This window comes from Pseudomonas sp. S30_BP2TU TE3576 (assembly GCF_050436025.1).
GTDB lineage: Bacteria > Pseudomonadota > Gammaproteobacteria > Pseudomonadales > Pseudomonadaceae > Aquipseudomonas.
The window spans coordinates 5,107,501-5,222,843 of the sequence record NZ_JBNDLK010000001.1; the positions used below are offsets into that span (position 1 = coordinate 5,107,501).

The following is a 115,343-nucleotide window of genomic DNA, read 5'->3' on the forward strand; positions in this document are numbered from 1 at the left end:
ATGAGCTCCCACACGAATTGCTTGATTCATTGAAGAAGACGATAGAAGCGGCTTTAAGCTCCAGGCTGATAGCTCACGCTAACAGTTACAAGCTCGAAATTGGGTCTGTAGCTCAGTTGGTTAGAGCGCACCCCTGATAAGGGTGAGGTCGGCAGTTCGAATCTGCCCAGACCCACCAATTTTGTATGGGGCCATAGCTCAGCTGGGAGAGCGCCTGCCTTGCACGCAGGAGGTCAACGGTTCGATCCCGTTTGGCTCCACCATAAACTGCTTCGAAAGTTTGAGAGTTTAGAAATGAATATTCCGCAGTGAATATTGATTTCTAGTCTTTTGATTAGATCGTTCTTTAAAAATTTGGGTATGTGATAGAAAGATAGACTGAACGTTACTTTCACTGGTAACGGATCAGGCTAAGGTAAAATTTGTGAGTGGCTCTTAGGAGCTCAATCGAATTTTCGGCGAATGTCGTCTTCACAGTATAACCAGATTGCTTGGGGTTATATGGTCAAGTGAAGAAGCGCATACGGTGGATGCCTTGGCAGTCAGAGGCGATGAAAGACGTGGTAGCCTGCGAAAAGCTTCGGGGAGTCGGCAAACAGACTTTGATCCGGAGATGTCTGAATGGGGGAACCCAGCCATCATAAGATGGTTATCTTGTACTGAATACATAGGTGCAAGAGGCGAACCAGGGGAACTGAAACATCTAAGTACCCTGAGGAAAAGAAATCAACCGAGATTCCCTTAGTAGTGGCGAGCGAACGGGGACTAGCCCTTAAGTGGCTTTGAGATTAGCGGAACGCTCTGGAAAGTGCGGCCATAGTGGGTGATAGCCCTGTACGCGAAAATCTCTTGGTCATGAAATCGAGTAGGACGGAGCACGAGAAACTTTGTCTGAATATGGGGGGACCATCCTCCAAGGCTAAATACTACTGACTGACCGATAGTGAACTAGTACCGTGAGGGAAAGGCGAAAAGAACCCCGGAGAGGGGAGTGAAATAGATCCTGAAACCGTATGCGTACAAGCAGTGGGAGCCCACTTTGTTGGGTGACTGCGTACCTTTTGTATAATGGGTCAGCGACTTATTTTCAGTGGCGAGCTTAACCGAATAGGGGAGGCGTAGCGAAAGCGAGTCTTAATAGGGCGTCTAGTCGCTGGGAATAGACCCGAAACCGGGCGATCTATCCATGGGCAGGTTGAAGGTTAGGTAACACTGACTGGAGGACCGAACCGACTACCGTTGAAAAGTTAGCGGATGACCTGTGGATCGGAGTGAAAGGCTAATCAAGCTCGGAGATAGCTGGTTCTCCTCGAAAGCTATTTAGGTAGCGCCTCATGTATCACTGTAGGGGGTAGAGCACTGTTTCGGCTAGGGGGTCATCCCGACTTACCAAACCGATGCAAACTCCGAATACCTACAAGTGCCGAGCATGGGAGACACACGGCGGGTGCTAACGTCCGTCGTGAAAAGGGAAACAACCCAGACCGTCAGCTAAGGTCCCAAAGTTATGGTTAAGTGGGAAACGATGTGGGAAGGCTTAGACAGCTAGGAGGTTGGCTTAGAAGCAGCCACCCTTTAAAGAAAGCGTAATAGCTCACTAGTCGAGTCGGCCTGCGCGGAAGATGTAACGGGGCTCAAACCATACACCGAAGCTACGGGTATCACTTAGGTGATGCGGTAGAGGAGCGTTCTGTAAGCCTGTGAAGGTGAGTTGAGAAGCTTGCTGGAGGTATCAGAAGTGCGAATGCTGACATGAGTAACGACAATGGGTGTGAAAAACACCCACGCCGAAAGACCAAGGTTTCCTGCGCAACGTTAATCGACGCAGGGTTAGTCGGTCCCTAAGGCGAGGCTGAAAAGCGTAGTCGATGGAAAACAGGTTAATATTCCTGTACTTCTGGTTATTGCGATGGAGGGACGGAGAAGGCTAGGCCAGCTTGGCGTTGGTTGTCCAAGTTTAAGGTGGTAGGCTGAGATCTTAGGTAAATCCGGGATCTTAAGGCCGAGAGCTGATGACGAGTTACCCTCTGGGTGACGAAGTGGTTGATGCCATGCTTCCAAGAAAAGCTTCTAAGCTTCAGGTAACCAGGAACCGTACCCCAAACCGACACAGGTGGTTGGGTAGAGAATACCAAGGCGCTTGAGAGAACTCGGGTGAAGGAACTAGGCAAAATGGCACCGTAACTTCGGGAGAAGGTGCGCCGGTGAGGGTGAAGCATTTACTGCGTAAGCCCACGCCGGTCGAAGATACCAGGCCGCTGCGACTGTTTATTAAAAACACAGCACTCTGCAAACACGAAAGTGGACGTATAGGGTGTGACGCCTGCCCGGTGCCGGAAGGTTAATTGATGGGGTTAGCTAACGCGAAGCTCTTGATCGAAGCCCCGGTAAACGGCGGCCGTAACTATAACGGTCCTAAGGTAGCGAAATTCCTTGTCGGGTAAGTTCCGACCTGCACGAATGGCGTAACGATGGCGGCGCTGTCTCCACCCGAGACTCAGTGAAATTGAAATCGCTGTGAAGATGCAGTGTATCCGCGGCTAGACGGAAAGACCCCGTGAACCTTTACTATAGCTTTGCACTGGACTTTGAATTTGCTTGTGTAGGATAGGTGGGAGGCTTTGAAGCGTGGACGCCAGTTCGCGTGGAGCCATCCTTGAAATACCACCCTGGCAACTTTGAGGTTCTAACTCAGGTCCGTTATCCGGATCGAGGACAGTGTATGGTGGGTAGTTTGACTGGGGCGGTCTCCTCCTAAAGAGTAACGGAGGAGTACGAAGGTGCGCTCAGACCGGTCGGAAATCGGTCGTAGAGTATAAAGGCAAAAGCGCGCTTGACTGCGAGACAGACACGTCGAGCAGGTACGAAAGTAGGTCTTAGTGATCCGGTGGTTCTGTATGGAAGGGCCATCGCTCAACGGATAAAAGGTACTCCGGGGATAACAGGCTGATACCGCCCAAGAGTTCATATCGACGGCGGTGTTTGGCACCTCGATGTCGGCTCATCACATCCTGGGGCTGAAGCCGGTCCCAAGGGTATGGCTGTTCGCCATTTAAAGTGGTACGCGAGCTGGGTTTAGAACGTCGTGAGACAGTTCGGTCCCTATCTGCCGTGGACGTTTGAGATTTGAGAGGGGCTGCTCCTAGTACGAGAGGACCGGAGTGGACGAACCTCTGGTGTTCCGGTTGTCACGCCAGTGGCATTGCCGGGTAGCTATGTTCGGGAAAGATAACCGCTGAAAGCATCTAAGCGGGAAACTTGCCTCAAGATGAGATCTCACTGGAGCCTTGAGCTCCCTGAAGGGCCGTCGAAGACTACGACGTTGATAGGTTGGGTGTGTAAGCGCTGTGAGGCGTTGAGCTAACCAATACTAATTGCCCGTGAGGCTTGACCATATAACACCCAAGCAATTTGATGCTCCTCGTTGAAAAGACGGAAGAGACCAGATTGCGGTGTGTGAAGACGCAATGAACCGAAAGTTCGAGATGCTCACAAAACACCAAACTATCACCTACCCAATTTGCTGAAGCGAGGCCCGCCGGTCACGACTCAGTACCCGAATTTCTTGACGACCATAGAGCATTGGAACCACCTGATCCCATCCCGAACTCAGCAGTGAAACGATGCATCGCCGATGGTAGTGTGGGGTTTCCCCATGTGAGAGTAGGTCATCGTCAAGATCAAATTCCGAAACCCCTATCTGCGTACGCAGGTAGGGGTTTTGTTTTTGCGCGTGAAAAAACAGGAGCGGCCCATTCAAAGTCAATTGTAAAAAAAATCACACAAACCGGACTCCACGGTTTTGGTAAGGTGCGGCTCATTTTTAATGGACTGAGTCTGCGCCCACGGATCGGCATTCTTTTTAAAGAGTTGCTGCACAAGTGCCTGAACCGATACCGATCAAGGACCACGAAAAAGAAACACGCCTGGTCAACAAGAGACTCATGGCCTGCGCCTTGTTCGTTACCGCCATTACCTGTGCTCTGGTGGTACGCCTGTATGTCCTGCAGGTGGTCGAGTTCGACTATCACTCGACCATCTCCGAAAATAATCGCGTACATGTCCTGCCGATTACACCTACCCGCGGATTGATCTACGACCGCAACGGCGTACTCCTTGCGGACAACCGTCCCAGCTTTAACCTGACCATCACCCGCGAGCGCGCCGCCGATGTGAAAAGCGAGCTGGACGAGGTAGTCAATCTCCTGCACTTGCCCGCTGAAGACCGCTCGCTGTTCGACAAAGCGATGAAGCAGGCACGTCACCCCTTCGAACCCGTGACGCTGTTCTATGAGCTGAGCGAAGAACAGATTGCCGTACTCGCCGTCAACGAATTCCGTTTGCCGGGCATCGATGTTGAGCCGCAGTTCGTGCGCCATTACCCGTTCGGCGAGCACTTTGCTCATTCGATCGGCTACGTCGGTCGTATCAACGAGAAAGAATCCAAAGCCCTGGATACGGTCGAGTACCGAGGCACCCAATCCATCGGCAAGACCGGGATCGAAAAATTTTACGAATCGGAACTGCATGGCCATGTCGGTTACGAGGAAGTCGAAACCAACGCTCAGGGCCGGGTATTGCGAGTGCTCAAGCACACCGATCCGGTGCCCGGGAAAAACATTGTACTGAGCCTCGACGTCAAGCTTCAGGAGGCTGCGGAACAAGCCTTGGGCGATCGCCGTGGCTCTGTGGTCGCGCTCGATCCGTCGACCGGTGAAGTGCTGGCCATGGTCAGCAAGCCGAGCTTCGACCCGAACCTGTTCGTCACCGGGATCAGCTTCAAGGAATACGCGGCGCTGCACGACTCCATCGACCGCCCGCTGTTCAATCGTGTGCTGCGCGGCCTGTACGCACCGGGTTCGACCATCAAGCCGGAAGTGGCAATCGCCGGCCTCGATGCGGGTGTCGTGACGCCGCAGACCCGCGTGTTCGACCCCGGTTACTACCAACTGCCGGATTTCGATCACAAGTACCGCAACTGGAACCACAGCGGCGATGGTTGGGTGGATATGGATGCGGCAATCATGCGTTCCAACGACACCTACTTCTATGATCTCGCACATAAGCTCGGTATCGATCGCCTGCACGACTACATGGCCATGTTCGGACTCGGTGAGAAAGTCTCTCTCGATATGTATGAAGAATCCCCCGGCCTGATGCCATCCCAAGCCTGGAAGCGCGCCACGCGTCGTCAGGCCTGGTTTCCGGGCGAGACGGTGATTCTCGGTATCGGCCAGGGCTACATGCAGGTCACGCCGCTGCAATTGGCCCAGGCCACGGCGCTGATTGCCAACAAAGGAGTGTGGAATCGACCGCACCTGGCCAAAACCGTGGACGGTGTCGCACCGGTGGATGAGCATCCAATGCCGAATATTCTGCTCAAGGATCCTCGCGGCTGGGAGCAGGTCAACCATGGCATGCAGATGGTAATGCACGATGCCCGCGGGATTGCCCGGGCCGCCGCCGCGGGGGCGCAGTACCGTATTGCGGGCAAGAGTGGTACCGCGCAAGTGGTGGCGATCAAGCAGGGTGAACGTTACAACCGGGAGAAAACCCGTGAGCGTAACCGCGACAATGCCTTGTTCGTCGGTTTCGCCCCGGCCGAGCACCCGAAGATCGTGATTTCGGTAATGATCGAAAATGGCGAGGCGGGTGGTCGCGTCGCCGGACCGGTCGTCCGGGAGATCATGGACGCCTGGCTACTCGATCAGGACGGGCACCTGAAGCCGCAATACGCAGCGCCGAGCAAGGCGCCGGGCGATCCTCATGTCTGAACCCGCATGGCTTCACAGCACAGGCTCGCGGATGCTGAGCATGTGCTGGAAGCTCTCGAGGAACACCGTTTCGGCCTGGCTCATCTTCTGTTCGCGATTCCACAACAGCTGGATATCGAAATCCACCACCCCGTCTTCCGGCGGCAGGCGCCAGAGCAGACCTTGCTCGACATCCCGGCGCACCAGATGAGTGGGCAAGGCGCCGATGCCGTAACCCGCGCAGATCAGGCGGTAAATTTCTTCGAAACTGGTGGATGAGGCGACGATCTTGCCGGTGAAACCTTGCTGGTCGCGGAACAGTGTCAGGGGTGAAAGATTGCCGCCCAGTTGATCGCTGGTGAAGCTGACGAAGTTTTCCGCAGAGAGCTGTTCCAGAGTCAGATTCTGTTGCCCGAACAACCGATGGCGCTGGCCACAAAAGTAAGCGTATGTCTCTCGAAACAGTTCCCGCTGTTCCAGCCGCGGCTGTGGCAGACGACACAGGCCGACGCCAACGGTCGCGGTCTTTTGCAGCAGCGAACTGATGATGTTCGAACTGCCCATTACCTCGACTTCCAGCTCGATTTTCGGGTGGGTTTCATGGAAGTCAGCGAGGAAATCATCGTAATGCCGTGCCTGCACACCGCTCACCCGCGAAACCCGCGGCATCCTCGGTCGGGCCACGTTCGACCAACTCGCCAACGGCGCAGCACTGGTCAACTGTGGCCGGGGCGCTCATCTGAACATCGACGATCTCGAACAGGCACTGGCCCGAGGGCAATTGCGCGGTGCGCTGCTGGATGTCTTCGAACAGGAACCGCTGCCGGTCGATCACCGGCTCTGGACCATGCCCGGTGTCACCATTACCCCGCACATGGCTTCGGCGGCTTCCCATGACTGTATTGCCGAACAAGTGGCGGAAAACTTCCGCCGATTGAATAGCGGCGAACCGTTATTGAACTGTGCGGACCGATTACTGGGTTATTGAACCAACCGCTATCCAATCAATAAAAATGCCCTGCGAACTCGCCCGCTCAGTTGGGCGAGCCATAACAACAATCTTCGCCTCACCGTTTTACTGCCAGTCAAAACAATTAAATAACGAGTTCTTGATGAATTCCTGGAGACAGTGATGAGCGATCTATCGTCCGCAGAAAAGTCTGGCGCACCACCGGAAGTTGCAGTCAGCATGAAAAAAGTCGCGGTGGCCAGTGTGATTGGCACCACTGTGGAGTGGTACGACTTGTTTGTGTTTGCCACGGCGTCGGCGCTGGTATTCAACAAAGTGTTCTTTCCGGATTTCGTGCCGCTGATCGGAACGCTGCTGGCTTTCGGTACGTTCGCTTCGGCGTATCTGGCACGGATAGTCGGTGCGGCATTGTTGCAGGCTTTCGAGAAAGATCGTCTCGGCCCGGCTCATGCGTTGTTCGCGGTTCCACAGCAAATGAATGTCCACATCGGCAATCCCTTCGTGCGGCGGCAGGCGCCAGAGCAATCCGGCGTCGACGTCAGCCGCCACCACGTGCTCGGGCAAACAACCGATACCGAAGCCGGCGATCACCAGTCGCCGGACTTCTTCCCGGCGCTTGAGTGCCTGGCTCACTACCGGTTGCGTCATGCGTAGGCGAGGGATTTTTCTTCCAGCAGTTCCTCATACAAGGTCGCCCATTTGCGACCCATTTCGTCCGCCGTAAACAGATTCTGATAACGGGCCTGCGCCTTCTCGCCCATTTGTGCCGCCAGCACCGGGGTTTCCCAAAGCGTGCGCATCGCCTGACGAAACGCCAGTGGATCACTTGGCGGCACCACCAGCCCGGTTTCGTTATGGATGTTGATGTAACTGGTGCCCGTGCCAATTTCACTGGAGATCATCGGTTTGCCATACATCGCGCCTTCAAGCAGCGAAATGCCAAAGGCTTCGGAGCGCAGGTGCGATGGGAACACGATGGCGTAGCTCAGTTGCAGCAGCGCCACCTTGTCCTCGTCCCCCAGACGCCCGAGGAAGTGAATATTGCGTAAACCCAAGGCGATCGCCTGGGCATGCAGCTCTGCTTCCAGCGGGCCGGCACCAACAATCACTGTCGGATAATCCAGGTCCTTCAGGGCGTCTAGCAGGATGTGCAAACCTTTGTAGTAGCGCATCACACCCACAAACAGAAAGAACTTGTCGCCAAGCTTTTTCCGCCAGTGAGCCGTTCGATTGTTGTCCGGCAGTGGGTAACCTGCCTTGTTCAATCCATAAGGGATCACTCGGGTCTTGTGCTGAAACTGTTGCAACACATCACTGGTGTGCAGGTAATTGGGTGATGCCGCGACGATCCGGTCGGCGCTGTGCAGAAAGCGATTCATCAGCGGCCGGTAAAGTTTGAGCAGGTGTTTCTGGCGGATAATGTCCGAGTGGTATGTCACCACGCTGGGTTTGTTCAGGCCGCTGGAGAAATGCACCAGGTCCATGAACGGCCATGGAAAGTGGTAATTGACCACGTCGGCTTCGGCTGCCAGCTCGCGAAACTGTTTGAAGACGCTCCAGGAAAACCCTGTGGAGGCGAACTGAATGTCGAGCCTGGCTCGATGGACTTCATGTTGAGCGATCTGCATCACCGGCGGTGTCGGATCGGTACTGAGTGTCAGCACCTTGCCTTCAACGCCGTGCAGGGCACCGCTTTCGCACAACTGGAAAATCACTTGTTCGATCCCGCCGACCGAGTCAGGCAGGTACGTCTTGAAAAAATGAAGAACTCGCATTCAACCTCCCATAACCTGGCGGTAAGCGCTGGCCGTGACTTGCGCGCAGCGTTCCCAGGTAAAAAGCCTTGCCTGTAGCAATCCGGCTTCCCGGCATGCCTGCCAATGCGCTAGATCCTCGATCAGACGACTCATTGCATCGCACAAGCCGTCGGTTTCATCCGGTTCAACATAGTTACCCGCAGAGCCTGCCACTTCGGGCATGGCCGAACGTCTGGTCAGAATGACCGGCGTGCCGCAGGCCATGGCCTCCAGCACCGGCAGGCCAAAACCTTCGTAAATCGACGGAAAAATCAATGCCCGGGCGCCGGCCAACAGCTGCGCAACGTGCTCGTCAGGCAGATAGCCCAGCAAGCAGACATGACCGCAGGCCAGGGCCTGGTGCAATTCTTCGCTGAACTGCTCGCGCTGCCAGCCAGCCATGCCGACGATCAGCAATGGAAAACGCTGACGGACTGATTCCGGCAATCGGGCGTGGGCGCGCAGGGCGAGCGACAGATTCTTGCGCGGTTCCAGGGTGCCGACGCAGAGGAAGTATTCCCGCGCTTCGACGCCATGGGTCTTGAGTACGGCGTCGATAGCCTCGGGGGACCGCGGGTGAAAACGTGCGGCTACACCCAGCGGCGCGACAACAAACCGCTCCGCCGGTAGCCTGAAATGTGCCTGGGCTTCGTCTGCAATGTATTGCGAGTCGGTAAGAATCAGGCTTGCCTGTCGCACGCCGTCGGCCACGCGCCGTTCGATTTCTCGCAAGCGCGCCGGTGGCTGCGTTTCGGGATAGTGCAGGTGAGTCAGGTCATGCAGGGTAATGACGGTCGGACCGTCGAACGACAGCGGCCACAAACTCGGTTCGTGGTAGAGGTCGATGGCTTGCGTGCGGCCTTGATCGAAGCGTTTCTGCTCCAGCCAGCGTCGGGCCTGATAGGCCCCCGGAATCTGCCGCAGCAAGGGTGTCAGTCGGGAATAACCGGGCATGGCCGCTTCAGGCAGCACAGTACTCCAGCCCCAGCCATGAAACAGCGCCAGTTCAATATCCGGTTCGCCCGCCAGGGCGTTCGCCAGTTCGGCGACGTAGTGGCCGATGCCGGTGCGCGGCGCCTGGAGGATGCGGGCGTTAAGGGCAATGCGCATGTTGCCTCTCTTGTTCGAGCGGTACGTCCGAGAGATTGCGCAGGGTGCGTGAAGCCAGTTGCGCACTGGCTTCACGCCAGCCGATCCAGCGCCAGTCCGCGACGTCGCGAGTGGCCGGGAATTGACCGCTGCTCTCGAAACGAATGACCAGATCAGCCAGACTTTGTGGTTCGGCCAGGTCGAAATACGCCATGAACTCACCACCGATTTCGCGAAAGACCGGAATGTCGCTGCCCATGGCCGGCAATCCACGCTGCATGGCCTCCACCAGCGGCAGGCCGAAGCCTTCCACAACAGACGGAAACACCAGTGAGCTGGCGTGGGTGTAGGCATGTTCGAGGCTGGTGTCGCTCAGGTCGTTGAACATGAACAGGCGTTGATTCAGCTGCGGGTGATTGCGTACCCGGGCGAGCAGGGCGTCGCATTTCCAGCCGACCCGACCCGCGATACACAGCCGGGCCTTGGAGCCCGCCGCCCAGGCCCGTTCAAAGGCATCCAGCAGGTAGTCGTGGTTCTTGCGCGGCTCGATGGTGCTGACCATCAGAAACACCGGTTCCGGCGTATTGAAAATGCGCGTCAGGCGCGGCTCGACGGCGGCCGTGGTTTCGCTCAGGTCCAGTTCGGAGCCCAAGTGGAAGTAATCGAACCACAATGCATTGGCCTTGGCCGAGCCCAGGCGGCGCTGAACCTCCTCTCGAACCTGATCGCGCACCGTGGCGGAAATGGCCACGTAGCCATCGGCGGTTTTGGTGATCCAGTCGAACCACTCGTTGAAAACCTGCACCAGCCGCGTGTCGTAAAACTGCGGATGCGTCACGGGAATCAGGTCGTAAATCACCGAAACAATGCCCACGCCTTCACGTTTGAGCTGTTCGGCAAACGGGAAAAAGTCGGTGTGCCAGGACGAATCCAGCAACACCAGTTGATCTCCCGGTTGATGCTGCAGCGGCGTGCAACGTTTGGGCAGTTGATACTGATTGAGCTGGTCGATCAGACGTAGCGGCACACTGAAGCAGGTCAGCGCTGTCAGTCGATAAGCCACGTACACCACGCGTCGGGCGAATCGCGATGTCAGGCGCTTATCAAGCCGTTGGTGCCATTGCCAGAAACGATGTGCCAGCCGGCCAAGTCGCCCACCGAACATCATCATCTGATCGAAAAACGGCATGTTCAGCGCGCCGAGCATCAGCACTCGGTAGAGTTTGCCCTTGAGTAACACAACCGGGATGCATTCAACGCCGTCGACCGATTCCGGTAGCTGGTTGACGACGTTGCGCACCACCCGCTGAATGCCCGAATTGACCTTGGGGTGTTGGAACACGTGCGTGCATTCCACCAAAAGACGCGTCATGGCGTGCTCCCCGAGGTGACCGGCGCGCTCGAGCGTGTGACGGTGGTCTTCGCGGCCAGCCACGAGCAGCCGACAAAATCTTCCTGCCGGTTGTTGATCACATGGAACACCAACCCGTAATCTCGCCACTCGAAGTTGCGGTCCAGGTGCGAATCCAGGCGTGACAGGCTCAACGCCACGGAATAATTACCCTTGCCCAATCCCATGACGAAAGTGAAGCGGTAGGTCACGCGCTCGCCAGCCTGCAAGTCGTTCAGCGCCTGGTCCTGGCGATGGGTGTTGATGCCGTACATGGCCTGGCCCAGGCGATCCTTGATCATGAAACCCAGCACCAGCCGCTCGATGTCCTGGCGAACTTCGACATTCACTTCCAGCACGACCGGCTGGCCGACTTCGGCGGCGTCGATGGACCGCTCATGTTGGTCGAGCAGACGCACGTTCAGAATCCTGGCTTCACCCGTTCCGGAAATGGTGCTGACTTGACCGCCAGAGAGCATTTCCTGGCGTACGGTCTGACCTTCACGCGCGGCGAGCAGGGCGTTGTAGTAATCCATGACGGTTTCGGGTGTGTCGTGCATGGCCATGTGGCCGTTTTCCAGGAGAATCGCCGAGTCGCAGATCGACTGAATCGCCGAGCGGTCATGGGAGACGATCAGCAGCGTGGTACCGGCTTTGCGAAAGCTGCGGATGCGGTCGAAACTTTTGTGTTGGAAGTAGGCGTCGCCCACTGACAGAGCTTCGTCGACGATCAAAATGTCCGGGCGTCGCGCAGTGGCCACACTGAACGCCAGGCGCATTTGCATGCCGCTGGAATAGGTGCGCACCGGGTGGTCGATGGCGTCGCCAATTTCCGCGAAACGTTCGATTTCAGGCATCAACGCTTCTATTTCTTCGACTTGCATGCCCAATAACTGCCCGGCCATGACTGCATTCTGCCGCCCGGTGAAGTCCGCATGAAAACCCATGCCCAATTCCAGCAGGGCAGCGACGCGGCCTTCGAGCTCAATGGTGCCGCAGGTGGGTTGGGTGGTGCCGGTGATCATCTTCAACAAGGTGCTTTTGCCGGCGCCGTTGACCCCGACGATGCCCACCGATTCGCCGGGGGCAATCTGGAAGGTCACGTCTTGCAGTACCCAATGCTGGCGATGACGGATCGGTGAAAACGGGAGCAGCCACTCGGCCAGTCGACTCCAGCGGGTAGGGTATTGTTTATAGGCCTTGCCCAGGCCGGTGACGCGTATGTGCCCCATCAGAGTTCATCCACCATTTCGCCGACCCTGTGCCGAAACAGCCGCAGCCCGATGACGAAGAACAATACGCTGCCAACCATGATCGGCAGCAGCGAACCCCAGACGGGCCATTGGCCGTAGAGAAAGATGTTCTGGTAGCTGGTGATCAGATTGGTCAGCGGGTTGAATTGCAGCAAGCGCTGCACCCAATCGGGCAGGATGCTCATCGGGTACACAATCGGCGTCAGCCAGAACCAGAATTGCAGGCAGATGGCGAAAAATTGTCCGACATCGCGAAAGAACACATTCAATACGCCAAGAATCATCCCCAGCCCGGCACAAAACATCACCTGTAACGCCAGCAGCGGAATGAGCGCCAAGAGCGCCATGCCCGGCAGTCGATCGGTGATCAACAGAAAACCGAGGAACAAGCCGATGATGATTGCGAAGTTGATTCCGGCATTCAACAGCACGATCACCGGCAGGCAGATCCGTGGGAAGCTGATTTTTTTCAGAAGGTTGGCGTTATCCAGAAACATGTTCTGACTGCGCACCGTGATTTCTGCGAACAGGCCCCAGGTCAACAACCCGGCGCAGAGGTAAATGCTGTAGGCCATGCCGTCATCTACCCCAGGCAAACGGGCGCGCATGATCTGGGAAAAAATCACCGTGTAGACGATGATCATCGACAGCGGGTTGAGCACGGTCCACAGGGCACCGAACAACGAATTGCGATAACGCGCCTGAAATTCCCGCTGGACACTACCGAGGATAAACCCTCGATAGCTGCTCAGCGTGCGGTATAGGGAAAGCAGCATTCAAACCGTCCTGCCGTATTGGTCTTCGAAGCGGACGATGTCGTCCTCTCCCAGGTATTCGCCGCTTTGCACTTCGATGATCACCAGGTCGATCACGCCGGGATTCTCCAGGCGATGCTTGTGCCCCGCAGCAATGAAGGTCGACTCGTTCTTGGCCACCAGGTGCGTGCCGGTGCCATTGTTGGTGACCTTGGCCATGCCTTCGACCACCACCCAGTGTTCATTGCGATGGTGGTGCATCTGCAGCGAAAGCTTGGCGCCGGGCTTGACCACGATGCGCTTGATCTTGAAGCGCGGGCCTTCCTCGAGCACGGTGTAGGTGCCCCATGGACGGCTGACCGTACGGTGCAGGCGATAGGCTTCGTGCTCTTTGTCCTTGAGTTGCCTGGCCACCCGGCGCACATCCTGGGCGCGGTCGGCGTGGGCCACCAGCACCGCGTCGGCAGTGTCGACGATGATCAGGTTATCCACACCCACGGTCGCTACCAGACGGTTGTCGCTCTGGACAAAGTTGTTGTGGCTGTCGATGAAAATCGCCTCGCCGACGGCGCGGTTGTTCTGTGCGTCCGCCGGTACCAGCGCGGCCACCGCCCCCCAGGAGCCTATGTCGCTCCAGTCGAAACGGGCGGGCACGACGACCACTTTGTCGGAGCGTTCCATCAACGCGTAGTCGATGGAAATGTCCATGATTTCGCCAAACAGGGCCGGTGACAGTTCCTGTTGCACGCTCCCGGCGTTTTCCACGGGAGCGCTGGCGGCCACGCAGGTTTGCGTTTGCTCCAGCAAGGCGGGAGCATGGGTTTGCAGTTCGGCAAGCAGGGTGGCGACCGAGAAGCAGAACATCCCGGAGTTCCACAGGAAGTTGCCGCTTTCCACGTAATGCGTCGCGGTTTGCAGGTCGGGCTTTTCGACGAAGCGCCGCACGCTGGCAGCGCCTTTATCGTCCAGCGGTGTGCCGGCTTCAATGTAGCCAAAACCGGTTTGCGCAGCGGTCGGCACGACACCGAAGGTTACCAGGTAACCGCGCCTGGCCAGTGTCACGGCATGCTCGACCGCGTCCTTCAGCGCGTCGACATTGACGATCAGGTGGTCGGCGGGCATGACCAGCATGATCGCGTCGTCGCCATGCAGGGCCTGGAGCGAGAGGGCGGCGGCGGCAATGGCCGGCGCCGTATTGCGCCCCGTCGGCTCGAGCAGGAAATGCCCGCGATGACGGCCCAGGTGCGCGTCCCGAAAGTGATCCTTGCTCTGGAAGTAGTACTCGCGGTTGGTCACCGTGACGATATCGCCCCAGCCGTCGAGCAGGTCCGCGGCACGCCGGTAGGTCTTGCCCAGCAGCGACTGGCCGTCAGGCAATGCCATGAAGGGTTTGGGATGGCCTTCACGTGACACCGGCCACAACCTTGTCCCGGCACCGCCGGAGAGAATCACGGGAATCAGCATGGCCTACTCCTTGGCGACGCGTTTCATGTCTGCATCCATCATCATGCGGATCAAGGCATCCAGATCGGTTTTTGGTTTCCAGCCCAGCACACGCTGGGCCTTGGCCGGGTTGCCGAGCAGCACTTCGACTTCGGCCGGGCGGAAGAACGCCGGGTCGATCTTCACGTAATCGCGGTAGTTCAGGCCCACATGATCGAAGGCGATCCGACACATCTCGCGCACGGTGGTGGTCACGCCGGTGGCCACCACGAAGTCGTCGGGTTTGTCCTGCTGCAGCATCAGCCACATCGCCTCGACGTAGTCCCCGGCAAAGCCCCAGTCGCGCTTGGCGTCGATATTGCCCAGGCGCAGTTCCTGCTGCTTGCCCTGCTTGATCCGGGCGGCGGCGTCGGTGACTTTGCGCGTCACGAACTCGATGCCGCGCAGCGGTGATTCATGGTTGAACAGAATCCCGCTGCTGGCGTGCAGGTTGAAGCTTTCGCGGTAGTTCACGGTGATCCAGTGGCCATACAACTTGGCCACGCCATAGGGGCTGCGCGGATAGAACGGCGTGTTCTCGTCCTGCTGTTCGGCCTGGATCAGGCCGAACATTTCGCTGGTGGATGCCTGGTAGAAACGTGTGTGCGGACTGAACTGACGGATCGCTTCGAGCAGGTGGGTCACGCCCAGGCCGTCGACGATGCCGGTGGTCACCGGTTGATCCCAGGAGGCCGCGACAAAGCTTTGCGCGGCCAGGTTGTAGACCTCGTCCGGCGCCGACTTGATCACCGCGCGCTGCACTGAACAGGCATCGGCCATGTCGCCGTCCAGGTAGACGATGTCCGCCTCGACCCCCATCTCGCGCAGGCGCCAGCGCGAGTCGCTGCTGCGACGCGCTACCAGGCCGTGGACTTTGTAGCCCTTATCGAGCAGCAGTTTGGCCAGATACGCGCCATCCTGGCCGGTGATCCCTGTGATCAATGCACTTTTAGTCATTCTTGTCGTACTCGCTTCTCCCAGTCGGACAGGATCGTCCGCAGGGATTGTTGTGTTGTGATTTCAGACTTCCATCCGGTGGTTTCGACCAGCCTGGCAGGGCTGCCACACACCCGACGCTGATCTGCGCGGCGAAGTCGCGCAGGGTCCTGGACCAGTTGCAGGTCGACCTGGGCAAGATCTGCCAGCTGTTCGATCAAGCTGCGAATGCTCTGCTCGCGCCCCGAGCAAATGTTGTAGACCTGCCCCGGCGTACCTTTTTCCAGCAAGGCCAGGTAGGCCGAGACCACGTCTGCGACATCGAGGAAATCGCGCGTGACGTCGATGTCCCCGACCTCCAGTTGTTGTGCTTGCAGGCCTTGCTTGATCCGGCAGATCTGACGTGCGGCGCTGGCGATGACGAAGCTGTCCTTCTGCCCGCTGCCGATGTGGTTGAACGGACGGGCAACCAGTACCGGCCAGCTTTCGCTCAGGCCCCATTGCAAGCTCAGGAACTCTGCCGACAGTTTGCTCACGGCGTATGGATTGCGCGGGCAGGGTGGTTGCAATTCAGTGATGGGCAGATGGGCTTCCGTGACCTGGCCATAGACATCACCGGAGCTGACGTACAGGAACGTGCCCGTGAATCCGCGTGCCTTGAGGGCTTGCAGCAGATTCAGGGTGCCCAGCAGATTGATGTTCAGGGTGCGCGCCGGATCACGAAAGGCGTCCGGGACGAACGTCTGGCCGGCCAGGTGAATCACTGCGTCGGGCATTTCCGGCCACAAGCCTTCGAGGCTGTCCGGCGCGGCGAGATCGTAGCGGCAAGGAACAGGCAGAAGTTCCCATTCCGAGGCATCGGCCTGCAAACGCGATTGGATGTGTTGTCCGACGAATCCAGTCAGCCCCGTGACAAACAGACGCTTTTTCAAACAGCGACCCCTCGGTCATACATTTCGTCAACTCCTACAGGCTTTACGGAAAGGTCTCATAAAGCTATAGGATCGCCCGTAAAGACAGACAAAATGTTTTGTTGTAGTTGTTTGGTAGCCAATCTGTGCCATTTGCTCGGCAATTTCAACAAGTCCAATCGTGACTGATCAGTTCTCATCAGCGTAGCCTGATTTATTCTCGCCGGGCGGTTCACGAATCCTCAATGGATGTGTTTAGAATGCCCCTCGTCACGATTAACCGGGGTTCGGCAGTGTCGCTTCGAAACTGCGAGAAACTGACCACTAAAACAAGAACGAAGACGGGCAGCAAGACGATGGGCGAGCGCCAGTAAACACTGGCTCGAACCGTGTTTTCCCCGTCATAGCGTGAGGCTGCCGGGATGGCGGCGCCACCGTGGGATGCCATGAATTTCATTCTTTACTCCGACGTCAACGACAGCTCCATCAGCCAGAGTCTCGGCCGTCCCGAGTACAGTTACTACTTCGTGCTCAAGGCATATCGCCCTGTACTCGAAAGCCTTGGGCGAGTGCATGTGGTGTCCTCCACCGCCGAGGTCGATCCGCTCTACAAACAATTATTGGCCGCTGGCGAAGACAGTCTGTTCCTGTCGTTTACGCCGCCGCAGAAAACCCCGAACGACCTCAAGTGCCCGACGATCTGCGTAGTGGCCTGGGAGTTTGATTCGATTCCCGATGAGCAATGGGATAACGACCCGCGCCAGGACTGGACGCAAATGCTGGCACGCCAGGGTCGGGTGATCACACTCTCCAGCCATACCGCCCGGGCGATTCGTCGGACCATGGGTGAAGACTTTCCGGTGCTGGTGTTGCCGACGCCGTTGTGGGAAAACTTCGCCGACATTCGTAGTCGCCACACCAGCGTCCCGATCAGTGCCGGCTCGACGCTGGACATCAAGGGTTGCATCTTCGATACACGCACACTCGGGCTGAGCGCCGATGCATTGATTCCCGCTGTGCCGACCCCCGAGGAACTGGCGGCGCTGGAGGCATTGAAGCCACCGCCGCTGACGCTCAAGCGCCGCTTGGTGATTGCTCGCCATTACCTGCACATGTGGCGCCTGGACAAGGGTAGATCGCTGCCGGTTCCGGTGCATCGCACTCATTTTCTAAGCCAGTGGTATTGGGAAGGGATTCGCGACTTGTTGTCGGAAGCCGCCCATCAGCGTCTCGCCGAGTGGTTGCCGGCCATCGCCGGCCCGCAGACGATGGCAGTACCCGAGCCAGAACCGCGACAGTGGCCGGACACCACCGCCCAGGTCGAAACACAGGTTGACGGTGTGGTGTACGTCACCGTGTTCAACCCGCGTGACGGTCGCAAGAACTGGCATCAACTGATCAGCGCATTCTGCTGGGCGTTCCGCGAAACGTCTGACGCGACGCTGGTGCTGAAGATTACCCAAAGCGATCTGTCGTCCTACCACGACGAACTGATGACGTTGCTCGCGCAGCTTTCCCCGTTCGCCTGTCGGGTGGTGGTCATGCACGGCTACCTGGACGACCCGCAATACGCCCGGCTGTACGAAGCCGCCAGTTACTACGTCAATGCCTCGCGCTGCGAAGGGCTGTGCCTGCCGCTGATGGAGTTCATGGCCAGCGGTAAACCGGTGATTGCCCCGGATCACACGGCCATGGAGGACTACATCGATGAGCGTGTGGCGTTTGTGGTCAAGTCCAGCGAAGAGCTGACCATCTGGCCGCAGGACACACGTATCATCTACCGCACCCTGCGTTTCCGGCCGGACTGGGGTTCGCTGAAAACCGCTTACGAAAACAGCTACCGTCTGGCCAAGGAACAACCGCTGGAGTATCAGCGCATGTCCTTCGCCGCCGTCGAACGCATGCACGATTACTGCGCTTTCGCCCCGGTGCAGAAACGCATGGCGGATTTTTTCGGGCTGGCGCCACTGGCTTTGCCGACAGCAACCGTGACGGATAACGCCCCATGCTGATCATTATTCATTCGGAAACCAACCAGCACACCATTGCCCAGAACCTTGGCCGCTCGGAGTACAGCTATTACTTCGTGCTCAAGGAGTACCGCCCCGTGCTGGCGCGGCTGGGGCGAGTGGTAGAAGTCAGCGACCCGCAGACCGAAGTCGACGCCTTGTACATGGACTGTTTGTCCCGTGGTGAAGCGTGCGTGTTTCTGTCGTTCTCACCGCCTCATCGCACGCCGGTCAATTTTGCCTGCCCGACGCTGCCAGTGTTCGCGTGGGAATTCAGCACCATCCCCAACGAACCCTTTGCCGGTGACCCGCTCAATGACTGGCGCACGGTGTTGCGGGCAGCGGGTGCGGCGATTACGCATTCCAGCTACACCGTGAATGCGGTGCGCGAGGCGATGGGCGCCGACTATCCGATCATCGCGGTACCTGCCCCGGTATGGGACCGGTTTTCCGAGCGCGGCGCCCACTTGCAACGTCAGCCCTTGGCCAGTCAGGTGCGGTTGACGCTCAAGGGGTTGCTGGCGGACAGCCGCGAGCTCGACTTGCGAGCCTTCGGCCCCGTGGCCACTCGCGAAGGCGTGGGTATTGATTTCCAGGCCCCGCCGAGTGAACACGAGTTGGTCCTCGATGGTGTGATTTACACCTCGGTGTTCAACCCCGGTGATGGGCGCAAGAATTGGGAAGACATGCTCAGTGCCTTTTGCGTGACGTTTCGCGAGGTGGATGACGCAACGCTGGTGCTCAAATTGACGCACCACGATGCTGAAGAAGCACTGACTGACATCCTTCACCACTTGTACAAAAACCAGTCTTACCGCTGCCGGGTCGTGCTGATTTACGGCTATCTGGCTGACGCGGACTATGAGCAACTGGTGCAAGCCACGAGTTATGTGGTCAACACGTCCTACGGCGAAGGCCAATGTCTCCCGCTGATGGAATTCATGTCCTGTGGCAAACCGGCGGTAGCGCCAAGGACCACGGCGATGATCGATTATCTGGATGCCGATAATGCATTCCTGATTGACTCCACCGATGAGCTGACAGCCTGGCCACATGACCCGCGCAGGGCGTTTCGTACCTTGCGCTACGTTACCAATTGGGCGTCGTTGTGCAGGGCTTACCGATCAAGCTATGACGTGGCCAAGGGGGATCCCGAGCGTTATGCACAGATGTCCGTGCACGCAGTGGCCAGCCTCAAAAAATTCTGCAGCCAGGCCACTGCCGAGCAGCGGCTTGACGTATTTTTTGAGCGCCTGTTCGAGAGCCTTGCCGTGGAAACCCCTGAGGCATGATTCGCGCATTGGTCAGACGTTTCTTTCCAGAGACGAAACCCGAGCCCCAGCCCGCGCCGTTGCCGGTCGAGCAATCCCGTGTGTCGCCAAGAGAGGTGGGCTTGCACGATGCAATGCATGACGGCTGGTTTTCGGGCGACAGCGGCGAATTGCTCAAGGGCTTTGCCATCACCGCCGACGACACCTTGCTGGATGTCGGCTGTGGCGAAGGCGTGGCGACCTTGTTTGCGGTGCGTCAAGGCGCTTCGGTGATCTTCACCGACAGTGAACACGACAAGGTCCGCGATCTTGCCCGGCAAGTGGCCGCACAATCGGACAAACCGAACCTGGGGCTGGTCAGCAACAGTTTGCCGCTGCCATTGGCCGACGGGTGCGCGAGCAAAGTCGTGTGCATGGAAGTGCTCGAACACATCGATCAGCCGGAACCCTTCATGGCCGAACTGGTGCGCATGGGCCGCCCCGGCGCGCAGTACCTGCTGAGCGTGCCGTCCCCGGTGGGCGAGCATTTGCAGAAAGGCATCGCCCCGGCCAGCTATTTTCAATCGCCCAATCACGTGCAGATTTTCAGTCCCGAGCGGTTCGCCGCGCTGGTGGAAGACGCGGGCCTGGTCATCGAGCATCGTCAGGCCAGCGGGTTTTTCTGGGTCATGGGCATGATTTTTTTCTGGGCCAGTGAACGGGCCGCCGGGCGTGAATTGGGCGGTGCGGTTCGCGACCGGATTCAGGCACCGTACCCGCCGCTGATGGAGAGCTGGGCGAAAACCTGGCAGGACTTGCTGGCACAGCCCGACGGGTTGGCGATCAAGCAGATGCTGGACCGGTTCATGCCCAAGAGCCAGGTGATCATTGCTCGAAAACCTCATGTCCAGGAGGGCGCATGAGCAACGAAAAACGGATCATGGACATCGAGTTGCTGCGCGGCATTGCGGTGCTTGGCGTGCTGTTTCATCACCTGCAGGACAGCCTGTTCGCGGCGGCTGTGCCGTTGCTGCAGACGATCACGCTGTACAGCCAGCCGTGGTGGGGGGTGGATCTGTTTTTCGCGATCTCGGGCTTCGTCATTGCCCGCAGCCTGATCCCGGCCTTGCGCCGCTGCACAACGCGTCAGGAATATTGGCAACAGACGCGCAATTTCTGGTTGCGCCGGGCCTTTCGTTTGCTGCCTTCGGCCTGGCTGTGGCTGGCGCTGATGTTGCTGGCGTGCCTTTTTCTCAACCGCTCCGGCGCGTTCGGCACGCTGCACGCGAACATTCAGGCGACCCTGGCCGGCGTCGCGCAATACGCCAATTTCCGCTTTGCCGACAGTTTTTATCGCTATGAGTACGGCACCAGTTTCGTGTACTGGAGCCTGTCGCTGGAGGAGCAGTTCTATCTGCTATTTCCGCTGATGATCGTGCTGTTTCGCAAGCACCTGGTGTGGGCGTTACTGGCGTTGGTTGCGGTGCAACTGTTCACCTTGCGCACGCCGATCCTGATGGTGGTACGCACCGACGCGCTGGCCCTCGGCGTGCTGCTGGCGATGTGGAGTACGCAACCGTCGTACCTGCGCTGGGAGCCAAAATTCTTGCGTCGTCCATGGGCGGGTGTTGCCGCACTGATCACGGTGTCGCTGCTGCTCAGCTTCATGGCAACGGATCGTTTCACCTTCGCTTCTTACCGGATCGGCGTGATTGCAGTGCTGTGCGCACTGCTGGTCTGGATCGCTTCTTACAACCGCGATTACCTGTTGCCGCGCGGCGTGTTCAAAAACCTGATGACGTGGGTCGGCAGTCGTTCCTACGGGATTTACTTGATCCATATCCCGGCCTACTTGCTGGTTCGTGAATTCATTTTCCGTTTACAGGCTGCCGGGCTGCCCAGTCCGGCTGGCCATCCGATTCTGATGTTGCTGATGGCTGGCGGCCTGATCGTGCTGCTGAGCGAACTCAACTACCGCTTCATCGAAATGCCCATGCGCAACCGCGGCGCTTCGCTGGTCAAACGCCTGGGCACCTCCCGAACAGCCGTCTCATCCTCTGGAGCCACCTCATGCTGAGCCTTTTGAAGAAACTCACGGCGGGCACGCCCGCGACTGTGCAGCCAGAGACACCGCCCGCGACGCCAGCGGCGGACAAGGTCGACCCCTATATGCTCGGCCTGCACGACGCGATGCTCAGCGGCTGGTTCAATCAGCAAACCGGCGAATTGTTCAGCGGGTTCCCGGTGACTCCCGAGGACACGCTGCTGGATGTGGGCTGTGGCGACGGCGGCAACGTGCATTTCTGCGGGATGCGCGGGGCGAAGATCATCATTGCCGATATCGACGCGGCCAAGGTCGAAGCGACGCGCCAGCGCCTGGGCGATACGCCGGCCCGCGACGTCGAATGCCATGTCACCGACTGCAACCCGTTGCCGATTGCCGATGAGACCGCCACGCGGGTGGTGTCGACCGAGGTCATCGAGCACGTGGACGATCCGGCGCAGTTCCTCGCCGAACTGGTGCGCGTCGGTAAACCGGGCGCGTTGTATCTGCTGAGCGTCCCGCACCCAAGCTCCGAAGACCTGCAGAAAGATATCGCGGCGGCCGAGTATTTCCAGAAGCCCAACCACATTCGCATCATCAGCGAAGAGCAGTTCAAGGCCATGGTCAGCGATGCCGGCCTGGAAGTGATCAGCCACAGCCAGTACGGATTCTACTGGTCGATGTGGATGCTGCTGTTCTGGGAAGCCAAGGTCGATTTCAGCAACCCGGACCATCCGTTGCTCAACCACTGGGCGGATACCTGGCAGGCGATTCTGGCTTCGCCACGGGGTGCACAGATCAAGCAGGCGCTGGATGCCGTGGTGGCGAAAAGTCAGGTGATCATTGCGCGTAAACCCTGATTAGCCAGAGGTGGGAGCGACGGCCTGCAACAGGTCGTCCGGCACCGCCATGGGGTGCCGATCCGGTTGGCGGCCCATTATTGGCTGGAGCGAACGGCCCCGCCATCAATCAACAGGTTCTGCCCGGTCAGGTAGCCCGCATGGCAGCTGCAAACGAAGGCACAAAGTGCACCGAACTCCTCGGGCGAGCCGAAACGTTTGGCCGGAATTTCGCTACGGCATTCGTCAAGGAATGCCTCACTGTCTTGCCCCGACTCTTCGGCGGCAGCGACCAGGTTGTCACGCAGTCGATCGGTGTCGAATGAACCCGGTTGCAGGTTGTTGATCGTCACATTGCGACTGGCAATGTTTTCTTGCCGGGCAAGCCCTGCGATAAACCCCGTCAGGCCACTGCGCGCACCATTGGACAGACCCAGGCTTTCGATAGGGGACTTCACGGCACTCGACGTGATGTTGATGATCCGGCCAAATTCGCGTGCCGCCATACCGTCTACCGTTGCCTTGATCAACTCGATGGGAGTCAGCATGTTGGCATCCAGCGCCTTGAGCCAGGCGTCGCGATTCCATTCACGGAAATCCCCGGGAGGAGGGCCTCCGGCATTGTTGATCAAAATATCGAAATGCTCATGGGCCATGAGCGCTGCCGCCCGACCCTCGGGCGTCGAAATGTCTCCGGCTACGGCGATGACCGTCACTTCAGGATTTAGCGCCCTGAGTTGACGGGCTGTTTCATTCAGCGTGTGTTCGCCTCGCGCGGTGATCACCACGTTCACGCCCTCGCTGACGAGTGCCTGTGCGCAGGCTTTACCCAAGCCTTTGCTGGCCGCGCACACCAGTGCCCAGCGTCCTGCTATTCCAAGATTCATGCGTGTGTTCCTGACAGAAAGAAGCTCATGTAAAACGCTTGCCTGTTCATGCGTGATCCACCGCTGCAGACAGGTTTGGCGATCGGGTACTGATACCCATAAAGCGCCGCACTCTTTCCCCTTTGGCATCGCATCGTATGGTTTCAGGTGCCGCATCCAGTTGGATATTACCGTTCTCCATGAATACGACCCTGTCGGATATCGACATGGCGAAGTCCATTTCGTGGGTCACGATCAGCATGGTCATGCCTTCCTTGGCCAAATCGCGGATCACGTTCAGCACGTCGTTGACCAGTTCCGGGTCGAGGGCCGAGGTCGGCTCGTCGAACAGCATGATCTGTGGCTCCATCGCCAGGGCTCGAGCGATCGCCACACGTTGTTGCTGCCCGCCGGAGAGCTGGTGCGGGTACTTGTGGGCATGGGCCAGCAGGCCGACCTTGTCCAGCAGCGCATAGGCACGATGTTCACTCAGCTCGCCCGGCTGGCCATGGTAACGCGGCGCCAGAGTGACGTTATCGAGAATGGTGCGGTGCGGGAACAGGTTGAAGTTCTGGAACACCATGCCGATGTGCCGCACGCCTTTGCGCAGGCGGGAGCTGTTGGGTTTGTCCGAAGCTTCGATGAATTTTTCGCCGAACAACAGAATGTCGCCGGTATCGATGCTTTCCAGGCCATTGACTGTGCGGATCAGCGAAGTTTTGCCGGAGCCGGATGGCCCGATGATCGAGACTACCTGGCCGTATTCGACATTCAGGTCGATACCCAGCAGCACTTTGTGCGTGCCGTAGCTCTTCTGGATGTTCTTCAGTTGCAGGATGGGCGTTTTGTTGTTGCCTGCGGCTTTGCGCGCAATGTCCGGCAACGCTTCGGCACTGGCCTTGAACTTGGCGATGGTGGCTGCGTCGAGTGTGTGCGGCTTGCGGAAGTTCAGGTCCAGGTAGCGCTCCAGACGCTGCAGGAAATAGCCGAACACGGTGACGATCAACACGTAGTAGACGCCTACCGCAGCCAGGGTTTCCATGACCAGGAAGTTAGTGGCATAGAGGCGTTGGCCGACCGTGAGGATTTCAGTCAGGGAGATGACCGAGACCAGCGATGTCAGCTTGACCACCGTGATGTATTCATTGATCAGAGTGGGCAGCGAAATACGGAAAGCCTGGGGGATCACGATCAAGCGTTGCATGCCGAACAGGCCGACACCCAGCGCGCGCCCGGCTTCCTTCTGGCCCTTGGCCACAGAGATCAAACCACCCCGATGGATTTCCGCCATGTACGCCGCTTCGGTGACCACCAGGGCCAGCAACCCTGCGTAAAAGGGGTTGGACAGAATCGGTCCGCTTCCGGGAAACAATTGCGGCAGGTTGTAGACGAAAACCACCAGCACCAGCAACGGGATGCTGCGGAAGAACCAGATGTAGACCGCTGCGGGAATGCGCAGCAAGGGCGATTGGGACAGCTTGGCCGTGGCCAGGACAAAACCCAGCAGCATGCCGATGAACCAGGCCAGGGCACTGAGCTGGATCACCGTGACGCAGGCATTCCAGAAGTCCGGCAGGGAAAACAGGGAAAAGAAATACGACCAATCGAATTGCATGGGACACCTCGATCTGCCGCCCCGGTGCAGGGGAGGCAGATGACCAGACTACAAGGGCAGGTTCTTAGTTGGCAGTCGGTTCTTCCAAGCCATATTTCTTGAGGATTGCGGCATATTCTCCGCTCTTTTTCGTCTCCTCGAAGGCCTTTTGCACGGCCTGGTAGGTTTCGTCGTTACCTTTCTTGACGAAAATGCCCAGGGTTTGCTGATAAATCGGATGCTCGGTGGTGATCACTACCCGGCCATTGGTCTTTTCCGCGATCATTTTTGCCGCGCCAGCGATTTCAACCTGGGCCTGAATGTTCTTGGACAACAGGGCCTGAGTCACTTCGGGGGCCGAGGGGTATTCGCTGACGGTGATGGCGCCTTTGTTGTTCGGCACGCAGTATTCGTCGGACAGCTTGCGGAATTCCTTGACCCAGGTCGTGCCCTGTTCCAGACCCAGTTTCAAGCCGCACAGGTCTTCAGGCTTTTTCGCATTGATCTCGCTGCCCTGGGGCACCATGACCGCGGCGCCGGTGTTGGCATAGGCGATGGTCTGGGCTTGGGTCTGGCGCTCCGGCGTGATGTACATGCCGGAAATGACCGCGTCGTACTTGCCGGAGTTCAGGCCCAGGATCAGGCTCGGGAACTTGGTGTCGACGAACTCCACCTTGGCGCTCATGTGTTTGGCCAGTGCCGTTGCCAGTTCGGGGTCCGAACCCACCACGTTTTTGTCCTTGTCATAGGACTCGAAAGGCGGGTAGGTGATTTCCATGCCGACCTTGAACGTGTCTACCGCGGCCATGCTCACCGAGGCGCCGAACATGCCGGCTGCCAATACAGCCAGGCTCAAGAGGGTTTTTTTATTGTTTTTCATCATTTACTGACTCCGGCGTAGGTAGGGGGTTAGCTGAAAACGTCAATCAGGACGGTTGGGCCTGATTTTTCAAATGTCCGAAACTGGCGGGCTTGCGTGCCTTGCCTGGCAGTTGAACTTCCCCGTTGGCCACCCTCTGGCGCAGATACTGATAGGTCTGCAGCGCTTGGCCATACATGTGTTCGCCGATCGTGATCTCTTCGTAGTCGTTGCCGGCCTGGGCGAACCCGGGCAGTGGTTTGATCTGGGTGTGGTAGTCACAGGCATAAAACAGCGGGAAGGAATAACGCTCCTCCTTCACGCTGCGCACCCGGTGCGCAGTGGCAACGAATGCGCCTGCCGTCATCACTTCCAGCATGTCGCCGATGTTGACCACAAAGGCGTCGGCCATCGGTGGTGCATCGATCCATTGGCCAAGATTGTTCATCACCTCAAGGCCTGGTTTGTCGGCCAGGAGGATGGTGAAGCACTCGTAATCAGTATGGGCGCCAAGACCCGGAGCGTCATGGGCGGCACCGTCGTAGGGATAGTGGATCAGGCGCAGCTTGGACGGCGGGCGGGTGACCAGGCTGTCGAAATAGTTTTCTTCCAGGCCCAGGGTCAGGGCGAAGCCGCCGAACAGGCGCCGACCCAAGGCGAAGATCGCTTCGTAGTAGGCCTGCACCGATGCCTTGAAGCCTGCCAGCTGCGGCCAGTCGTTGGGCCCCAGCAATGGGGTGTTGGCCAGCACCAGCGGGTCATCGGCCGGGACTTCGAAGCCGACGTCGAAGGCTTCCTTGTGGTCCGGCTTGCCTTTGGAATAGACCTCTTCGCCTTCGGGCACAAAGCCCTTGTGGGTTTGCGAGGTGCCGATGTAGTGACGCATCTTGGTGTCGAGGGGCTGGTCGAAAAAGTCCTTGGCCGCCTTGCGCAGGTTGGCGATCAGTTGCGGGTCGATACCGTGATCGGTGATGTAGAGAAACCCGACTTCGCTGGCGGCGCGCCCCAATTGTTCGGCTACGGCCAGGCGGTGTTCCAGTTCAACGCTGAACAGACCGGCGATGTTGACCACCGGGATGCTGTTGAAGTTGGCTTTGTGTGTGTCAGTGCTGGCGCTGTTGTTTTTATTGTCAGGCATGACGCGTCGGCTCCCTAAGGATGGCTTGAGTGGTGGAAACGCTCGAAGTGTTCGCGCTCGGTCTGGCCCATCCACACGTTCAATGACCACAGGTCGGCGACCGGGACATTGGTGAAGGGCAAATGATGCAAGTAGCCGTCGGCGCCGAATTCCGGGGTCAGGGTGCTGACCTGGTAACCGCGGGCTTGCTGCGAGCGCCAGATGCTTTCCCAGTGCTGCTGATGGAAAGCCAGTTCCTTTGCATATTCGGGAGCCGCCGGGTGCGGAACCTGCGGTCCCTGGTCATAACCAACCCGGGCCTGGATATGGTGAACCCGCTCGATGAAAGCGCTCAGGTCATCGGCCGGGTCATCCAACAGACGCTCGCAGGTCACGACCCAATGGCTGATGTCACTGGTGAACAACAGATCGGGCAGTTGCCGGATCAATTCCAGGGTCACCCAGGGGTTGAACAGCGAGCGCGAGCGGTGAGTTTCGAAACTGCAGACCTGGCCGTGCTTGCGTGCCAGTTCCAGTGCCTGACCGAAGAACTCCACTTGTTGTGGCAAGGACCAGCGGTCATTGCCTGCCAGCACGTTGACGAAGCGCGGGCCGAGTTCAGCGGCCCAGGCGAGTTTCTGGTCGAGGTCATTGAGGTGGACGGCAGGGGGCGCCGACTGGTCCGGCAGCACGTCGTACGCGGTGAAGACTGTGCTGATATAGCCCAGGCGATTGGCCTGGAGAAAGGCGCCGAACTCGGCCCGTTCACGGGCGTCCAGTGGCAGGCGCGCTTCCATGCCATCAAAGCCCGCGTGCAGCAGCTCTTCGAGCGCCTGAGCCTTGCTGGCGGTGTAACCCCACAGCGTGCGGAAAATTTCCAGCTTCATCGGTAATCCTCAAAAATCCCAGGGCCTACTGCAAAAGCACTTCGACGGCGCCAGGCTACTAAGAGGCTGGTTCGCTGTGGAGTCGATGTTAGGCACAGGCCGCGCACTGAAAGAATCTGAAAGTTCAAATGAATACTTCATACTTTCATTAACAAATAGCTAGCTACTTATCGCGCTTGCCAGAGGGGACTTTACCGGCGGGTACGTGTCTGCGTTGGCTACTAACGAGAGATGCCATTAGTACGGCATCATTTTGAAGACTCCCAAGCGACACCGGGCCGCCGATGGTTTACTTTTGGCTGTGACTGCCTGTCGAGTAGGGCAGCATTCGGTGCAGACACCGTTTTACTTTCTGCTGAACGCCTAAGGGGCGCATAGGTGTTCTACGCACCCTGGGCCAAGAGTGGCCGGTGGTCGTTGCATTTCGCTTGTCGCCAGCGTTTGGCTAAGCTTAATAAATCAGGGCGAGCTGAAAGCTGAGTGATAGCGATCATCAGCGGATCTGGATTGGTATCAAGACGGTACTCCCAAAGGAGACGACTATGTATGCGGTTATAAGAGTCTACTTGGGTGCTGGTGCAAAGCAGCTTTTCGAGCTTTTAGAGAAGCGCCAGGCCGATGTTGAAGCTGCCATGCGGACAGTGCCTGGTCTTGTAAGCTACACACTGCTGAACACTGGTGATGGTGGTACGGCGGTGACTGTTTGCACGGACAAGGCCGGCAGTGATGCGAGCTTGAAAGTCGCGCGCGACTGGATTCAGAAAAATGCTTCGAACATTCATGCGAACCCGCCGATCGTAACGGAAGGTCCGGTCATTGTGCAGATCAAATAGCGCACCTTCCGATCGATCTCATGACACTACCGGAGCCGCGAGTTGCCGACCGATCCGCATTCTGGCGAGTGCTATACTTCGCTCAGATTGCATCAAGTGTGCAACGTTCTCCAGGGTACAGATATCGACTGCGAATCTCGGTTAACCGCTGCCGGACAGAGGAGGTCTACAGCAAACACGGTATGGGAGGTGTGGCATGAATCGACACTATTACATCAGTGACAATCTCAACGATCTTGAAACCGTTGAAAATGAACTGGAAGCCAGCGGCATCAATTCCGAACAGATACATGTGCTCAGTGAAAAAGTTGCTGATGTTGAACAACATCACCTCCACGAAGTTAACTCGTTAATGGAACAAGATGCTGTTCACTCTGGTGAGATTGGTGCGGTGGTCGGTGTGCCACTTGCGGTGTTGGTTCTGGGTGGCGCCTATTGGATGGGCTGGACCGAATCTGCCGCAGGCTGGATGCCTTTTATCTTCCTTGCCATTGTTATTTTGGGTTTCTGTATCTGGGAAGGCGGTTTTTTTGGGTTCCAGGTGCCGAACACTCACTTCCGCAATTTCAGTCAGGTGGTAAAAGAAGGCAAACATATCTTCTTCGTGGATGTTGAACCGAATCAGGAACCGGTCCTGGACCAGGTAATCAAACATCATCCAATGCTGAAAATCGCCGGCACGGGAGCGGCAGCCCCTCACTGGACAGTAGCCTGGCAGCACAAATGGCATCAGTTCAAGCGAGTGATATCGGGTTAGTCCCTGGAGACTCAAGGCCATCCAAAGCAGGTTATTGACCAAAGAAAATGACCCGGCTGAGGAAAACATAATCTGCTTCGGTGGCCATCAGTCCGACGAGCACCAGCAAACACAGCGGTGGCACCAATATGGCGTAGACCATCGCCAACCGTTCCCAGGCCATGTGCATGAAGATGGAGACAATCAGACCTGCCTTCAACAACATGAACGTGATAATCAGGGCCCACCGAAGGTAGCCATGGAAGTGGAAGTAGTCGACCAGGTACGACAGCGTGCTGAGGACAAATAACAGCCCCCAGATTTTAAGGTACAAACTGATTGGATGTTGCTGGCCCTGAGCATGTGCCATCACCTGTGCTCCTCTACCATAAATAGAAGAAAGCAAAAATAAACACCCACACCAAATCCACGAAGTGCCAGTAAAGCCCGGCTATCTCGACGTTCTGGTAGTTTCCGGAGCGCTCATAATCTCCCCGCATTACTTTCATCGCCACAATGCTGAGGTAGATCGCGCCAATTGACACGTGCAGCCCGTGAAAACCGGTAATCATGAAAAAGGTGGCACCAAATTGCGCCGCCCCCATGGGGTTCCCCCAGGGACGTACTCCTTCGGCTATGAGCTTGGTCCATTCAAATGCCTGCATGCTGACGAAGGTCACACCCAAGGCAGCGGTCGCCAGCATCAGGGCTGTGGTTTTCGCGCGATCACGGCGATAGGCGAAGTTGACGGCCATGGCCATGGTGCCGCTGCTGCTGATCAGCACAAAGGTCATGATGGCGATCAGAATAAGCGGGATTTCCCTGCCGCCGATCGTCAGGGCGAACACTTCGCTGGGGTTCGGCCACGCGGTGGTGATGGTCATGCGTACCGACATATAGCCGGTTAAAAAACAAGTGAATATAAACGTATCGCTGAGCAGGAATATCCACATCATCGCCTTGCCCCAGGGGACCTGCTTGAAAGCCTCCTTATCCGAGGCCCAGTCGCTTGCGATGCCCTGCCATCCCGGGGCAGGTGGCAAGACTGGTGGATTGGATGAACTGGACTCACTGGGGGCTTGTGGGTGCGATGCCATGGCTTTTCACCTCAGGCCGCAGAGTCTGGCGATGGATTCATAGGTTTGCGGCGTGCTGGTCAGCAGCGCGAACAGCACGAACCAAAGACCCAACAGGTAATGCCAATAGATGGCACAGAGTTCTACGCTGGCGCTGAGTTGCGGCAACGGCACGTGACGCAGGAGTTTGGCGACGGTTCTGCCCCAGGCAATCAACCCGCCCAGCAGGTGGAACCCGTGCACACCGGTTAACAGGTAGAAGAAACTGTTGGCCGGATTGCTGGCGACAAAGTAACCCCAGGCGACAAACCGCTGCCAGACCCAGAGTTGCCCCGCCAGAAAGGCAATTGCGAATACGCCCCCCAATGCAAAACCAATGACCGTTGCGTCCAGTCGATCCTTTCGGGCAGCCATGCGCGACCACTGCAGTGCGATGCAACTGCACACCAGAAAAGCCGAATTCAGCCACAAGGGCCATGGATTGGCCAGCGGCGCCAAGGGTTCTGTCAGGGGTAGCCAGTCGGCCATTTGCGAGCGGGCGATAAAGGCGAGCAGGAAGAGAAAGAACAACGAGCTCACTACAGCCAGAAACAGGCGCAGGCCTATTCTTGCTGTCTGGTTTCTATCAGCGGTGGCCTGAATACCCTCAGGATCGCGACTCCAACTGCCACCGGGGTCAGAGCCGTCGGCGTTTTTCAATAGCAGTCTGTTCATGTTTTAACGTCCGCTATCCGGGTTCCGGCACCAAGTTGCCGCATGTGCTCCAGTTCCTCGGCGGAGACCGTTTGCGGAACGAAATCCTGCTCTATCCCTGGCACGCTGTAGTCATAGGCCCAGCGATGCACCACCGGCAGCTTCGCTCCCCAGTTACCGTGTATCGGTGGGGTGTTCGGCGTTTGCCATTCCAGGCTGGCCGCGCCCCAGGGATTACTGCCTGCGGGTTTGCCTTTAAACGCACTCCAGGCCAGGTTGAACACAAACAGCAACTGGGAAGCGCCGACGGTCAATGCGACCACCGTAATAAAGGCATTCAACTCTTGCGCCGATTGCGGGATGAACGCGTAGTTTTCATAGGCGTAGTAGCGCCGTGGCATGCCCTGGAAACCCAGGTAGTGCATGGGGAAGAAGATGGCGTAAGTGCCCAGAAAGGTAATCCAGAAATGCAGCTTGCCCAGGAAGTCGTTCGTCATGCGCCCGGTCACTTTCGGAAACCAGTGATAAATACCGCCGAACACGACCAGTACCGGTGCGACACCCATGACCATATGAAAATGGGCTACGACGAAATAGGTGTCCGATAGCGGAATATCCACGATCACATTGCCGAGAAACAACCCGGTCAGACCGCCGACCAGGAAGGTGACGATAAAGGCCAGGGCAAACAGCATAGGCACGGTCAGATGGATGTCACCCCGCCACAGGGTCAGCACCCAGTTGTAGACTTTCAGTGCGGTCGGCACCGCGATGATCAAGGTGCTGATGGCGAAAAAAAAGCCAAAATACGGGTTCATTCCGCTGACATACATGTGGTGCGCCCAGACCACAAAACTGAGTACGCCAATCGCAATAATGGCCCACACCATCATTCGGTAACCGAAGATGTTTTTACGCGCATGGGTGCTGATCAAGTCGGAGACCAGACCAAACGCAGGAAGCGCAACGATGTAGACCTCCGGGTGGCCGAAGAACCAGAACAGGTGCTGGAACAATATCGGGCTGCCACCCTGGTGATCGAGCTGCTGCCCCAGCGAGATCATCGCCGGCATAAAGAAGCTGGTGCCCAAGAGCTTGTCAAACAGCATCATGACCGCGCTGACAAACAACGCCGGGAACGCCAGCAAGGCCATGATCGAGGCCATGAAGATTCCCCATACCGAGAGCGGCATGCGAAACAATGTCATGCCGTACGTGCGCGCCTGCAACACCGTGGTGACGTAGTTCAACCCGCCCATGGTGGCGGCGACAATGAAAATCGCCAGTGAGACGAGCATCAGCACAATGCCCCACTCGACCCCCGGTGTCCCCCGGGCAATGGACTGTGGCGGGTAGAGCGTCCAGCCTGAACCCGTGGGGCCGCCAGGGACAAAGAAACTGGCAAGTAACACCACTACCGCCACCAGGTAGAACCAGTAGCTGAGCATGTTGACATAGGGGAAGACCATGTCGCGGGCGCCCACCATCAACGGGATCAGATAGTTGCCGAAGCCACCCAGAAACAAGGCCGTCAGCAAGTAAATGACCATGATCATGCCGTGCATGGTCATCGCCTGATAGTAAGTACTGGCATCCATGAACGCCAAACTGCCGGGGAAGCCTATCTGCATGCGCATCAAGTCGGACAACACCACGGCGATAAGCCCCACGAACAGAGCCGTCAAGGAATATTGAATGGCTATGACCTTGTGGTCCTGACTCCAGATATATTTGGTCAGGAAACTTTTTGGCTCGTGCAGTGCTTCTGTTTCGGCTTGCTCCGCATAGGCCATCACGTCATCCTCCTGTCGAAGTTTCAGTGTATTCCTGGCTGCTTACGGCTACTTCCCTGGCTCCGCCTTGCTTGCATCAGCGTTGGCATTCGCTTTGGATTTGATAAAAGCGATCAGCGCGTCCAACTCCTTGTCGCTCGGTTTCAAGGCCGGCATAACGGGTGCATAACCCTTGACGACTTTGACAGCAGGATCAAGAACCGATTCCTTTATATAACCCTCATCGACCTTGACGCTCGTATCGTCGGCAAGGGTTTCAGTCTTGCCATACAGGCCCTGCCAACCGGGGCCGACACTCTTGCTGCCATCAACACTGTGGCAGGCCAGGCAGCCAAGCGCCCCGGCCAGCCGCTGTCCCTGCGCCGACAAGTCTTCACCAGGGCCCGACGCTTCGCTCGTAGAAAGTTCATCGTCCTGCCGCGCAGCACCCAGTGATTTGATCAAGGCGACGAGAGCACCCAGTTCATCGTCATTGAGAGTATAGGCCACCATCACCGGCGGGTAGTCCTGTACCAATCGGGCCTTCGGATCGAGAATCGACTCTTTCAGGTAGGCCTCATCGACCTGCACACGGGTGCCATCGGCGAGCTGTTCAGTGCGGCCGTACAGTCCTTTCCATCCCGGGCCGAGACTGGCGCTGCCATCCTGGCTATGGCAGGCCTTACAGCCGTGCTGTTCGACCAACTGGCGGCCTTTTTCCAGCACGCTGTCTCGACTGGGCCTGGCAGCTGTCGCTAATGTTTGCGCAAAAGTAGGCTGGCCTTTTAGCCATTGATCGAAGACGTCCTGTTCTTCCACGATCATATGGCCGCGCATGTTGTAATGACCTACACCACAATATTCAGCGCAAAGGGTTTCATATTTTCCGGTTTTAGTCGGCGTAAACCAAAAGTACGACACCATCCCTGGCACCATATCCATCTTGCTGCGAATTTGCGGTACATAGAAATCGTGCAGAACGTCTTTAGCGCGCAGTAAAACTTTCACCGGCCGATCGAGCGGCAGATGAACTTCATTATTGATAACAAGCACATCGTCCTGCCCTACAGGATCCTTGGGATCAAGACCGAGGGGATTGGCGGAATCAACAAACTTGATATCCGATTTGCCCAGCTTTCCGTCTTGGCCGGGAAAACGAAAGGCCCACTGCCATTGCTGGGCGACCACTTCAAGTTCGTAAGCATTTTTCGGCACCCGGATGAAATCGTTGTAAACAATCAGACCTGGCGCCAACATCCCGGCAATACCTACCGAGGTAACGATAATTAACCATAACTCCAGTTTTTTGTTTTCTGGCTGGTAGGCCGCCCTGGCACCCTCTTTGTGACGATACCGCATCACTGCTACTGCCATGAATACGGTAATGGCAATGAAAAATATTCCGCTGATGATCAGGGTGATGAACAGGGTGGTGTCTATGGACCCCCAGTTGGAAGCTGCCGGTGTCGCCTGCCAAGGCGCTAGTAGGTGGAAGAGTACTGATGCAATAACGATTAGTATCAAGATAATTGCTATTGCCATGTTCTCTCATCCTGTTCCTGTTACTCATTGGTTATGCCAAAGCATCGCCGCTGACGTCCAAGCAGGGCAGACAATTGCCACCCATCCCGGTGGCAAAGTCAGTGAGAAGTATAGAGCCATCGGGCTGTACCGTGAGGTCGGCAAGCGAGGCCCGGTTGCCAGCTATACTCAATTTCAGATTACGGACAGCAGTGATCGCCCAGATGTGGTCTGAAAGACGAACCCTGCCTATGCCTGGTAGTCAGATAATTGATGGCATTGAGAAGGGACGATAGCGACAGAGTCCAGCAATCCAAATTGGAGGTTTCGTCATGAGTGCCCTGACGATCGAGGGCTGGTGCAAGCCCAGCCCCGACCAAAAGTCTACCCCGATTGGGGAAATCCATTTTTACGTCGACGGCCCTCTGCATGTGCGTCTGGAGGAAGCTGAAGAACGCCTGCAGAAGACCCATGAGCGTGAAGCCATGGTCGATGTCGACATGAACTCAATGGAATTGATCTTGCCGGAGGGATACGGCCCCTTGTCCGACTGCCAAATGCGCGTCTATTTGCATGACGAGCGCGGTCAGTTCCATCTGGTCGGGCACCGAGCGACCGATGGTAGATTGATCTATACCAACGCGGTTCTGATTGATCAACTGATTGAGTAGTGGCTACGTGATTCTCGGCATCGCACTTTCTGTGGGGTAGGGCGGTGCCGAAACTCACTTTCAGTGCGTTATTTTTGCACTATCGCCACCCGACGACCGCTCATGAAGCACAGTAATCCACCCATCGCGGTCAGTGCGCTCAAGGCATAGAACATTGTGGGCGCGGGGGTGTGCATCAATAGAAAGCCACAAATCACCGGACTCAGGGCGCCACCGAGGGCCGCCAGGTTCTGGGCGCCGTAGTAACTGCCGCGCAGCTCTTCCGGGGCCAGGGTGTCGACGAAGAGGAATTCGGCCGGGTAAATGATCATTTCACCGAGCGTGAAGATGAACATCGCCACGCACCAACTCACCATGCTGTCGGCCAGGCTGAAGCCGATCAGGCCAAGGATGAACAGGCTGGTGCCCGCGGCAATCCAGTAGCGCAGCTTCTCGCGATTGAGGAACCGGCCGATCTGGTACTGCAGCAGGATCACGCTGATGGCATTGCAGGCGAGCAGGGCGGCCATGGTTTGCAGGGCGCGTTTGGAATCGTGGGTCACCAGCAGGTATTGCGACAAGTAGAGGGTGAAACGCCCGTGCACCACGGTGCTGAGCAGGCAGCCGCAAGTGAACATGATCAGGGTACGGTCGTTTTTCAGGGTGACCAGGGTTTTCAGGAAACTCTGGGGTTGCCCAATGGCGGGTGTCTGCGCCGAATCCCTGGGAATGCCTATCATCAGGAAGATGCTGAAGAATGCGATGCCACCGGCAATCAGGAACGGTGCAATCGGATAGACCCCGGCAATCACCACGCCGAGCATGGGACCTGTGGCATAGCCGATGTTGGTCAGTGTGTAGCGCAAGGAAAACGCCTTGGCCCGCTGGCCCATGGGCAGGTTTTCGCTGAGGATCGCTTTGGAGCCGATGAGGAACAGCGCTGACGCGGTCTCGGTGATCACCAGGGTCGCGGTGGTCAGGTAGAGGTTTTTGGCAAAGGTCAGCAGCACGAAGCCGATAGCGCTGGAGAGCATCGCCAGGATCAGCAGCCGGCGCTTTTCCAGGCGGTCGATGATGTAGCCGCCGTAAAGAGCGAGCAGGGTGGCGATGAACACCGCAATACCGAGCAGCAAGCCCACGTCCTGTTGGTTGAGGCCCAGCTTGTTGCTCAGGAACAGCGTGAGCAACGGACTGGTAATGGCGCGGCTGACCACGATGGTCAGTGAAACGATCATCAAGCGGCGGATAACGAGCGAGTAAGTGGCCACGGTGGTGCAAATGTCCTTATTCAGATTGTTGGTGTTCGCCGCAATAGCACCGCAGTACCTGTGGGAGCGGGCTTGCCCGCGAAGAGGCCGGCACAAGTAACGCAATACTCAAGTCAACCACCGATCCAGAGTACGAACCGATTCCAGTTCTTCAATCCGCCACAACTGCCCGAGCAGTTCCTCAACCCGCTCTCGGGACATGACCCGCATCGCCAAACTGAAAAACTTTTCCTCCAGCGCCGCATCACTCAGCGGATTACCCGGCGCGCCCAACGGCACTTCAACGCACAGGCTCGCTTGCCGACCGTCCACGGTCCGCAGTGTCACCACGGGCTCGCCATCCTCGGACAGTTGCGGGTTCACTTCCAGGTGAATGCGCGACAGCCATTGGGTAATCCGCGGATTTCTGCGTTGTTCATCGTCATAGGCCTGCAACCGGCAATGACCCAGCACCAGTCGCGAAGCCAGCGCATAGGGCAAGCTCATCTGTGCCGCCGCGAGGGTGCTGACGTCCTGACCACCGCACATGTCTCGCAGAAACCCGCACAGCGAAACCTGCACATCCTCGACCTGATCGACCGGCACTTTCAATTGCTCCAACAGAAGCCCCAACGCATCGATAGCCGAGTGGGTGCCGCGACAAGAGGCATAAGGCTTGATCGAACAGCGGGCGAGCTTCCATACCACGCCGAGATCGGCATCCAGCGCTGCGGGCGTTGAGTTGGCTGTGGCGAGCGTTTTCAGAAAACCGCCCCAGACATCCTCGAACAACTGTGTCGGTCCGCTGATGCCCTGTCGGGCAAATCGCGCCGCCAGTAATCCACCTTCGGCGGCGCGCCCGGTGTGCAGTTTTTTGCTCTGCGAACCGTCGTGGATGAACGCCCACAGGCCACCGCTGAAGCTGCCGGCAATGCCCAGTGCCGACAGGGTTTCCCGTGCATCCAGGCCAAGGATGCGCGCACTGGCCGCCGCCGCGCCGAACACCCCGCAGGTCGCCGTGGAGTGCCAGCCAGCGCCGTTATGGGCTGAGTAGCCGCCGCAGGCTTCGAGTACCCGGCGCCCGACTTCGTAACCGATCACCACGGCGGTGATGAACTCGCGGCCGCTCACCGGTTGCCCGGCCATCGACACCGCCGCCATGACCGCCGGCAGCACTACGGCGCCGGAGTGGTCGCAGCCACCGGTGTCGTCCAGTTCCAGGGCATGGGCGGCAATGCCGTTGAGCATGGCTGCCTGAGCGGCGCCGACCCGCTGGCGAGTGCTCCAGACCAAGGTGTCGCCCGTTTCGTCTGCGAATACCTGCTGTGCCGTTTTCGCGACTTCGCTGTCTGCCCCGGCGAGGGTCGCGCCGAAAGTATCGAGGATGTGACGCTTGGCCTGTTCCACCAGTGCGGGCGGAAGGTCCTCGAACCGCGTATCCACGCAAAATTTCGCCAGTCGTTGCATGCGCTCGGTCATAACAGATAATCCCGATAATGCCGCTCATACACGGAGGCCGGATGATCCTCGGTCACTGGCACAGCCGACTCGCCCCACCACCGGGCGACCTCGGTTCCTGTGGCGATCCACACGTCATCGTGCTGCATAATCCCCTCAAGCAATTCACGCAACACACCAATCCGTCCCGGCGTGGCGATGATCTCCGGGTGCAGGCGCAGCACGTAGCACAGGCCGAAGCGATGAAACCCGGCGAAGTCCATTTGCAGATTGCCCAGGGTGTGGCTGTAGGAAGCGATCCGCGATTGCGCCGGCGGCACCGCCGGGCTGAGATTGAAGGCGAAGTAGGGTTCGTCCTCCAGCTCGTAATGCAGGGGCAATTCGATCACGTCGGGCGCGGTCGGGTGAGCGAACGGCAAGTCATCACCACGCCAGGACGACGACCAGCGAATGCCTTGATCCCTCAACGCCTCGATGAAGCCTGGCGCACCGTCGCCGGCGGGGATACGGAAACCGGTGGGACGCTGGCCGGTCAGCGTTGTCAACGCCGCACATCCTTTGGCGATGTCGGCGCTCTGCGCGGCGAGGTCGAGGGTGTCGTAGTTCTGATGGCGATACCCGGCGCAGGCAATCTCATGCCCGCCGGCCTGGATCGCACGAATATGCTCGGGGTTTTCCTCGGCGACGATACCGGGTACGAACCAGCTGCTGGAAACACCGAGCTCCTTGAACAAAGCGAGCAAACGCTCGACGCCACGTTGGGTGCCGTAGCGCCAGACCGACAGGGTCTTGTCGCGCCCCGCAACTTCCGGGGCCTGGGTGAGGATGCCATGGATGTCGTTGTAATCGACGGTCAGCACTACCGCGCAGCGATAGCCCTTGGGCCAGACAGTGGAATCAGCCATGGTGATGCTCCTTCAGCCACCACTGGGCGACATCGCGGCAGGTGGCGAACCACACGTCGTCGCGTTGGCGCATGTGTTCAAAGAGTTTTTCCAGCAGCAGGATGCGCCCTGGTTTGCCGGTGATCTTGGGATGGAACAGGGTGGTCAGGCACAACCCTTCATCCATGGCGCCGTCGTATTCGCGGCACCAGTTGTCCAGGGTCAGTGCGTAGCTGGCGGTGCGGTCCAGCCCGGACGGGAAGTCCGGGGCCCGTGTGTAGGCGATGGAGGCGTAGTCGTCCATTTCCCAGCGGCCGGGGATTTCCACCAGCGGCGTGGCGTGGCCCGGCACATTGACCAGGTACGGTCGGTCATCGCCGCGCATGCTGCTGGAGTAAGTCACGCCGGCCTCCATCAGCATCGCCGGGGTTTCGGCCCGCCAGTCGCCGGACGGCGTGCGGAAACCTTCGGCGCGGATGTGCAGGTGCTTCCAGAACACCTCGCGGGACAGCTTCATCACGTCCTTTTGCTGTTCCAGCGTCAGGGCGTAGAAAGATTCGTGTTTGTAGCCGTGATAAGCCACCTCATGCCCGCGCTCGACAATCGCCTGACACTGTTTCGGCCAGTTCTCCACGACCCAGGCCGGGACAAAGAACGTCGTCGGGATACGGAATTCGTCGAGCAGATCGAGAATCCGCGGCAACGCCCGGTACGGGCCGTAACCACCGAAACCGAAGTACTCGGGCTTGCGCCAGATCGAGCCGTTGAGCATCGCATCGCCGGTGGGGCCGTCGAGGTCGAAGGCCAGGGCCAGGCAGGCTTTGTGCCGGCCGGGCCAGGTGGGGTGGGGGGAGGAGGACATTAATGGTGCTCCAACTGGTATTGAGTGAACGCAGGACCTTGTGGGAGCGGGCTTGCTCGCGAACGCGGTATGTCAGTCAATTTAAATATTGGCTGACCGGGTGCCTTCGCGAGCAAGCCCGCTCCCACAACGGGTTCGGGGCGCCTGTGCGATTATTTACCGGCGTTGACGGTGACGGTCTTGATCGCACCCAGTTGCAGATCCCACTTCTTCAGGATCGCCTGGTAGCTGCCGTCGTCGATCATGCTCTGCAGCGCAACCTTCACCGCTTCACTCAGCTCAGGTTTTTTCTTGCTCACGCCCATCCCGGTGTACTGCTCGGAGATCGGCAGGCCCACGGTTTTGTACATGTCCTTTTCCTGGGTCTTGAGGTAGGGCAGGGTTTCGCTGCCCTGCATGGCGGCGTCGATGCGGCTCTGGCGCAGTTGCGCACGGGCATCGGCCGAGCCTTCGGTGCCGATCACGTTGATCGCCGGTTTGCCGGCGGCTTCGCAGTTGGCCTTGCTCCACTCGGCGATTTCCGCCGGGAAGGTGGTGCGGCGGCTGGTGCCGACTTTCTTGCCGCACAGGTCGATGATCTCGTTGGTGTCCTTGTTTTTCTGCAGGGTGTAGAACTGCGGGCCGCTGGTGAAGTAGTCGACGAAAGTCACGCTGGCCTGACGTTCGGCGGTGTCGGTCATGCCCGACAGCACCATGTCCACGCGGTCGGTGGTCAGGGCGTTGATCATTTGTTCGAAGCCGGTTTCCTGCCATTTGATCTTCACACCCAGACGTTCGGCCAGGGCATTGCCCAGGTCATAGTCCAGGCCGGTGAGGGTGTTGGTGGCCGGGTCCTTGAAATCCATCGGCGGGTAGTTCGGCATGATCGCTACGACGATCTCGCCCTTGGCCTTGATGCTGGCCGGCAATTCGGCAGCGAAGGTGAAGCCGGATGCCATAACGCCGGCGAGTACTGCTGGGATAACGAGTTTCTTCATGGTCGTTCTCTTATGAGTGTTGTGAAGGCCGACATCGGGCCTTAGGTTCGAACGGCAGAAATGAAGCTTTGGGTGCGAGGGTTTTGCGGACTTATTAGTATTTCTTCGGGGCTTCCAGCCTCCACGATCTGCCCGCCGTCCATGAACACCATGCGGTTGGAAACCTCGCGAGCGAAGCCCAGTTCATGGGTGACGACGATCATGGTCATGCCGGTCTGCGCCAGATCGCGCATCACCGACAGCACCTCACCGACCAGTTCCGGGTCGAGTGCCGAAGTGGGCTCATCGAACAACATCAGCTTGGGGCGCATGGCCAATGCACGAGCAATGGCGACGCGTTGCTGTTGACCACCCGACAGCTCGATCGGGTAGCTGTTGCGTTTGTCGGCCAGGCCGACGCGGGCGAGCAGTTCCACGGCTTCTTCTTGCGCCTCTTTGGGCGAACGCTTGAGCACCTGGCACGGCCCTTCGATGATGTTTTGCAGCACGGTCATGTGCGGGAACAGGTTGAAACGCTGGAACACCATGCCGGTGGACAGGCGCTGGCGGGCGATCTGCGTTTCGTTGAGTTCGTGCAGTTTGTTGCCGACGACCCGGTAGCCCACCAGTTCGCCGTCGACCCACAGGCCGCCCTTGTCGATCTTTTCCAACTGGTTGACGCAGCGCAGCAAAGTGCTCTTGCCGGAGCCGGACGGGCCGATGATGCACAGCACTTCGCCTTGCTCGACTTCGATGTTGATGTCCTTGAGCGCGTGGTAGTTGTCGTAGTACTTGTTCAGGCTCACGGCCTTGACGATGCTTCTCATATCGGATTCCTCAAGAACGCTTGCCGGCACCGCGGGCGAAACGACGCTCCAGGCGGCTTTGACCGAAGGACAGGACGGTGACAGTGGCCAGGTACCAGATACCGGCGACGATCAGCAGCTCCATCACGCGGGCGTTGGCGTAGTAGATGTTCTGGGCGTTGTAGAGCAGTTCCGAGTACTGGATGACGCTCGCCAGCGAGGTCATCTTGACCATGCCGATGAACTCGTTGCCCACCGGCGGAATGATGATGCGCATGGCCTGGGGCAGGATGATCCGGCGCAGCGCTTGCAGGCGCGGCATGCCGATCGACTTGGCGGCTTCATACTGCCCGGTGTCCACCGAGAGCAGACCGGCGCGCACCACTTCGGCAGTGTAGGCACCCTGGTTGATGCTCAAGCCGAGCAGGGCGGCCACGAACGGCGTCATCAGGCTCACGGTGTCAAGTTCGAACAGGCCGGGGATGCCGATGGTGGGGAAGATCAACGCCAGGTTGAACCACAACAGCAGTTGCAGGATCAGCGGCGTACCGCGAAACAGCCAGGTGTAGGTCAGCGCCACATAGCGCAGGATCGGGTTGGCCGACATGCGCATGATCGCGGTGATCACGCCGAACACGATGCCCAGCGCCATCGCCAGCACCGCCATGACAATGGTGTTGAGCAAGCCCCACATGATCGCCTGGGAGGTGAGGAACTGGCCGATGTACGACCATTCGATCTTGCCTTCGGCGAAGGCGCGCACCAGGCCGATGATCGCGATGACGATCACCGTGGCAAAGAAAATCCGCCCGTAGTAGCGCCGCGGCACATGATCGTACTGGGTGATGTCGAACTGGTTTTCCGCCAGTTTGCGCTCCGCCTGGAGTCGTTCTGCCTGTGTCTGGCTCATGTTGTTTCTCCGAACTCGGTTTCAACGCTATCCCTGTGGGAGCGAGCTTGCTCGCGATAGCGGTGGGTCAGTCCACATAGAGGTTGAATGTGAAACTGTCATCGCGAGCAAGCTCGCTCCCACAGGTTTTGGTTATTACTTCAGAGGCGGAAGCCCTGATAGTCCTCGGTCCATTGCTGCTGGGCGGCGAGGGCGGTTTTCAGGCGGCCGATCTGTTCGCGCACCTGTTGTGGCGCGGTCCCGCCCCAGCCGCTACGGGCGGCGATGGCGGCTTCGAGGGTCAGGCTTTCGCGTACTTCTGGTGTGAGACGCGGGTCGATTTCCGCCAGCAGCGCCGGGGAGGCTTCCCACAGTTCGATGTCGTGTTTCTCGCAGGCCTTGACCAGCGCACCGGTGATTTCGTGAGCTTCCTTGAACGGCACGCCGCGCACCGCCAGCCAGTCGGCGACTTCGGTTGCGAGGGTGAAGCCCAGCGGTGCCTGGCGACGTAGTTCTTCGACGTTGACCGTCATGGTCGCAACCATTCCGGCCATGGCCGGCAGCACCAGCAGCAGGGTGTCGACGCTGTCGAGCACGCCGTTCTTGTCTTCGCTCAAGTCGCGGTTGTAGGACAGTGGCAGGGATTTGAGGGTGGACAACAGGCCGGTCAGGTTACCAATCAGGCGACCTGCCTTGCCCCGCGCCAGTTCGGCGATGTCCGGATTCTTTTTCTGCGGCATGATCGAACTGCCGGTGGCGTAGGCATCGTCCAGCGCGACCCAGCGGAATTGCCGCGACGACCACAGGCAAAATTCTTCGGCGAGGCGCGAGATGTTGATGCCGAGCATGCTGGCGATGAACAGGAACTCGGCGACGTGATCGCGGCTGGCCACGGCGTCGATGGAGTTTTCGCAAACACCGCTGTAGCCCATTTCTTTTGCCGATTGCTGAGGTAAACGAGCGATAGCCGAGCCGGCCATGGCCGCCGCACCCAGTGGCGACAGCGAAGTACGCGCGTCCCAGTCCACCAGGCGTTGCACGTCGCGCAGCATTGACTGGGCGTGGGCCAGCAGGTGATGAGCAAACACGATCGGTTGTGCCTGCTGCAGGTGGGTGAAGCCGGGGCAGATGCTCTCGATGTGTTGCTCGGCCTGGTTCACAAGCGCCTGCTGCAGGCCCAGCACTTCAACGGCCAGGGAGCGCACGTGGTCACGCAGGAACAGTCGCAGGTCGTTGGCGGTCTGGTCGTTGCGCGAACGACCGGCGCGCAGCTTGCCACCGAGGGTGCCAAGGCGTTCGGTCAGCAGACGCTCGATGAAGGTGTGGACGTCTTCGTCGTCCAGAGTCGGGGCGATGCTGCCGGCGCGGTAGTCAGCGCCGATACGTTCCAGGGCGTCGAGCATGGTCCGGGTTTCTTGCTCGCTCAGCAGTCCGGCGCGCTGCAGTTCCCGGGCATGGGCCTTGGAGCCGGCGAGGTCGTACGGGGTGAGCCGGAAGTAGCGCTCAGGGCAACGGGACAGGGCCGCCAAGGCTTCGGACGGGCCGCTTTTGAAGCGAGCACCCCAGAGACGGTCGGTGGTTTGAGACATTGTTATTTTCCTCGTCGGTAACGCGAACTGAAATGGGTATGCCGGGCCGCAACGTCGCTACAAAGTCAGCGAACGAAATCAGGCCAGAGCAATTTTCAAGAGGGCAGTTGCAAAGGAGCGAGAGCTGATCGAAGTGTCAGCTTTTAATGTTTTGAGATCAGTGATTTGGCACTGATGCTCGGGATTTATTGGCGGTTGCCAAGCCTGGTTTTCTGTGTTCATTATTATTAGGCCAGCTATGTTTTTGTTGTTGGGCACAGATTGTTGAATAGGGCGCCAGAGGTAAATAAGCATTATGGAAACCCCACTTTCCAATTCCGGAAACCCGCCGCCGAAAACGCTGCAACGGGCACCGTTGGCCCTCAGTGGGCTGGACTTCAAACTGCTCAAAGTGTTCAAGGCCGTAGTCGAGGCCGGAGGTTTCAGCGCCGCGCAAAATGAGCTGAATGTGGGGCTGGCAGCCATCAGTAAACAGATTTCCGACCTGGAAATCCGTATCGGCATGCGCCTTTGCACACGAGGGCGAGAGGGCTTTCACCTGACGGAAGAGGGGCGTTTGGTATATCAGGCGTCGATTGATTTATTTGCTTCCGTCGACAACTTTCGTGATCGTCTTAGTTCGGCTCAGAATGAACTGATCGGCGATCTTGGTGTGGGTGTTATTGATAATACGATCTCTGACGATAATTCACCGTTAGTTTCTGCGCTTAGAAGAATAAATGAACAGTCACCCAAGGTTAGATTTCAACTTCAGGCGACACAACTTGATGAGGTGGAAAGAGGCGTTGTAGAGGGCCGGTTAGTGGCGGGAATTGTTCCGGTTTATCAAAAACGCGAAGAGTTCGATTACTACGAGCTATACGAAGAGCGCTCGGAGGTTTATTGCGGGCTTGGCCACCCGCTGTTCTCCATGGCGGACGCGGACATGGAGGGTAATGTGCTCAAGGACTACGAGTGCATCAACCATCGCTACGCGATTCATCGCGACAAACTGAAATTTGCCCATTACGACAGCTTTTCCGCCTCGGCAACCCAGGTGGAGGCCGTTGCTTTGCTGATCAAGACGGGGCGTTTCCTGGGTTTCCTGCCCCAGCATTACGCTGCGGCGATGGTGGCGCGGGGAGAGTTTCGCCCGGTGCGCCCGGACCTGATCAACATCGTCACGCCGTTCAGCCTGATCCTGCGCCATAACACTGTGCGCAGCCCGTTGGTGAAGGCATTTGCCCAGGCACTGGGCGTGGATTTAAAAGCCTCGGTTTGATTGTTCAGCGCATTGAACGCTAACTAACGAACACTGGCGGTCAATGGGGATGATTGGACCAGGCTTGAGGCTTCAGCATTTGCAGCAACACGAAATCGTTTTTATCGAAACGACCGCCCAATACTACTTGTAGAGTTCCCATTACCGTGCCGTGAATTCGCTGGTAATTCCAGTCCTCACGTTCGGCTTGAGGGCAGTTGGGGCCGTAGGCGAACGCCGGGCGTAGTCTCGTTTCAGTTCCGGTCATCGATTGCCAGTGACGCGTCTGAACGCCTATGCGTGGCACATCGCGTTCGGCTGCCGCTGTCTTGATTATAAGTCTTCGTAATACTTCGAATAATAAATAGAAAATTGACTAATCATGGTCCGGGATCGAAAAAACATCCCCAGACCGGCGCCGCCAGAGCGCCGCGGATTTGCCGTTTCTCTCCTGCCAAAAAAATAACCAAAGGAGTCCCCCATGAAGCCTCCCGCTTCGTCCCAGCCGCGCCGTGCGGCAGCCGCTGGCTTCATTGGCACCATGACCGAGTGGTACGACTTTTACATCTACGCCACTGCCGCCGCGCTGGTGTGTGTCCTGTCCCTTGCCCGTCGTCACGCCAGCGCTGAACGCGTGGAACTGGCCCGGTCCTTAAGCTGAATTTTCCTGGAGAACTCATGTTGAAGATCAATGGCGAACGCCTCTGGGCGAGTCTGATGGCGATAGCCGACGAGCGCAGTTTGCATCTGGCGATCACCCCGCACTGGATCAGCCCGGCGACGCCGTTCGACGCGGACTGTGTGGCGGCGGTGCAGCAGGCCGTGGATGCGCTGGGCTACGCTCAGCAGTCGATTGTCAGCGGCGCCGGGCATGACGCGATCCATCTGGCGCGGTTTTGTCCGACGGCCATGGTGTTCATCCCGTGTGTAGGCGGCTTGAGCCACAACGAAGCCGAAGACGTGCTGCCCGAAGACGTTCGGCAGGGGACCGATGTGTTGCTCAACGCCGTGCTGGCCCGCGCAGTAATCGTTGAATAAACACAATTCCCATGTGGGAGCGAGCTTGCTCGCGATTGCGGTGGATCAGTCGCCATCAATGTTGAATGTGCTGGCCTCATCGCGAGCAAGCTCGCTCCCACACTGACAGGTATTAATCCATGCGCAGTTTTTTCCACCCAGAACAATTGCTCCACCATCCACGCAGCTATTACTCCCGTGGCCAGATGCGCACGCCGCAGGAAGTGCCGGAGCGTGCGCAGCGCCTGGTGCAGGCGTCTCATGCATTGGGTTTTACCGTTGAGCAACCGGCCGATGCCGGGCTCGATCCGTTGCTGGCGGTGCACGGCGCACCGTACCTGAGGTTCTTGCAGGAAGCCCACCAGCGCTGGAAAGAGATTCCCGAGGATTGGGGCGACGAGGTGATGTCGAACATCTTTGTCCGTGAGCCCAATGCCCTGCGCGGGATACTCGCGCAAGCCGCGCGTTATCTGGCCGATGGCAGTTGCCCGGTGGGCGAGCAGACCTGGCGTTCGGCTTACTGGTCGGCGCAAAGCGCTATCGCCGGCGCCCGGGCGTTGCTCGATGGCGAGCCGGCAGCCTATGCCTTGTGCCGTCCGCCGGGGCACCACGCCCGGGTCGAAGCCGCGGGTGGTTTCTGTTATGTGAACAACGCGGCAGTGGCGGCGCAGGTACTGCGCGCCGGTTTTTCGCGGGTAGCGGTGCTGGATACCGACATGCACCACGGCCAAGGGATCCAGGAGATTTTCTACGACCGCGAGGACGTGCTCTACGTTTCGGTGCACGGCGATCCAACCAATTTCTATCCCGGTGTCGCAGGCTTTGCCGATGAGCGCGGTGTCGGCGCGGGCGAAGGTTTCAATCTCAATCTGCCGATGGCTCATGGCGCCAGCGAGGCCGACTTCCTGGAGCAATTGGATGTAGCACTGCAGGCCGTGACAGACTTTGGCGCCGAGGTACTGGTGCTGTCCCTGGGCTTCGATATTTTCGAGCTGGACCCGCAAAGCAAAGTGGCGGTGACCCGCGAAGGATTCGCCGTGCTCGGTGAACGGATTCGCAGCCTGGGGTTGCCGTGCCTGATCGTGCAGGAGGGCGGCTATCACCTGGAGAGTCTGGAGGATAATGCGCGGGCGTTTTTTGTCGGGCCGCAAGTGTGGCAGCGCTGAATCTTCGGTGCCTGTGACATCGCCTTCGCGAGCAAGCCCGCTCCCACAGTGTCCGAGTAGAACCGCAGATTTGCGGACAGCACTGAACCTGTGGGAGCGAGCTTGCTCGCGATGAACGATAACGCGGTCTGTAAGCGCCCTACGGCACTTGCCATAGCCCTTACGTTAACGTAAAGATTGCGCCAGGGCGCCGACGTATGAAGGCGCAGGGCGGATGACCCGGAGCGCTTGATGACGCTAATAAAAACAAACTCCCCCAAACTGCATCGCGAAGCCCGGCTGGCCCGGGAAAAGCTGCATCTGGAAGGCGAAGTGCCGAATGGCGTCCTGCGTGCGGAAATCGATGCTTCGTGGCGGCGCAGCCTGAGTCATGGCGTGCATTTCAATGCCAAGCATGAGCTGGCGCTGGAATCGAGTGCCAGCCTGGACGTGTTGCTGGCCAGCAATCGCTTGCTGATCGACGCCGCATTGCCGGCGATCGATTACCTGGCCGAGCGTCAGGGCAAGGAAGGGCTGATCATCCTCGCCAACTCCGATGCCACCATCCTCGCTGTCGAAGGCCGCGCCGATCGCCTCAAGGGCAGCGGCCTGCAAGACATCACCCTTGGCGCCTGCTGGAGCGAAGCCGTCCGCGGCACCAACGCTCTCGGCACGGCACTGGTGGAAGCCCGGCCGACCCTGATCGATTGCGGCGAGCATTATCTGGATCGCCTCAGCGATTTTTCCTGTACCTCGGTGCCGATCCATTGCCCCCAAGGCGACATTCTCGGCGTCCTCGACCTGACCCGCGAAGGCCCGCTCGGCCGCGCCCACGACAGCACCGCGCTGCTGGCCATGGCGGTCAGCCAGATCGAAAGCCGAGTATTCAACGCCAGCTATCCGGACGAAATCGTCCTGGCGTTTCACAGCCGCAGGCAATACCTGGAATCCCCTTGGCAAGGCTTGCTGGCCGTGAGCCTCGGCGGGCAGATCCTGGCGGTCAGCGCCCAGGCCTGTCAGTTGCTCCACGCCGAGCGCTCGGCCCTGGTCGGTCGGCGCTGCGAGGAGTTTCTCGGTGTCGACGGCCTGCAATTGTTGGCGCGCTTGCATCAGGGCGGCACCGGCAGCCTGCAAACTGCCAAAGGTGAATTCTTCTACAAAACCCTGCGCGCGCCGCAACGCTCGATCAACGTCAGCAGCCCGCCGCGCACAGTCGCGAAACCGGCCAAGGCGCAACCGGATCTGGAAGCGCTGGCCGGCAGCAATACACGTTACGCCCGTGCCTTGCGCATGGCCCGTCAAGGCCTGGCCAATGAACTGCCGGTGTTGTTATTGGGCGAAACCGGCACCGGCAAAGAGGTTATCGCCCGCGCCCTGCACATGGCCGGAGCGCGCTGCGACAAACCCTTCGTGGCGGTGAACTGCGCGGCCATTCCCGAAGGCCTGATCGAGTCCGAACTGTTCGGCTATCGCGAAGGCGCGTTCACCGGGTCGCGCCGGGGCGGCATGGTCGGGCGCCTGCAACAGGCTCACGGCGGCACCTTGTTCCTCGATGAAATCGGCGACATGCCATTGGCCTTGCAGGCCCGACTGTTGCGCGTGTTGCAGGATCGCAAGGTTGCGCCCCTGGGCGCTGGCGAGGAGCAAGACATCGACGTCGCACTGATCTGCGCCACCCACCGTGACCTCAAGCGTCTGGTGGAAGAAAAACACTTTCGCGAGGACTTGTTCTACCGGGTCAATGGCATCAGCGTGATGCTCCCGGCCCTGCGCGAACGCGAAGATTTCGCCGCGCTGGTCAGTCGCATGCTGGCGACACTGGGCGCACCCGCCGTGGTCCTGCACGACAATCTGAATCGCTTGCTCAGCGGTTATCACTGGCCGGGCAACATCCGCCAGCTGGAGATGGTCCTGCGCACCGCGCTGGCCATGCGCGAACCGGGTGAATCCGTGCTGACCCTCGACCACTTGCCCGACAGCATGCTCGACGAATTGACCGCCAGCGAACGGCCCCAGGCCGGCAGCATCCGTGAAAATGAACTGGAGCTGATCCGTCAGTCCCTGGACACGCATCAGGGCAACGTCTCGGCCGCCGCCGACGCCCTGGGCATCAGCCGCGCGACCCTGTATCGCAAGCTCAAACAGTTGCGTTCGTGATGCAGCGCTTGATCGTCCGGCTGATCGACAGCCAGAACCCCGAGGCCCTGCAAGCGTCGCTGCGCTGGCTGTACAGCTTTGTGCGCCCCCATCGCCTGGCGATTGCCGGGCTGCTGGGCCTGTCGGTTTGCGCCTCAGCGCTGGTGCTGGTGCAGCCGTGGCTGACCAAACTGCTGATCGACGACGGCCTGCTGGCGCGCAACTTCCCGATGCTGGTGCTGATCGCCGGGCTGATGATCGTTGCCGGGTTGTTGGGCACGGCGCTTTCGGGCATCAACCGCTACCTGCACACGCGCCTGTCCGGGCGCATGCTGTTTGCCCTGCGCGATGACCTGTATCGGCATTTGCAAACCCTGTCGCCGAGCTTTTACGGCCAGCGGCGCATCGGCGACCTGATGTCGCGCCTCGACGGTGACGTCGCGGAAATCCAGCGTTTTGCCGTGGACTCGCTGTTCTCGGCGGTGTCGAGCGTGATCGGCCTGGTGGTCGCGGTGGCGATGCTGCTGACCCTGTCCTGGAAACTGTCGCTGCTGGCGTTGGTGCTGATTCCCCTCGATGTCCTCTGGCTGCGCTGGATGCGGCGCAAGGTCGAACGCGATGTGCGGCAGTTGCGCGAGCGTTCGGCGGACATGTCGTCGTTTATGGTCGAGACGTTGCCGGTGATGAAGTTCATCCAGTCCGCCGGCCAGCAACAGCGCGAGGCGCAGCGCCTCGAGACGCTGGGGCAAGGCTACATGAGCCAGTTGCTGCGCCTGCAAGTCACTGAGTTTTTCACCCAGGCCGTGCCCGGCACGCTGACCTCGCTGTCCCGGGCCTGCGCATTCTTGATCGGCGGATACTGGGTGGTGCAGGGCACCTGGCAGCTCGGTGCGCTGATTGCGTTTTCCACCTACCTGGGAATGGCCGTGGGGCCGGTGCAGAGCCTGCTCGGGCTCTACGTCGCGATTCAGCGGATGACCGTCAGCCTCGGCCGGGTCATGGAGTTGCGCGGCGAACAGCCGACCGTGTCGACGCCCGCCAGGCCACGCGCGATGCCCAATGGCGGCGATCTCTGGTTCGACAACGTGCACTTCGCCCATCCCGGTCGCCAATCGACCCTGCGCGGCATCGAAGCGCGGATTCCCTACGGTTTGAAAGTGGCCCTCAGCGGCGGCTCGGGCGTGGGTAAATCGACCCTGATCGACCTGCTGCAACGGCATCACGATCCGCAATCGGGGCGGGTACTGCTGGGCGACGTCGATGTGCGCGAACTGGACCTGTTCCAGTTGCGTCGGCGCATTGCCATCGTCAGCCAGGACATCGTGCTGTTTCGCGGCAGTCTCGCCGACAACCTGGCCTATGCGGTGCCGGACGCCAGCCGCGAGGCGATTGCCGAAGTGGCGCGCCTGGCGCAACTCGACAGCCTGATCGAGTCCTTGCCCGAAGGCCTCGACAGCCCGCTGGGCGAGCGTGGCCAGCAGTTGTCCGGCGGGCAGAAGCAACGCATCGCGATTGCCCGGGCGCTGTTGCAAGACCCTTTGATTCTGGTACTCGATGAGGCCACTTCCGCGGTGGACGAAGCCACCGAGCGCGAAGTCATCGACGCCATCGACCGCTTGTTTGCCGCACGCACGCGCATCCTGATCAGCCATCGCCCTTCAACCCTGGCCGATGCCGATCTGCGTTTCGAATTGCTCGACGGCGTGCTGACCTCGAAAACGGTGCTGCATGAAACCTGAGTTGCGCATCGGTGTGGTGGACAGCGGCCACTCGGCAGCACAACGGGTGCAAGTGATCGCCGGTCGGCGCTTTTCATTGCTCGAAGACGGCCTGGCCGAGGGCGACTTGCGCGAAGATCCGCTGGGGCATGGCAGTGCGGTGATCGAGGCGATCGGCCGGCGTGCGCCATCGGCACTGTTTTGCGTAGCTCAGGTGTTCGACCAGCGCGGTGTCACCAGCGCTTTGCAGATCGCCACGGCGATTGACTGGCTGGTGGCACAGAACGTGCGACTGATCAATTTGAGCCTCGGCTTGCGTCAGGATCGCAGCCTGTTACGCGCCGCTTGCGCGGCAGCGGTGGCGCGGGGCGTGCTGCTGTGTGCGTCGAGCCCGGCCCAGGGGGACGGGGTGTTTCCGGCGAATTATCCGCAGGTGTTGCGGGTGACCGGCGATGCGCGGTGCGCCGAGCAGGAATGGTCGTGGCTCAACAGTGCCCAGGCGGATTTCGCCGCGTGCGTGCATGGCACCTATCCGGGGCAATCCGGGGCGAGCCTCGGTTGTGCCGCGTTGAGCGGGCACATCGCCGGTTTCCTCGTCGAGCAGCCTGATGCCAGCAACGAGCAGATCATCGAGTTTCTGCGACAGAACGCACGTTATCGCGGCCCCGAACGGCGTTTCGAGCCATGACCGCGATTGTGATTCTGGGGGCGGGGCCGGCGGGCGCGGCGGTGGCCTTGGGGCTGCGGCGACTGGGTTACGCCGTGACACTGGTCAGCGAGTGGCGCCGCTTTGCTGCGCTGGAAGGCGTGTCCGTGCGGGTGCTGGAAGCGTTACGCGGCGCGGGCCTGCAGCAGGCGTTGGCGCAAGCGGCGTTGCCTTCCCGGCGACAGGTGAACTGGAACGGCCAGCAGCATGCGCAGAACGTTGAATACCTGCTTGATCGCCCGACCTTTGATCGCGGCTTGCGTGAGGATTTGCGCTTGGCTGGCGTTGATCTTATTGAAGGTCGAGTGCTGGCGGTACAGACCTGCGCGACCGGACATCGAATCGAGATAGACGGCCGCGAATCGCTGGTAGCGGACTTTCTAGTGGAGGCCCGCGGACGCCAGGCGCCGACCCTCGGTAAAGGCTTGCGTGGACCGGAGACGGTCAGCCTGCTCAATCGCTGGCAAGGTACGCCGGGCAGCACCGCCAGCGCCGTGGAGAGCCTTGCGGACGGTTGGGCCTGGATGGCGCGGCGGGCCGACGGCCAGTGTTATTGGCAATGGACGGTGGACGTGACCAGTGCCGGGTTGCCGGGTAAGGCGATGTTGCTCGATTACTGCCGGCAAAGACGTGGGGAGTCGGCAGTGGCCCGTGGGTTTTTCGGCGGCGAACCGGAGCTTGATTTGCAGCTGCATGCCCGCAGCAGCACGGCGATTTTCAGCCCGCAGGTGTGCGGCGATAACTGGATTCGTGTCGGTGATGCGGCGATGGCGGTGGACCCGTTGTCGGGCAATGGCATCTTTCAATCCCTCTCCTCGGCGTTGCAGGCGCCGACGGTGATTAACACGCTGTTGTGCAAACCCGAACGGGCGGCTCTGGCCTGGCATTTTCACCAGCAGCGGGTGGAACAGTTGTTTTTGCGTTTTGCGCGGATCGGCCGGGATTTTTATGCCGATGAGCAGCGTTGGCTGGATCAGCCATTCTGGCAGGCGCGACGGCAATGGCCGGATGCTGAAATCACCCATGCCGAGGCCGATTTCAATGCCCTGAGGATCGAGCGCGCACCGGTGCTGCGCGATGGTTTTGTCGATGAGGCCGAGGTGGTGATCACGGCGGATCAGCCGTTGGGCATCTGGCATGTACAGGGGGTTGAGGTGGCACCGTTGGTGCGGCGGTTGCGTAACGAGCCGGCCGAACAGGTGTTGGCCGGATTGACGGTAGAGCAGGGGAGGATGGTTCGTGGCTGGTTGTTGGCTCAGGGGTTCAAGCCCTGAGTTCTGGGTTGCCTGGACCGGCCTCTTCGCGGGCAAGCCCGCTCCCACATTGGAATGCGTTTCCCTGTGGGAGCGGGCTTGCTCGCGAAGGCGGCCTAAAGGACGCTACAAATCACAACTTGATCAACACCGACTTCAACTCGGTGTAATGCTCGATCGCCGCATAGCCCATCTCACGCCCGACCCCGGACATCTTGTAGCCGCCGAACGGCAGCGCCGGGTCCAGGGCGCTGTGGCAGTTGACCCACACCGAACCGGACTTGATCCGCGGAATCATCCGGTGCACCGCCGCCAGGTCATTGGACCAGATACTCGCCCCCAGGCCGTAGGGACTGTCATTGGCCATGCGCAAGGCATCGGCTTCGTCATCGAACGGAATCGCCACCAGCACCGGGCCGAAAATTTCTTCCTGCACCAGAGAGTGCTTCTGGTCGACATCGACAATCACTGTCGGCTTGACGAAGAACCCCGGGCCGAACTGCTCGCCACCGCAGGCGATGGTCGCGCCGCTTGCCCGGCCCTTTTCGATGTACCCATAAACCCGCTCCTGCTGGCGCGCCGAGATCAACGGCCCCATCTCGACGCTCGGGTCCAGGCCGTTGCCGAGTTTCATGGCGTTGGCGATATCGCTGATGTCCGCCACCACATTGTCGAAATGCTTGCGCTGTACATACAGCCTGGAGCCTGCGCAGCAGACCTGGCCCTGATTGAAGAAAATCGCGCTGGCCGCCCCGGCCGCGGCGGTTTTCAGGTCGGCGTCGGCCATGACGATGGTCGGCGACTTGCCGCCCAGCTCCAGGGTGACCCGGGTCATCGAGTCCATGGCGATCTTGCCGATCTGCTTGCCCACGGCGGTGGAGCCGGTGAAGGTCAGTTTGTCGACCAATGGGTTGTGGGTCAGGGCTCCGCCTGCGGTGATGCCGGTGCCGGTGACCACGTTGAACACGCCTTCGGGATACCCGGCTTCCAGCACCAGCTCAGCGAGTTTCAGCGCGGTCAGCGGGGTTTCGTCGGCCGGTTTGAGTACGACAGTGCAACCAGTGGCCAGGGCCGGACCGAGTTTCCAGCAGGCCAGCAGCAGCGGGAAGTTCCAGGCGACGATGGCGCCGACCACACCCACCGCTTCGCGGCGGATGAAACTGTGGAACTGGTCGTTGGGCATCAGCGGTGCCGACACGTCAACCGTAGAGCCTTCGATTTTGGTCGCCCAACCGGCCATGTAGCGCAGGAAGTCGATGGCCAGTTGCACGTCCATCACCTGGGCCACGGCCGCGCTTTTGCCGTTGTTCAGGCATTCCAGTTGCGCCAGCAGCTCGGCGTCGCGCTGCATCAGGTCGGCGAGTTTCCATAACAGGTTCTGCCGCTCCCGGGGACGGGTGCGGGTCCAGGCCGAGTCGTCGAACGCCTGACGGGCGGCGAGTACGGCACGGTCGACATCCTCCGGCGTTGCCCGTGGCACCACGCAGAGCACCTCACCGGTGGCCGGGTTGTGCAGGGGCATGGTCTGGCCGTCGGCGGCCTCGACCCAGTCGCCACCGATGAGCATGCGCGGGGCGCGCTGGATGAATGCCGAAGTGGCGGGAAGCACGTTTGGGAGCGACATTGGCGAGGCCTCTTGTTGTTCGTGAGAACCGGGCTTTCGCAATGGCTGTGCCAAGTGTTCGGGAGTGCCGGTCAGGCCTTGTCGGACGGGGTTTTGCCTGACGCCGAAGCAGTCGGATAGCGCGAAGTTTGTCGCAAATCGAGAAACCGGATGAGACGACGAACAACCCGCCCGCGATCTTGAGGCGCCCCTTGGCGAGGACTAGAATTTTCCGGCTCGGTGGGTGAAATGACGGACCATTTTCCCGGCTACACATCTGGCGTGAGGGAGGTAGCGATGAACCTTTCACCCCTGGAGATCCAAAGCATCATTGAGCGCAGTTTTCTACCCTCGGTGTGCACCTGCAGCGTGGCGCCGGACCAGTCATTGACGATCCGGGTCTGCGATTGCATGACCGGCCACGTGGATCTGGTGGCCACCCACGTTCCACTGTGGAAACTGGACAGCGTCCACGGCATTGCAACGCTGGTGGCGGAAATGCGCCAACAGATCCAGTCGCAAAAAAGCGTTCAACCGACGCTCTATCACTGAATCTGACGTCAGCCGCACCACGGTGTGGTGCGGACTGCGCCGATAGGTTCAAGACGCCATTTTTCGCGATATTTCCTCGAACGTGCTGCTATCTGCGGCAATCAGTGACCTGCGTCCGTCCTTGAGTGTCGCCAGGAAGGTCACTTCGGTTTCCTTGTCCGCCAGCATGAACCCGGCGAATGCGCCGATCGGCCCTAGCAACATGGCGCCTGCCACGCCGAAACCGATGGCTTGCTTGATGTTGTTGATCGAGTCCTCATTGGCCACTTCCACGCTTTTGAACCTGGATAGCGGGAGGGTCAGGCCGGGCCATGGGTGCAACGATGTTCTGAGGGTAAAAACGCCATCGCGATAATCTCCGTCACCCTGCAGAAAGTCCCCCGCCAGGACAGTGATGCTTGCCATTTATTTATCCTCTGGTTGGCAATCGGTGACTCTCCATTTCGCGCCTGCAAGGGAGGGGCGTCAATGGGCGGGCGATGAGCTGTTCCGGCAGGGCCAACTATGCTGTCTCAGACTGCAACAGTTGTCGCGAAACTAGACGCAGCTCATCGCGTCCAGGCATGGGTCAATGCAGGAAAATCAACGCAAGTGATTGATAAAAAAGCTTATCTGCAAACTGGCACACTCTGTGTATTGCACATTGCACACGTTTCTCTTGCCTCCGTCAGCGGATCAAAGCCGACGGCAGAAACCATAAAAACGATAAGCCACAACAATAAGAACGCACCGTGCGAGGTTCGACGTTGATGAAGAGAAAACTCCGATCAGGCATGAGCGCCAGCCTGCTGGCCGTAGCCGCTTGTGTAGCGCTGCATTCGCCTCATAGCCTGGCAGCCCGCGACGCCCAGACCATCCTCAAGGAAACCTGTCAGGGCTGTCACACCCCCGAAGCCGATAACACCCTCAGTCGTATCAGCCACCAGCGCAAAACGCCGGAAGGCTGGTTGATGAGCATTGCCCGCATGCAGACCATGCACGGTTTGCAGATCAGCGATGACGACCGTCGCACGCTGGTCAAATACCTCGCCGACACCCAGGGCCTGGCGCCGAGCGAAACCGATGGCGTGCGCTATGCGCTGGAGCGGCGGCTCAATACCGTCGAGCGCTTCGACGACCAGACCAGCCAGATGTGCGGCCGCTGCCACTCCGGGGCGCGGGTCGCCTTGCAACGGCGTCCGGCGCAGGAGTGGGAACGCCTGGTGAACTTCCACCTCGGTCAGTGGCCGTCCCTGGAATATCAGGCGCTGGCCCGCGACCGCGACTGGTTCGACATCGCCCGCAAGGACATGGTGCCGCTGCTGGCCAAGCGTTATCCGCTGGACAACCCGGCGTGGAAAAAATGGCAGAGCGCGGCGCCCAAAGCCGATGCGCTGGTGGGCGACTGGAGCTTCAGCGGCCACTTGCCGGGCAAGGGCGAGCTGGCCGGTGTCATGACCGTAAGCGCCGATGGCAGTGACACCTTCAAGGTCAGCGTCAAGGGCCAGTACGCCGACGGCAGCCCGTTCAATGGCGACGGCAGCGCAATCCTGTACACCGGCTATGAATGGCGCGGCAACGTGACCATCGATGGCGTGACCATGCGCCAGGTGTTCGCCGCGCAAGGCAATGCGCTGCAGGGCCGGATGTTCGAGGCCGAGCACGACGAGCGTGGCCTGGATTTCGTCGCCGCCAAACAGGGGGCCCAGCGTTTGCTGGCGGTGCAGCCGGGCTATGTGAAGGCCGGCAGCGAAACCGAAGTGACCCTGATCGGCAGCGGTCTTTCCGGCAAGCCGAACTTCGGCAAAGGCGTGGAAGTGGTCGAAGTCGTCTCGCAGAGCCCGGAGCAGATCAAGGTCAAGCTCAAGGCCGCCGCCAATGCCCAACCGGGCGTGCGCGCGGTCAGCGTCGGTACGCTGAAAGGCCCGAGCCTGTCGGTGTACAGCAAGATCGATACAGTCAAAGTCGTGCCTGAGTTCTCGGTGGCGCGGATCGGCGAAGGCGGTGGTTCGACGCCGAAAGTCCAGGGCCGCTTCGACGCGGAAGCCTGGGGTAAGGGCGCTGACGGCAAGCCGTACCGCATCGGCGTGTTCCCGGCGCAGTGGAAGGTCGAGGCCTTCGACGACCGCGCCAAGGAAGACGAAGACGTCAAGTTTGCCGGCACCATGCAGGCTGATGCAGGCGTATTCACCCCGGGCGATGCCGGGCCGAACCCGGCGCGCAAGATGTCCACCAACAATGCCGGCAACCTCAAGGTGATCGCCGCCGTCGACGACGCCGGGAAATCCCTGACCGGCGAAGGCCACATGATCGTGACCGTGCAACGCTGGAACAATCCACCCATTCCGTGATGTTGAAACGTGAGCCGCACTGACAGCAAAGGCTTCAGACACTTTTCCGGAATGATCGCAGGTCCCCAGGCGGGACTTGCACAGGAGGTTGGCAATGGGCGCTATCTTGAATCTGGTCGAACGCAACCTGCACGAAGTGCAGGTCGATGCCGACCGCATGCTGTTTCACATCCCCAGCAGTTCGCTGTTTGCCAGCGATGAACTGACGGGCACCATCATCGATACCCTGCGCGGTCCCGGGTGTTCCTCGGACGACCTGATTCAGCGCCTGGCCGCGCGCTTCAACGGCGAGGAAATCACCGAGACCCTGCGTGAGCTGATGGCCCTGGAACTGGTCAGCGACGGCTCGCCGCTGACCCCGGACATCGCCACCAAACGGGTCGAGCGCACGGCGATCAATACCGTGGTGCTCAACGTCAACACCGGCTGCAACCTGAGCTGCACGTATTGCTACAAGGAAGACCTCGACAAGCCGTCGGCCGGCAAGAAGATGGACGTGGAAACGGCGATTGCCTCGGTGGAAATGCTGCTGCGCGAATCCCCGGATGAAGAGCGTTTCACCGTGGTGTTCTTCGGCGGCGAACCGCTGAGCAACCGCAAGCTGATCGAGTACATGGTCGACTACTGTGAGAAACGTTTTCGCGAGGCGGGCAAGTTCGTCGAGTTCGTCATGACCACCAACGCCACGCTGCTCACCGAAGACACCGTGGACTACCTCAATGCTCACCGTTTCGGGCTGTCGGTGAGTATCGACGGGCCGAAAACCGTGCACGACCGCAACCGCATCACCGTGGGCGGCCAGGGCACGTACGATGTGGTGCGACGCAAGGCCGAGATGCTGCTGTCGCGCTACAACAGCCGTCCGGTAGGGGCGCGGGTGACGCTGACCACCGGCGTGACCGACGTCGAAACCATCTGGGATCACCTGTTCAACGAACTGGGGTTCGCCGAAGTCGGCTTTGCCCCGGTGACCTCCGGCGACATCAGCAGCTTCAACCTCACCAGCGATGAACTGGTGGAGGTCTTCGCCAACATGAAGAGACTCGGTCGGCGCTATCTGGAAGCGGCGCTGGAGCACCGCAACATCGGCTTCTCCAACCTGCACCAGCTGATCACCGACATCCACGAAGGCCACAAAAAGGCCCTGCCGTGCGGCGCGGGCCTGAAGATGCTGGCGGTCGATCACAAGGGCGAGCTGAACCTGTGCCACCGCTTTACCGGTTCGAGCCTGCCGACCTTCGGCAACGTCCACAGCGGCGTCAAGCAGGTGGAGTTGAACGACTTTCTGTCCCAGCGCCTGGACCGCACCAATACCGGTTGCGAAGACTGTCAGATCCGCAACCTGTGCTCCGGCGGTTGCTACCACGAGAGCTACGCGCGGTACGGCGATCCGACGCACCCGACCTATCACTACTGCGAACTGATGCGTGACTGGGTCGATTTCGGCATCGAGGTCTACACCCGGATCATGGCCCATAACCCTGCGTTCATCAGCAGTTACATCACTCCGCGCAAGGCTCACTGATATGAAACATCTCAAGGCAATCAATAACAAAGCGTTGAAGCTGGATCAGGCCGCGGATGAAAACCGCATTGAAGAAGTGGTGGCCATGAGTTCCGTGGCGGGCTGTGCCTCGACCACCGACCCAGGCTGGGAAATCGATGCGTTTGGCGGTGTGTCGTCGTTGTGCCAGCCGATGGAGGCGGACCTCTACGGTTGCTCCGACCCTTGCTGGTGGCCGGCCCAGGTGCCCGACATGATGAGCACCTACCCGGACTGGAACAAGGATGCCCAGGCGTCCAACGAAAACTGGCGCAACCTCGGCACTGTCTTCCCCAAGGACAAGTGATGCCCTTGAAAGCAGCGTATAACAAGAAGGATTCCAGCATGCACAGCATCAAAGCCTGCGGCCTGGCCGCGTTTGCCGTCCTGAGCAGTTGTTCGGTCAGTGTCCTGGCCGATGAAAATACCGCGTTGCAGGACGGTCACGAATACATGTTGACCACCAATTACCCGAACAACCTGCACGTGATCGACCTGGCCACCGACACCTTGTACAAGACCTGCAAGATGCCCGACGCCTTCGGCCCCGGCACCGTGCAGCTGTCGCCGGACCGCAAGACCGCCTATGTGCTGAACAATCACTACGCGGATGTCTACGGCGTCGAACTGGACAGCTGCAAGCAGGTGTTCCACGCCAGCATCACCCAGAAGCCGGGGGAGAAAGCCAGGTCGATGTTCGCCTTTACCCTTAGCCACGACGGCAAGGAACTGTTCACCATCGCCAACCCGACGCTGATGATGAACGATCGGTACGAAGTGCAGCAGCCTCGGCTGGACGTGTATGCCACCGACGCCGGGATGGACGCCAAGCCTGTGCGCAGTTTCCCGGCGCCACGGCAGCTGACCATCATGCAGAGCGGCGACGACGGCACGCTGTACGTGGCGGGGGCGGATGTCTACAAGGTCAATGTGAAGACCGGAAAGTTCGACGTGCTGATCCCCAGTCGTCACTGGAAACGCCCGAACTACAGCGCACCGGACGTGCTCTACGTGTGGAACCAGCAGACGTACCGGAATGACTTCTCGCTGCTCTACACCGCCGCGAAGTTCAAGGACAAGAAACAGGACCCGGCCACGGCCGAATACCTGTACGGCCTGTTCAGCGTCGACCTGAAGACCGGCAAGACCGAAACCACCGATTTCGGCCCCCTGACCGAAATCTACTTCAGCGGCATGCGCTCGCCCAAGGATCCGAACCTGATGTTTGGCGTGCTCAACCGCCTGGCCAAGTACGACATCAAGCAGAAGAAAATGCTCCAGTCCGCCACGCTCGATCACTCGTACTACTGCATTTCCTTCAACAAGGACGGCAGCAAGATCTACCTGGCAGGGACCTTCAACGACGTGGCGATCTTCGATGCCGACAGCTTGAAGCAGACTGGCAGCATCAAGTTGCCGGGCGGGGACATGGCGATTACCACGGCGCAGATTTTTGTCCGGTAGTTGCGGCGACTGAACTGACGCCTTCGCGAGCAAGCCCGCTCCCACAGCTGACCGAGTTGGAACGCATATTTGCATTCACACCGGCCCATGTGGGAGCGGGCTTGCCCGCGAAGAGGCCCTTACAGGCGCTAGAGATTCAAACTCCCGGCACCGGACACCCCAAATCCCCCTCCTGGCATTTCAGGTAAGTCTTAAACGTCGCCACCCGTGCCTTGGTCAGTTCCGTGGTGCAATTGCTGTAGATCAGCGGATACACACTCCCACCTTCCACCCCGGACGCCGAGAACTTGCACTCGGCATCGCGGAACGCAACCCACGCCCGCTGCGCACTCACCAACTGCTTCTTGCTGTCCGGATTGCTCTTGAGTCGCGAAGTGATCTGCTGGTACAGCGCATTCAATTCCTTGTCGGCGGCCACATTCTGCTGCGCCGCGCACTGGTTCATCGTCGCCTGGTCGCTGGCGTTGTCGCAGTCCACGGCGAAAGCCATGGAGGTGAACAACAGGGGCGGCAACGCCAATAATAAGCGTGGGTTCATGCTGGAGTGCTCGCTGTGACCGAATGTAGAGGTGCAGTGTAGCGCCGAGATGGAATCAGCCCACTACGCTTGCCATTGCGAGTGCTTTTCCACCGATTCGTATTCAAGCCATGGCACATCATGAGACGTCCAGATATGCGCTTGGGGCGTCATCTGCGGATCGCTATCGAGTGTCGCCACACGAACAATAACGTGAGGCTGGGCCAGCCGTTCGGCCATCAAATGTGCACCGCAGACCGAACAGAAATGCCGAAACTTGCCCGGCGACGATTCGTAGCGGCTCAGGCGATCCTGGCCTTTGGTCCAGCGAAAGTGCTCGCGCATGACCCCGGCGGTCGATGCAAAAGCTGCCGCGTGAGCCTTGCGACAGGTTTGGCAGTGACAGTGACTGATGGGCATGTCGAGGCAATCGAGTTCGTACTCGACGGCTTTGCACAGGCAACTGCCGCGCAGGTTTTTCATGGATGACTCCTTTCGGGGGCGATTTCAATGGGGAACGTTAGCAGTTTCGATTCTCTGACTATTCTCCTGCTCCAGAACTTATCGGTGTAAATGCAACCGAATATCTCAGGTATGGTTGATTGCGCATCCCGATTGGTACAACTTTAGGGTTGGTCTCGTGATCTTACTGACCTACTGTTCAAGTACAGGAGGTGACTTATGAACCCAGCATCTGATCGCATTGAAAGGAAAGTCCTGCTCAAAGCCAAGCGTTCACAGGTCTGGCGAGCGATAGCCCATGCCGAAGAGTTCGGGAAGTGGTTTGGCGTGGCGCTGGAGGGCAAGCGCTTTGTGGCAGGCGAGTGGACCCAGGGGCAGATTACCTATCCCGGTTATGAGCATTTGCTTTGGAATGTACTGGTAGAGCGGGTCGAACCGGAACGGCTGTTTTCGTTTCGCTGGCATCCGTATGCGGTAGAGCCTGAATTCGATTACTCCCAGGAGCCCACCACACTGGTGAAATTCGAGCTCGAAGACATGGACAACGGCACGTTGCTCAAGGTCTCCGAGTCCGGTTTCGACCACGTTCCCCAACATCGCCGCCTCAAGGCATTCCGCATGGACAGTCGCGGCTGGGATGAACAAATGAGCAATATCGAACAGTTTCTACTGGCCAAGGCACACGAACATCAGGGTGTTTGAGCGAAACTCGCGGCCTCCGTGCCTGAGGCGTCTAAGGGTTTTCGGAAGGGGGCTTATAGCGAATGTCTTACACGCGCTGGTAACGATGTCGCCTGTTACAGATTGGATCCGATGCGTAATCTGGCCTCACCCACTGAAGCACAGGATGTGCTCAGGATCATGGATGATCGACCATATGCAAGGAACGCTACGACAAGGAGTCGTCATGGTCTTGGAAAAACCCGCTTCGGCGGGTTTTTTTGTGGGCGTCTGAAAAATCGTGGCGGCAGGAGCCGGGCTCCTGCCGCCATTTTTTCACTGCCGGTCGAGTTTCGCCGCCGCGCGCTCGGTGATTTCCGCCCGCAGCTTCAACGAGCCGGCCGCCCGCTGGCGAGCCTCTTCCAACACACTGGCCGGGGCCGTCTCGGGGCAGCCCGCGGTAAACGGCGGGGCCGGGGCGTATTCCAGTTGCAGTTGCACCAGCTCGGCGGTGGCCTGGTCGAACAGCTCGGCGGCCAGGGTCAGGGCAAAGTCGATACCGGCGGTGATCCCGCCCCCGGTCAGCAGATTGCCGTCACGAACCACCCGATCCTTTACCGGAATTGCGCCCAGCGGCTTGAGCAATTGGTGATACGCCCAGTGGGTGGTGGCGCGTTTGCCCTTGAGCAATCCCGCCGCGCCAAGCACCAGCGCGCCGGTGCAAACCGACGTGATGTACCGGGCGTTGGCGGCCTGGGCCTTGAGGAAGTCCAGGGTTTGGTCGTCTTCCATCAACGGCCCGACACCGCTGCCGCCGGGAACACAGATCACGTCCAGCGCCGGGCAATCGTCGAACGTGGTGGTCGGCTTCAACATCAGGCCGGTGCTGGCAGTGACCGGCATCAGGTCCTTCCAGACCAGATGCACTTTCACATCCGGCAGCGAGGCCAGTACGTCATAAGGGCCGGTCAGATCCAGTTGCTGAACCTGAGGAAACAACAGAAAACCGATCTGCAACGTCATGGTGTTTTTCTCGTGAAGTGGGTGGACGGTTTAACTGTAGGCCCGTAGGCTTTGGCGTATACGCCAATATCCCCACGAATTACGCCAAATGCACAAAACCGTCCACGTACTCGCCTTCGCCAACGTGCAATTGCTCGACGTTACCGGGCCGTTGCAGGTATTCGCTTCGGCCAACGACATTGCCCGTCAGCAAGGCCTGCCGCCACCCTATGCGCCGACGGTGATTGCCAGCGGCGGCGGGGCGGTGATGTCGTCGGCGGGGTTGGCGCTGTTGGCCGAACCGTTACCGGACGAGGGCACTGATACCCTGATCATTGCCGGTGGCTGGGGTGTTTACGCGGCGGCGCAGGATGCGCCGTTGGTCGCCTGGGTTCGCGAACACGCACGGGGCTGCCGGCGGGTTTCCTCAGTGTGCACCGGTGCGTTTCTGCTGGCGGCCAGCGGCTGGCTTGATGGCCGACGCGTGGTCACCCACTGGACCCGCTGCGAGCAATTGGCGCAACAGCACCCGCAATTGCACGTTGAGCCCAATCCGATCTTCATCAACGACGGCCCGGTCTGGACCTCGGCCGGGGTGACCGCCGGCATCGACCTGGCGCTGGCCATGGTCGAGCAAGACCTCGGGCGCAACATGGCCCTGGAAGTCGCCCGGCAACTGGTGGTGTTTCTCAAGCGTCCGGGTGGCCAGTCGCAATTCAGTGTGACCCTGTCCCTGCAAAAAGAAGGCAACCGATTCGACGAACTTCACGCCTGGATCAGCGAAAACCTGACCCAGGACCTTGGCATCCCGACCCTGGCCTTGCAGGCCGGGATGAGCGAACGCAGTTTCGTGCGCCACTACCGCGCCGACACCGGCCAGACGCCGGCCCGGGCCATCGAACTGATCCGCGTCGAAACCGCGCGGCGTTTACTCAGCGACACTGGCGTGCCGATCAAGCGGGTGGCGGTGCAATGCGGCTTCGGCAGCGAAGAAACCCTGCGCCGCAGTTTCCTGCGGGCCATGGGGGTGACGCCGCAGGCTTATCGGGAGCGCTTTTCGGTCAGTGCTGGAGCAGATTCCGCCATGACTTGAGCCCCTTGCTATCAGGCTTCCGTTTCCGCCACCTGATTGAAATACTTCGCCGGATCCGGCGTAAACGTCACCATCATGCCTGTCCGTGAACAGGTCAGTGCCCGTTCCTGTACCAGATCCACATCCAGATCTTCCCCGCGCAGTCCTTGCCACTGTGCGAGGTATTTGAGCGAGCCGTATTTTTCGAGTTTCTTCAGGCTGCGGCTGACGCCACCTTTCCAGCCCAGTACCGGCAACTCGCCGGCGCGGCACTGTTGGGCGAGGTCGGGGAAACGAGCGGCGCGCTGGCGGCCGACCTCCCAGCATTTGATCAGGCCTTTGTCGTTGGCCTCCCAGAGTTCTTCGCGGTTCAACCCGGTTCGGAGCGGGGCGTCGATGCTGCGATGGATGCGTTGGGTCATTCTGGTTCCTTGAATTCGGGTGGTTCTGGACAGCTCTGCTGTACCCGTTGATCGAGGATGGTAGGTGGGGTATTAGCGGCTGGCAACAATCGTTTTCGGGCAATGGAGATGCCTTACTTGCTGATAATCGGGCAGGTTTGTTTAGTGGTTGCAGGGTATTGGCTTGCCCCGGTCACCGGTCCACTCGGCGGTATTTAGTCAATCTTGTGTTGTGGCTGATGCCCCTTCGCGAGCAAGCCCGCTCCCACATTTGAGCGGTGTACGCCGGCCATTGTGGGAGCGGGCTTGCTCGCGAAAGGGGCGACGCGTTCTCAAGGCTGCCAAACAACCTTCTCCCCACTCAACCGCCGATCCAGAAAACACGCCGCACTGATCAACGCCAGATGCGTCAGCGCCTGCGGCGTGTTGCCCATATGCCGTCCATGGCTGTCGAACTCTTCGGCATACAGCCCCAGCGGGTTGGCGTACCGGAGCAGTTGTTCGAACTCCAGATGGGCCTTGTCGAGCCGGCCGGCGCGGGCCAGGCATTCGACGTACCAGAACGAGCAGGCGGCGAAGGCGCCTTCGGTGCCGGGCAGGCCATCGATCTGGCTGTCGTCGTTGCGGTAGCGATAGATCATGCCGTCGCGCACCAGGTTCTTTTCGATGGCTTCCAGGGTTGCCAGCCAGCGTGGGTCGCGGGCACTGACGAAGCGCACCAGCGGCATCAGCAGCATCGAACCATCCAGGCCGGTGCCGCCGATGTGCTGGACGAAGTGCCCGCGCTCTTCGCTCCAGAAGTTTTCCCAGATGTCGGCGTAGATCGCCTGGCGAGTCTGGTCCCAGCGCGCGAACGGGGCGGGCAGCGAGCGTTTGGACGCCAGGCGGATGGCGCGGTCCAGGGCGACCCAGCACATCAGCCGTGAATGCAGGAAGTGGTGTTGCTCGCCGCGCATTTCCCAGATGCCGACATCCTTTTGTTCCCAGGTTTCACAGACCTGATCAATCACTTCCACAGTGTGTTTCCAGCTTTCATGGGAGATGGCTTCGCCGTATTTGTTGACCAGGTAAATCGCGTCCATCAGCTCGCCAAAGATATCGAGCTGAACCTGTTCATACGCCTGATTGCCGATGCGCACCGGTTGTGCGCCACCATGACCGGACAGGTGCGCCAGCTCGATTTCCGGCAACTCCTGGCGACCGTCGATGGCATACAGAATGTTGAGTTTCATCGGCTTGCCCCGACAGTCGCTGACCCGCCCGCGCAACCAGCGCATGTAGGCGTTGGCCTCTGCAACGAAGCCCAGGCGCATGAACGCGTAGACGGTGAACGAGGCGTCGCGGATCCAGGTGAAGCGGTAGTCCCAGTTGCGTTCGCCACCGGGGCTTTCCGGCAGGCCAAAGGTGGCGGCAGCGAGAATCGCGCCGTATTTGCGCGAGGTCAGCAGCTTCATCGCCAGGGCCGAGCGGTTGACCATTTCGCGCCAGCGACCACGGTAGTTGGATTGGCCGATCCAGTCGCGCCAGAACTTCAGCGTGCGCTGCAGGCACAGTTCGGCAGCGCCTTTCCTGAAACGCGGATCGTCGATGGCGCCGAGCAGGAATTCGCTGGTCTGGTCCTGGTCGAGGGTGAATCGGGCGACCGCCACGTTGTCGTCGATGCGTAAAACCTGATCCGAAGAAAGCCGCAGGGGTGGTTGATCGGCGGCCTCGAAGATCACGTCGTTCTTATCCATGCGAGCGCGGGTGCTGGCACGAGCGTAGTCATGGCGCACAGCGCAGCGCATGTGGAACGTGGCGCGGCCGCTGACCACACGGATCCGTCGCATCAGCAGCGGCAGGTCGTCCTCGGTGTCGCCGATGGGCAGCAGGTCGGTGACTTCGACCACGGCGCGGTCGCTGAGCCAGCGGGTTTGCAGCACGTTGGTGTCGGGGAGGTAAATCTGTTCGCGGCGGGCATCGGGTAAATCCGGGGAGAGTTGGAAAATTCCGGCCTCGGGGCTGTCCAGCAGCGAGCAGAATATCGACGGGCTGTCGAATTCCGGCCAGCAGAAAAAGTCCACGCTGCCCTTGTCGTTGACCAGCGCCGCGCTGCGCATGTCACCAATGATGCCGTGGGCGTCGATAGGGCTTTGGCGTTCGGGATGATCAGCCATTGTCGTGAAACTCCGGGAACCAGGGGCCTAATCAGGTGACTGGTTTGGGTGGCCGAGAGTTCATTTGGCGGGGTGGTTGTGGCGGTTTTGCGGGCCTCTTCGCGAGCAAGCCCGCTCCCACATTTGGATCTGCGACTAATTCCGGCTACACCTCATCCGTTCTCCAAACAGACAACTTTCGAGGTAAGCCCGGTGACCCAGCTGACATTGCTGTGCCTGCCCTATTCGGGCGCGAGTGCCATGGTCTATAGCCGTTGGCGGCGCAAGCTACCGCAGTGGCTCAAGCTGCAACCGGTGGAGCTGCCGGGACGGGGCGCGCGCTATGGCGAGCCCTTGCACACCGACATGCGACGCCTGGCGCTGCAACTGGCCCTGGAACTGAAAGCCACGCTCAAGGCACCGTACGCGTTGTTCGGGCACAGCATGGGCGCGCTGCTGGCTTGCGAGATGGCCCACGCGCTTCGCTCACTGGGTTGCCCGGAGCCGGTGGCACTGTTCGCTTCGGGCACCGCCGCGCCGACGATGCGCGCCGATTACGATCGTGGTTTTGCCCAGCCCAGAACCGACGCCGAACTGATCGAGCAACTGCGCACACTCAACGGCACCAGCGAAGAGATCCTGGCCAACGAAGAACTGATGAGCCTGACCCTGCCGGTGCTGCGTGCGGACTTCCTGTTGTGCGGGCGTTTCGAACCGCTGCAGCGACCCCTGCTCAAGTGCCCGGTGCATGTACTCGGCGGCAAGAACGACCGCGCCACCACCGAGCAGTTGATCGGCTGGAGCAAGGAAACCCGTGGCAGTTTTTCGCTGGACATGCTGGCGGGCGGGCACTTCTTCATCCATGAGCATGAAGCGAAAGTGCTGCGGGTGATCAAGGATCAGCTCGAGGGGCATCATCGGCGGCACTCCATGGCGGTCACTGCCTGACTCGGTCAGTGTGGGAGCGGGCTTGCTCGCGAAAGCGGTGTATCAGACGCTATGCATGTGACTGACACACCGCTTTCGCGAGCAAGCCCGCTCCCACATTTTGAACTGCAACAACCACGGTCTTTCGTGTTTTACCCTCCCTCCTGATACTTGTTCCCATCCGCTAATTTTTCCCGCCTGCATTCGTTTTATAGGGACGACGCGCCTTTGCGCCTCCTGCCTACTGATGCGGATGCCGATAGATGAATGCTGAAGACTCCTTGAAACTTGCTCGCCGGTTTATCGGGTTGTCCCTGGAAAAGCGCCAGATGTTCCTTGCGGCCTTGGACAGGGAGGGCGTGGATTTCGCCCGTTTTCCGATTCCGGCCGGCATCGGGGCCGAGGATCGCCAGGCGTTGTCGTACGCCCAGCAACGCATGTGGTTCCTCTGGCAACTGGACCCGCACAGTGGCGCCTATAACCTGCCGGGCGCGGTGCGACTGACCGGGTGCCTGAATCTGTCGGCGCTGGAGCAGGCGTTCGCCAGCCTCGTGGCGCGGCATGAAACCCTGCGCACGGTGTTCCAGCGTCAGGTCGACGACAGCTTGCAGCAAGTGCCTGCCACGGCGCCGTTGCTGATCGAACAGGTGGATTTCAGCGCACTGCCCGCCGAGGAGCGCGAACGGGCCGTGGCGCAAACCGCCGAGCAGCAATCGATGCTGCCATTCGATCTGGCGACCGGCCCGTTGCTGCGGGTCACCTTGCTCAAACTTGCCGAACAACAGCACGTGCTGTTGCTGACCCTGCACCACATCGTGTCGGACGGCTGGTCGATGAACGTGCTGATCGACGAGTTCATCCGCGGCTACGACGCCTTCGATGCAGGCACCCAACCGCAGCTGGCACCCTTGCCGATCCAGTACAGCGACTACGCCTTGTGGCAGCGCCGCTGGCTGGAGGCGGGCGAGCAGACGCGGCAACTGGCGTACTGGCAGGCGCAACTGGGCGATGAACATCCGGTGCTGGAATTGCCCCTGGATCATTCGCGCCCGGCCATGCCGAGCTATCGCGGCAACCGCTACGAATTCGCGGTCGAAGCGCAACTGGCCGAACAACTGCGCAGCACCGCGCAGCAGCACAACATCACCCTGTTCATGCTATTGCTCGGCGCCTTCAACGCGTTGCTGCATCGCTACACCGGGCAAACCGACATTCGCGTCGGCGTGCCCATCGCCAACCGCAACCGTGCGGAAATCGAAGGCCTGATCGGTTTTTTCGTCAACACCCAGGTGCTGCGTACCCAGCTGGATGGCCAGACCCGGGTCGACGATCTGTTACGCGCCATCAAAGAAACCGCCCTTGGCGCCCAGGCCCATCAGGACCTGCCGTTCGAGCGTCTGGTTGAAGCGTTGAAACTGGAACGCAGCCTCAGTCACACGCCGTTGTTCCAGGTGATGTACAACCACCAACCGCACGTGGCCGACATGGCGTCGGTCAGCACCGCCTCCGGCCTGGTGCTGGGCAGCATCGACTGGCAAAGCCGCACCACCCAGTTTGACCTCACCCTCGACACCTGGGAGAAGGGCGGCAAGCTGCACGCCGCGCTGACCTACGCCAACGACCTGTTCGAAGCCGACACCATCGCGCGCATGGCCCGGCACTGGACGCGCCTGTTGCAGGCGTTAGTCGACGACTCGACGCAAAAAATCGGCGAGTTGCCGATGCTGAGCGCCGATGAGCAGCAGGTGCTGGTGCAGGACTGGAACCGCACCGCCGAGGTCTATCCCGTCGAGCAGTGCCTGCATCAGCTGATTCAGGCCCAGGCCCGACGCACGCCCGAGGCACCGGCGCTGGTGTTTGGCGAGCACCAGCTGAGCTACGCGCAACTCGATGCCTGCACCAATCGACTGGCCAATTATCTGCGCGGGCAGGGTGTTGGCCCGGATGTGCTGGTGGGGATCTGCGTCGAGCGTTCGCTGGAAATGGTCATTGGCCTGTTGGCCATTCACAAGGCCGGTGGCGCCTACGTACCGCTGGACCCGGAGTACCCGGCCGAACGCCTGGCCTACATGATCGACGACAGCGCGATTGGCCTGCTGCTCACGCAAAGCACCCTGCTCGGCGCGCTGCCCACCGACGGCGTCAAGGTCATCGTCCTGGACCAGGCGCAAGACTGGCTCGACGGCTACAGCGAAACCTGCCCGCCGGTAGATGTGCATCCGTTGAACCTGGCCTATGTGATTTACACCTCCGGTTCCACCGGCAAGCCAAAGGGTGCCGGCAACAGTCACGCGGCGCTGGTCAATCGATTGTGCTGGATGCAGCAGGCTTACGGGCTGGATGGCAGCGATTCGGTGTTGCAGAAAACCCCGTTCAGTTTCGACGTGTCGGTCTGGGAGTTCTTCTGGCCGCTGATGACCGGCGCGCGTCTGGTGGTGGCGCCACCGGGCGCACATCGGGAACCGGCGCAGTTGATCCGCCTGATCGCTGACCACGGCATCAGCACGCTGCACTTTGTGCCGTCGATGCTCCAGGCGTTCATCCACGAACCGGGCGTCGAGGCGTGCACCAGCCTTAAACGCATTGCTTGCAGTGGTGAAGCCTTGCCGCTGGATGCGCAATTGCAGGTGTTCAAAAAACTGCCGGGTGCCGGGTTGTACAACCTGTACGGCCCGACCGAGGCGGCCATCGACGTGACCCACTGGACCTGCGTCGACGAAGGCGTCGACAGCGTGCCCATCGGCCGGCCTATCGCCAACCTGCGCACCCATGTGCTGGATGCGCAATTACTTCCGGTTCCGGCCGGCGTGGCAGGGGAGTTGTACCTCGGCGGCGCCGGGCTGGCACGCAGTTATCACCGGCGTCCGGCACTCACTGCCGAGCGTTTCGTACCGTGTCCGTTCCACGATGGCACGCGTTTGTACCGCACCGGCGACCGCGTGCGACAGCGTGCCGATGGCGTGATCGAGTACCTCGGACGCCTCGACCATCAAGTCAAATTGCGCGGCCTGCGCATCGAGCTGGGAGAGATCGAAACCCGCCTGATGCAGCATGACCTGGTGCGCGAGGCCGTGGTGCTGGTGCAGGGCGGCAAGCATCTGATGGCGTATCTGGTGCTGGAAAACGCCGACGCCGATGCGCAATGGCCGCAAACCCTCAAGGCCTGGCTGCTCGGCAGCCTGCCGGAATACATGGTGCCCACGTACCTGATGCCGCTGGACGCCTTGCCGGTGACCGCCAACGGCAAGCTCGACCGCAAGGCTTTGCCGCCACCGGACGCCGCGCCGCAACAGGCGTTCGTCGCACCGCAAGATGCGCTGCAGGCCACGCTGGCGCAGATCTGGCAGGACGTATTGGGCGCGGAACGTGTGGGCCTCGAAGACAATTTCTTCGAACTCGGCGGCGACTCGATCATTTCCATCCAGGTGGTCAGCCGCGCCCGCCAGGCGGGCATTCGCCTCAGTCCGCGGGATCTGTTCCAGTACCAGACCGTGCGCAGCCTGGCGTTGGTCGCGGTGTTCGACAGTCGCAGCACTATCGATCAAGGCCCGGTCAGTGGCGAGGTGATCCTGACTCCGGCGCAGCATTACTTCTTCGAACAGGCCATCGCCCAGCGTCAGCACTGGAATCAGTCGCTACTGCTGACACCCCGGGAGGCGCTGGATCCGCAAGCGTTGGAACGGGCACTGGTCGCCGTGATCAACCACCACGACGCCTTGCGCCTGCGCTTCATCGACGGTGCCGAAGGCTGGCGGCAACACCATGGGCCGCAGGTCGAATCCGTTGGATTGTGGTTGCGTCGGGCGTCTTCGGCCGAAGCCCTGACCGCGCTGTGCGATGAAGCGCAACGCAGCCTCGATCTGGCGCACGGGCCGCTGCTGCGCGTCTTGCTGGTCAGCCTCGACGACGGCAGTCAGCGCCTGCTACTGGTGATCCATCACCTGGCCGTGGACGGCGTGTCGTGGCGGGTGTTGCTCGAAGACTTGCAGCAGGCTTACCGGCAAGTGGCGTTGCCCGAAAAAACCAGCGCCTATCAAGCCTGGGCCACGCACCTGCAACAGCATGCCGGCACCTTGTCTGGGCAAATGTCGTACTGGCAGGCGCAACTGGCGGATGCCCGGGACCTGCCGTGTGATAACCCGCAGGGCAGCTTGCAGCAGCGCCACGGGCACAAGATCGAATCGAAACTGGACGCCGAACTGACCCGCCAGTTACTGCAACAGGCCCCGGCGGCCTATCGCACCCAGGTCAATGATCTGCTGCTCACCGCGTTGGCGCGGGTTATCTGCCGCTGGAGCGGGCAGGGCTCGACGCTGATCCAGCTCGAAGGCCATGGCCGCGAGGACTTGGGTGACGACCTCGACCTGAGCCGCACCGTCGGCTGGTTCACCAGTCTGTTTCCGCTGCGCCTGCAACCCGAGGCCGGGGCGGAGAATTCGATCAAGTCGATCAAGGAACAACTGCGCGCCATCCCCGGCAAAGGCCTGGGCTATGGACTGCTGCGCTACCTCGGTGAACCGGCGCAGCGCCAATCGCTGCAAGACTTGCCGGCACCACGCATCACCTTCAACTACCTGGGGCAGTTCGACCGTCAGTTCGATGACGCGGCGCTGTTCGTCCCGGCCCCGGAAAGCGGCGGCCAGGCTCAGGGCGATGATGCACCGCTGGCCAACTGGCTGACCGTGGAAGGCCAGGTCTATGGCGGGCAGCTCTCGCTGCAATGGGGCTTCAGCCGCGACATGTTTGCCGAGTCCACAGTGCAGCAACTGGCCGATGCCTACGCCGAAGAGCTCAAGGCGCTGATTGAGCATTGCTGCGCGACAACGCCAGGCCAGGTCACGCCGTCGGACTTCCCGCTGGCGCGCATCACCCAGCGGCAACTGGACGCCTTGCCCGTCGCCGCGCCAGCCATCGAGGACGTGTACCCGCTGACGCCGATGCAGCAGGGCATGCTGTTCCACACCCTGTACGAACCCCAGGCCGAGGCCTACATCAATCAATTGCGCCTGGACATCCAGGGGTTGGAATTGGCGGTATTCGGCCGGGCCTGGCAAGCGGCGATCAACCGTCACGACATCCTGCGCAGCAGCTTCCACTGGCTGGGGCTTGAGTGCGCGCATCAGGTGATTCATCGCCAGATCGACCTGCAACTGCAAGTGATCGAAGCGGCTGACCTTGACCTCGATGCACTGGCCGCCGAAGAGCGCAGTCGCGGCTTCGAACTTGGCGCCGCGCCGTTGTTCCGCCTGGTGCTGGTGCGCCGCAGCACTGATGACTGGCACCTGATCTACACCAGCCATCACATCCTCATGGACGGCTGGAGCAACGCGCAGTTGCTCGGCGAAGTGATCCAGCACTATGCCGGCCAGACGCTGACCAGGCCGTTGGGGCAATACCGCGATTATCTGGGCTGGATTCAACAGCAACCGTTGCTGGCCGCCGAGCAGTTCTGGAAGCAAGCACTGGCGCCACTGGAGACGCCGACGCTGCTGGCGCAAGCCTTGCCGACACCTGTCGAAGGACGCGGCATGGGCGAACATCAATTGACCCTTGAGAGCGCCGCGCTACAGCGCCTGGGCGATTTCGCCCGGCAGCAGAAAATCACCCTCAACACCTTGCTGCAAGGCGCCTGGGGCCTGCTGTTGCAGCGCTACACTGGCCAATCCTGCGTGGCGTTCGGCGCCACCATGGCCGGACGCTCCGCGCCGCTGCCGGGCATCGAGCAGCAGTTGGGGCTGTTCATCAACACCTTGCCTATCATTGCCGCACCGCCGGCAGGGCAATCGGTGGCCCAGTGGCTCAACGACCTGCAAGCGCTGAACCTGAGCCTGCGCGAGTTCGAACACGTGCCGCTGTACGACGTTCAGGGCTGGGCCGGGCACCAGGGGGCGCTGTTCGACAGCCTGCTGGTATTCGAGAACTTCCCGGTGGCCGAAGCCCTCAAGCGAGGGGCGCCGGCAGGCCTGAATTTCGGCGCGCTGCACAATCACGAAATCACCAGCTACCCGCTAACCCTGGGTATCGAAGTCGGTGCCGACTTGCGTCTGGATTTCAGTTTCGACCGGGCCAGATTCAGTGCCGCGCAGATCAGCCAGTTGGGCACCAGCCTGTTGCAGGTGCTGGAGCAGTTCGTCGCACAGCCACAACAGGCATTGGGCGCGGTCAGCTTGCTGGACCCCGAGGCCCAGGCAAAAGTGTTGGCGTATTGCCGTCCGCCTGCGCCGCAAATCGATAGCCCGCTGCTGGTCCATCAGCGTTTCGAGCAACAAGCGGCACGCACGCCCGATGCGTTGGCCGTGATGGTCGGCGACGAGCGCCTGACCTATGCCCAGCTCAATGCGCAAGCCAACCGGCTCGCTCATCGCCTGCGCGCCCACGGCGTGGCGCCGGGGCAGCGGGTGGGCCTGTCGGTGCGGCGCAATGCGCAGATGATCGTCAGCCTGATGGCCATCCTCAAGTCCGGCGCCGGTTATGTGCCGCTCGATCCGGACTACCCGGCCGAGCGTCTGGCCTACATGATCGAAGACAGCCGCATGGATCTGCTGCTGGCGCAACCGGGGTTGCTCGCCGATGTAGCGCTGCCGCAAGGTTTGCCGCGCCTGGCGCTGGAGCCGGGCACTGACGGATATTCCAGCGACAACCTGACGAACCTCGCCAGCGCCGAAGACCTCGCGTATCTGATCTACACCTCCGGCTCCACCGGACGCCCGAAAGGCGTGTGCCTGGCCTACGCTGCACTGCGCGAGTTCTGCGTGATCGCGGCGGACTATTCACAACTGACTGCGCAAGACCGTGTGCTGCAATTCGCCACCTTCAGCTTCGACGGCTTTGTCGAACAGTGCTATCCACCGCTGTGCGTGGGTGCGGCGCTGGTGATGCGCGGCGATGAGCTGTGGGACACCGACACCCTCTACCGCCAGATCATCGAGCACGGCGTAACCCTGGCCGACCTGCCGGCGGCCTACTGGTTCCTGCTGGCTCAGGAGTGGGCGACGCAACCGCAGCGTGAGAAAGGGCGCTTGCGTCAGGTCCACGTCGGCGGCGAGGCCATGTCGCTGGAGGGCCTGAAGTTGTGGCATGCCGCCGGTCTGGGCGACGTGCGTTTGCTCAACACCTACGGGCCGACCGAAGCCACGGTGGTGTCCAGCACCCACGAATGCACGTTGGCCGACACCCGCAACCACGTCGGCGTGCCCATCGGCAAAGCATTGCCGGGGCGTGCGTTGTATGTGCTGGACAGTGAAGGGCACCTGCTGCCGACCGGTTGTGTCGGCGAGTTGTGCATCGGCGGCGATGCCGGCCTTGCCCAGCGTTATCACCAACGTCCGGGGTTGAGCGCCGAGCGCTTCATCGCCGATCCGTTTTCCACCACGCCGGGGGCGCGGCTGTACCGCAGCGGCGACCTGGCACGCTATCGTGAAGACGGTGCGCTGGAATACCTGGGGCGTATCGATCATCAGGTGAAAATCCGTGGTTTCCGGGTCGAACTGGGTGAACTCGAAGCGCACCTGCAAGGCCTGCCGATGATCAGCGAAGCTGCGGTGCTGGTGCACGAAGGCGTTGGTGGCAAGCAGTTGATCGGCTATGTGGTGCCGGCCAATGCCGGGCTGCTGGCCGTTGATGCGCGCCAGCTCACCGACACCGTGCGCCGCGCCTTGGGCGAGCGCCTGCCGGATTACATGCTCCCGGCACAACTGGTGTTGCTGGCCGCGTTGCCGCTCAACCGCAACGGCAAACTCGACCGCGCCGCACTGCCGGCTCCGCAACTGTGGGAGGTCGAGGCTGGAAGCGCGCCCCAAGGTGCACTGGAAATCGAACTGGCGCAGATCTGGCAGCAGGTGTTGCAGGTCAGTCGCGTCGACCGCGAAAACAGCTTCTTCGAACTGGGCGGGCATTCGTTGCTGGCGACGCAAATCGTCTCGCAGATCCGCCAGCGCCTGGGCCTGTCGGTAAGCCTGCGCAGCCTGTTCGAACACCCGCGCCTCGAGGATTTCGCCGCTCAGGTGCAGACGCTGCAACACCGCTGTGAACGCCCGGCGCTGGTGGCGGACACCTCTGGCGAACGCCAGCCGTTGTCCTTTGCCCAGCAGCGTTTGTGGTTCCTGTGGAACCTGGAGCCGGACAGTTCGATGTACAACATGCCGGGTGCCTTGCGCTTGCGCGGCGAGATGAATCTGGCGGCCTTGCGCCAGACCTTCGAAACCCTGGTGCAGCGTCACGCGGTGTTGCGCACCACCTTTTACGAAGAGGACGGCCAGACCTGGCAGCAGGTGCATCCGCAACTGCCGCTGAGTTTTGTCGACCGCGACCTGCGGCATCTGCCGGCACCGGACGTCGAAGCGCAACAACAGGCCCGCGAGGAAGTCGCCCGGCCATTCGACCTGCGCCACGGCCCGTTGCTGCGGGTGCGGGTGCTGCGGGTCGCGGATGACGAGCATGTGCTGTTGTTGACGGTGCATCACATCGTCGCCGATGACTGGTCGTTCCGCGTCCTGATCAATGAATTCGTCACGCTGTATCCAACCCTCAGCCGTGGTCAGACCCCGCAACTGCCGGCGCACGGCGTGCAGTACGCCGACTTCGCCAAATGGCAGCGCCAGTGGCTGGAGCAGGGCGGCGAGTTGCAACGCCAGCTCGATTACTGGCAGCAGCGCCTCGCTGAGCCGCAAGCCGTGCTGGAGTTGCCCGCCGATGGCGACCGGCGCACGGCGCAAGCAGGTGCCAGTGCGCATTTCACCTTCAGTGCCGAACTCAGCCAGCAGTTGCGCGACTTTGCCCAACAGCGCGATCTGTCGCTGTTCATGCTGCTGCTGGCCGGTTTCACCCTGATCTTGCGCCAGCGCACCGAGGTCAGTCGTGTGCGCATCGGCACCGATATCGCCAACCGAAATCAAGCCGAGCTTGAAGAAATGGTCGGCTTCTTCGTTAACCAATTAGTACTGCAAATCGACGTTGATGCCGGACAGCCGGCGGAGCAATTGCTGGACGCCTGTCGCCGAGCGGTGCTGGAGGCTTCGGACCATCAGGACCTGCCGTTCGAGCGACTGGTGGAGGCCTTGCGCCTGCCGCGCCGGGCCGGACGTTCGCCGCTGTTCGACATCAAGCTGATTTACCAGGAAGGCGTTGGTCGCCTGCCGTCGATGGAAGGTTTGCAGGTCGAAGACTTCCCGTCCGGGCGTCAGGCCGCCGAAATCGGCATGGTCGCTGCGTTCTACAACGATGCGCAGCACATCCACCTGAGTTTCGAGACACCGGCCGGCCAGTACCTGCCGAGCACGCTGGAGTGCTTGTTCGAACAGATTCAGGCGGTGCTCGAAACGCTGATTAGTGCCGAAGAGTTGCAGGTTGGCGAGTTGCTGAACCTGGCCGCCGATGTGCAACGCCGTGCCGATGTGCGCTTGAACGAGCAACGCAAGGCCTTGCTCGGCGGCGCGATGGCGATCAAGCGCCGCTCGGCGATCCGGGGTGTGCCAACCGCGCAATCGACGGCGGACTGATTCAGTCGGCGGTGCTTTTCAGCGCCGTCGTCAACATTTTCTGGAGGGGTTTATGAGCGTTTCAACGACCAGGTCCATTCCCAAATTGGGTCGTGGTGCCCGCAAGAGCCTGTCCACCGATCCGACGCGGCTGGTGAGTTTTGCGCCGATGTTCGAGGGCCACAGCATGCCGCTGGTGTGCCGTCCGGCTGTGTCCGGCGTGAGCCTGGTGGAATGGGCGAGCCAGAATCGCGCACTGATCGAAAGCAAGCTGCTGGAGCACGCGGTAATTCTGTTCCGTGGTTTTCAGGTAGGCGATATCGGCGAGTTCAACCGCTGCGTCGATGCGATTTCCGGCGGTGCCCTGGAGTACCTGTTCCGCGCCTCGCCACGCACCCAGATCAGCGGTCAGTTCAAGATCTACAGCTCCACCGATTACCCGGCGCCGGAGAAAATCTTCCCGCACAACGAACACTCGTATTCGCCGGTGTTCCCGCGTCACCTGTACTTCTACTGCGACACGCCGTCGACCACCGGCGGTGAAACGCCGTTCGGCGATACCCGCCGGATCCTCGCGCGAATCGACCCGGCGGTGCGCGAAGAGTTTGCCCGTAAACGCATCATGTACGTGCGCAATTACGGCGATGGCATGGGGTTGCCATGGCAGACCGTGTTCCAGAGCGAGGACCGCGCAGAGGTCGAAGCCTACTGCGCCAAAATCGGTATCCAGGCCGAGTGGAAGTCCGGTAACCGCCTGCGCACACGGCAGAACGGCCCGGTCATCGTCCGCCATCCGCTGACCGGCGAGCGCATCTGGTTCAACCACGGCACGTTCTTCAATGCGCTGACTTTGCCGGACAGTATCCGCGACAACCTGCTGCGTGAATTCGCTCCGCAAGACCTGCCGCAAAACACTTTCTTCGGCGACGGCTCGCCGATTCCCGACGAGGTGATTCGCCACCTGCAAGGCATCTACCGCGAGGTGATGGTCGAGTTCGCCTGGGAGAAAGGCGACGTGGTCCTGCTCGACAATATCCTCAGCGTGCATGCGCGCAACGAATTCACCGGCTACAGAAAAATCCTCACGGCCATGGCCATCGCGCAGAAAAGCGCCGACCTGGATCAGGAATAAGGACACCCGACATGAACACCAGCGCCCTCGAACCTTCGGTAGACGTATTCCAGACTTCGGCCCAGCAGGCCTTTTATTTGCGTGCCCAGGAGCTGGGCGGCCAACCGCTGTTCGCCGCACTGACGTTGCCGGTCGCCAGGCCGGTGGATGCCCAGGCGCTGCGCAGGGCAGTGGAAACACTCGGTCAGCGCCATGAAACCCTGCGCACGCTGTATCGCCGCTTGCCGGGCATGATGTGGCCGGTGCAGAGCCTGTGCGATGGGTTGCCGCTCACGTTGCCGGGCAACCAGCCTTCGGTGGCCGAGGCCTTGAGCCGCAGCCGCGAAGTCATGGTTGAAGATTCGAATCTCGCACTGGCGGTAGCGCAGGTCGAAGGCGAGGCGGGGCAGCATTTCGTCACCCTGCTGACCCCGGCATGCAGCTTCGATGAAGTTTCGTTACGTGTACTGTCGGCCGAGCTCGCCAGCCTGTTGCATGGCGAAACCCTGGCCGACGACGAGGATGCGCTGCAATACCTGGATTACACCGCGTGGCAGGAAGAACTGCGTGAGCAAGACATTGGCCACCAAGGCGCGGCGTTCTGGCGCAACCTGCAACAGCAATTCGCCGTGGCCCATCGCTTGCCGTTTGAAAAAGCCGTCGAGGTTTCCCTTGCTCGCCGTCAGGCCGTGCTCATCGACAAGCAATGGTTTGCCGGTGTGCAACAGTCCGCCGCCGACCTCGGTGTCGAGGCCGAACAGGTGGTCTTGCTGCTGTGGAGCGCATTTGTCGCCCGCATCGGCCAACAAGAAAAATTGCTGATGGGTTGGCAGGTAGAGGGGCGCAACGAGCAAACCGCAGCGACCCTGGGCCGATTTGCCCGGCGCTTGCCGGTGGCCTTTGATCACCGCGGCAATCAATCCTTGGCGCAGGCATTGACGTCCTTTACCGCCAGCGTCGAACAGTCGCTGTCCTGGCTCGACTGCCTCAACGAATTCGAACTGAGCGCCGAAGGCAGCGCGCCGTTGCGTTATGGCTTCGTCTATCAGGCCGCCATCGAAGCCGGTATCGAGGTGGACGACGGCAACCCCGAAGTCCTGCGCCTGCGTGTTCAGGGCGACCGGTTGCAGCTGTCGTGTCTCGATGGTGCGCTGCCGGAGTCGATGCTGGCCGAATGGCTGGAGCAGTTTGTCGAGTTCAGTCGTCAATTGCTGGCGATGCCCGAACTGACCCTGGCTCAGGCGAGTCTGGTCAATGACGCACAACTGAGCCGATTGATCGATGGCTTCAATCCGGACGCTGCCGGCCAGGCATTGCCGTGCCGTTTCCTGCAGGAATTGTTCAGCGAACAGGCGCGCCTGCATCCGCAACGCACCGCCGTGAGTGTCAGCGGCCAGCGCCTGACCTATGCCGAACTCGATGCGCTCTCCAACCAGGTGGCCAATACCTTGCGCGCCCAAGGTGTGGCGGCGGATGAAATCGTCGCGGTCTACGGCCAGCGCTCGCTGGAAATCGTCATTGCCTTGTTGGGTACGCTCAAGGCCGGTGCCGCGTACTTGCCGCTGGACCCGAACTACCCGATCGAGCGTCTGGCGTTCATGCTCGCCGATACCGGTGCACGCCACGTGCTGGCCTGCCAGCCGCTGCCAGACGCATTGCATCATGAGCGGATCATTTCCCTGATGCCGGGGGCCGACGTCTGGGCCGCCGCGCGAACCGAACCTGCGCCTCAGGGCGACAGCGCCAATCTGGCCTACGTCATCTACACCTCCGGTTCCACCGGCAAACCCAAGGGCGTGATGATCAGCCATGCCAACGCCGTGGCCTCGACCCTGGCGCGCACTGGGTTTTATCGCCAGCCGCTGCGCGCGTTCCTGATGCTCTCGTCGTTCTCCTTCGACAGCTCGGTGGCCGGGGTTTTCTGGGCGCTGGGGCAGGGCGCGACCCTGTGCCTGCCGGACGAAGACAGCTACAAGGATCCGGTGCAACTGGCGGCGTTGATCCAGCGCGAAGAGATTTCCCACTATCTGACCTTGCCGTCCTACCACGCGCAGATTCTCGAACACCTCGACCGCCAGGCGCTGGCCTGTGTGATCGTCGCCGGCGAAGCCTGCAGCAACGCACTGGTGCAGCGACATCGCGAGGCGTTGCCGGGGGTGACGCTGGTCAACGAATACGGCCCGACCGAAGGCACGGTGTGGTGCTCGGCCTGGGAGTTGCCGCTCGGTCAGGACGCCGACAGCATTCCGATCGGCCAGCCGATTGCCGGCATGCGCATTCACGTGCTCGGTCCGGACCTGCAACCGCTGGCCGTGGGCGTCGAGGGTGAACTCTACGTCGGCGGTGCCGGCATTGCCCGGGGTTACTTACAGCGTGCCACGCTGACGGCCGAACGTTTTGTCCCCGACCTGTTCGCGGCGTCGGCGGGCCAACGTCTGTACCGCACCGGTGACCTGGCGCGCTATCGCGCCGATGGCGTGCTGGAGTATCTGGGCCGGGTCGACCATCAGGTGAAAATCCGTGGCTTCCGCATCGAACTGGGCGAAATCGAAGCCGCCATGCGCAGCGCGCCGGGCATAGAAGACGCCGCCGTGATTGCCCGGGAAACCCCGACCGGCCCACAACTGCTGGGCTTCGTGGTGTCCCCGGCCGACACCGCCGATGTTCGCCTCAATGAGTTGCGAAGCCATCTGGCCGAGGCGCTGCCCGAGCACATGCAGCCGGCGCGCTTGCAGGTGCTGGAGCGCTTCCCGCTGATGCCCAACGGCAAACTCAATCGCCAGGCCTTGCTCGATCTCGACGTGCGCCGCAGTGCCTTCGTTGCTCCGCGCAACGACCTGGAAAAAGCCCTGGCGGCGATCTGGGCCGAAGCGCTGCACGTGGAGCGCGTTGGCGTACACGACAGTTTCTTCGAACTCGGCGGGCACTCGCTGTTGGCCACGCGCATTCGTGCGCGGATTCAGGAGGAACTGAACCTGGCGATCCCGCTCAAGCTGTTTTTCGACGGCGACACCCTGGAACGCCTGGCGACGCAAATCGAGCAGTTCCGCCAGCAAAGTGAACACCAGGAAAACGATGTAGACGCCCTCGAAGCGTTGTTCGACGAAGTGGATGAGGAACACGCGCGATGAGTGCTGCACTGGACAGAATGATGACCCTGGCCCAGCGATTCTGCGACTTGAGCGCAGACGCCCGGCGAGCACTGCAACAAAAGATGCACGCCCAGGGGCTGACCCTGGAACTGCTGCCGATTCCACCACGGGACCGCGCCGTCGACACGCTGCCGGCGTCCTACGCGCAGCAGCGCTTGTGGTTTCTCTGGCAGATGCAGCCCCAGGCGACGGCCTACAACCTGACCGGCGCTTTTCGACTGAGCGGTGAGCTGAACCGCGACGCGCTGGCGCAGACCTTGGCTGCACTGGTGCAACGGCATGAAGTACTGCGCACCACGTTCGTCTTCGACGAACAGCAAGTGCTGCAAAAGATTCACCCGCAGATGGACACCCCGCTAGTCGAGGTCACTGCCGCCGACGACATCGCACTGCAACTCCAGATCGCCTTCAACGCCGAGCAGCCGTTCGACCTGCAGCACGGCCCGTTGATGCGTTGCCGGTTGATCCGCCTCGATGCCCGGCAACATGTGCTGGTGCTGACCTTCCACCACATCGTCACCGATGGCGGCTCGCTGCCGATCCTGTTGCAGGAGTTCACCCGACTCTATGCACAATTGCGTGCCGGGCAGGCCCCGCAGCTACCGGAGCCGGGCATTCAATACGCCGACTTCGCCCGCTGGCAGCGTCTGTGGCTGGAGGCCGGCGAGGCCGAGCGCCAGCTCGATTACTGGCGCGGGCAGTTGGGCAACGAGCACCCGCCACTGAACCTGCCGACCGACCGTCGTCGTCCGGCGATCCCGAGCCAGCAGGGCGCCAGTGTCGAGCTGAAAGTCTGCGCTGCGTTGACTGCTCAACTGCGCGAACTGGCCCGCCGCGAAGGCTGTACGCTGTTCATGCTGCTGATGGCGGCATTGCAGACATTGTTGCATCGTTACAGCGGCGAACAGGACATCCGTGTCGGCGTGCCGATTGCCAACCGCACCCGCCAGGACGTGGAAAACCTGCTGGGCTTTTTCGTCAACACCCAGGTGCTGCGCAGCCAGCCCCGGGCGGACCAGCCGTTTGTGCAATTGCTGGCCGAGGTCAAGACCGCGGCGCTCGGCGCGCAGGCCCATCAGGACCTGCCGTTCGAGCAACTGGTCGATGGCCTGGGCGTGGAACGCAGCCTTAGCCATACGCCGTTGTTCCAGGTGATGTTCAACCACCAGCGTGACGTTGGCGACCCGCAACGCTGGGACTTGCCGGGGCTGAGCGTCGAGCCGCTGATCTGGGATGAAAAGACCACCAAGTTCGACCTGATGCTCGATACCGTCGAAGACGACGAGGGTATCCACGCGTCGTTCGTCTACACCACCGAACTGTTCGACGCCGCGACCATCGAGCGTCTTGGCCGACACTGGCTGAACCTGTTGCAGGCGATCTGCACAGACAGCCGCGTGGCTTTGGCGGACCTGAGCATGCTCGACCCTGTCGAGCAGCAGGCCACGTTGCTGGACTGGAACCGCAGTGCGCTATTGAACGGCGACCAAGTGAACGCGTTGTGTGCCCATCAGTTGATCGAAGCCCAGGCCATTGCGCACCCGAATAACATCGCTGTGACCTGCGACGGCATCACCCTCACTTACGCCGAACTGAACAGCCGCGCCAACCGCATCGCCCATCGCTTGCGCGAGCGTGGTGTCGGCCCGGACGTGTTGGTGGGCATCGCTCTGGAGCGCTCGCTGGAGATGATCGTCAGCCTGGTGGCGGTCCTCAAGGCCGGTGGCGCCTATGTGCCGCTGGACCCGGATTACCCGCAGGATCGCCTGGCCTACATGCTCGTCGACAGCGGCACGCGCCTGCTGCTGACCGCTTCGACTCTGATGCCGCGCCTGCCGTTGAACGAAGGCATTGAAGTGATCTGCCTCGATCACGCTAGCGACTGGCTGTCCGAGGCCAGTGCCGACAACCTGCCGAACCTGACCGTTCCAGCGAACCTGGCCTACGTCATCTACACCTCCGGCTCCACCGGCAAACCCAAAGGCACGCTGCTGCCCCACAGCAACCTGACGCGCCTGTTCAGCGCCACCGGGCACTGGTTCGGTTTCAACGCGGACGATGTCTGGAGCCTGTTCCACTCCTATGCCTTCGACTTTTCCGTGTGGGAAATCTTTGGCGCGTTGTTCTACGGCGGCAAGCTGGTGGTAGTGCCACACGCGGTCAGCCGCTCCCCGGAAGACTTCGCCCGTTTGCTCAGCGATGAGGGCGTCACGGTACTCAACCAGACCCCTTCGGCCTTCCGCCAGTTGATGCCGTTCGCCTGCGCCAACGCGCAAGACATGGCCCTGCGTTATGTGGTGTTCGGTGGCGAGGCACTGGACGTGGCCAGCCTGCGGCCGTGGTACGACGCTTTCGACGACCGGCAGCCATTGCTGATCAACATGTACGGCATCACCGAAACCACCGTGCACGTGACCTACCGTGCGCTGTCCCGTGCCGACCTCGATGGCAACAACAGCTCGCCCCTGGGCGAGCCGATCAGCGATTTGCGCTGGTACGTGCTCGATCCGCGGCTGAACCCGGTGGCCAAGGGCTGCGTCGGTGAGCTGTACGTCGGCGGTGCCGGCCTGGCCCGTGGGTATCACCAGCGTGCCGATCTGACCGCCACGCGCTTTGTGCCGGACCTGTTCGCCGCCGAGTCGGGGGCGCGCCTGTATCGCACCGGCGATCTGGCGCGGTACTGCGCCGATGGCAGCATCGAATACGCCGGGCGTATCGACCATCAGGTGAAGATCCGTGGTTTTCGCATCGAACTGGGGGAAATCCAGGATCGCCTGCAAAGCCACCCGGCCATCGAGCAAGCATTGGTGCTGGCGCCTGAGGTCAACGGCAGCCAGCAATTGGTCGCGTGGTTCACCGCTACCAGCGACGACAAGGATTTGCGTCAGTCCCTGCGCGAACATTTGCAGGGCGGTTTGCCGGACTACATGGTGCCGGCGCATCTGATCAAACTTGATCATTGGCCGTTGACCAGCAACGGCAAGCTTGATCGCAACGCACTGCCCAAGCCCGACGCCGCGCTGGCGCAACAGGTTTACACGGCGCCGATGGATGAGCTGCAAAGCGAGTTGGCGGCGATCTGGCAAGACGTGCTCAAGCTCGAGCGTGTAGGCATCGATGACAACTTCTTCGAGCTGGGCGGCGACTCGATCATCTCGATCCAGGTGGTCAGCCGTGCGCGTCAGGCCGGGATTCGCATCACCCCGCGCGACCTGTTCCAGCACCAGACCGTGCAGAGCCTGGCGAAAGTCGCTGTGCGCAGCGCCGGGCTGGTCATCGATCAGGGGCCGGTGCGCGGTGAAGTGTTGCTGACGCCGATCCAGCACTGGTTCTTCGAACAAAACATCGAGGCCCGTCATCATTGGAACCAGTCGGTATTGCTGGAGCTGCGCGAGCCACTGGACAGCGGCTGCCTGCAACAGGCGCTGGCGGCGTTGCTGGAACATCACGACGCATTGCGCCTGCGTTTGCGTCAGGTCGATGGTGTCTGGCAACAGGCGCAAGCCGAACAATGGAGTAGCGCCGATGTACTGTGGCAGCGCCAAGCCGCCGATGCCGATGAACTGCTTGAACTGTGCAATGCCGCACAGGCGAGCCTGAATTTTCAGGACGGCCCGTTGCTGCGTGCCTTGCTGGTGGACATGGGCACGGCAGGCCAGCGCCTGTTGCTGGTGGTGCATCACCTGGCGGTGGACGGTGTTTCCTGGCGTTTGCTGCTCGAAGACTTGCAAGCCGCCTACGCTCAGGTACGTCGGGCCGAGCCGCTGCGCCTGCCGGCCAAGACCAGCGCCTATCAGGCCTGGGCCGCACGTTTGCAACGACATGCGCAAAGCCCGGAGCTGGCGCAGCAAGCCGCTTACTGGCAAGCCCAATACCACGACGTCACGCTGCAACTGCCGGCGGACAACCCACAAGGCAGCCTGGCCAGCCAGCACGCCATCAGCGTGGAAACCGTGCTCGACAGCACCTTGACCCGCCAACTGCTGCAAGACGCCCCGGCGGCTTACCGCACCCAGGTCAACGACCTGTTGCTGACCGCACTGGCGCGGGTGCTGGGCAACTGGACCGGCCAGCCGTCGACTCTGGTGAAGCTGGAGGGTCACGGTCGTGAAGACCTGTTCGACGACATCGACCTGACCCGAACCCTCGGCTGGTTCACCTCGATTTTCCCGGTGAAACTCACCCCGGCCAGCGATCTGACCGGCAGCATCAAAGCGGTCAAGGAACAGTTGCGCGCCGTGCCGGACAAAGGCATCGGCTTTGGCATCCTGCGGTATCTGGCCGACGTTGGCCTCAAGGACTTGCCATCACCGCAAGTCACCTTCAACTACATGGGCCAGTTCGACGCCAGTTTCGACGAGCAGGCGCCGTGGCGCCCGGCCCGGGAAAGCGGCGGCGCCGAGCAAGGTGCATCGGTCGCGCTGGAACGTGGCCTGAGCATCAACGGCCAGGTCTACGCCGGGCAATTGCGCCTGAGCTGGTCCTTCAGTGGCGAAGTGTTCAAAGCGCAAACCGTGCAGCGCCTGGCCGATGCCTACGCCAGCGAACTGCAACGGCTGATCGAACATTGCCTCAGCGGTGCCGGCGGCCTGACCCCAAGCGATGTGCCGCTGGTGCGCGTCGATCAGGCGCAGCTGGATGCCTTGCCATTGGCGACCAGCCAGATCGAAGACATCCTGCCGTTGTCGCCGATGCAGCAAGGCATGTTGTTCCACAGTCTGTTTGCCCCGGATGCCGGTGCCTACGTCCCGCAGATGCGCGTGGATGTGCAGGGCCTGGATGTCGAGGCGTTCCGCAACGCCTGGCAGCAAACGCTTGAGCGCCATGAAATCCTGCGCGCGGCATTTTTCAGCGAAAGCAACGGCTCGCGGCCGCTGCAGGTGATTCTGGCCGACACCACGCTGCCGCTGACCGTGCTCGACTGGCGCAATCAAACGGGCTTGTCCCACGCTCTGGATCAATTGGCAGATGAAAATCGCCTGCGCGGTTTCGACCTGACGGCGGCGCCATTGCTGCGCCTGACTCTGGTACAGACCGCCAGTGACAGCCATCACCTGATCTTCACCAACCACCACATCCTGCTGGACGGCTGGAGTACCTCGCAGTTGTTCGGCGAAGTGCTGCAGCGGTATTCCGGAAACATGCCCGCGCCAGGCGTTGGCCGTTATCGCGACTACATGGGCTGGCTGGGTACTCGCGACGGTGCCGCGTGCGAAGCGTTCTGGCTGGAGCAATTGCGGGCGTTCACCGAACCGACACGTTTGGCCGGTGCCTTGCCGGGGCCGGTTGCGGGGCTGGGTGGCGGTCATCGCACTCGGCACCTGAACCTGGACCGCGCAGCCACCGAACGCCTGAGCGGCTTTGCCCGTCAGGCCCGCGTCACGCCCAACACCCTGCTGCAAGCCGCATGGCTGTTGCTGTTGCAGCGCTACACCGGGCAACAGACGGTGGCGTTCGGCGCCACGGTGTCGGGTCGCCCGAGCGAGTTGCAAGGGATCGAGCAGCAGATAGGTTTGTTCATCAACACCTTGCCGGTGATCGCCACGCCGCACCCCGAGCGCACGGTCAGCCAATGGATCGATGAAGTCCAGGTGCTCAACCTCAAGTTGCGCGAAGTCGAGTACACGCCGCTGGCTGACGTGCAGCGCTGGGCCGGTCATGCCGGCGAGGCGCTGTTCGACACGCTGCTGGTGTTCGAAAACTACCCGGTGGCGCAAGCGTTGGAGGAGGGCAACAGCAGCGCGCTGAAGTTCTCCGGCATCCGTCACCATGACCAGACCAGTTTCCCGCTGGCGATTGCCGCCGAGATGGGCGAATGCCTGGAGCTGCGTTTCAACTATGACACGGCGCTGTTCAGCGCCACGGCCATCGAAGGTTTGAGCACACGTCTGCTGGCGTTACTCGACGCTATGGTCAGTGCGCCGCAACAGCCTTTGGGGCGCTTGAGCCTGCTCGATGCCGCGCAAACGATGCAGCAGGTCGAAGGCTTCAACCGCACCGCACAAGTCTGGCCAGAGGTGCGCCCGGTCTATCAGTGCTTCGAAGCTCAGGTACTGCAAACCCCGGAGGCTCCGGCCCTGGTGTTTGCCGGCCGGACCCTGAGTTATCGCGAGCTCAACCAACAGGCCAACCGCCTGGCGCACCTGCTGCGCAGCCAGGGTGTGGGCGCCGAAGTGTTGGTGGGCATTGCTGCCGAGCGCTCGCTGGAACTGGTGATCGGTCTGCTGGCGATCATGAAGGCCGGTGGCGCCTACGTGCCGCTGGATCCGGACTACCCGCGCGAACGCCTGGAACACATGTTCGACGACAGCGGCGTACACCTGCTGCTGACCCAGCGGCATCTGCTTCAGCAATTGCCGATCCCGGCCGCCACCACGGCGATCTGCCTGGACGACATGGCGCTGCTGCTCGAAGGCCAGAGCGAAGAAAACCTGCCCTGCGTGGTCGAGCTGCAATCGCTGGCCTACATGATCTACACCTCCGGTTCCACCGGCAAACCCAAGGGTGCGGCCAACCGTCACGATGCCTTGTACAACCGTCTGGCGTGGATGCAGGGCGCGTACCCGCTGGATGGTCGCGACACTGTCTTGCAGAAAACCCCGTTCAGTTTCGACGTGTCGGTGTGGGAGTTCTTCTGGCCGCTGATGACCGGCGCACGGTTGGCCGTGGCCGAGCCGGGTGCCCATCGCGATCCGGCGCAACTGGTCAGTCTGATCGAGCAGTACCGGGTCAGTACCCTGCATTTCGTGCCGTCGATGTTGCAGGCGTTTGTCCAGGGCGAAGGCTTCGAGCGTTGCGCCAGCCTGCGGCAGATCATGTGCAGCGGCGAAGCGTTATCGGCGGATTTGCAGCACAGCCTGTTCCGCGTCTTGCCGAACGTTGGCCTGTACAACCTGTACGGTCCGACCGAAGCGGCGATCGACGTGACCCACTGGACCTGTGTCGATGACGGCGGGTTCAGCGTGCCGATCGGTTATCCGATTGCCAACCTGGTGACCTGCATTCTCGACGACAGCCTGCAACCGCAGGTTCAAGGTTGTGTGGGCGAGCTGTATCTGGGCGGCATCGGCCTGGCCCGTGGTTATCACAACCGTCCGGACCTGACCGCCGAGCGTTTCGTCGCCAGCCCGTTCGGTGAGCAGGGTGAGCGTCTGTACCGTACCGGCGACCTCGCACGCTACCGTGAGGACGGCGTGATCGAATACGTCGGCCGCATCGACCATCAAGTGAAGATCCGCGGCTTGCGCATCGAGCTGGGGGAAATCGAAGCCTGCCTGCTGGAACATCCACAGGTGCGCGAAGCCGTGGTGATTGCCCAGGACGTTGGTAAGTCCAGGCAATTGGTGGCTTACGTTATCGGTGATGCCGACGTTGAGTCACTCAAGCAACATCTGCGCAACGCGTTGCCCGAACATATGCAGCCAAGCCACATGCTGCTGCTCGATCAGTTGCCGGTGACGCCCAACGGCAAACTCGACCGCCGCGCATTGCCGCAGCCGGACCAGCAAGTGCGCGAATACATCGCGCCGCGCAATCCCGTGGAGTCAACGTTGCAAGCGGTGTGGCAGGCGTTGTTCGAAGTGCCGCAGGTGGGCATGCACGACAACTTCTTCGAACTGGGCGGCGATTCCATCGTCTCGATCCAGGCCGTCAGCCGCGCACGCAAGGCCGGTTTGAGCATTTCGCCCAAGGATGTGTTCAGTCACCCGACTATTGCCGAACTGGCGACGGTCGCCCAACCGTTCGCGGCGGATCAAGCCGTGCCGGCGGTGGTTGCACCGGCAGCGAAAATCGAACTGAGTGCAGCGCAGTACCAGGCGCTGGAGTTGACGGCGGACGAAGTCGGGGACGTTTATCCGCTGTCGCCGATGCAGCAAGGCATGCTCTTCCACTCGGTGCAGGACGGCGACTCGGGGCTGTACGTCAACCAGATCGAAGTGGGTGTGCGCGGTGTTGACGGTGCGCGTTTTCGTGCGGCCTGGGCCGATGCCGCTCGGCGTCACGGGATTCTGCGCACCGCATTCCTCTGGGAAGGCGACAGGGAGCCGCTGCAAGTGGTGCGGCGCGATGCGCCTGCGCTGCTGACCGAACTGGACTGGCGCGGGCTGGATGATCAGCCTGAGCGCGTACGCCAACTGGCGATGGAGGAGCGCGAACGCGGCTTCTCGCTGAACCGCGCTCCCTTGTTGCGTCTGCTGCTGGTGCGTCTGGAAGACGACCGCTATCGCCTGATCTGGACCTACCACCACATCCTCATGGACGGCTGGAGCGTGTCGCGCCTGATCGGTGAAGTGTTGCGTCATTACAGCGGCGACCCGCAGGAGCCGGTGGCCGCCTATCGCGACTATATCGACTGGCTCGGCCAGCAAGTCGCCGAGGCCAGCGAGGCGTTCTGGAAGGGCAAGCTACACAATCTGGAAGGCGCCACGCATTTGGCCCGTGCGTTGCCGGTCAAGGCGCCGCAAACCGGCTATCACGCGATCTACACGCACCTCGATGCGAGTCAGACTGCTCGATTGCAGGCCTTTGCCCAGCAACAGCAGGTGACGCTCAACACCCTGGTGCAAGCCGCGTGGTTGCTGCTCTTGCAGCGCTACACCGGCCAACGCACGGTGACGTTCGGCGCCACCGTGTCCGGGCGTCCGGAAACCCTCAACGGCTCGGAGAACATGCTCGGGCTGTTCATCAACACCTTGCCGGTGGTCAACACGGTACCCACCGACGTGAGCGTCGGTGACTGGCTGCGTGAAATCCAGGCCTGCAACCTCGAGATCCGCGACTTCCAGCAAACCCCGCTCAGTGATATCCAGCGCTGGGCCGGGCAGGGCGGACAGTCGTTGTTCGACAGCATCATCGTGTTCGAAAACCAGCCGGTGGATCGCACCCTGCGCGAATGGAACGGCGACCCGCTGCGCTTCGAAGACGTGTCCGACTTCGGCCTGACCAGCTTCGCCATGGACCTGATGGTCAGCCTCGACGAGGGGCTGCGCATCGAATACATGCACCAGCGCGACCAGTTCGATCTGGCGACCGTCGAAACCCTGCGCAGCCACATGGAAAGCCTGATGCAGCGCCTGTGTGAAGACGCCGGGCGTGCCGTCGGCGAACTGGGCCTGCTGACCCTGGACGAAGGCCGGGCGCTGGACGGCGAACCGCAAGTGGTGGCGGACGGTGACGAGACACCGGTGCACGAGCTGATCCGTCAGCGTGCGCGCCTGCAACCGGATCACACGGCGCTGGTCCTCAGCCATGCCGACCGCGACGCCGAGCACCTGAGCTACGCCGAGCTGGACCGGCGCTCCGATGCGTTGGCGGTGCATCTGCTGGAACTAGGCGTGCAGGCCGAGGACGTGATCGGCGTGTTCATGGAGCGTTCGCTGGAGCTGGTGGTGTCGTTGCTGGCGGTGATGAAGTGTGGCGCCGCGTATGTGCCGCTCGATCCGCAATACCCGCAGGAACGCCTGCGCTACATGATGGCCGACAGCGACATGCGCTTGCTGTTGACCCAAGAGCGGCTGTGCGAGAGCGCACAACTCAATCCGGGCACGGCGATGGTCGCGGTGGACCGATTGAATCTCGACGTCGAGGTGCCGGCACCGCAACGCGCCGTGCATGCCGAGCAACTGGCCTACCTGATCTACACCTCGGGTTCGACCGGCAAACCGAAGAGCGTCGCGGTCGCTCACGGACCATTGAGCATGCACGTACAGGCCATCGCCGAGCTGTACGAGATGGACCCGGGCAATCGCGAACTGCATTTCATGTCATTCGCCTTCGATGGCGCCCATGAACGCTGGATCACCGCGCTGATCAGCGGCTCGACCCTGGTCATTCGTGACAACACCTTGTGGACCGCCGAACAGACCCTGGCCGTGCTGCACCGCCAGCGCATCAGCGTCGCCTGCTTCCCGCCGGCGTACCTGCTGCAACTGGCCGAGCACGCCGAACTGCAGGGTGGGGATCCGCCGCCGGTGCGCATCTATTGCTTCGGTGGCGATGCGGTGCCGGATGCCACGTTCGAGCGGGTCAAGCACACGCTCAAGCCGCAATACCTGGTCAACGGCTACGGCCCGACGGAAACCGTGGTCACGCCGCTGCTGTGGAAAATCGCCGCCGACGGCCATTGCCAGGCGATGTACGCGCCGATTGGCCAACGCGTCGGCAGTCGCAGCCTGCACGTGCTGGACATGGACCTCAATCCGCTGCCGGTGGGCATGGTCGGTGAGCTGTACATCGGCGGACGGGGTGTCGCGCGCGGCTACCATCGTCATCCGTGGCAGAGCGCCGAGCGCTTCGTCGCCGATCCGTTCAGCCCTGAAGGCGGGCGCCTGTACCGCACCGGTGACCTGGTGCGCCGTCGCGAGGATGGCGTGTTCGACTACGTCGGGCGCATCGACCATCAGGTCAAGGTGCGCGGCTTCCGCATCGAACTGGGCGAAATCGAAGCCCGCTTGCGCGAGCAGGCCGGGGTCAACGATGCGCTGGTGGTCGTGCGGGACAACGGCCAGGGGCCGCAACTGGTGGGCTATGTGGTGGCGGCGCAAGACGATGGCCTCGGCCCGCGTTGCCAGGCGGCATTGCGCGAAAGCCTGCCCGACTACATGGTGCCGACGCAGGTCGTGGTGCTGCCACGCTTCCCGCTGACGCCCAACGGCAAGCTCGACCGCAAGGCCCTGCCGGATCCGGCCTTCACCGGCCGCGACTACGTGGCCCCGCGCACGCCGCTGGAATGGGCGCTGGCGGACATCTGGCAACAGGTGCTGGGCATCGAGAAGGTCGGTATCACCGACAACTTCTTCGAGTTGGGCGGTGATTCGCTGCGCACCCTCAAGGTGATCTCGAAAGTGCGCGCCCTGAATCAGCCGGACTTCCAGCTGAAACTGCGCGACATGATGGCCAAGCCGACGATTGCCGGGTTGTCCGGTGTCGATGAGCAACCCGTGCGCCAGAGTCCACAACCGCTGTTGCTGCTCAATCAGGCGGTGGACGATCAACCGCCGCTGTTCTGCCTGCACGCCGGTTTCGGCACGGTGTTCGACTACGAGCCATTGGCCCGGCGTCTGGAAGGTCAGCGTACGTTGTACGGCGTGCAATGCCGGATGTTGCTCGACCGGCAGTGGCATGACTCGTCGCTTTCGCAGATGGCCCGTGATTACGTCGAGGCTATTCGCGGCAAACAGCCTCAAGGGCCGTACCACCTGTTGGGCTGGTCGCTGGGCGGGGCGTTGGCGTTGATGGTGAGTCACCTGTTCGAACAACAGGGTCAGCGTGTGGCGTTCATCGGTCTGGTGGACAGTTTTGTACCGACCCAGGCCAATGCCGTCGCCAGTGCGCATGAGTGGCGTGTGGATCTGGTCGAGTTCCTCGGTGCAACCTTGGGCATGGATGGCGAGGTGATCGCCCGGGCGTTAAGTACCGAGTCGGCGGGGGACCACGATGCCGTGGCGCGAATCATTCGTGCGGTGATCGATGGTGAAAGCGATCAGGTCAGCGGTTACGCGCTGCTCGGTGCCGACGAGTTAGCCCAGACGTTCATGGTCAGCACACGCTTGAAGGCGCTGTCCCGGCAGGTCGAAACCCTGCCGATTCCGCAAGCCGGGCTGCATTGCTGGTGGGCCGATGGCAACCCGACGGCCGAACGCGCGACCCTCGAACGACAGCAACCACGGTTGCGCAAGGTGCAAACAGTGACGTCCGGCCACTTCGATATCCTGCAACAGGATGAGTGTCTGGATGCGGTGGTGGCGCTGCTTGGCCGGGAGGTGGTGCCGCAGCTCTAGGGCTTGCCCGCGACAAAAACAGGCTCGCTCTAATGAACGGTCCTCACGGTTCGTTTATTGGGCGAGCCTGTTTATTTTTGGAGACTACCGCCCATGGCACTGCACCCGGACATCGAAGGATTTCTAGAGCTGGCCGAGTTCGGCCGCCTCAGCGGCAAAAGCCAACCCATGCACGAGCTGACTCCTGGCGAAGCGCGGCAGCAATTCGAACAGACTTCGCAGTTGCTCGATGAGGCACCGACGGGTGCATTGACGGTAACGGCGGTCAGCATTCCTGCGCGAGACGGGCATTGGCTCAACGCGCGGCTGTACGCCAAACCGCAACCGGGCAGCGAACCGCGTCCGGTGTTGTTGTACTTCCATGGCGGCGGTTACGTGGTGGGCAGCCTCGATTCCCACGACACCCTGTGCCGGCGCCTGGCACTGGCGGGGGAGTTTGCCGTGTTGTCGGCGGATTATCGCCTGGCACCCGAGCACCGGTTTCCGACTGCTTACAACGACGCCGAAGACATCACGCGCTGGCTCGCGATTACCGGTGCCAAAGCGTTGGGGCTGGATGCGAGGCGAATAGCGCTGGCGGGGGACAGTGTCGGCGGCAGCCTGGTGGCATCACTGTGTATCGCCATTGCCCGGGACCCGTTGGGATGGCCGCTGGTGCCGCGTCTGCAAGTGCTGCTGTACCCGGTGATCGACGCCATAACAAAGCGCCCGTCCCTTGAGCGATTCGCCGAAGGTTATCTGCTGGAAGCCACCACGCTGGAGTGGTTCTACCAGCAATACCAACGCAGCGAGACGGACCGTGCCGACTGGCGTTTTTCGCCGCTGTACGCCGAGCGTTTGCAACGTCTGACGCCCACCGTTCTGTGGTTGGCCGAGTACGACCCGTTGCTGGACGAGGGCCTGGCCTGGGCCGAGAAACTGCGTACGGCGGGGCAGCCGTTGGTGCTGGACGTGAAAGCCGGCATGACCCACGACTTTGCACGCATGGGCGAGATGGTCCAGGAAGTACCGGGGATGTTGGCGCAACTGGCGGCGCAGATCAGCGAGAGTTTGGCCTGACATATTAGTGATCAGCGACGTCGTACCCCTGTGGGAGCGGGCTTGCTCGCGAAAGCGATATTTCAGCCAACACATAAGTTGCCTGACACACCGCCTTCGCGAGCAAGCCCGCTCCCACAGGTCTATCGGTGATCTGGGAAATGTGGTCAGGGCGGATCAAGCTGATCCAGCGCCCGATTCACCGCCAGTTCCCCGAGCATGATCACCTGCGCAATCCCCAACAGCGCATTGCGGCTGGTCCCCTGCAAATGATCCACCAGATCGTTAGCCATGACATTGGCCGACGCCAGTGACTCACAGGCGTGCACCAGCAGGGTTTCGGTACTGAGTTCGGGGTTGACGATGAACATCGTGCTGGGTGCGCGCGGGGTGGCCATGATGTTGGGGCCTGGATCGATGGCGCACTCGGCGGTTTCGTGGAATTGTTTTGAGTCGGGGCTTTCATGTGGGGAGGCCGGGTCGGTGTCCGGCGGATTGGGTGTAGGTTTGAACATGGATGGTAAACCTCTCAGTTGAGCCGCATCCTGTCTCGCTACTAAACGGAAGGGTGGCGGCTGTACGCAAGTTAGTAGACCGGACAACCATCCAAATCCGGCGCACCCGAAGGCGCCATGCGCACAGCCACCATCAAATGCAGGCAGACACCTGACTGAAGGACGCTTATGCACCGATTCTGGATGATGAGACGGGCTACTAAACCCGATCACTGGAAATCAGTGACCCGAACCAAGTTACCGACGCCCCCCAAGGCGCACAAGCCGGCGGATTCTGGCGTACCTGTAGGCAACGGCGCAAGGCGTTGTGGCTTTCACGAAGTAACCTGTAGGCCGCTTAAACAAAGTCTGTCGGGCGGTGTTTAATCAACGGCCAGGGTGCCGCTGTGCGAACCGGGCAATCCGGTCCGCTTCACGCCCTGAGAAGATTAGGCAACCGCGATCAGGATTATCGCGGCCCACGTTCAGGTTGTTCTGCCAGGACTGCACATACCTGAAGGTTCAGGTCGACAAACTCGTCCCAGCTGTAGCGGTTCGCGTAGTTCATTTCGTACTGCCGATCAACCCGACAGATGTCCGGTCGGTCGGCATAGACCGTACATTGCTTGCTACTATCGCTGTAGTGTTTGCAGGTGCCGTCGCCCCGATCCAGGAATCGGGTTTCTTCAGCCAGGTGGACGTTCTGGCAACACTTGCCGCATTGGGTACACGGAAATACCCGCATCGTCAGACTAACGACGCCAGCCAGCTTCGGGTGCTGGCCGAGTTGCCCATCTCGAAGGGCAGCTCGATGTCGCGCTTGGCCACTTCCTCCCTCAGCACGATGCTGCGCTGCATTTCATCATTGCAGTGCATCAGCTCACGGGAGAACTCTTCCATCTCGTGTACATCAAGGTTGAATTCGAGATGGCTCAGTTCAGTCAGGTATCGATCCAGCTCGGCATTGATGTCCTGAAACTTGCGGGTCATGGCGGCATGCGGCATGAGGGATTCAATAAACGCCCAGACCTTTTGCGCCACGCTGCTGTGCAGCATGAAATAGCTCAGCCCCAGGGTGACGACGCCGGTGACCAGGGCACTGGCGAACGCGGCCAGCTCGCTGCCAAACGGAAAGCTGCACAGAGGTAGCAACTGGGTGTACGCCACAGAACCTACCACCGTCGCGGCCCCGACAGACATCAACGAGACGACAGCCTTGCAGAGATCGACAAAGCCCAGTTTCTCGGGGTTGAAGATCATCAGTTTGATGGCCTTGACCAGTTGCCCCCAGACCTCGCGAATGATCTTGATCGCCATTTTCTGGGTTGTGGCAAAGATGTTGAACAGCGTGGTCGTGGCGCTGGCGAGGATGCCGGCAAAGACGCCATCCTTGAATGCAATGAGGAAGTCGTTGAAGCGTGCCTGTACGCGCTTCCAGATGCCTTTGAGCGTCTTGTTGATGCTGTCGATGAACTTTTCCAGGTCGAAACTGTGCTTGAGCTTTTCAAAGAGTGCAGGCAACTGCTCACGCAATTCGAACCAGACTTCAGCCAGTACCAGCCCAAGCATTTGCCGGGTGCCCATGCGCAGGCCCGCCGTGGCCGATGCCGTCGCGGCCTGCGTTAGGAACTTGCTGCTGGTGTAATAGGCGCGATTGATCTGTTCGTCGTATGGCGCCCTGGCTGTCGCATCTCTTTTGCGCATTTCATCGGGGTCGATGGCCTTCAGCTCATTGAGCTTCGCTTCGGTCTTGCGGATCTTGTCCTCCAGTTCACGCGCGACGTGTTGCTCCTGGGGGGTATTACGTGGCGCACCGGCAAGACGCTGGCGATCCCTGGCCAGGTTTGATTCATGCGTAGTGATGAGGTTGGGCAGCTTGTTCAGGTAGTCGTCGATCGACGTCCGGTTCTTGGATTTGTTGATGCTTTCATGGGTGGATTGCAGATTGCTGTCCTGGTTGGCCAGGGTTACACCGTCCAGTCCGGCCATGACCCGCCCTTCGTCGTCATGGATTTCCCTTGCGCTGATGACGTGGTCGAGATTGCGCTCTTCTCCCGCCTTCATGGTGGTGTTGCGATAAGGGTCGTGCAGCGTGCCCGCTTGATGGGACTGCTTGTCCTTGCGACCGGTCGCTATGTAGTTTTCGTGCTGGTGGTACGGGTCCGAATTGTATTCGCCGCGTTGCTCGTAGCGTTGCTTTTCCTCTTCCGAGGCCCAGACTTTGTTGCGGGCATTATGGATGGTGTCCACCTCGCCACCGAGCTTGTCCTTGAACAGGAGAAAGTCCAGTCCGAAACTGGTGGCAAGGCTGTTGACGACGGTTTTCTCGAGCTCTTGGGCCCAAGGAAAGTTCTGCGCTGCGGCGTGCATGATGGAGTCCCTGAAAACAAACGAAGTGAAGAAAGGGGGGAGAGGTCCCCCCTTGACCGGATCAAGCCGCGAATTTTCCAGCCTCGGAGCTTGCCTTGATCAGGGCACTGTCCAGTCCGGTGTCGTTCAAGACCATGGAGCCGTCTGCATCCGTTTCCATGACCGGCATGCCGTCTTTGTTTTCAACAACCTTGCCACCCACTTTTTTGATCTTGAAGATTGGCGTGGTGATCACGTCAACCAGAATGGCTGCCAATGCATAACCATTTTCGATGCTGCGCATGATCGAGTCGTTGAACCGGGCCATCACCGGGCCCACGTCAGCGTTGCGGCTTCTGGCATCCTGCAGGCAGTTTTCGATTTCTTTCAGGGTGTCGAAATACTGGTTGAACTGGCCGAAAATGGACGTCAGCGTGCGCCGGATCTTGCGCACATACTCCCCTGTATCGCCTAGCTGCTCGATGGCCCTGCCCAGTTTTTCAACAGCCTTGGCGACTTCCTGTTCGGCCTTGCGTGCGTTTTTCACGGCCTCTTCGCCGTGACTGTTGTATGCCCACCCGGCAATGGCCAGAACGGGTGCTGCCACCGCGGCACCGAGAATAGCGGTGCCACCGGCAATACCCAGTCCACCTGTGGCCAGCGAGCCACCGCCAATGGCAGCCATGGTTGCGTTGGTGGCAGCTACACCTGCCAGCGAGGAAATAGCAGTACCGGTCGAGGCCGCGCCCAGCGCCATGACGCCACCGTAGACGGCAAAACCGGCAGCTGCGCCGGCTGCACCTGCACCGGCGACAGAGCCCAGTACACCAATTGCCGTGTAGCTATAGTTTTCGACGTTTTTGAGTTTGTGCTCGGGAATCTTGATTTCCAGCTTGTTCTGGCGACCCGCATTCAACTGTTGCAGGAGTTTGTCAGCCAGGATTTTGAACTCGTTAAAACTCTTGCCAACTTCAAGCTCCTTTTTCCCCAACTGGTCGAGAGCCGATGTGGTCTCTTGTTCCTGTTCGTCAAAGGCGACCTTTTTACGGTCATAGCGTTGTTGAGCATCTTTGACGATTTCGTCGGCTTCCGAGTGCTTTTGATAACCGTCATAGCCTTTTTTGGCGCCATAAGCAGCTGTGACTAGGGCGGCGGCACCGATGATCAGTGGGAGCGGCATGGCAATTTCCTTGTGGTTGTTTGACGAGATTTGTGGCACTTCCTGCCCTCGGCCTTTCGTGATTCCGAGGGCGATTTAACTGCCGTGTTGTCTTTGATCGAATGTGCGGGTCTTGCTTGATCAGGCCGGGTGTGCGACTCGGTAGAACGACTGCATCGAGTCCAGGCGTTGGCGAATTTCATCGACCCAGATCTGTGGTGCGAGCACTCGAATGTTGTCGTTGAGCCCGAAGATCCACCACAGCGTTTCACGATCCAGCGGCACGACGGCGCGCAGGCGTTTCCAGTCGTGAGAGGGGATATCACTCAAGACTTGTTCGTGACTGAGAGGGGTTTCTCGTAACAGGGAAGCGATTTGCGGATGTACATCGGCAACCAGTTCCACTTTGGCGTCGGACTCGCGCTGGCTGAACACGCCACTGGCGATGTAGTCGTCGATATTGAAGTCGCTGTGCAGCCCTGCCGGTTCGTCCAGCACCTGGACTTGCTGAATGCGGTGCAGGGCAAACTGACGGATGTCGCTATAGCCTTCGACCGACGCCAACAGGTAGCTGATGGCGTGCCTTGACACCATCCCCGTCGGATGTAATCGAAAATGCTTGAGGGCATCTTTACTACGACTCTGGTAGGTGACCTGTAGTTGTCGGCGTTCCATCAGGCCGGCAGACACTTGTGCCCAGACCTGTGGTGTCACGGGGGCAGGTAGCAAGGTTTTGCCACTGGGTATGGCGCGTACCCGTCGCGCCCAGTCTGCAAGTCCGTTAGCGCCAAGGCCGTGCAGAAAATTTCGAGCACGCCGAAATTGCGGGCCAAGTTGGTCGAGGACGGTCTGAGGCAGCAGGGCACTCAGATGGCCCTCCGACAAGTACAGGGCGAGAGCCGTGGGGGCGTCCATGTCTTCCAGTTTCAACGGCGCATTGCGGGTGAAGCTCCAGCGGAACGGAGTCTCGCTGTCGTCGCACTGTAAAGAGAAGGGAATCGACAACCGGTTCAAGTCGCGCTGAATCGAGCGCAGCGTTACGGAGAAGCCTTTGTCGCGCAGTTTTTCGAGCAACGTCGGTGTGGCGATGCGCTGAGGTTCGGTGGGAATCAGACGTAGCAATGCAAACAGTCTGAGCAGCGTATCCTTCGCTTGGGACATGATGACTACCTTGTTCTGCGTCTCAACTGATAGCCAGTGGCTGGCGGTAAGTTGACGTCGATGCTACCGAGTAAGATGGCGTTATGCTATCACTTGTGCAGAGCACAAGGATGAAAGTTATTCGGCCGCGGCGTTTTAAACTTGAGCAACTGTCCGTGGCTCAGGAGGGGGCAGTCGGATGCTCTTCCTTGTAGCGCTTCAGTTCGCTGTACTCGCGGTACAGCTCGTAGCTTTTCTTCAGCACCACAATCAATCCTACGGCGGCAAACAGGTTTTTCATGGAAGGGCCTCCTGGGCTTCTGATCATTTTCCACGGGGGGGCGACAGCCTGTGTCGCGACGCTGGAATGTCACTGGTTGAGGAATTGTTCCAGGCGTGTTTTGAGAATTTCCTTGCGACTCGCCTCTCGGCGCTCAAGGGAAGGGATATGACACTGAGGGCAGTTGATGAACCAGTCCTGGCCGAGCACGAGCAAATCACTGTGGGGCAGAATGGTTTCTTTCCAGGCGCAGTGAGGGCAGACAAGGGTGAACGGGCGTGGGGGGATTGGCATGGCAGTATCCTGCGGCTATCGAGTGACGCTAGGTTGCCGACGGGGTGCGACAGACGGTGTCGCTTAGGGAAAACACAAGGGATATCCCGTGGTCATGACAACGGACGATTTGGCTATACGTAAGGTTTCAGCGCTTGCACCGCAGATTCTGGTGCTGGAAGCGGAGGCGGTTGCAGAAGGGTTCAGGTTTCTCACCCGACTGATTGCGGAGTGGGAAACGGGGACGAATCGATTCGATCAGGCAGGCGAATGCCTTTTTGGGGCTTTCCGTAACGGACGACTGATAGCCGTTGGCGGACTCTCGTGCGATCCATTTGCCGGGCCCGGCACAGGAAGACTGCGACGGGTGTACGTGGCGCGAGCATCAAGGGAGCAGAATGTGGGCAAGGCGCTGGTGCTGCACCTTCTTGAACAGGCGCGTGGACATTTCCGTGTCGTACGCCTGTCCACGGACACGCCAGAAGGCGCTGCCTTTTATCTGCGCTGCGGGTTCCAGCCGATCCAGGATGATAACGCGACACACATGAAGCCCACTTCATAACTCAGTAGCGGCTATGTAATATCGACATCGGCCCGATGCTGCCCGCCGCTCGCTCCCGCTGGGAAATATGAAAGCGTCTCCTCCTTATTGATCAGCCGTTGCGAACCGGTGCGACCTGGCCCGCTTTGAACCACGACGATTCGCCGCCAGTATTAAGGACGAACACGGTATGACCACGCAGGACACTTCGCTTCAAGACATCGCTGCACCTGAAGGCGTTTGTTATGGCTGCGGCAGCCAGAATCCGCACGGGCTGCACATCAAGAGCTTTTGGCATGAAGACGGGGTGCATGTCATGGCGGAGCATTTGCCCGATGACAAGTATTGCGGCTGGCCGGATCTGGTTTACGGCGGTTTGATCGCGATGCTGGTGGATTGCCACTCCAACTGGGCAGCGATGGCTTATCACTATCGGGCAGAACAGCGCGAAGTGGGCAGCTTGCCCCACATCAACTGTGTCACCGGTAACCTGGGTATCAAGTTCATCAAGCCCACACCGATGGGTGTTCTCCTGACATTGAGGGCGAAGGTCGAGGGTGATGTCGGGCGTAAAAGTCGCATCATCTGTGAGGTCTTCGCCGGGGATGTCCTGACCGCTGTCGGAGACTCCATTTTTGTCCGCGTCGATACCGAGCAACTCAGAGCCGCTGCGCACGACCGCCAGGTCGACTTCTGAAGCCAATCAGGCACAGACTGTTGTCGAAAGCCGAAAACACAACCGGACCGCACGCGGCCAATGCTGTTCAGCCAAGGCTTTGGCCACTGCAACACCTGTGGGAGCGAGCTTGCTCGCGATGACGATTGCACAGTCAGCATCATTGTTGACTGACATTGCGCTATCGCGAGCAAGCTCGCTCCTACAGGGGCCCGGTTTTTTGTTGCGGATGAGGCTGTCAGCAATCAGTACTGCGCGCGCAGGCTCAGGGTCAGTGTGCGCGGGTCGCCGTAGAAGTTGGTGCCCCAGGAGGCATCGACGCGGTCGTAGTACTTGCGGTCGAACAGGTTATTGGCGGTCAGTGTCGACGACAGGTTTTCGTTGAACTTGTAGCCGACCTGCGCCGTGGTGACGGCATAGCCGCCTTGTCTGAACTTCACATCACGCTGGAAGTAAGTTTCGCTGACGGCACGCACGCCGCCGCCGACGCTGAAATTCTTCAGCGGTCCGTCGGTGAACTCATATTTGGTCCACAAGTTGTAGTTGTGCTTGGGCGTGATGGTGCTGAAGGTCTTGCCTTTGTTGGCCTGATCGCCGTCCAGGAACTTGGTGGAGGTGTAGGCATAACCGGTGACGATGCTCCAGTTCTCGGTCAGGTTGCCGCTCAGCTCGGTTTCCCAGCCCTCGCTGCGGGCCTTGCCCTCGGTCATGTAGGCACCGGAGGTGTTGTCGTATTCGGCGCGGTTTTCATCGTAGATGCGAAAGGCGGCGATGCTGGCGTTCAGGCGTCCGTCGTAGAATTCGCGCTTGAGGCCAATCTCATACTGCTTGCCTTCGCGCGGGCCGACCGGCTGGCCGTCTGTTCCGATTTCGCTCTGCGGCTTGAATACGCCGGTGTAGCTGAAGTAGGTCGACAGTTCCGGGGTGATCTTGCCGATGACGGCGCCGTACGGCACGACCTTGCGGTTGATGCTGGTGTGGGCTTCGCCGAAGTTGTTGAAGAAGGCGTTGGCATTCTTCGCGTCGCTTTCGTACCAGGTTACGCGGCTGCCGCCGAGGACATCGAGCCAGTCGGTGACGTTGAACTTGGCGCGGGTGTAGAGGCCGTACTGATCGGACTTGGACCAGTTGCCGTTGACGTGCGCATAGTCGTTGCGGGGAATGTCGATGCTGCCCGGATCCCACACGTTGATCGGGAAGTACTCGCCGCCGCCGTAGGTGAAATCCTTGTCCAGGTGCTGGTACTCGGCGCCCAGGGTGAACTCGTGCCGGCGATTGGCGAATTCGAATGGCGTGGTGACGAAGCTGTCGACACCGATGGTCTTGATGTGGGTGTAGTAGTCGTACGCCACGGCCCAGCTGTCACCGGTGGCCGGGTCGACCGCGCCGTCGGCCCAGGTGAAATTACGCTCCGGGGTTTCGGCGTCGCGGTAGGTCAGGGTGGTCTTGAACTGACCGCCGTTATCCAGTTCGTGGTCGAGTTCGGCGAAGGATTCCCAGACTTTTTCGTTGAGGGTGTTCCACTTGGCATCGACGAAGGTCGAGCGCGGCACGTCGAGCAATGATCCGTCGGCGTAGGCCGGCAAGCCGAAGGCCGGGGTGGAGTTGTTCTTCTGGTAAGCGCCGCCGACCGACAGGGTGGTGGCCGGGTCGAGGTCGAACTCCAGGCGACCGTAGACCATCGGGCGTTCGTTCTGCGCGTGGTCGACGAAGGACTGGTTGTTCTCGTAGGCGGTGATGAAGCGACCGCGCACGGTGCCCTGGTCATTCAACGGGCCGGTGACGTCCACCGAAGAGCGGTAGCGATCGTAGGAGCCTGCGGCCAGTTCGCCACCGAGGGCGAATTTGCTCAGGGCGCGCTTGCGCACCACGTTGATCGTACCGCCGGGTTCGCCGGCGCCCTGGTACAGGCCCGACGGGCCGCGCAGCACTTCGATGCGGTCGTACATCGCCAGGTCGAAACTGGTGGCCATGTCGCCCTGGCCGGTGGGTTGCGAGACGCCGTCGACCTGTACCTGGTCAACGAGGAAGCCGCGCATAAAGATGTCGTTGAGGCTGGAGCCGGAGTTGTAGGTCTTGACGGTCACGCCGGTGACCTGGCGCAGGGCGTCCTGCAGGCTGTTCAGGTTCTGGTCGTCCATGCGCTGGCGCGTGACGACGGACACCGACTGCGGGATGTCCTTGAGCTTGATGTTGCCTTTGCCGATGGTCACTTCATCGCTGGTGTAGGAGTGCGTGCCTTCGGTGGTCGGCCCCAGCGCCACGCCAGTGATGGACGTTGCGCCCAGTTGCAGCGCACTGGAGTCACCGGCCGATGGCACCAGCGACACGGTGTTGCCATTCAACTGAAAATTGATGCCGCTCCCCAGCAGCAAGGTTTTCAGTGCCTGTTCCGGTTCCATGTTGCCGGACACCGCCGTGGACTGGATGCCGTTGACCATGTCCTGGCTGTAGAGAATCTGCAGGTTGGTCTGCTGGCCCAGTTGGCGCAATGCACTGGCCAGCGCCTGAGCCGGCACATTGACGTTCACCGGGGCTGCCTCGACCTGGGAAGTGCCCAACAGCAACAGGGTCAACAGTGCGCCCGGCACGAGCGTTCGGAATTTCCTTTGCCGTTCGATGGCTAATGCCAAGGGTGCGCGGGACAGAGTAGGGCTTTGCATTGCTCGAATCGCTCCAGAAGGGTGTGTGCAGTTTTTTAGTTAATGATAATTATTATTAGACGGGCCACTTTGCCTAAACCGGAAAACAAACTTCAAAAAACAATGATTTGCGTGCGGCAACGACACTCAGACGGTTGTGCGCTCGGTGACGACCCGGCCCGATTCCATGCGCACCAGTTGATCGGCCATGTCGAAATAGCGGTCGTCGTGGGAGATGACGATGATGGTTTTGCCCAGGCGTTTGAGGTCCGGCAGCAGCTCGGTGTAGAAGATGCGGCGGAAGGTCGGGTCCTGGTCGGCGGCCCATTCGTCGAACACCAGTACCGGGCGTTCTTCCAGCCAGGCATTGACCAGCGCCAGGCGCTTGCGCTGGCCGGTGGACAGGTCGGTGGTGGTGAAGCTGCCGTCCTGGACGCTGACCTTGTGCGCAATCTCCAGGCGTTGCAGGTATTTATTGGCGTCTTCGGGGATGTGCCGGTCGCCCTGCACCACGTCATCGAACAGGTAGTAGTCGGCAAAGATCGTGGTGAAGAGTTGGCGGTAGTCGTCGCGGTTCTGCGCATCGATGCCCTGGCCGTTGAGCAGGATTTCACCGTGTTGCGGCGCGTACAGGCCCAGCAGCAACTTGATCAGCGTGGTCTTGCCGCAGCCGTTTTCGCCGACGATGAAAATGATCTCGCCTTGCTCGATAGTCAGGTTCACCGGGCCCAGGCGAAATGCGTCGCTGCCCGGTGCGGCGGGGAAGGCGTAGCTGACGTTGTCCAGTTGCAGACGGTTGACCACGGTCGGCTGGATGCCGTTGTCGTTGAGCAGCAGGTGCGGCTCGGGCGAGGAAAAGCGGTTCGACAGATCGGCAATGCGGCGCAAGGCAATGCGCGCCCGACTCACGATCGGCAAGGTGCTGACCAAGTGTTCAATCGGGCCTTTCATGTACAGCAACACCAGCACAAAGCCGCTCATCACCGCTTTGTCGGCGCTGGGCCAAAGCGATTGCAGGGCCAGCGCCAGGCCGATGACCACGAAGAACAGCATCGAACCCAGGGTCTTGGCGATCACGAAGGTGTTGATCGAACGCACCTGGGTGTTGCAGATGAAATCGGCGGTGCCCTGGATGCCCTTGACGAACATGCGCTGGCGCCGCGGGCGGTGGATGCGCAGCTCCTTGGCGCCGCCGGCAATGGCGTTGTAATGCTTTTGCAAATCGTCTTCGGCGTCACGGGCGGCCATGAAACCCTGGATGCCCTTGCCCTGCGCGTAGAACTGGATGCCGGTGCCGATGGCAATCGCCACCACCATTATCAGGAACATCGGCCACGACAACATTGCCAGGTAACCCATGCAGCCGAGGGTCACGGTCAGGGAAATCGCCAGTGGCGCGAAAGCGAAGGCGAAGTCGCTGATGGTGTCGACGTCGTGGGTCAGCACCGGGATCAGGCGGTGGCTGCGATAGCGTTCGATCTGTTCGATGGGCGCCGAGAGTACTTTTTCCCCCAGCTCTTTGCGCAGCCTGGCAATGATGTGCTGGCCGACGTAGTTGGTGCCGATGTCCGAGCAGATCGAACTGCCCAGGGCCAGCAGGCACAGGCCGCCGAACAGTGCGACCACGCCTTGGGTCAGGCCGTCCGGCGAATGCAGCGCGTTGTTGATGGTGGCCAGGAGTACCGTCACGCTCAGGCCACCGACCATGCCCAGGACAATGGACGTGGCAACGATCAGTCGAAACGGTTTCAACAGGGCCAGTAATTCGCCGATGGCGCCTCGGGTGGGCTGGGTCATGGCAAGCAGTTCCTTGGGTCGTAAGGCAGATACCCAATAGAACGTCTGATGGAGGGCTTTATTTAAATGGTGGGCGACACAAAACCTGTGGGAGCGGGCTTGCTCGCGAAGGCGTCGTGTCAGCCAACATCAACTTTTCTGATCCGCCGCCTTCGCGAGCAAGCCCGCTCCCACAGGGGTTAGGGGGGAGGTTAGAGAGTGCGGACTACACGGAAACCGATCCAGTCGCCACGGGTCTGCGGGTCGATGTCGTTGCGGTTGCCCGAACGGGAAAACACCGGTGCTTCGCCCCAGTCGTTGCCACGGATGCGCAGGGTGTCGCAGTTGGGTTCGGTCCAGGCACTGCCGTCGGTGGGCGCGCCGACATAGTCCGGGTGGTAGCAGTCGGCGATCCACTCATAGACGTTGCCGTGCATGTCGTACAGGCCAAAGGCGTTGGGTGGGTAGCTGCCGACCGGTGAGGAATAGCTGTAGCCATCGGTCGGGCCGTAAGTGTTGGCGTGGGTAGCGATGCTGTATTCGGTGCCGGGGTCGAACGGGAAGGGGAACGGTCCCGTTGACCCGGCACGGGCCGCGTATTCGCGTTGGGCCTCGCTGACGATGTGGTAGTGCTGGCCGGTTTTCAGCGACAGCCAGGCGACATACGCCGAGACTTCGGCGAAGTTCATGCACACGGCAGGCTGGCGCGGACTTTGTGGGTAGCGCGGCTTGCTGTTGATGCACTCGCGGCCGGGGCGGGTGTCGCCATCGGGCAGGGTGGTCCCGGTTTCCTTGAGGTACTGGTCCCATTCAGCGGCGGTGATCTGGTAACGGCTCATGGCAAATGGTTGGGCGAACGTCACTTCATGCATCGGGCCTTCATCAGGCTCGCGGCCAACCTCGTCTTCCGGGGTGCCCATGGTGAATGTGCCGGCGGGCAGCACCACCATTTCCGGGCAATTACGGCAGTCTTTAAAGACCTTGCCCGGCAACGGCGCAGTGTACGCCTGGGCGAGGCTCGGCACGGCGCTGCCGAGCAATGCCAGCAGCATCGGGGTGCCCAGGCGTTTGGCGCGCCACCTGTAGAGGGTGTTTTTCATAAGGCTTCTCGCTTAAGGGAGTCGGCGGTTCAGAGTTTGCTGGCCATCAGTTCCATCAACCTGTCGATGTGCGCTTCGGTATTGAGCAGCCCCGGCGACACACGAATGATCGGCCCGACATCGCGGTCGACGGCGTCACACACCACGCGCTGGTCCATCAGGTAATTGGCGACCTCTTCACAATCGCGGTTCTTGATGCGAAAGAAGGTGAAACCGGCGGAATACTCCGGCGACAGTGGCGTGATCAGCTCCACCGACGGGTGCGCCTGCAAGCGTTTTTTCAGGTAGCTGTTGATGTCGTGAATGCGCGTTGCGACCTCGGCCTTGCCCAGTTCCAGATGCAATTTGAAGGCTTCGGTCAGCGCCCAGCGGTGTTCGAACGAGTGGTAGCCGCCGTAGGTCATCACGGTGGAAAACTGCGTGGCTTCGGAGAAGGTCGGGATGGTCGGGGTCACGTCCTTGAGCTCGTCGGAACGGGCGCAGATGATCCCGGTGCCCCGTGGGCCGAACATCCATTTATGGGTGCCGGCGATGAAGAAATCGCAGTGCATGTCGGGGAAGTCGAGGTTTTCCACGCCGAAGCCGTGGACGCCGTCCACCACGAACAGGATGCGCTCCTTGTCGGCGCGGCCACGGTTTTTTTCTTCCACCAGTTTGCCGATCTCGCCAATCGGCAGCTTTACGCCGCTGCCGGAGTGCACCCAGGTCATGCCCAGCACTCGGGTTTCGGGGCGAATGTTTTTCTCAATCGCGGCCAGCACTTCGGCGGTCGAGACTTTGTACGGGTCTTCGAACAGCCGGATTTTACGAACCTGGGTGCCGTCCTTCTGGGTGCGGTATTCGAACACGCTGTTGGCGGCGTAGTGTTCGTGTTCGCTGGTGAGGATTTCCTGGTCAGGGCGCACGTGGATGCCGGCATAGATCATCGCCAGGCCTTCGGTAGTGCTGCCGGTCAGGGCGATCTGCGACGGCTTGGCCTTCAAGTAACGGCCGGCCCAGACGCGCACCTCTTCTTCGCGACGTTCGGTTTCGCCGCGATGCCAGTCCATGGCCAGGCCGGGGTTGCGGTCGAGGTTGGCACGGTGCATTTCGATGGCTTCACGCACCGGACGCGGGTGCGAAGTCACCAAAAAGTTGGCGAAATGCAGGTAGTTCGGGTCTTGCGTGAACAGTTGGCGCAACTGCTCCCATTTGTCCTTGGGCAAGGGCGCCGGGGCGGCGGCCAGTGCCGGCAGGCTCACGGCCGAGGCCAGGGGAATGCCGGCTGCCAGGATGCCGGCCTGCTTGAGGAATGAACGACGGTTGGTCATGGATTCGGTTCGCTTTGGCAAAAGGAAAAAATCAGTTCCGGACCACGGGCCGGGAGGACTTTTGTACCTGGTCCCAGACCCGCAGGAAGTTGCCGCCCCAGAGCTTGGCGATGTCGGTTTCACTGTAGCCGCGGCTGATCAGTTCGGCGGTCACGTTGCGGGCTTCGCTGACGTCTTTCCAGCCGTCGAGGCCGCCGCCGTCGTTGAAGTCGGAACTGATGCCGACGTGGTCGATGCCGATTTTCTTCACGGCGTAATCGATTGCATCGCCGTAGTCCTTGAGACTGGCCTTGGGTTCTTCGTCGAGGATCGAATAGAGCTGGCTGGCGTACTCGCCGAAACGCTGCTCGGGCCAGACGGTGATCACCGGGTCGCCGGGCATCAAGGCCATCTCCAGACCCTGCAACGGTTGCAGGTCGAAGCGCGCGCGCAGGGCGTTGAGCTTGTCCCGGGTGGCCTGGCTGAGGGGGCGGATGTAAGTCGGGAAACCGACAATCTGCACCACGCCGCCGCTGTTCTTGATCAGCTGCATTTCCGTGTCGCTGAGGTTGCGCGGGATGTCCACCAGCGCTCGCGGTGCCGAGTGCGACGCCACCATCGGCGCGCGGCTCAGTTGCGCGACTTGCTCCAGGGCCTTGGTCGACATCTGCGACACATCGATGATCACGCCCAGGTCGTTGAGGCGATGCACCGCTTGCTTGCCGATGTCCGACAGCCCGCCCAGCGCATCCCGCGAATCATTGAAAAACGGCAGTGGCCGCGACGAGTCGGCCCAGGCGTTATTGCCCACGTAGCTGAAGCCGAACATGCGCATGCCTCGCGCTGCCCACTTGTCCAGGGCGTTGAGGTCATTGCCCAGCGGGTAGGCGTTGAGCATGCTGATGAAGACCGCGAACTTGCCTTCGCCGTGCAGGCGACGGAAGTCGTCGGGGGTGTAGGCGATGGCCACTTGATTGGGGAAGTCACGCACCATCGCGCTGATGATCTTGTAGCGGGTTTCCTGCTCGTGTCGGGCCTCGTCGACGAAACCGGCGGTAGGGCGATGGGGCGCGTTGGGGCCGTTCCAGATTTCCGGCCAGCCGAAAATCGTCAGGGCCGCCCCGGACAGGCGCCCGCGTCCGGTCTTGACCAGGTCGAACTGGCCTTCGCCATCCTTGTCGGCTTCGTTGCCGGCGGTGCCGAAATCCATGGGCACGGTGATGTGGCTGTCGAACGAGAGGATGCGTTCCTGCAGTTGATCGGCCTGTTTCATTACCTTGACCGGGTAACCGGGGTTGTCCCTGAACCCATGATCCCAGACCGCGAAGCCGGCACCGGCACTGATCGCCAGGGCCAGCGGCAGGCCGATGAAAAGAGCCGTTTTCGAACGTGGTTTTGTCATTGCCGTCTCAGTCAGGTTCGCCGTCGAGGATCAGGCCCAGGGGCCTTTGCTATCTGGGAGGAACGAGTGGCTGGGCTGAGAATTTAGGTGTTGGTGCCGGCCTCTTCGCGAGCAAGCCCGCTCCCACATTTGGAATGCGGTTACCTGTGGGAGCGGGCTTGCTCGCGAAGCTCTTAAATTCTGCGGCACAACAAACGTTCTAGCTTGGATAAAGCCTGCTCCATGGCTGACACAGGTAGGGCAATGACGATTTCTCGACGATGGTTCCTCGCGGGGCTGGCGCTGACCGGTGCCGCCGTACCGACGGCGTATTACGGGCATCGCGAACTGAGCAAACCGGACCCGACGATCACCCCCGACGAAGCCTCGTTCGACGTGGCGGATGTTGCCGGCCAGCGCTTGGCGGATACCTTGCGCGGGGTCTGGCAGATTCGCTTCGAAGGTCGTGACGCCGGTATCGAAGGCTTGCCGCTGGAAGGGCTGGAGGTATTTCTCGACATCGGCCACAAAGGTCGTGGCGTTGTCGGTTACCTCGACACCGCCGAACGTTTGCGCTCCACCGAAGAGCCCCGCTACCGGGTGCTCGGCGATCTGTCCGGGGCCAACCCGAAACAGTTGAGTTGGCGATTGCTTGGTGCCAACGGCTGTTGCGATTACGAGTTCGACATGACCCTTGACGAGGTCTGGGCCGGTTTCGGTAACGCCGGTAGCGGCAGCCTCAGTGGGCGCGTGCTGGACCTCAATCGTCCACTGATGCTGACGGCCCAGGACAATCGCTTCATTGCGGTCAAACGGGTATTCCCTGAAGCGCGGGAACGCAGCGGCCTCAATCCGACCCTGCTGGCCTGGCTGGTTTCGCCAGAGCACCGGTTGTTCCATCAGCTCTGGCATGCCTCCCGGGACAAGTGGCACAAGCTGTCTGAAGACCAGCGCGGTGCCTTGCGCGGCATCGGTTGGCAGCCCGGCCCGCGGGACAGGGAGCGCGACGCCCGTGGCCCGCGCAAGGATCGCAATGGTTCGGGCGTGGACTTTTTCTTCATGCACCGGCACATGCTCGGCACGGCGCGTTCGATGCAAGACTTGCCGTCCTGGACGCATTTCCCGTTGCCACAGCCGGAACTGGCGCGGGACCGGCCCGGTTTTGCGCGTTACTTCGACAATCACGACGGCACAGCGCTGCCGCCGACCTGGCTGGCCGAGGACGATGACGAGTACACGCAATGGGTCAGCGACATCAAGACTGGCGAGACGTATCACAGCAATTTCCAGGTCTGGGAATCGCGCTACCGCGACCCGCGTTATCTGTCGCAGCTGACCCTCGGCCAGTTCGGTTCGGAGGTTGAACTGGGCTTGCACGACTGGTTGCACATGCGCTGGGCTTCGGTGCCGCGTGATCCGTCCAACGGTCAGCCGGTGCCGTTCGCCCGGGATCCTGCGGACTTTTCTGCACGCTGGTTTGCACCGGAAAACGATTTTCTCGGCGACCCGTTTTCTTCCCATGTGAGCCCGGTGTTCTGGCATTTCCACGGCTGGATCGATGATCGCCTGGAGGACTGGTTTCGCGCCCACGAGCGCTTCCATCCGGGGCAGGTCCGTCGGTTGCAGGTCAATGGCGTGCCCTGGTTTGCGCCGGGGCGCTGGGTCGAGATCGATGACCCTTGGCTCGGCCCGATCACCCACGGTTGCAGCCCCACGCCGGGGTTGCAGGTCGGCAAGTCGGTGGAAATGGACCCGGAAACCATGAAGCTGGCGTTGCGCATTACCTTTGGCGAGGACGAAAAGAAACTGAAGGATTTGCTCCGCAAGGTGCCGCAGCGGCCGTGGTATGCGCGCAATTTGAAGGCCAGGCAAAGTCAGGCTTGATAGCCGCGTTATCGTTGAATCGAGAAGGCAGGGGTGTTGATGTTGAATGTTCCTGCCCCTTCGCGAGCAAGCCCGCTCCCACAGTAGATCTTCAGTGAATGCAAAGCCTGTGTACGACCAGGATCAAAGGTGGGAGCGAGCTTGCTCGCGAAGGCGTCCTGACAGGCAATGTTGATGTTGGATGTACCGGCCCCTTCGCGAGCAAGCTCGCTCCCACAGTAGATCTTCAGTGAACACAAAACCTGTGTACGACCAGGATCAAAGGTGGGAGCGAGCTTGCTCGCGAAGGCGTCCTGACAGGCAATGTTGATGTTGGATGTACCGGCCCCTTCGCGAGCAAGCCCGCTCCCACAGTAGATCTTCAGTGAACACAAAACCTGCGTACGACCAGGATCAAAGGTGGGAGCGAGCTTGCTCGCGAAGGCGTCCTGACAGGCAATGTTGATGTTGGATGTACCGGCCCCTTCGCGAGCAAGCCCGCTCCCACAGTAGATCTTCAGTGAACACAAAACCTGTGTACGACCAGGACCAAAGGTGGGAGCGGGCTTGCTCGCGAAGGCGTCCTGACAGGCAATGTTGATGTTGGATGTACCGGCCCCTTCGCGAGCAAGCCCGCTCCCACAGTAGATCTTCAGTGAACACAAAACCTGCGTACGACCAGGATCAAAGGTGGGAGCGAGCTTGCTCGCGAAGGCGTCCTGACAGGCAATGTTGATGTTGGATGTACCGGCCCCTTCGCGAGCAAGCCCGCTCCCACAGTAGATCTTCAGTGAACACAAAACCTGTGTACGACCAGGATCAAAGGTGGGAGCGAGCTTGCTCGCGAAGGCGTCCTGACAGGCAATGTTGATGTTGGATGTACCGGCCCCTTCGCGAGCAAGCCCGCTCCCACAGTAGAACTTCAGTGAACACAAAACCTGTGTACGACCAGGATCAAAGGTGGGAGCGGGCTTGCTCGCGAAGGCGTCCTGACAGGCAGCGCAATTAAAGAACCTGCCACCCCCCACCCAACGCCTTGTACAACGCAATGCTCGCCTGCATCCGTGACAAGCGCAGTTGTACGTTCAAATCCTGCGCCGCGTACAGCGTGCGCTGCGTTTCCAGCACCGTCAGCAAATCCTCGGCCCCGGCCCGATAACGGCTTTGCGCGATGTTGAACGCGGTTTGCGCCTGGCTCAATTCTTCGCTCTGCCATTGGCGCTGTTCATCCAGTCCGCGAATGCTGTTGAGGGCTTTTTCGACGTCGGCGAAGCCATTGATGATTGCGCCGCGATAGGTCTCCAGCAGTTCTTCCTGGCGCGCCATGGCCTTGTCGCGCTGGGCAGCGAGGCGGCCGTTGTTGAACACCGGCGCGAGCAGTCCGGCGGTGAGGTTGTAGAAGGGGCTGCGCAGAATGTCGTCGGCCCGGTCGGCGCCGGAGCCGAGTTCGGCGGTGAAGGTCACAGTCGGCAGCATCGCGGCGCGGGCGACGGTGACGTCGGCCTGGGCAGCGGCCAGTTGCGCCTCGGCCCGGGCAATGTCCGGGCGGCGCCTGAGCAACAGGCTGGGCACCCCGGCGTCAATTGCCGGCCAGGTCAGTTGATCGAAACGTTCCTGGCCCAACGCCAGCGCCTGAACCGGTCGGCCGAGCAGGGCGGCGAGGCTGATCCGCGCATCCTCGGCCTGTTGCTGCACCAGCGGCAACTGGCGTTGCTGCGCCGCCACCAGGCTTTTTTGCTGTGCCAGTTCCAGGGCCGTGGCCGAACCCGAATCGAAGCGGGTCTGCACCAGTTTCAGCACGCTTTGCGCATTGGCCAGGTTCAACCCGGCGATGCGGCTCTGCTCCTGCAACGACAAGGCTTGCGCGTAGCCATTGGCGACACCGCTGAGCAGCGTCAGCTCCACGGTGGCCTGATCGAACTCGCTGGCTTTCAGACTGGATTGCGCGCTGTCGCGACTGGCCCGTTGACCACCCCAGAAGTCGATTTCGTAGCTGGCAGTCAGGTTCGCAGTGAAGTAGTCGACGGCGTCGTTATCGCTGTCGGCGTCGAGCTGACTGTAGCCGCTGCCACGCAGCAGCTTCTGGCGATTGGCATTGGCCTCGGCCTTGACCTCCGGCAATTGCGAGCCGCCGGCGATGACCGTGTCGGCCCGGGCCTGGCGCACCCGGGCGATGGCGGCGGCCAAATCGTAACTGCCGAGCCGCGCCTGTTCGATCAGGCGACCCAGTTGCGGGCTGCCGAAGCGGTTCCACCATTGTTGGTTGTCGTGGGCTGCACCGACGGTGTGCGGCGATTGCCAGGTGGCTGGAGGCTGGATGCCGCTGTCGGGGCGCTGGGCCGGGCTGCCGCAGGCGCTGAGCAACAGGCACAGGGTTAACACACTGAGTGGCGGCTTCATCAATCGATCATTCACTGGTAAGGGCCGTGACCGGGTCGAGTCGGGCAGCTTTGCGGGCCGGCATGTAGCCGAAAACAACACCGGTAACCAGGGCGCAACCGAAGGCGCCCAGCACCGCTATCAGGGAGAATGCGACAGCGACTTCGCTGAAAATCAGCACGCCACCGACGATCAGCGCCAGGGCAATCCCGGTGAGGCCGCCCACCACCGAAAGCATCACCGCTTCGGTGAGGAACTGGCGCAGGATGTCGCGCTGGCGGGCACCGGTGGCCATGCGAATACCGATCTCGCGGGTACGTTCGCGCACGGTCATGAGCATGATGTTCATCACGCCGATCCCGCCCACCAGCAGCGAAATCGCGGCAATCGAGCCGAGCATCAGCGACAGGGTGTTTTGCGTGCGCGCTTCGGCCTGGATCATCGCGGCGTTGTTGGTCAGTTCGAAATCGTGCTTGCCGTTGTGCAGGCGCAACATCAATTGCTCGATGGCCTTTTCGGTCTCCCTGACCTTGCGCGCGTCGGCGGCGGCGATGGCGATGTACTCGGGATTGTGCGTGCCGAACAGGCGCACACTGGCGGCGGAGTAGGGGATGGCGATGCGGTCGTCGCTGTCGGAGTCGCCGGAGCTGGCGCCTTTTTCCGCGAGCACGCCGACCACTTGGAACGGTACGTTTTCGATCAGGATGTACTGCCCGATCGGGTTGGCCACGTCCTTGAGCAATTTGGTCCGCACCTTGTGCCCGATCACCGCGACCGCTGCGGCGTTCTGTTCGTCAGCGTGGGTGAAGTAGCTGCCTTCGACCACCGGCCAGTTGAAGATCGCCGGGAAATTGGTGTCGTTGCCGCCGACATAGCTCATGTGATCAAGGTTGCCGAAGCGCACCCCGGCCTCCTGGCCGTTGACCGGCATGATCCGCATGACCTGGGGCAAGCTGGCAATCGCCGCGACTTCATCCAGCGTGACAATACCCATTGGCGTGCGCGGGTTGGGCGCCGAGCCGCTGAGGTAAATGATGTTGGACCCGAACGCGCCCATCTGCGCCATCACCTGGCGTTTGCTGCCTTCGCCCACGGCCAGCATCACCACCACCGAGGCGACGCCGATGATGATCCCGAGCAGGGTCAACGCGGTGCGAAACTTATTGATCCACATCACTCGCCACGCCGCTTGCACGGCATCGACCAATTCACCTTTCCAGGCGCCAGTCGCTTCAGCGCCTTCGCTCAGGCGCTTGCGCAGGTCTACCGCTTGCAGGGCGCCGGGGTTGGCCGAGTGTTGCGCGGCAGGGTTGTCCCTGACGCTGTCACTGATGATCAAGCCGTCGCGGATCTCGATGATGCGTTTGGCCCGGGCCGCCACTTCGCGGTCGTGAGTGATGAGGATCACCACGTGGCCCTGGCTCGCCAGTTCGTCGAGCAGAGCCATTACCTCGGCGCCACTGTGGCTGTCGAGGGCGCCGGTGGGTTCGTCGGCAAGGATGATGTGGCCGCCGTTCATCAAGGCGCGGGCAATCGACACCCGTTGCTGTTGCCCGCCCGAGAGTTGATGCGGACGGTTGCCGGTTCGCGAGGCCAGGCCGAGGCGGTCGAGCAGGGCAGCGGCGCGGGCGTGGCGTTCGGCGGCCGGGGTGCCTGCGTAGATCGCCGGCATTTCGACGTTTTCCTGGGCCGAACCGGACGGAATCAGGTGATAACCCTGGAACACAAAACCAAAGGCTTCGCGACGCAGCCAGGCCAGCTCGTCGCTGTCGAGGGCCGCGACGTTTTC

The 115,343-nt window shown here is 60.6% G+C and carries 78 protein-coding genes, 2 tRNA genes, 2 rRNA genes and 6 pseudogenes (1 of these 88 running past the window's edge); 39 read left to right on the top strand and 49 right to left on the bottom strand.

All coding sequences use genetic code 11. The features are described from left to right. The first annotated feature begins 101 nt into the window (after positions 1-101). The 5 genes from ABIA48_RS23360 to mrdA all read left to right on the top strand — a co-directional run bounded on the left by ABIA48_RS23360 (position 102) and on the right by mrdA (position 5,774). Positions 102-178 (top strand) — tRNA-Ile (locus ABIA48_RS23360). 9 nt (positions 179-187) lie between these two features. After that, a tRNA-Ala gene (locus tag ABIA48_RS23365) sits at positions 188-263 on the top strand. Between the two features lie 240 nt (positions 264-503). Next, positions 504-3,395, top strand: a 23S ribosomal RNA gene (locus ABIA48_RS23370). A gap of 169 nt (positions 3,396-3,564) precedes the next feature. Continuing rightward, positions 3,565-3,680: ribosomal RNA gene (gene rrf / locus ABIA48_RS23375) — 5S ribosomal RNA — on the top strand. Positions 3,681-3,881: 201 nt separating this feature from the next. Next, a complete protein-coding gene (gene mrdA, locus ABIA48_RS23380) occupies positions 3,882-5,774 on the top strand; it encodes a penicillin-binding protein 2 (RefSeq protein WP_007988294.1) in 1,893 nt (630 codons plus the stop codon). 12 nt (positions 5,775-5,786) lie between these two features. Here the strand turns inward: mrdA and ABIA48_RS23385 are convergent. Further along, a pseudogene (locus ABIA48_RS23385) lies at positions 5,787-6,416 on the bottom strand (substrate-binding domain-containing protein); the annotation flags it as partial. Between ABIA48_RS23385 and ABIA48_RS23390 the strand changes: the two are divergent. Further along, positions 6,397-6,741: pseudogene (locus ABIA48_RS23390) on the top strand (NAD(P)-dependent oxidoreductase); the annotation flags it as partial. The pseudogenes ABIA48_RS23385 and ABIA48_RS23390 overlap by 20 nt on opposite strands. 144 nt (positions 6,742-6,885) lie before the next feature. After that, a pseudogene (locus ABIA48_RS23395) lies at positions 6,886-7,164 on the top strand (MFS transporter); the annotation flags it as partial. Here the strand turns inward: ABIA48_RS23395 and ABIA48_RS23400 are convergent. The 9 genes and pseudogenes from ABIA48_RS23400 to ABIA48_RS23440 all read right to left on the bottom strand — a co-directional run. Next, a pseudogene (locus ABIA48_RS23400) lies at positions 7,129-7,332 on the bottom strand (LysR substrate-binding domain-containing protein); the annotation flags it as partial. The pseudogenes ABIA48_RS23395 and ABIA48_RS23400 overlap by 36 nt on opposite strands. Before the next feature lie 35 nt (positions 7,333-7,367). Continuing rightward, positions 7,368-8,498 (bottom strand): glycosyltransferase family 4 protein, encoded by a 1,131-nt coding sequence (locus tag ABIA48_RS23405; protein ID WP_429491642.1) that lies wholly within the window; start codon positions 8,496-8,498, stop codon positions 7,368-7,370. After that, a complete protein-coding gene (locus ABIA48_RS23410; RefSeq protein WP_429491644.1) occupies positions 8,499-9,629 on the bottom strand; it encodes a glycosyltransferase family 4 protein in 1,131 nt (376 codons plus the stop codon). Further along, complete coding sequence (locus ABIA48_RS23415) at positions 9,613-10,980, bottom strand: glycosyltransferase family 4 protein (protein ID WP_429491646.1); 1,368 nt, start codon at positions 10,978-10,980, stop codon at positions 9,613-9,615. The genes ABIA48_RS23410 and ABIA48_RS23415 overlap by 17 nt, the downstream gene beginning before the upstream one ends. Further along, positions 10,977-12,230, bottom strand: coding sequence for an ABC transporter ATP-binding protein (locus tag ABIA48_RS23420; RefSeq protein ID WP_429491648.1), 1,254 nt, complete (start codon positions 12,228-12,230; stop codon positions 10,977-10,979). Before ABIA48_RS23420 ends, ABIA48_RS23415 begins: the two co-directional genes overlap by 4 nt. Then, on the bottom strand, positions 12,230-13,027 hold the full coding sequence (locus tag ABIA48_RS23425; protein ID WP_429491650.1) for an ABC transporter permease: 798 nt from the start codon (positions 13,025-13,027) through the stop codon (positions 12,230-12,232). Before ABIA48_RS23425 ends, ABIA48_RS23420 begins: the two co-directional genes overlap by 1 nt. Next, a complete protein-coding gene (locus ABIA48_RS23430) occupies positions 13,028-14,470 on the bottom strand; it encodes a mannose-1-phosphate guanylyltransferase/mannose-6-phosphate isomerase (protein ID WP_429491652.1) in 1,443 nt (480 codons plus the stop codon). Between the two features lie 3 nt (positions 14,471-14,473). Further along, positions 14,474-15,445: a GDP-mannose 4,6-dehydratase gene (gene gmd, locus ABIA48_RS23435; RefSeq protein ID WP_015094126.1), complete on the bottom strand. Its 972-nt coding sequence runs from the start codon at positions 15,443-15,445 to the stop codon at positions 14,474-14,476. After that, positions 15,442-16,356, bottom strand: a complete 915-nt coding sequence (locus ABIA48_RS23440) for a GDP-mannose 4,6-dehydratase (RefSeq protein WP_429491655.1) — start codon at positions 16,354-16,356, stop codon at positions 15,442-15,444. The genes gmd and ABIA48_RS23440 overlap by 4 nt, the downstream gene beginning before the upstream one ends. A gap of 425 nt (positions 16,357-16,781) precedes the next feature. On the opposite strand from ABIA48_RS23440, the gene ABIA48_RS23445 reads away from it, so the two are divergent. From ABIA48_RS23445 to ABIA48_RS23465, 5 genes are read left to right on the top strand one after another with little or no spacing between them, the layout of a single operon-like run. Then, complete coding sequence (locus tag ABIA48_RS23445) at positions 16,782-18,347, top strand: glycosyltransferase (RefSeq protein WP_429491657.1); 1,566 nt, start codon at positions 16,782-16,784, stop codon at positions 18,345-18,347. Continuing rightward, positions 18,341-19,636, top strand: coding sequence for a glycosyltransferase (locus ABIA48_RS23450; RefSeq protein WP_429491658.1), 1,296 nt, complete (start codon positions 18,341-18,343; stop codon positions 19,634-19,636). Before ABIA48_RS23445 ends, ABIA48_RS23450 begins: the two co-directional genes overlap by 7 nt. Beyond that, a complete protein-coding gene (locus ABIA48_RS23455) occupies positions 19,633-20,517 on the top strand; it encodes a class I SAM-dependent methyltransferase (protein WP_429491660.1) in 885 nt (294 codons plus the stop codon). Before ABIA48_RS23450 ends, ABIA48_RS23455 begins: the two co-directional genes overlap by 4 nt. After that, positions 20,514-21,671 (top strand): acyltransferase family protein, encoded by a 1,158-nt coding sequence (locus tag ABIA48_RS23460; protein ID WP_429491662.1) that lies wholly within the window; start codon positions 20,514-20,516, stop codon positions 21,669-21,671. The genes ABIA48_RS23455 and ABIA48_RS23460 overlap by 4 nt, the downstream gene beginning before the upstream one ends. Then, complete coding sequence (locus tag ABIA48_RS23465; RefSeq protein ID WP_429491663.1) at positions 21,665-22,498, top strand: class I SAM-dependent methyltransferase; 834 nt, start codon at positions 21,665-21,667, stop codon at positions 22,496-22,498. Before ABIA48_RS23460 ends, ABIA48_RS23465 begins: the two co-directional genes overlap by 7 nt. A gap of 77 nt (positions 22,499-22,575) precedes the next feature. Here ABIA48_RS23465 and ABIA48_RS23470 read toward each other — a convergent pair whose 3' ends face one another. From ABIA48_RS23470 to ABIA48_RS23490, 5 genes are all read right to left on the bottom strand, one after another. Beyond that, a complete protein-coding gene (locus ABIA48_RS23470; RefSeq protein ID WP_429491665.1) occupies positions 22,576-23,364 on the bottom strand; it encodes an SDR family oxidoreductase in 789 nt (262 codons plus the stop codon). Positions 23,365-23,410: 46 nt separating this feature from the next. Next, positions 23,411-24,958, bottom strand: a complete 1,548-nt coding sequence (locus ABIA48_RS23475) for an amino acid ABC transporter permease/ATP-binding protein (RefSeq protein ID WP_429491667.1) — start codon at positions 24,956-24,958, stop codon at positions 23,411-23,413. Positions 24,959-25,022: 64 nt separating this feature from the next. Continuing rightward, on the bottom strand, positions 25,023-25,817 hold the full coding sequence (locus tag ABIA48_RS23480; RefSeq protein ID WP_033063436.1) for an ABC transporter substrate-binding protein: 795 nt from the start codon (positions 25,815-25,817) through the stop codon (positions 25,023-25,025). A gap of 46 nt (positions 25,818-25,863) precedes the next feature. Beyond that, complete coding sequence (locus ABIA48_RS23485) at positions 25,864-26,934, bottom strand: isopenicillin N synthase family dioxygenase (RefSeq protein ID WP_429491669.1); 1,071 nt, start codon at positions 26,932-26,934, stop codon at positions 25,864-25,866. Positions 26,935-26,948: 14 nt separating this feature from the next. Beyond that, entirely contained in the window at positions 26,949-27,800 is an 852-nt protein-coding gene (locus ABIA48_RS23490; RefSeq protein ID WP_429491671.1) for a sugar phosphate isomerase/epimerase family protein, read from the bottom strand. A gap of 542 nt (positions 27,801-28,342) precedes the next feature. Here ABIA48_RS23490 and ABIA48_RS23495 point away from each other — a divergent pair. Both ABIA48_RS23495 and ABIA48_RS23500 read left to right on the top strand, forming a co-directional pair. Beyond that, positions 28,343-28,633 carry a hypothetical protein gene (locus ABIA48_RS23495; RefSeq protein WP_429491673.1) on the top strand — a complete coding sequence of 97 codons (291 nt, stop codon included), beginning with the start codon at positions 28,343-28,345 and terminating at the stop codon, positions 28,631-28,633. Positions 28,634-28,829: 196 nt separating this feature from the next. After that, the gene (locus ABIA48_RS23500) at positions 28,830-29,390 is read left to right on the top strand and encodes a magnesium transporter (protein WP_204933874.1); all 561 of its coding nucleotides are present in this window, start codon (positions 28,830-28,832) and stop codon (positions 29,388-29,390) included. 31 nt (positions 29,391-29,421) lie between these two features. Here ABIA48_RS23500 and ABIA48_RS23505 read toward each other — a convergent pair whose 3' ends face one another. The 5 genes from ABIA48_RS23505 to ABIA48_RS23525 are packed head-to-tail and all read right to left on the bottom strand — an operon-like array spanning position 29,422 to position 34,452. Further along, positions 29,422-29,739: a cytochrome C oxidase subunit IV family protein gene (locus ABIA48_RS23505; protein WP_007988247.1), complete on the bottom strand. Its 318-nt coding sequence runs from the start codon at positions 29,737-29,739 to the stop codon at positions 29,422-29,424. Between the two features lie 13 nt (positions 29,740-29,752). Further along, a complete protein-coding gene (locus ABIA48_RS23510) occupies positions 29,753-30,466 on the bottom strand; it encodes a heme-copper oxidase subunit III family protein (RefSeq protein ID WP_429491675.1) in 714 nt (237 codons plus the stop codon). Between the two features lie 6 nt (positions 30,467-30,472). Continuing rightward, positions 30,473-31,159, bottom strand: coding sequence for a cytochrome c oxidase subunit 3 (locus tag ABIA48_RS23515; protein WP_429491677.1), 687 nt, complete (start codon positions 31,157-31,159; stop codon positions 30,473-30,475). Further along, positions 31,156-32,931, bottom strand: a complete 1,776-nt coding sequence (gene ctaD, locus ABIA48_RS23520) for a cytochrome c oxidase subunit I (RefSeq protein WP_429492925.1) — start codon at positions 32,929-32,931, stop codon at positions 31,156-31,158. The genes ABIA48_RS23515 and ctaD overlap by 4 nt, the downstream gene beginning before the upstream one ends. Before the next feature lie 48 nt (positions 32,932-32,979). After that, positions 32,980-34,452 carry a c-type cytochrome gene (locus ABIA48_RS23525; protein WP_429491679.1) on the bottom strand — a complete coding sequence of 491 codons (1,473 nt, stop codon included), beginning with the start codon at positions 34,450-34,452 and terminating at the stop codon, positions 32,980-32,982. 311 nt (positions 34,453-34,763) lie between these two features. Here ABIA48_RS23525 and ABIA48_RS23530 point away from each other — a divergent pair, with 311 nt between their 5' ends. Then, a complete protein-coding gene (locus ABIA48_RS23530) occupies positions 34,764-35,102 on the top strand; it encodes a hypothetical protein (protein ID WP_429491681.1) in 339 nt (112 codons plus the stop codon). A gap of 68 nt (positions 35,103-35,170) precedes the next feature. On the opposite strand, the gene ABIA48_RS23535 is transcribed toward ABIA48_RS23530, so the two are convergent. The 8 genes from ABIA48_RS23535 to argH all read right to left on the bottom strand — a co-directional run bounded on the left by ABIA48_RS23535 (position 35,171) and on the right by argH (position 43,772). Then, positions 35,171-36,349 (bottom strand): MFS transporter, encoded by a 1,179-nt coding sequence (locus tag ABIA48_RS23535; RefSeq protein ID WP_429491683.1) that lies wholly within the window; start codon positions 36,347-36,349, stop codon positions 35,171-35,173. A gap of 108 nt (positions 36,350-36,457) precedes the next feature. Continuing rightward, positions 36,458-37,807, bottom strand: coding sequence for an MmgE/PrpD family protein (locus ABIA48_RS23540; RefSeq protein WP_429491685.1), 1,350 nt, complete (start codon positions 37,805-37,807; stop codon positions 36,458-36,460). Next, positions 37,804-38,691 carry a polysaccharide deacetylase family protein gene (locus ABIA48_RS23545; protein WP_429491687.1) on the bottom strand — a complete coding sequence of 296 codons (888 nt, stop codon included), beginning with the start codon at positions 38,689-38,691 and terminating at the stop codon, positions 37,804-37,806. The genes ABIA48_RS23540 and ABIA48_RS23545 overlap by 4 nt, the downstream gene beginning before the upstream one ends. Then, positions 38,684-39,532 carry a polysaccharide deacetylase family protein gene (locus ABIA48_RS23550; RefSeq protein ID WP_429491689.1) on the bottom strand — a complete coding sequence of 283 codons (849 nt, stop codon included), beginning with the start codon at positions 39,530-39,532 and terminating at the stop codon, positions 38,684-38,686. Before ABIA48_RS23550 ends, ABIA48_RS23545 begins: the two co-directional genes overlap by 8 nt. Before the next feature lie 152 nt (positions 39,533-39,684). Beyond that, positions 39,685-40,509, bottom strand: coding sequence for an ABC transporter substrate-binding protein (locus ABIA48_RS23555; protein ID WP_429491691.1), 825 nt, complete (start codon positions 40,507-40,509; stop codon positions 39,685-39,687). A 41-nt stretch (positions 40,510-40,550) separates the two neighbouring features. Further along, positions 40,551-41,315 (bottom strand): amino acid ABC transporter ATP-binding protein, encoded by a 765-nt coding sequence (locus ABIA48_RS23560; RefSeq protein ID WP_429491693.1) that lies wholly within the window; start codon positions 41,313-41,315, stop codon positions 40,551-40,553. A gap of 10 nt (positions 41,316-41,325) precedes the next feature. Beyond that, on the bottom strand, positions 41,326-42,204 hold the full coding sequence (locus ABIA48_RS23565; protein WP_007981689.1) for an amino acid ABC transporter permease: 879 nt from the start codon (positions 42,202-42,204) through the stop codon (positions 41,326-41,328). Positions 42,205-42,344: 140 nt separating this feature from the next. Then, a complete protein-coding gene (gene argH, locus ABIA48_RS23570; protein WP_429491695.1) occupies positions 42,345-43,772 on the bottom strand; it encodes an argininosuccinate lyase in 1,428 nt (475 codons plus the stop codon). A gap of 295 nt (positions 43,773-44,067) precedes the next feature. On the opposite strand from argH, the gene ABIA48_RS23575 reads away from it, so the two are divergent. The 8 genes and pseudogenes from ABIA48_RS23575 to qhpG all read left to right on the top strand — a co-directional run bounded on the left by ABIA48_RS23575 (position 44,068) and on the right by qhpG (position 53,008). Continuing rightward, entirely contained in the window at positions 44,068-45,033 is a 966-nt protein-coding gene (locus ABIA48_RS23575; protein ID WP_429491697.1) for a LysR family transcriptional regulator, read from the top strand. Positions 45,034-45,493: 460 nt separating this feature from the next. After that, positions 45,494-45,604 (top strand): annotated as a pseudogene (locus tag ABIA48_RS23580) (hypothetical protein); the annotation flags it as partial. A 116-nt stretch (positions 45,605-45,720) separates the two neighbouring features. After that, a pseudogene (locus ABIA48_RS23585) lies at positions 45,721-46,050 on the top strand (M20/M25/M40 family metallo-hydrolase); the annotation flags it as partial. A 119-nt stretch (positions 46,051-46,169) separates the two neighbouring features. Then, complete coding sequence (locus tag ABIA48_RS23590; RefSeq protein WP_429491699.1) at positions 46,170-47,195, top strand: histone deacetylase family protein; 1,026 nt, start codon at positions 46,170-46,172, stop codon at positions 47,193-47,195. A 231-nt stretch (positions 47,196-47,426) separates the two neighbouring features. Beyond that, entirely contained in the window at positions 47,427-49,331 is a 1,905-nt protein-coding gene (locus ABIA48_RS23595) for a sigma-54-dependent Fis family transcriptional regulator (protein WP_429491701.1), read from the top strand. Further along, positions 49,331-51,049, top strand: a complete 1,719-nt coding sequence (locus ABIA48_RS23600) for an ABC transporter ATP-binding protein (protein ID WP_429491703.1) — start codon at positions 49,331-49,333, stop codon at positions 51,047-51,049. Before ABIA48_RS23595 ends, ABIA48_RS23600 begins: the two co-directional genes overlap by 1 nt. Then, positions 51,039-51,716, top strand: a complete 678-nt coding sequence (qhpE, locus tag ABIA48_RS23605; protein ID WP_429491705.1) for a subtilisin-like serine protease QhpE — start codon at positions 51,039-51,041, stop codon at positions 51,714-51,716. Before ABIA48_RS23600 ends, qhpE begins: the two co-directional genes overlap by 11 nt. Then, the gene (gene qhpG, locus ABIA48_RS23610; RefSeq protein ID WP_429491707.1) at positions 51,713-53,008 is read left to right on the top strand and encodes a flavin-dependent monooxygenase QhpG; all 1,296 of its coding nucleotides are present in this window, start codon (positions 51,713-51,715) and stop codon (positions 53,006-53,008) included. Before qhpE ends, qhpG begins: the two co-directional genes overlap by 4 nt. A 112-nt stretch (positions 53,009-53,120) precedes the next feature. Here qhpG and ABIA48_RS23615 read toward each other — a convergent pair whose 3' ends face one another. Next, positions 53,121-54,611, bottom strand: a complete 1,491-nt coding sequence (locus ABIA48_RS23615; protein WP_429491709.1) for an aldehyde dehydrogenase family protein — start codon at positions 54,609-54,611, stop codon at positions 53,121-53,123. Between the two features lie 276 nt (positions 54,612-54,887). Here ABIA48_RS23615 and ABIA48_RS23620 point away from each other — a divergent pair, with 276 nt between their 5' ends. Then, entirely contained in the window at positions 54,888-55,142 is a 255-nt protein-coding gene (locus ABIA48_RS23620) for a DUF1652 domain-containing protein (RefSeq protein WP_429491711.1), read from the top strand. Between the two features lie 48 nt (positions 55,143-55,190). Here the strand turns inward: ABIA48_RS23620 and ABIA48_RS23625 are convergent, their stop codons facing one another. Beyond that, complete coding sequence (locus ABIA48_RS23625) at positions 55,191-55,547, bottom strand: hypothetical protein (RefSeq protein ID WP_429491713.1); 357 nt, start codon at positions 55,545-55,547, stop codon at positions 55,191-55,193. Positions 55,548-55,891: 344 nt separating this feature from the next. Between ABIA48_RS23625 and peaA the strand changes: the two genes are divergently transcribed. From peaA to peaD, 4 genes are all read left to right on the top strand, one after another. Beyond that, entirely contained in the window at positions 55,892-57,472 is a 1,581-nt protein-coding gene (peaA, locus tag ABIA48_RS23630) for a quinohemoprotein amine dehydrogenase subunit alpha (protein WP_429491715.1), read from the top strand. A 94-nt stretch (positions 57,473-57,566) separates the two neighbouring features. Further along, on the top strand, positions 57,567-58,997 hold the full coding sequence (peaB, locus tag ABIA48_RS23635) for a quinohemoprotein amine dehydrogenase maturation protein (RefSeq protein WP_429491717.1): 1,431 nt from the start codon (positions 57,567-57,569) through the stop codon (positions 58,995-58,997). A gap of 1 nt (position 58,998) precedes the next feature. Continuing rightward, positions 58,999-59,322: a quinohemoprotein amine dehydrogenase subunit gamma gene (qhpC, locus tag ABIA48_RS23640; RefSeq protein WP_007971075.1), complete on the top strand. Its 324-nt coding sequence runs from the start codon at positions 58,999-59,001 to the stop codon at positions 59,320-59,322. Positions 59,323-59,360: 38 nt separating this feature from the next. Further along, positions 59,361-60,479 (top strand): quinohemoprotein amine dehydrogenase subunit beta, encoded by a 1,119-nt coding sequence (peaD, locus tag ABIA48_RS23645; protein ID WP_429491719.1) that lies wholly within the window; start codon positions 59,361-59,363, stop codon positions 60,477-60,479. A 136-nt stretch (positions 60,480-60,615) separates the two neighbouring features. On the opposite strand, the gene ABIA48_RS23650 is transcribed toward peaD, so the two are convergent. Then, the gene (locus ABIA48_RS23650; RefSeq protein ID WP_429491721.1) at positions 60,616-61,017 is read right to left on the bottom strand and encodes a lysozyme inhibitor LprI family protein; all 402 of its coding nucleotides are present in this window, start codon (positions 61,015-61,017) and stop codon (positions 60,616-60,618) included. 63 nt (positions 61,018-61,080) lie between these two features. Continuing rightward, positions 61,081-61,479, bottom strand: coding sequence for a GFA family protein (locus ABIA48_RS23655; protein ID WP_007981722.1), 399 nt, complete (start codon positions 61,477-61,479; stop codon positions 61,081-61,083). A 198-nt stretch (positions 61,480-61,677) separates the two neighbouring features. Between ABIA48_RS23655 and ABIA48_RS23660 the strand changes: the two genes are divergently transcribed. Then, positions 61,678-62,160 carry an SRPBCC family protein gene (locus ABIA48_RS23660; RefSeq protein WP_277530354.1) on the top strand — a complete coding sequence of 161 codons (483 nt, stop codon included), beginning with the start codon at positions 61,678-61,680 and terminating at the stop codon, positions 62,158-62,160. A gap of 294 nt (positions 62,161-62,454) precedes the next feature. Here ABIA48_RS23660 and inhA read toward each other — a convergent pair whose 3' ends face one another. After that, entirely contained in the window at positions 62,455-63,141 is a 687-nt protein-coding gene (inhA, locus tag ABIA48_RS23665) for an isonitrile hydratase (protein ID WP_429491724.1), read from the bottom strand. An 88-nt stretch (positions 63,142-63,229) separates the two neighbouring features. On the opposite strand from inhA, the gene ABIA48_RS23670 reads away from it, so the two are divergent. Then, a complete protein-coding gene (locus ABIA48_RS23670) occupies positions 63,230-64,213 on the top strand; it encodes a GlxA family transcriptional regulator (protein WP_429491726.1) in 984 nt (327 codons plus the stop codon). Positions 64,214-64,224: 11 nt separating this feature from the next. Here ABIA48_RS23670 and ABIA48_RS23675 read toward each other — a convergent pair whose 3' ends face one another. Together ABIA48_RS23675 and ABIA48_RS23680 are read right to left on the bottom strand one after the other, a co-directional pair. Further along, complete coding sequence (locus tag ABIA48_RS23675) at positions 64,225-64,614, bottom strand: hypothetical protein (RefSeq protein WP_429491728.1); 390 nt, start codon at positions 64,612-64,614, stop codon at positions 64,225-64,227. A 311-nt stretch (positions 64,615-64,925) separates the two neighbouring features. Beyond that, entirely contained in the window at positions 64,926-66,749 is a 1,824-nt protein-coding gene (locus tag ABIA48_RS23680) for a glycoside hydrolase family 15 protein (RefSeq protein WP_429491730.1), read from the bottom strand. Positions 66,750-66,941: 192 nt separating this feature from the next. On the opposite strand from ABIA48_RS23680, the gene ABIA48_RS23685 reads away from it, so the two are divergent. From ABIA48_RS23685 to ABIA48_RS23710, 6 genes are all read left to right on the top strand, one after another. After that, a complete protein-coding gene (locus tag ABIA48_RS23685) occupies positions 66,942-67,676 on the top strand; it encodes a thioesterase II family protein (protein WP_429491732.1) in 735 nt (244 codons plus the stop codon). Positions 67,677-67,918: 242 nt separating this feature from the next. Beyond that, positions 67,919-77,152 (top strand): amino acid adenylation domain-containing protein, encoded by a 9,234-nt coding sequence (locus ABIA48_RS23690; RefSeq protein ID WP_429491734.1) that lies wholly within the window; start codon positions 67,919-67,921, stop codon positions 77,150-77,152. Positions 77,153-77,204: 52 nt separating this feature from the next. Further along, positions 77,205-78,263 (top strand): TauD/TfdA family dioxygenase, encoded by a 1,059-nt coding sequence (locus ABIA48_RS23695; protein ID WP_429491736.1) that lies wholly within the window; start codon positions 77,205-77,207, stop codon positions 78,261-78,263. A gap of 11 nt (positions 78,264-78,274) precedes the next feature. Beyond that, the gene (locus tag ABIA48_RS23700; RefSeq protein WP_429491738.1) at positions 78,275-81,373 is read left to right on the top strand and encodes a non-ribosomal peptide synthetase; all 3,099 of its coding nucleotides are present in this window, start codon (positions 78,275-78,277) and stop codon (positions 81,371-81,373) included. Further along, positions 81,370-93,174, top strand: coding sequence for an amino acid adenylation domain-containing protein (locus ABIA48_RS23705; protein WP_429491740.1), 11,805 nt, complete (start codon positions 81,370-81,372; stop codon positions 93,172-93,174). The genes ABIA48_RS23700 and ABIA48_RS23705 overlap by 4 nt, the downstream gene beginning before the upstream one ends. 93 nt (positions 93,175-93,267) lie before the next feature. Then, positions 93,268-94,233, top strand: coding sequence for an alpha/beta hydrolase (locus tag ABIA48_RS23710; protein WP_429491742.1), 966 nt, complete (start codon positions 93,268-93,270; stop codon positions 94,231-94,233). Positions 94,234-94,379: 146 nt separating this feature from the next. Here the strand turns inward: ABIA48_RS23710 and ABIA48_RS23715 are convergent, their stop codons facing one another. From ABIA48_RS23715 to ABIA48_RS23740, 6 genes are all read right to left on the bottom strand, one after another. Further along, positions 94,380-94,727: a DUF6124 family protein gene (locus ABIA48_RS23715; protein WP_429491744.1), complete on the bottom strand. Its 348-nt coding sequence runs from the start codon at positions 94,725-94,727 to the stop codon at positions 94,380-94,382. Between the two features lie 448 nt (positions 94,728-95,175). Next, positions 95,176-95,451 carry a YkgJ family cysteine cluster protein gene (locus tag ABIA48_RS23720; protein WP_429491745.1) on the bottom strand — a complete coding sequence of 92 codons (276 nt, stop codon included), beginning with the start codon at positions 95,449-95,451 and terminating at the stop codon, positions 95,176-95,178. Between the two features lie 2 nt (positions 95,452-95,453). Continuing rightward, complete coding sequence (locus ABIA48_RS23725; protein ID WP_429491747.1) at positions 95,454-97,076, bottom strand: hypothetical protein; 1,623 nt, start codon at positions 97,074-97,076, stop codon at positions 95,454-95,456. 61 nt (positions 97,077-97,137) lie between these two features. After that, positions 97,138-98,235 (bottom strand): hypothetical protein, encoded by a 1,098-nt coding sequence (locus tag ABIA48_RS23730; protein WP_429491749.1) that lies wholly within the window; start codon positions 98,233-98,235, stop codon positions 97,138-97,140. A 120-nt stretch (positions 98,236-98,355) separates the two neighbouring features. Beyond that, on the bottom strand, positions 98,356-99,375 hold the full coding sequence (locus tag ABIA48_RS23735) for a helix-turn-helix transcriptional regulator (RefSeq protein WP_429491751.1): 1,020 nt from the start codon (positions 99,373-99,375) through the stop codon (positions 98,356-98,358). Positions 99,376-99,724: 349 nt separating this feature from the next. Continuing rightward, the gene (locus tag ABIA48_RS23740; RefSeq protein WP_429491753.1) at positions 99,725-99,928 is read right to left on the bottom strand and encodes a hypothetical protein; all 204 of its coding nucleotides are present in this window, start codon (positions 99,926-99,928) and stop codon (positions 99,725-99,727) included. A 94-nt stretch (positions 99,929-100,022) separates the two neighbouring features. Between ABIA48_RS23740 and ABIA48_RS23745 the strand changes: the two genes are divergently transcribed. Together ABIA48_RS23745 and ABIA48_RS23750 are read left to right on the top strand one after the other, a co-directional pair. Continuing rightward, the gene (locus tag ABIA48_RS23745) at positions 100,023-100,469 is read left to right on the top strand and encodes a GNAT family N-acetyltransferase (RefSeq protein ID WP_429491755.1); all 447 of its coding nucleotides are present in this window, start codon (positions 100,023-100,025) and stop codon (positions 100,467-100,469) included. Positions 100,470-100,638: 169 nt separating this feature from the next. Next, the gene (locus ABIA48_RS23750) at positions 100,639-101,145 is read left to right on the top strand and encodes a PaaI family thioesterase (protein ID WP_429491757.1); all 507 of its coding nucleotides are present in this window, start codon (positions 100,639-100,641) and stop codon (positions 101,143-101,145) included. A 224-nt stretch (positions 101,146-101,369) separates the two neighbouring features. Here the strand turns inward: ABIA48_RS23750 and ABIA48_RS23755 are convergent, their stop codons facing one another. From ABIA48_RS23755 to pvdM, 5 genes are all read right to left on the bottom strand, one after another. Continuing rightward, positions 101,370-103,787: a TonB-dependent siderophore receptor gene (locus tag ABIA48_RS23755; protein ID WP_429491759.1), complete on the bottom strand. Its 2,418-nt coding sequence runs from the start codon at positions 103,785-103,787 to the stop codon at positions 101,370-101,372. A 126-nt stretch (positions 103,788-103,913) separates the two neighbouring features. Continuing rightward, positions 103,914-105,563: a cyclic peptide export ABC transporter gene (locus ABIA48_RS23760; protein ID WP_429491761.1), complete on the bottom strand. Its 1,650-nt coding sequence runs from the start codon at positions 105,561-105,563 to the stop codon at positions 103,914-103,916. Positions 105,564-105,754: 191 nt separating this feature from the next. Next, on the bottom strand, positions 105,755-106,642 hold the full coding sequence (locus tag ABIA48_RS23765) for a formylglycine-generating enzyme family protein (protein ID WP_429491763.1): 888 nt from the start codon (positions 106,640-106,642) through the stop codon (positions 105,755-105,757). Between the two features lie 29 nt (positions 106,643-106,671). Beyond that, a complete protein-coding gene (locus ABIA48_RS23770; RefSeq protein ID WP_429491765.1) occupies positions 106,672-107,952 on the bottom strand; it encodes an aminotransferase class V-fold PLP-dependent enzyme in 1,281 nt (426 codons plus the stop codon). 31 nt (positions 107,953-107,983) lie between these two features. Beyond that, the gene (gene pvdM / locus ABIA48_RS23775; RefSeq protein WP_429491767.1) at positions 107,984-109,333 is read right to left on the bottom strand and encodes a pyoverdine-tailoring dipeptidase-like protein PvdM; all 1,350 of its coding nucleotides are present in this window, start codon (positions 109,331-109,333) and stop codon (positions 107,984-107,986) included. Between the two features lie 243 nt (positions 109,334-109,576). Here pvdM and ABIA48_RS23780 point away from each other — a divergent pair, with 243 nt between their 5' ends. Beyond that, positions 109,577-111,196 (top strand): PvdJ/PvdD/PvdP-like protein, encoded by a 1,620-nt coding sequence (locus ABIA48_RS23780; RefSeq protein WP_429491769.1) that lies wholly within the window; start codon positions 109,577-109,579, stop codon positions 111,194-111,196. Positions 111,197-111,204: 8 nt separating this feature from the next. Here the strand turns inward: ABIA48_RS23780 and ABIA48_RS23785 are convergent, their stop codons facing one another. The 3 genes from ABIA48_RS23785 to ABIA48_RS23795 form a co-directional block, all read right to left on the bottom strand. Continuing rightward, positions 111,205-112,110 (bottom strand): hypothetical protein, encoded by a 906-nt coding sequence (locus tag ABIA48_RS23785; RefSeq protein ID WP_429491771.1) that lies wholly within the window; start codon positions 112,108-112,110, stop codon positions 111,205-111,207. Between the two features lie 70 nt (positions 112,111-112,180). Further along, positions 112,181-113,575: an efflux transporter outer membrane subunit gene (locus ABIA48_RS23790; protein WP_429491773.1), complete on the bottom strand. Its 1,395-nt coding sequence runs from the start codon at positions 113,573-113,575 to the stop codon at positions 112,181-112,183. Between the two features lie 7 nt (positions 113,576-113,582). Next, positions 113,583-115,343, bottom strand: partial view of a MacB family efflux pump subunit gene (locus tag ABIA48_RS23795; protein WP_429491775.1) — the 3' portion only. Its footprint extends 213 nt past the window's final position; the window shows 1,761 of its 1,974 coding nt (coding positions 214-1,974); its start codon lies beyond the right edge, outside the window; it ends in the stop codon at positions 113,583-113,585.

What these genes read in the sequence shown, in the direction of transcription:
- ABIA48_RS23405 (WP_429491642.1), bottom strand. Translation starts at nt 8,498, where the DNA reads ATGCGAGTTCTTCATTTTTTCAAGACGTACCTGCCTGACTCGGTCGGC.
- ABIA48_RS23410 (WP_429491644.1), bottom strand. Translation starts at nt 9,629, where the DNA reads ATGCGCATTGCCCTTAACGCCCGCATCCTCCAGGCGCCGCGCACCGGC.
- ABIA48_RS23415 (WP_429491646.1), bottom strand. Translation starts at nt 10,980, where the DNA reads ATGACGCGTCTTTTGGTGGAATGCACGCACGTGTTCCAACACCCCAAG.
- ABIA48_RS23420 (WP_429491648.1), bottom strand. Translation starts at nt 12,230, where the DNA reads ATGGGGCACATACGCGTCACCGGCCTGGGCAAGGCCTATAAACAATAC.
- ABIA48_RS23425 (WP_429491650.1), bottom strand. Translation starts at nt 13,027, where the DNA reads ATGCTGCTTTCCCTATACCGCACGCTGAGCAGCTATCGAGGGTTTATC.
- ABIA48_RS23430 (WP_429491652.1), bottom strand. Translation starts at nt 14,470, where the DNA reads ATGCTGATTCCCGTGATTCTCTCCGGCGGTGCCGGGACAAGGTTGTGG.
- gmd (WP_015094126.1), bottom strand. Translation starts at nt 15,445, where the DNA reads ATGACTAAAAGTGCATTGATCACAGGGATCACCGGCCAGGATGGCGCG.
- ABIA48_RS23445 (WP_429491657.1), top strand. Translation starts at nt 16,782, where the DNA reads ATGAATTTCATTCTTTACTCCGACGTCAACGACAGCTCCATCAGCCAG.
- ABIA48_RS23450 (WP_429491658.1), top strand. Translation starts at nt 18,341, where the DNA reads ATGCTGATCATTATTCATTCGGAAACCAACCAGCACACCATTGCCCAG.
- ABIA48_RS23455 (WP_429491660.1), top strand. Translation starts at nt 19,633, where the DNA reads ATGATTCGCGCATTGGTCAGACGTTTCTTTCCAGAGACGAAACCCGAG.
- ABIA48_RS23460 (WP_429491662.1), top strand. Translation starts at nt 20,514, where the DNA reads ATGAGCAACGAAAAACGGATCATGGACATCGAGTTGCTGCGCGGCATT.
- ABIA48_RS23465 (WP_429491663.1), top strand. Translation starts at nt 21,665, where the DNA reads ATGCTGAGCCTTTTGAAGAAACTCACGGCGGGCACGCCCGCGACTGTG.
- ABIA48_RS23470 (WP_429491665.1), bottom strand. Translation starts at nt 23,364, where the DNA reads ATGAATCTTGGAATAGCAGGACGCTGGGCACTGGTGTGCGCGGCCAGC.
- ABIA48_RS23475 (WP_429491667.1), bottom strand. Translation starts at nt 24,958, where the DNA reads ATGCAATTCGATTGGTCGTATTTCTTTTCCCTGTTTTCCCTGCCGGAC.
- ABIA48_RS23480 (WP_033063436.1), bottom strand. Translation starts at nt 25,817, where the DNA reads ATGAAAAACAATAAAAAAACCCTCTTGAGCCTGGCTGTATTGGCAGCC.
- ABIA48_RS23485 (WP_429491669.1), bottom strand. Translation starts at nt 26,934, where the DNA reads ATGCCTGACAATAAAAACAACAGCGCCAGCACTGACACACACAAAGCC.
- ABIA48_RS23490 (WP_429491671.1), bottom strand. Translation starts at nt 27,800, where the DNA reads ATGAAGCTGGAAATTTTCCGCACGCTGTGGGGTTACACCGCCAGCAAG.
- ABIA48_RS23495 (WP_429491673.1), top strand. Translation starts at nt 28,343, where the DNA reads ATGTATGCGGTTATAAGAGTCTACTTGGGTGCTGGTGCAAAGCAGCTT.
- ABIA48_RS23500 (WP_204933874.1), top strand. Translation starts at nt 28,830, where the DNA reads ATGAATCGACACTATTACATCAGTGACAATCTCAACGATCTTGAAACC.
- ABIA48_RS23505 (WP_007988247.1), bottom strand. Translation starts at nt 29,739, where the DNA reads ATGGCACATGCTCAGGGCCAGCAACATCCAATCAGTTTGTACCTTAAA.
- ABIA48_RS23510 (WP_429491675.1), bottom strand. Translation starts at nt 30,466, where the DNA reads ATGGCATCGCACCCACAAGCCCCCAGTGAGTCCAGTTCATCCAATCCA.
- ABIA48_RS23515 (WP_429491677.1), bottom strand. Translation starts at nt 31,159, where the DNA reads ATGAACAGACTGCTATTGAAAAACGCCGACGGCTCTGACCCCGGTGGC.
- ctaD (WP_429492925.1), bottom strand. Translation starts at nt 32,931, where the DNA reads ATGGCCTATGCGGAGCAAGCCGAAACAGAAGCACTGCACGAGCCAAAA.
- ABIA48_RS23525 (WP_429491679.1), bottom strand. Translation starts at nt 34,452, where the DNA reads ATGGCAATAGCAATTATCTTGATACTAATCGTTATTGCATCAGTACTC.
- ABIA48_RS23530 (WP_429491681.1), top strand. Translation starts at nt 34,764, where the DNA reads ATGAGTGCCCTGACGATCGAGGGCTGGTGCAAGCCCAGCCCCGACCAA.
- ABIA48_RS23540 (WP_429491685.1), bottom strand. Translation starts at nt 37,807, where the DNA reads ATGACCGAGCGCATGCAACGACTGGCGAAATTTTGCGTGGATACGCGG.
- ABIA48_RS23545 (WP_429491687.1), bottom strand. Translation starts at nt 38,691, where the DNA reads ATGGCTGATTCCACTGTCTGGCCCAAGGGCTATCGCTGCGCGGTAGTG.
- ABIA48_RS23550 (WP_429491689.1), bottom strand. Translation starts at nt 39,532, where the DNA reads ATGTCCTCCTCCCCCCACCCCACCTGGCCCGGCCGGCACAAAGCCTGC.
- ABIA48_RS23555 (WP_429491691.1), bottom strand. Translation starts at nt 40,509, where the DNA reads ATGAAGAAACTCGTTATCCCAGCAGTACTCGCCGGCGTTATGGCATCC.
- ABIA48_RS23560 (WP_429491693.1), bottom strand. Translation starts at nt 41,315, where the DNA reads ATGAGAAGCATCGTCAAGGCCGTGAGCCTGAACAAGTACTACGACAAC.
- ABIA48_RS23565 (WP_007981689.1), bottom strand. Translation starts at nt 42,204, where the DNA reads ATGAGCCAGACACAGGCAGAACGACTCCAGGCGGAGCGCAAACTGGCG.
- argH (WP_429491695.1), bottom strand. Translation starts at nt 43,772, where the DNA reads ATGTCTCAAACCACCGACCGTCTCTGGGGTGCTCGCTTCAAAAGCGGC.
- ABIA48_RS23575 (WP_429491697.1), top strand. Translation starts at nt 44,068, where the DNA reads ATGGAAACCCCACTTTCCAATTCCGGAAACCCGCCGCCGAAAACGCTG.
- ABIA48_RS23590 (WP_429491699.1), top strand. Translation starts at nt 46,170, where the DNA reads ATGCGCAGTTTTTTCCACCCAGAACAATTGCTCCACCATCCACGCAGC.
- ABIA48_RS23595 (WP_429491701.1), top strand. Translation starts at nt 47,427, where the DNA reads ATGACGCTAATAAAAACAAACTCCCCCAAACTGCATCGCGAAGCCCGG.
- ABIA48_RS23600 (WP_429491703.1), top strand. Translation starts at nt 49,331, where the DNA reads ATGCAGCGCTTGATCGTCCGGCTGATCGACAGCCAGAACCCCGAGGCC.
- qhpE (WP_429491705.1), top strand. Translation starts at nt 51,039, where the DNA reads ATGAAACCTGAGTTGCGCATCGGTGTGGTGGACAGCGGCCACTCGGCA.
- qhpG (WP_429491707.1), top strand. Translation starts at nt 51,713, where the DNA reads ATGACCGCGATTGTGATTCTGGGGGCGGGGCCGGCGGGCGCGGCGGTG.
- ABIA48_RS23615 (WP_429491709.1), bottom strand. Translation starts at nt 54,611, where the DNA reads ATGTCGCTCCCAAACGTGCTTCCCGCCACTTCGGCATTCATCCAGCGC.
- ABIA48_RS23620 (WP_429491711.1), top strand. Translation starts at nt 54,888, where the DNA reads ATGAACCTTTCACCCCTGGAGATCCAAAGCATCATTGAGCGCAGTTTT.
- ABIA48_RS23625 (WP_429491713.1), bottom strand. Translation starts at nt 55,547, where the DNA reads ATGGCAAGCATCACTGTCCTGGCGGGGGACTTTCTGCAGGGTGACGGA.
- peaA (WP_429491715.1), top strand. Translation starts at nt 55,892, where the DNA reads ATGAAGAGAAAACTCCGATCAGGCATGAGCGCCAGCCTGCTGGCCGTA.
- peaB (WP_429491717.1), top strand. Translation starts at nt 57,567, where the DNA reads ATGGGCGCTATCTTGAATCTGGTCGAACGCAACCTGCACGAAGTGCAG.
- qhpC (WP_007971075.1), top strand. Translation starts at nt 58,999, where the DNA reads ATGAAACATCTCAAGGCAATCAATAACAAAGCGTTGAAGCTGGATCAG.
- peaD (WP_429491719.1), top strand. Translation starts at nt 59,361, where the DNA reads ATGCACAGCATCAAAGCCTGCGGCCTGGCCGCGTTTGCCGTCCTGAGC.
- ABIA48_RS23650 (WP_429491721.1), bottom strand. Translation starts at nt 61,017, where the DNA reads ATGAACCCACGCTTATTATTGGCGTTGCCGCCCCTGTTGTTCACCTCC.
- ABIA48_RS23655 (WP_007981722.1), bottom strand. Translation starts at nt 61,479, where the DNA reads ATGAAAAACCTGCGCGGCAGTTGCCTGTGCAAAGCCGTCGAGTACGAA.
- ABIA48_RS23660 (WP_277530354.1), top strand. Translation starts at nt 61,678, where the DNA reads ATGAACCCAGCATCTGATCGCATTGAAAGGAAAGTCCTGCTCAAAGCC.
- inhA (WP_429491724.1), bottom strand. Translation starts at nt 63,141, where the DNA reads ATGACGTTGCAGATCGGTTTTCTGTTGTTTCCTCAGGTTCAGCAACTG.
- ABIA48_RS23670 (WP_429491726.1), top strand. Translation starts at nt 63,230, where the DNA reads ATGCACAAAACCGTCCACGTACTCGCCTTCGCCAACGTGCAATTGCTC.
- ABIA48_RS23675 (WP_429491728.1), bottom strand. Translation starts at nt 64,614, where the DNA reads ATGACCCAACGCATCCATCGCAGCATCGACGCCCCGCTCCGAACCGGG.
- ABIA48_RS23680 (WP_429491730.1), bottom strand. Translation starts at nt 66,749, where the DNA reads ATGGCTGATCATCCCGAACGCCAAAGCCCTATCGACGCCCACGGCATC.
- ABIA48_RS23690 (WP_429491734.1), top strand. Translation starts at nt 67,919, where the DNA reads ATGAATGCTGAAGACTCCTTGAAACTTGCTCGCCGGTTTATCGGGTTG.
- ABIA48_RS23695 (WP_429491736.1), top strand. Translation starts at nt 77,205, where the DNA reads ATGAGCGTTTCAACGACCAGGTCCATTCCCAAATTGGGTCGTGGTGCC.
- ABIA48_RS23700 (WP_429491738.1), top strand. Translation starts at nt 78,275, where the DNA reads ATGAACACCAGCGCCCTCGAACCTTCGGTAGACGTATTCCAGACTTCG.
- ABIA48_RS23705 (WP_429491740.1), top strand. Translation starts at nt 81,370, where the DNA reads ATGAGTGCTGCACTGGACAGAATGATGACCCTGGCCCAGCGATTCTGC.
- ABIA48_RS23710 (WP_429491742.1), top strand. Translation starts at nt 93,268, where the DNA reads ATGGCACTGCACCCGGACATCGAAGGATTTCTAGAGCTGGCCGAGTTC.
- ABIA48_RS23715 (WP_429491744.1), bottom strand. Translation starts at nt 94,727, where the DNA reads ATGTTCAAACCTACACCCAATCCGCCGGACACCGACCCGGCCTCCCCA.
- ABIA48_RS23720 (WP_429491745.1), bottom strand. Translation starts at nt 95,451, where the DNA reads ATGCGGGTATTTCCGTGTACCCAATGCGGCAAGTGTTGCCAGAACGTC.
- ABIA48_RS23725 (WP_429491747.1), bottom strand. Translation starts at nt 97,076, where the DNA reads ATGCACGCCGCAGCGCAGAACTTTCCTTGGGCCCAAGAGCTCGAGAAA.
- ABIA48_RS23730 (WP_429491749.1), bottom strand. Translation starts at nt 98,235, where the DNA reads ATGCCGCTCCCACTGATCATCGGTGCCGCCGCCCTAGTCACAGCTGCT.
- ABIA48_RS23735 (WP_429491751.1), bottom strand. Translation starts at nt 99,375, where the DNA reads ATGTCCCAAGCGAAGGATACGCTGCTCAGACTGTTTGCATTGCTACGT.
- ABIA48_RS23740 (WP_429491753.1), bottom strand. Translation starts at nt 99,928, where the DNA reads ATGCCAATCCCCCCACGCCCGTTCACCCTTGTCTGCCCTCACTGCGCC.
- ABIA48_RS23745 (WP_429491755.1), top strand. Translation starts at nt 100,023, where the DNA reads ATGACAACGGACGATTTGGCTATACGTAAGGTTTCAGCGCTTGCACCG.
- ABIA48_RS23750 (WP_429491757.1), top strand. Translation starts at nt 100,639, where the DNA reads ATGACCACGCAGGACACTTCGCTTCAAGACATCGCTGCACCTGAAGGC.
- ABIA48_RS23755 (WP_429491759.1), bottom strand. Translation starts at nt 103,787, where the DNA reads ATGCAAAGCCCTACTCTGTCCCGCGCACCCTTGGCATTAGCCATCGAA.
- ABIA48_RS23760 (WP_429491761.1), bottom strand. Translation starts at nt 105,563, where the DNA reads ATGACCCAGCCCACCCGAGGCGCCATCGGCGAATTACTGGCCCTGTTG.
- ABIA48_RS23765 (WP_429491763.1), bottom strand. Translation starts at nt 106,642, where the DNA reads ATGAAAAACACCCTCTACAGGTGGCGCGCCAAACGCCTGGGCACCCCG.
- ABIA48_RS23770 (WP_429491765.1), bottom strand. Translation starts at nt 107,952, where the DNA reads ATGACCAACCGTCGTTCATTCCTCAAGCAGGCCGGCATCCTGGCAGCC.
- pvdM (WP_429491767.1), bottom strand. Translation starts at nt 109,333, where the DNA reads ATGACAAAACCACGTTCGAAAACGGCTCTTTTCATCGGCCTGCCGCTG.
- ABIA48_RS23780 (WP_429491769.1), top strand. Translation starts at nt 109,577, where the DNA reads ATGACGATTTCTCGACGATGGTTCCTCGCGGGGCTGGCGCTGACCGGT.
- ABIA48_RS23790 (WP_429491773.1), bottom strand. Translation starts at nt 113,575, where the DNA reads ATGAAGCCGCCACTCAGTGTGTTAACCCTGTGCCTGTTGCTCAGCGCC.